130 protein-coding genes, 1 tRNA gene, 18 pseudogenes and 1 riboswitch (1 of these 150 running past the window's edge) are annotated in these 107,947 nt (G+C 65.7%); of the genes and pseudogenes, 72 read left to right on the forward strand and 77 right to left on the reverse strand.

The window, feature by feature from the left end:
* Positions 1 to 47: 47 nt before the first annotated feature.
* The 4 genes from ACHMWU_RS03330 to ACHMWU_RS03345 all read left to right on the forward strand — a co-directional run bounded on the left by ACHMWU_RS03330 (position 48) and on the right by ACHMWU_RS03345 (position 2,560).
* Positions 48 to 536 carry a DivIVA domain-containing protein gene (locus ACHMWU_RS03330; RefSeq protein WP_396041636.1) on the forward strand — a complete coding sequence of 163 codons (489 nt, stop codon included), beginning with the start codon at positions 48 to 50 and terminating at the stop codon, positions 534 to 536.
* Complete coding sequence (locus tag ACHMWU_RS03335) at positions 478 to 945, forward strand: hypothetical protein (RefSeq protein WP_396041637.1); 468 nt, start codon at positions 478 to 480, stop codon at positions 943 to 945. The genes ACHMWU_RS03330 and ACHMWU_RS03335 overlap by 59 nt, the downstream gene beginning before the upstream one ends.
* 594 nt (positions 946 to 1,539) lie before the next feature.
* On the forward strand, positions 1,540 to 2,121 hold the full coding sequence (locus tag ACHMWU_RS03340; RefSeq protein WP_396041638.1) for a hypothetical protein: 582 nt from the start codon (positions 1,540 to 1,542) through the stop codon (positions 2,119 to 2,121).
* Positions 2,122 to 2,173: 52 nt separating this feature from the next.
* A complete protein-coding gene (locus ACHMWU_RS03345) occupies positions 2,174 to 2,560 on the forward strand; it encodes a hypothetical protein (RefSeq protein ID WP_396041639.1) in 387 nt (128 codons plus the stop codon).
* 9 nt (positions 2,561 to 2,569) lie between these two features.
* Here ACHMWU_RS03345 and ileS read toward each other — a convergent pair.
* A pseudogene (gene ileS / locus ACHMWU_RS03350) lies at positions 2,570 to 5,715 on the reverse strand (isoleucine--tRNA ligase).
* A gap of 200 nt (positions 5,716 to 5,915) precedes the next feature.
* Here ileS and ACHMWU_RS03355 point away from each other — a divergent pair.
* The 8 genes and pseudogenes from ACHMWU_RS03355 (at position 5,916) to ACHMWU_RS03390 (ending at position 11,779) form a co-directional block, all read left to right on the forward strand.
* The gene (locus ACHMWU_RS03355) at positions 5,916 to 6,191 is read left to right on the forward strand and encodes a TraR/DksA family transcriptional regulator (RefSeq protein WP_396041640.1); all 276 of its coding nucleotides are present in this window, start codon (positions 5,916 to 5,918) and stop codon (positions 6,189 to 6,191) included.
* On the forward strand, positions 6,164 to 6,721 hold the full coding sequence (gene lspA, locus ACHMWU_RS03360) for a signal peptidase II (RefSeq protein ID WP_396041641.1): 558 nt from the start codon (positions 6,164 to 6,166) through the stop codon (positions 6,719 to 6,721). Before ACHMWU_RS03355 ends, lspA begins: the two co-directional genes overlap by 28 nt.
* A 51-nt stretch (positions 6,722 to 6,772) precedes the next feature.
* Positions 6,773 to 7,681: an RluA family pseudouridine synthase gene (locus tag ACHMWU_RS03365; protein ID WP_396041849.1), complete on the forward strand. Its 909-nt coding sequence runs from the start codon at positions 6,773 to 6,775 to the stop codon at positions 7,679 to 7,681.
* 145 nt (positions 7,682 to 7,826) lie between these two features.
* Positions 7,827 to 8,587: pseudogene (locus tag ACHMWU_RS03370) on the forward strand (MetQ/NlpA family ABC transporter substrate-binding protein); the annotation flags it as partial.
* Between the two features lie 238 nt (positions 8,588 to 8,825).
* Positions 8,826 to 9,815 (forward strand): methionine ABC transporter ATP-binding protein, encoded by a 990-nt coding sequence (locus ACHMWU_RS03375; RefSeq protein ID WP_396041642.1) that lies wholly within the window; start codon positions 8,826 to 8,828, stop codon positions 9,813 to 9,815.
* A 40-nt stretch (positions 9,816 to 9,855) separates the two neighbouring features.
* The gene (locus tag ACHMWU_RS03380) at positions 9,856 to 10,515 is read left to right on the forward strand and encodes a methionine ABC transporter permease (RefSeq protein ID WP_396041643.1); all 660 of its coding nucleotides are present in this window, start codon (positions 9,856 to 9,858) and stop codon (positions 10,513 to 10,515) included.
* A gap of 189 nt (positions 10,516 to 10,704) precedes the next feature.
* Positions 10,705 to 11,301: pseudogene (locus tag ACHMWU_RS03385) on the forward strand (aminotransferase class I/II-fold pyridoxal phosphate-dependent enzyme); the annotation flags it as partial.
* Positions 11,302 to 11,533: 232 nt separating this feature from the next.
* Positions 11,534 to 11,779 carry a hypothetical protein gene (locus ACHMWU_RS03390; protein WP_396041850.1) on the forward strand — a complete coding sequence of 82 codons (246 nt, stop codon included), beginning with the start codon at positions 11,534 to 11,536 and terminating at the stop codon, positions 11,777 to 11,779.
* A gap of 41 nt (positions 11,780 to 11,820) precedes the next feature.
* Here ACHMWU_RS03390 and ACHMWU_RS03395 read toward each other — a convergent pair whose 3' ends face one another.
* Positions 11,821 to 12,228 (reverse strand): iron chaperone, encoded by a 408-nt coding sequence (locus tag ACHMWU_RS03395; protein WP_396041644.1) that lies wholly within the window; start codon positions 12,226 to 12,228, stop codon positions 11,821 to 11,823.
* 130 nt (positions 12,229 to 12,358) lie between these two features.
* On the opposite strand from ACHMWU_RS03395, the gene dnaE reads away from it, so the two are divergent.
* Positions 12,359 to 15,895, forward strand: coding sequence for a DNA polymerase III subunit alpha (gene dnaE / locus ACHMWU_RS03400; RefSeq protein ID WP_396041645.1), 3,537 nt, complete (start codon positions 12,359 to 12,361; stop codon positions 15,893 to 15,895).
* 55 nt (positions 15,896 to 15,950) lie between these two features.
* Entirely contained in the window at positions 15,951 to 16,400 is a 450-nt protein-coding gene (locus ACHMWU_RS03405) for a hypothetical protein (protein WP_396041646.1), read from the forward strand.
* Here the strand turns inward: ACHMWU_RS03405 and ybaK are convergent.
* Positions 16,397 to 16,888: a Cys-tRNA(Pro) deacylase gene (gene ybaK, locus ACHMWU_RS03410; protein WP_396041647.1), complete on the reverse strand. Its 492-nt coding sequence runs from the start codon at positions 16,886 to 16,888 to the stop codon at positions 16,397 to 16,399. The two genes, ACHMWU_RS03405 and ybaK, sit on opposite strands and share 4 nt — an antisense overlap.
* A 34-nt stretch (positions 16,889 to 16,922) precedes the next feature.
* Here ybaK and hisD point away from each other — a divergent pair.
* From hisD to hisH, 4 genes and pseudogenes are all read left to right on the forward strand, one after another.
* A pseudogene (hisD, locus tag ACHMWU_RS03415) lies at positions 16,923 to 18,252 on the forward strand (histidinol dehydrogenase).
* Positions 18,252 to 19,330: pseudogene (locus tag ACHMWU_RS03420) on the forward strand (histidinol-phosphate transaminase). The pseudogenes hisD and ACHMWU_RS03420 overlap by 1 nt, the downstream one beginning before the upstream one ends.
* Entirely contained in the window at positions 19,327 to 19,926 is a 600-nt protein-coding gene (gene hisB / locus ACHMWU_RS03425) for an imidazoleglycerol-phosphate dehydratase HisB (RefSeq protein ID WP_396041648.1), read from the forward strand. Before ACHMWU_RS03420 ends, hisB begins: the two are co-directional and overlap by 4 nt.
* Positions 19,923 to 20,567 (forward strand): imidazole glycerol phosphate synthase subunit HisH, encoded by a 645-nt coding sequence (gene hisH, locus ACHMWU_RS03430; protein ID WP_396041649.1) that lies wholly within the window; start codon positions 19,923 to 19,925, stop codon positions 20,565 to 20,567. The genes hisB and hisH overlap by 4 nt, the downstream gene beginning before the upstream one ends.
* A 40-nt stretch (positions 20,568 to 20,607) precedes the next feature.
* On the opposite strand, the gene ACHMWU_RS03435 is transcribed toward hisH, so the two are convergent.
* From ACHMWU_RS03435 to ACHMWU_RS03455, 5 genes are all read right to left on the reverse strand, one after another.
* Positions 20,608 to 20,733: a hypothetical protein gene (locus ACHMWU_RS03435; protein WP_396041650.1), complete on the reverse strand. Its 126-nt coding sequence runs from the start codon at positions 20,731 to 20,733 to the stop codon at positions 20,608 to 20,610.
* Positions 20,687 to 21,217, reverse strand: a complete 531-nt coding sequence (locus ACHMWU_RS03440) for a hypothetical protein (protein ID WP_396041651.1) — start codon at positions 21,215 to 21,217, stop codon at positions 20,687 to 20,689. The genes ACHMWU_RS03435 and ACHMWU_RS03440 overlap by 47 nt, the downstream gene beginning before the upstream one ends.
* A gap of 6 nt (positions 21,218 to 21,223) precedes the next feature.
* Positions 21,224 to 21,832: a hypothetical protein gene (locus ACHMWU_RS03445; protein WP_396041652.1), complete on the reverse strand. Its 609-nt coding sequence runs from the start codon at positions 21,830 to 21,832 to the stop codon at positions 21,224 to 21,226.
* Positions 21,833 to 21,893: 61 nt separating this feature from the next.
* Entirely contained in the window at positions 21,894 to 22,088 is a 195-nt protein-coding gene (locus tag ACHMWU_RS03450) for a hypothetical protein (protein WP_396041653.1), read from the reverse strand.
* The gene (locus ACHMWU_RS03455) at positions 22,073 to 22,603 is read right to left on the reverse strand and encodes an alpha/beta fold hydrolase (protein ID WP_396041654.1); all 531 of its coding nucleotides are present in this window, start codon (positions 22,601 to 22,603) and stop codon (positions 22,073 to 22,075) included. Before ACHMWU_RS03455 ends, ACHMWU_RS03450 begins: the two co-directional genes overlap by 16 nt.
* A gap of 43 nt (positions 22,604 to 22,646) precedes the next feature.
* Here ACHMWU_RS03455 and priA point away from each other — a divergent pair.
* The 30 genes and pseudogenes from priA (at position 22,647) to ACHMWU_RS03605 (ending at position 45,433) form a co-directional block, all read left to right on the forward strand.
* Positions 22,647 to 23,373: pseudogene (gene priA, locus ACHMWU_RS03460) on the forward strand (bifunctional 1-(5-phosphoribosyl)-5-((5-phosphoribosylamino)methylideneamino)imidazole-4-carboxamide isomerase/phosphoribosylanthranilate isomerase PriA).
* Between the two features lie 4 nt (positions 23,374 to 23,377).
* Positions 23,378 to 23,911 carry a DUF1707 domain-containing protein gene (locus ACHMWU_RS03465; RefSeq protein WP_396041655.1) on the forward strand — a complete coding sequence of 178 codons (534 nt, stop codon included), beginning with the start codon at positions 23,378 to 23,380 and terminating at the stop codon, positions 23,909 to 23,911.
* A gap of 52 nt (positions 23,912 to 23,963) precedes the next feature.
* Positions 23,964 to 24,109, forward strand: a riboswitch (cobalamin riboswitch).
* Positions 24,110 to 24,258: 149 nt separating this feature from the next.
* Complete coding sequence (locus ACHMWU_RS03470; RefSeq protein WP_396041656.1) at positions 24,259 to 24,762, forward strand: hypothetical protein; 504 nt, start codon at positions 24,259 to 24,261, stop codon at positions 24,760 to 24,762.
* Complete coding sequence (locus ACHMWU_RS03475; RefSeq protein ID WP_396041657.1) at positions 24,698 to 25,057, forward strand: DUF4430 domain-containing protein; 360 nt, start codon at positions 24,698 to 24,700, stop codon at positions 25,055 to 25,057. The genes ACHMWU_RS03470 and ACHMWU_RS03475 overlap by 65 nt, the downstream gene beginning before the upstream one ends.
* Positions 25,018 to 27,213, forward strand: a complete 2,196-nt coding sequence (locus ACHMWU_RS03480) for a hypothetical protein (RefSeq protein ID WP_396041658.1) — start codon at positions 25,018 to 25,020, stop codon at positions 27,211 to 27,213. Before ACHMWU_RS03475 ends, ACHMWU_RS03480 begins: the two co-directional genes overlap by 40 nt.
* Positions 27,182 to 27,928 carry a fibronectin type III domain-containing protein gene (locus ACHMWU_RS03485; RefSeq protein WP_396041659.1) on the forward strand — a complete coding sequence of 249 codons (747 nt, stop codon included), beginning with the start codon at positions 27,182 to 27,184 and terminating at the stop codon, positions 27,926 to 27,928. The genes ACHMWU_RS03480 and ACHMWU_RS03485 overlap by 32 nt, the downstream gene beginning before the upstream one ends.
* Before the next feature lie 919 nt (positions 27,929 to 28,847).
* Entirely contained in the window at positions 28,848 to 29,573 is a 726-nt protein-coding gene (locus ACHMWU_RS03490; RefSeq protein ID WP_396041851.1) for an Ig-like domain repeat protein, read from the forward strand.
* A gap of 119 nt (positions 29,574 to 29,692) precedes the next feature.
* A complete protein-coding gene (locus ACHMWU_RS03495; RefSeq protein WP_396041660.1) occupies positions 29,693 to 30,121 on the forward strand; it encodes a hypothetical protein in 429 nt (142 codons plus the stop codon).
* Positions 30,122 to 30,203: 82 nt separating this feature from the next.
* Entirely contained in the window at positions 30,204 to 30,335 is a 132-nt protein-coding gene (locus ACHMWU_RS03500; protein ID WP_396041661.1) for a hypothetical protein, read from the forward strand.
* Positions 30,314 to 31,675 carry a prenyltransferase/squalene oxidase repeat-containing protein gene (locus ACHMWU_RS03505; protein WP_396041662.1) on the forward strand — a complete coding sequence of 454 codons (1,362 nt, stop codon included), beginning with the start codon at positions 30,314 to 30,316 and terminating at the stop codon, positions 31,673 to 31,675. Before ACHMWU_RS03500 ends, ACHMWU_RS03505 begins: the two co-directional genes overlap by 22 nt.
* Before the next feature lie 89 nt (positions 31,676 to 31,764).
* Positions 31,765 to 32,982: a hypothetical protein gene (locus ACHMWU_RS03510; RefSeq protein ID WP_396041663.1), complete on the forward strand. Its 1,218-nt coding sequence runs from the start codon at positions 31,765 to 31,767 to the stop codon at positions 32,980 to 32,982.
* 147 nt (positions 32,983 to 33,129) lie between these two features.
* Positions 33,130 to 33,891 (forward strand): hypothetical protein, encoded by a 762-nt coding sequence (locus tag ACHMWU_RS03515; protein ID WP_396041664.1) that lies wholly within the window; start codon positions 33,130 to 33,132, stop codon positions 33,889 to 33,891.
* Complete coding sequence (locus ACHMWU_RS03520; RefSeq protein ID WP_396041665.1) at positions 33,849 to 34,619, forward strand: CbiQ family ECF transporter T component; 771 nt, start codon at positions 33,849 to 33,851, stop codon at positions 34,617 to 34,619. Before ACHMWU_RS03515 ends, ACHMWU_RS03520 begins: the two co-directional genes overlap by 43 nt.
* Positions 34,616 to 34,873: a hypothetical protein gene (locus tag ACHMWU_RS03525; protein ID WP_396041666.1), complete on the forward strand. Its 258-nt coding sequence runs from the start codon at positions 34,616 to 34,618 to the stop codon at positions 34,871 to 34,873. Before ACHMWU_RS03520 ends, ACHMWU_RS03525 begins: the two co-directional genes overlap by 4 nt.
* Before the next feature lie 8 nt (positions 34,874 to 34,881).
* The gene (locus ACHMWU_RS03530) at positions 34,882 to 35,034 is read left to right on the forward strand and encodes a hypothetical protein (RefSeq protein ID WP_396041667.1); all 153 of its coding nucleotides are present in this window, start codon (positions 34,882 to 34,884) and stop codon (positions 35,032 to 35,034) included.
* A complete protein-coding gene (locus ACHMWU_RS03535; protein WP_396041668.1) occupies positions 35,031 to 35,789 on the forward strand; it encodes an energy-coupling factor ABC transporter ATP-binding protein in 759 nt (252 codons plus the stop codon). Before ACHMWU_RS03530 ends, ACHMWU_RS03535 begins: the two co-directional genes overlap by 4 nt.
* A 192-nt stretch (positions 35,790 to 35,981) precedes the next feature.
* A complete protein-coding gene (locus ACHMWU_RS03540; RefSeq protein WP_396041852.1) occupies positions 35,982 to 36,404 on the forward strand; it encodes an ATP-binding cassette domain-containing protein in 423 nt (140 codons plus the stop codon).
* Positions 36,314 to 36,643 carry an AAA family ATPase gene (locus ACHMWU_RS03545; protein WP_396041669.1) on the forward strand — a complete coding sequence of 110 codons (330 nt, stop codon included), beginning with the start codon at positions 36,314 to 36,316 and terminating at the stop codon, positions 36,641 to 36,643. Before ACHMWU_RS03540 ends, ACHMWU_RS03545 begins: the two co-directional genes overlap by 91 nt.
* Positions 36,644 to 36,845: 202 nt before the next feature.
* Positions 36,846 to 37,490 (forward strand): ECF transporter S component, encoded by a 645-nt coding sequence (locus ACHMWU_RS03550; RefSeq protein WP_396041670.1) that lies wholly within the window; start codon positions 36,846 to 36,848, stop codon positions 37,488 to 37,490.
* A gap of 102 nt (positions 37,491 to 37,592) precedes the next feature.
* A complete protein-coding gene (locus tag ACHMWU_RS03555; protein WP_396041671.1) occupies positions 37,593 to 38,576 on the forward strand; it encodes a PASTA domain-containing protein in 984 nt (327 codons plus the stop codon).
* A 67-nt stretch (positions 38,577 to 38,643) separates the two neighbouring features.
* Positions 38,644 to 39,368: pseudogene (gene hisF / locus ACHMWU_RS03560) on the forward strand (imidazole glycerol phosphate synthase subunit HisF); the annotation flags it as partial.
* 283 nt (positions 39,369 to 39,651) lie between these two features.
* Positions 39,652 to 40,281 carry an ABC transporter transmembrane domain-containing protein gene (locus ACHMWU_RS03565; RefSeq protein WP_396041853.1) on the forward strand — a complete coding sequence of 210 codons (630 nt, stop codon included), beginning with the start codon at positions 39,652 to 39,654 and terminating at the stop codon, positions 40,279 to 40,281.
* Positions 40,227 to 41,249 carry an ABC transporter ATP-binding protein gene (locus ACHMWU_RS03570; RefSeq protein WP_396041854.1) on the forward strand — a complete coding sequence of 341 codons (1,023 nt, stop codon included), beginning with the start codon at positions 40,227 to 40,229 and terminating at the stop codon, positions 41,247 to 41,249. Before ACHMWU_RS03565 ends, ACHMWU_RS03570 begins: the two co-directional genes overlap by 55 nt.
* Positions 41,246 to 42,733, forward strand: coding sequence for an ABC transporter ATP-binding protein (locus ACHMWU_RS03575; protein WP_396041672.1), 1,488 nt, complete (start codon positions 41,246 to 41,248; stop codon positions 42,731 to 42,733). Before ACHMWU_RS03570 ends, ACHMWU_RS03575 begins: the two co-directional genes overlap by 4 nt.
* Positions 42,679 to 43,050, forward strand: coding sequence for an ATP-binding cassette domain-containing protein (locus tag ACHMWU_RS03580; RefSeq protein WP_396041673.1), 372 nt, complete (start codon positions 42,679 to 42,681; stop codon positions 43,048 to 43,050). The genes ACHMWU_RS03575 and ACHMWU_RS03580 overlap by 55 nt, the downstream gene beginning before the upstream one ends.
* A 31-nt stretch (positions 43,051 to 43,081) precedes the next feature.
* On the forward strand, positions 43,082 to 43,420 hold the full coding sequence (gene hisI / locus ACHMWU_RS03585; protein WP_396041674.1) for a phosphoribosyl-AMP cyclohydrolase: 339 nt from the start codon (positions 43,082 to 43,084) through the stop codon (positions 43,418 to 43,420).
* Entirely contained in the window at positions 43,417 to 43,998 is a 582-nt protein-coding gene (locus ACHMWU_RS03590; protein WP_396041675.1) for a Trp biosynthesis-associated membrane protein, read from the forward strand. Before hisI ends, ACHMWU_RS03590 begins: the two co-directional genes overlap by 4 nt.
* Before the next feature lie 42 nt (positions 43,999 to 44,040).
* Positions 44,041 to 44,238, forward strand: a complete 198-nt coding sequence (locus ACHMWU_RS03595; protein ID WP_396041676.1) for an HGxxPAAW family protein — start codon at positions 44,041 to 44,043, stop codon at positions 44,236 to 44,238.
* A gap of 101 nt (positions 44,239 to 44,339) precedes the next feature.
* Positions 44,340 to 45,014: an RDD family protein gene (locus ACHMWU_RS03600; RefSeq protein WP_396041677.1), complete on the forward strand. Its 675-nt coding sequence runs from the start codon at positions 44,340 to 44,342 to the stop codon at positions 45,012 to 45,014.
* A 20-nt stretch (positions 45,015 to 45,034) separates the two neighbouring features.
* Positions 45,035 to 45,433, forward strand: a complete 399-nt coding sequence (locus ACHMWU_RS03605; protein WP_396041678.1) for a DUF2752 domain-containing protein — start codon at positions 45,035 to 45,037, stop codon at positions 45,431 to 45,433.
* A 22-nt stretch (positions 45,434 to 45,455) separates the two neighbouring features.
* On the opposite strand, the gene ACHMWU_RS03610 is transcribed toward ACHMWU_RS03605, so the two are convergent.
* Positions 45,456 to 45,758, reverse strand: a complete 303-nt coding sequence (locus ACHMWU_RS03610; protein ID WP_396041679.1) for a hypothetical protein — start codon at positions 45,756 to 45,758, stop codon at positions 45,456 to 45,458.
* A gap of 104 nt (positions 45,759 to 45,862) precedes the next feature.
* On the opposite strand from ACHMWU_RS03610, the pseudogene trpC reads away from it, so the two are divergent.
* The 6 genes and pseudogenes from trpC to ACHMWU_RS03640 all read left to right on the forward strand — a co-directional run bounded on the left by trpC (position 45,863) and on the right by ACHMWU_RS03640 (position 50,354).
* A pseudogene (gene trpC / locus ACHMWU_RS03615) lies at positions 45,863 to 46,669 on the forward strand (indole-3-glycerol phosphate synthase TrpC).
* 80 nt (positions 46,670 to 46,749) lie between these two features.
* Positions 46,750 to 47,940, forward strand: a pseudogene (gene trpB / locus ACHMWU_RS03620) (tryptophan synthase subunit beta); the annotation flags it as partial.
* A 77-nt stretch (positions 47,941 to 48,017) separates the two neighbouring features.
* Positions 48,018 to 48,790, forward strand: a pseudogene (trpA, locus tag ACHMWU_RS03625) (tryptophan synthase subunit alpha); the annotation flags it as partial.
* A pseudogene (locus ACHMWU_RS03630) lies at positions 48,706 to 48,957 on the forward strand (hypothetical protein); the annotation flags it as partial. The pseudogenes trpA and ACHMWU_RS03630, both read left to right, overlap by 85 nt.
* A complete protein-coding gene (locus ACHMWU_RS03635; protein WP_396041680.1) occupies positions 48,866 to 49,654 on the forward strand; it encodes a prolipoprotein diacylglyceryl transferase family protein in 789 nt (262 codons plus the stop codon). The pseudogene ACHMWU_RS03630 and the gene ACHMWU_RS03635, both read left to right, overlap by 92 nt.
* A gap of 101 nt (positions 49,655 to 49,755) precedes the next feature.
* A pseudogene (locus ACHMWU_RS03640) lies at positions 49,756 to 50,354 on the forward strand (VIT1/CCC1 transporter family protein).
* Between the two features lie 41 nt (positions 50,355 to 50,395).
* Here the strand turns inward: ACHMWU_RS03640 and ACHMWU_RS03645 are convergent.
* On the reverse strand, positions 50,396 to 50,995 hold the full coding sequence (locus ACHMWU_RS03645; RefSeq protein WP_396041681.1) for a hypothetical protein: 600 nt from the start codon (positions 50,993 to 50,995) through the stop codon (positions 50,396 to 50,398).
* Positions 50,958 to 51,788 (reverse strand): hypothetical protein, encoded by an 831-nt coding sequence (locus ACHMWU_RS03650; protein ID WP_396041682.1) that lies wholly within the window; start codon positions 51,786 to 51,788, stop codon positions 50,958 to 50,960. Before ACHMWU_RS03650 ends, ACHMWU_RS03645 begins: the two co-directional genes overlap by 38 nt.
* Positions 51,789 to 52,107: 319 nt before the next feature.
* On the opposite strand from ACHMWU_RS03650, the pseudogene ACHMWU_RS03655 reads away from it, so the two are divergent.
* The 12 genes and pseudogenes from ACHMWU_RS03655 to ACHMWU_RS03710 all read left to right on the forward strand — a co-directional run.
* Positions 52,108 to 52,155, forward strand: a pseudogene (locus tag ACHMWU_RS03655) (hypothetical protein); the annotation flags it as partial.
* Positions 52,156 to 52,210: 55 nt separating this feature from the next.
* Positions 52,211 to 52,534 (forward strand): universal stress protein, encoded by a 324-nt coding sequence (locus ACHMWU_RS03660; protein ID WP_396041683.1) that lies wholly within the window; start codon positions 52,211 to 52,213, stop codon positions 52,532 to 52,534.
* A 71-nt stretch (positions 52,535 to 52,605) separates the two neighbouring features.
* Positions 52,606 to 53,023 (forward strand): annotated as a pseudogene (locus ACHMWU_RS03665) (universal stress protein).
* A gap of 81 nt (positions 53,024 to 53,104) precedes the next feature.
* Positions 53,105 to 55,048, forward strand: a complete 1,944-nt coding sequence (locus ACHMWU_RS03670; protein ID WP_396041684.1) for a glutamate synthase central domain-containing protein — start codon at positions 53,105 to 53,107, stop codon at positions 55,046 to 55,048.
* On the forward strand, positions 54,964 to 55,671 hold the full coding sequence (locus ACHMWU_RS03675) for a glutamate synthase central domain-containing protein (RefSeq protein WP_396041855.1): 708 nt from the start codon (positions 54,964 to 54,966) through the stop codon (positions 55,669 to 55,671). The genes ACHMWU_RS03670 and ACHMWU_RS03675 overlap by 85 nt, the downstream gene beginning before the upstream one ends.
* Positions 55,578 to 57,668, forward strand: a complete 2,091-nt coding sequence (locus ACHMWU_RS03680; RefSeq protein ID WP_396041685.1) for a glutamate synthase-related protein — start codon at positions 55,578 to 55,580, stop codon at positions 57,666 to 57,668. Before ACHMWU_RS03675 ends, ACHMWU_RS03680 begins: the two co-directional genes overlap by 94 nt.
* Positions 57,661 to 59,126 (forward strand): annotated as a pseudogene (locus tag ACHMWU_RS03685) (glutamate synthase subunit beta). Before ACHMWU_RS03680 ends, ACHMWU_RS03685 begins: the two are co-directional and overlap by 8 nt.
* A gap of 180 nt (positions 59,127 to 59,306) precedes the next feature.
* Positions 59,307 to 60,756 (forward strand): annotated as a pseudogene (pyk, locus tag ACHMWU_RS03690) (pyruvate kinase).
* 119 nt (positions 60,757 to 60,875) lie between these two features.
* A complete protein-coding gene (locus tag ACHMWU_RS03695) occupies positions 60,876 to 61,769 on the forward strand; it encodes a hypothetical protein (protein WP_396041686.1) in 894 nt (297 codons plus the stop codon).
* Positions 61,756 to 62,154: an Ig-like domain-containing protein gene (locus tag ACHMWU_RS03700; protein ID WP_396041687.1), complete on the forward strand. Its 399-nt coding sequence runs from the start codon at positions 61,756 to 61,758 to the stop codon at positions 62,152 to 62,154. The genes ACHMWU_RS03695 and ACHMWU_RS03700 overlap by 14 nt, the downstream gene beginning before the upstream one ends.
* 739 nt (positions 62,155 to 62,893) lie before the next feature.
* Complete coding sequence (locus ACHMWU_RS03705; RefSeq protein ID WP_396041688.1) at positions 62,894 to 63,178, forward strand: hypothetical protein; 285 nt, start codon at positions 62,894 to 62,896, stop codon at positions 63,176 to 63,178.
* 39 nt (positions 63,179 to 63,217) lie between these two features.
* Positions 63,218 to 63,477, forward strand: a pseudogene (locus ACHMWU_RS03710) (DUF3263 domain-containing protein).
* A 125-nt stretch (positions 63,478 to 63,602) separates the two neighbouring features.
* Here the strand turns inward: ACHMWU_RS03710 and ACHMWU_RS03715 are convergent.
* The 3 genes and pseudogenes from ACHMWU_RS03715 to ACHMWU_RS03725 form a co-directional block, all read right to left on the reverse strand.
* Positions 63,603 to 63,776 (reverse strand): hypothetical protein, encoded by a 174-nt coding sequence (locus ACHMWU_RS03715; RefSeq protein WP_396041856.1) that lies wholly within the window; start codon positions 63,774 to 63,776, stop codon positions 63,603 to 63,605.
* A 98-nt stretch (positions 63,777 to 63,874) separates the two neighbouring features.
* Positions 63,875 to 64,615: pseudogene (locus ACHMWU_RS03720) on the reverse strand (DUF3800 domain-containing protein); the annotation flags it as partial.
* Positions 64,616 to 65,187: 572 nt separating this feature from the next.
* Positions 65,188 to 65,349 (reverse strand): hypothetical protein, encoded by a 162-nt coding sequence (locus ACHMWU_RS03725; RefSeq protein ID WP_396041689.1) that lies wholly within the window; start codon positions 65,347 to 65,349, stop codon positions 65,188 to 65,190.
* Positions 65,350 to 65,585: 236 nt separating this feature from the next.
* On the opposite strand from ACHMWU_RS03725, the gene ACHMWU_RS03730 reads away from it, so the two are divergent.
* The 3 genes from ACHMWU_RS03730 to ACHMWU_RS03740 all read left to right on the forward strand — a co-directional run bounded on the left by ACHMWU_RS03730 (position 65,586) and on the right by ACHMWU_RS03740 (position 66,776).
* The gene (locus ACHMWU_RS03730; RefSeq protein WP_396041690.1) at positions 65,586 to 65,840 is read left to right on the forward strand and encodes a hypothetical protein; all 255 of its coding nucleotides are present in this window, start codon (positions 65,586 to 65,588) and stop codon (positions 65,838 to 65,840) included.
* A gap of 25 nt (positions 65,841 to 65,865) precedes the next feature.
* Positions 65,866 to 66,027: a hypothetical protein gene (locus ACHMWU_RS03735; protein ID WP_396041691.1), complete on the forward strand. Its 162-nt coding sequence runs from the start codon at positions 65,866 to 65,868 to the stop codon at positions 66,025 to 66,027.
* Between the two features lie 425 nt (positions 66,028 to 66,452).
* Positions 66,453 to 66,776, forward strand: a complete 324-nt coding sequence (locus tag ACHMWU_RS03740) for a hypothetical protein (protein ID WP_396041692.1) — start codon at positions 66,453 to 66,455, stop codon at positions 66,774 to 66,776.
* Positions 66,777 to 66,994: 218 nt separating this feature from the next.
* Here ACHMWU_RS03740 and ACHMWU_RS03745 read toward each other — a convergent pair whose 3' ends face one another.
* Positions 66,995 to 67,381, reverse strand: coding sequence for a hypothetical protein (locus ACHMWU_RS03745; RefSeq protein WP_396041693.1), 387 nt, complete (start codon positions 67,379 to 67,381; stop codon positions 66,995 to 66,997).
* Positions 67,382 to 67,391: 10 nt separating this feature from the next.
* Positions 67,392 to 68,630 (reverse strand): hypothetical protein, encoded by a 1,239-nt coding sequence (locus ACHMWU_RS03750; RefSeq protein ID WP_396041694.1) that lies wholly within the window; start codon positions 68,628 to 68,630, stop codon positions 67,392 to 67,394.
* 358 nt (positions 68,631 to 68,988) lie between these two features.
* Between ACHMWU_RS03750 and ACHMWU_RS03755 the strand changes: the two genes are divergently transcribed.
* Together ACHMWU_RS03755 and ACHMWU_RS03760 are read left to right on the forward strand one after the other, a co-directional pair.
* The gene (locus tag ACHMWU_RS03755; protein ID WP_396041695.1) at positions 68,989 to 69,366 is read left to right on the forward strand and encodes a hypothetical protein; all 378 of its coding nucleotides are present in this window, start codon (positions 68,989 to 68,991) and stop codon (positions 69,364 to 69,366) included.
* Between the two features lies 1 nt (position 69,367).
* Entirely contained in the window at positions 69,368 to 69,544 is a 177-nt protein-coding gene (locus tag ACHMWU_RS03760; protein WP_396041696.1) for a hypothetical protein, read from the forward strand.
* Here the strand turns inward: ACHMWU_RS03760 and ACHMWU_RS03765 are convergent.
* From ACHMWU_RS03765 to ACHMWU_RS03885, 25 genes are all read right to left on the reverse strand, one after another.
* On the reverse strand, positions 69,541 to 69,726 hold the full coding sequence (locus tag ACHMWU_RS03765; protein ID WP_396041697.1) for a hypothetical protein: 186 nt from the start codon (positions 69,724 to 69,726) through the stop codon (positions 69,541 to 69,543). The two genes, ACHMWU_RS03760 and ACHMWU_RS03765, sit on opposite strands and share 4 nt — an antisense overlap.
* 65 nt (positions 69,727 to 69,791) lie before the next feature.
* Positions 69,792 to 71,417 (reverse strand): glycosyl hydrolase family 28-related protein, encoded by a 1,626-nt coding sequence (locus tag ACHMWU_RS03770; RefSeq protein ID WP_396041698.1) that lies wholly within the window; start codon positions 71,415 to 71,417, stop codon positions 69,792 to 69,794.
* 183 nt (positions 71,418 to 71,600) lie between these two features.
* Positions 71,601 to 71,951 carry a hypothetical protein gene (locus ACHMWU_RS03775; RefSeq protein WP_396041699.1) on the reverse strand — a complete coding sequence of 117 codons (351 nt, stop codon included), beginning with the start codon at positions 71,949 to 71,951 and terminating at the stop codon, positions 71,601 to 71,603.
* A gap of 175 nt (positions 71,952 to 72,126) precedes the next feature.
* Entirely contained in the window at positions 72,127 to 72,366 is a 240-nt protein-coding gene (locus ACHMWU_RS03780; RefSeq protein WP_396041700.1) for a hypothetical protein, read from the reverse strand.
* 936 nt (positions 72,367 to 73,302) lie between these two features.
* A complete protein-coding gene (locus ACHMWU_RS03785) occupies positions 73,303 to 74,244 on the reverse strand; it encodes a hypothetical protein (RefSeq protein ID WP_396041701.1) in 942 nt (313 codons plus the stop codon).
* Positions 74,245 to 74,441: 197 nt separating this feature from the next.
* Complete coding sequence (locus tag ACHMWU_RS03790) at positions 74,442 to 75,713, reverse strand: hypothetical protein (protein ID WP_396041702.1); 1,272 nt, start codon at positions 75,711 to 75,713, stop codon at positions 74,442 to 74,444.
* Complete coding sequence (locus tag ACHMWU_RS03795) at positions 75,710 to 76,915, reverse strand: hypothetical protein (RefSeq protein WP_396041703.1); 1,206 nt, start codon at positions 76,913 to 76,915, stop codon at positions 75,710 to 75,712. Before ACHMWU_RS03795 ends, ACHMWU_RS03790 begins: the two co-directional genes overlap by 4 nt.
* Before the next feature lie 80 nt (positions 76,916 to 76,995).
* On the reverse strand, positions 76,996 to 77,775 hold the full coding sequence (locus ACHMWU_RS03800) for a hypothetical protein (RefSeq protein ID WP_396041704.1): 780 nt from the start codon (positions 77,773 to 77,775) through the stop codon (positions 76,996 to 76,998).
* 315 nt (positions 77,776 to 78,090) lie between these two features.
* The gene (locus tag ACHMWU_RS03805) at positions 78,091 to 79,194 is read right to left on the reverse strand and encodes a phage tail tape measure protein (protein ID WP_396041705.1); all 1,104 of its coding nucleotides are present in this window, start codon (positions 79,192 to 79,194) and stop codon (positions 78,091 to 78,093) included.
* Between the two features lie 309 nt (positions 79,195 to 79,503).
* Entirely contained in the window at positions 79,504 to 79,854 is a 351-nt protein-coding gene (locus ACHMWU_RS03810) for a hypothetical protein (RefSeq protein ID WP_396041706.1), read from the reverse strand.
* Between the two features lie 104 nt (positions 79,855 to 79,958).
* Positions 79,959 to 80,267, reverse strand: a complete 309-nt coding sequence (locus tag ACHMWU_RS03815; RefSeq protein WP_396041707.1) for a hypothetical protein — start codon at positions 80,265 to 80,267, stop codon at positions 79,959 to 79,961.
* A complete protein-coding gene (locus ACHMWU_RS03820) occupies positions 80,218 to 80,478 on the reverse strand; it encodes a hypothetical protein (RefSeq protein ID WP_396041708.1) in 261 nt (86 codons plus the stop codon). Before ACHMWU_RS03820 ends, ACHMWU_RS03815 begins: the two co-directional genes overlap by 50 nt.
* 91 nt (positions 80,479 to 80,569) lie before the next feature.
* Positions 80,570 to 81,103 (reverse strand): hypothetical protein, encoded by a 534-nt coding sequence (locus ACHMWU_RS03825; RefSeq protein ID WP_396041709.1) that lies wholly within the window; start codon positions 81,101 to 81,103, stop codon positions 80,570 to 80,572.
* 2 nt (positions 81,104 to 81,105) lie between these two features.
* Positions 81,106 to 81,375, reverse strand: a complete 270-nt coding sequence (locus ACHMWU_RS03830) for a hypothetical protein (RefSeq protein WP_396041710.1) — start codon at positions 81,373 to 81,375, stop codon at positions 81,106 to 81,108.
* Positions 81,372 to 81,755, reverse strand: coding sequence for a hypothetical protein (locus ACHMWU_RS03835; RefSeq protein ID WP_396041711.1), 384 nt, complete (start codon positions 81,753 to 81,755; stop codon positions 81,372 to 81,374). The genes ACHMWU_RS03830 and ACHMWU_RS03835 overlap by 4 nt, the downstream gene beginning before the upstream one ends.
* 29 nt (positions 81,756 to 81,784) lie before the next feature.
* A complete protein-coding gene (locus ACHMWU_RS03840; protein ID WP_396041712.1) occupies positions 81,785 to 82,174 on the reverse strand; it encodes a hypothetical protein in 390 nt (129 codons plus the stop codon).
* A complete protein-coding gene (locus tag ACHMWU_RS03845; RefSeq protein ID WP_396041713.1) occupies positions 82,171 to 82,602 on the reverse strand; it encodes a DUF6093 family protein in 432 nt (143 codons plus the stop codon). Before ACHMWU_RS03845 ends, ACHMWU_RS03840 begins: the two co-directional genes overlap by 4 nt.
* The gene (locus tag ACHMWU_RS03850; protein WP_396041857.1) at positions 82,599 to 83,123 is read right to left on the reverse strand and encodes a Gp19/Gp15/Gp42 family protein; all 525 of its coding nucleotides are present in this window, start codon (positions 83,121 to 83,123) and stop codon (positions 82,599 to 82,601) included. Before ACHMWU_RS03850 ends, ACHMWU_RS03845 begins: the two co-directional genes overlap by 4 nt.
* Positions 83,038 to 83,217, reverse strand: coding sequence for a hypothetical protein (locus ACHMWU_RS03855; protein ID WP_396041865.1), 180 nt, complete (start codon positions 83,215 to 83,217; stop codon positions 83,038 to 83,040). Before ACHMWU_RS03855 ends, ACHMWU_RS03850 begins: the two co-directional genes overlap by 86 nt.
* Before the next feature lie 81 nt (positions 83,218 to 83,298).
* Positions 83,299 to 83,982 (reverse strand): major capsid protein, encoded by a 684-nt coding sequence (locus ACHMWU_RS03860; RefSeq protein WP_396041714.1) that lies wholly within the window; start codon positions 83,980 to 83,982, stop codon positions 83,299 to 83,301.
* Entirely contained in the window at positions 83,951 to 84,235 is a 285-nt protein-coding gene (locus ACHMWU_RS03865) for a hypothetical protein (RefSeq protein WP_396041715.1), read from the reverse strand. The genes ACHMWU_RS03860 and ACHMWU_RS03865 overlap by 32 nt, the downstream gene beginning before the upstream one ends.
* A gap of 13 nt (positions 84,236 to 84,248) precedes the next feature.
* Entirely contained in the window at positions 84,249 to 85,325 is a 1,077-nt protein-coding gene (locus tag ACHMWU_RS03870) for a hypothetical protein (protein ID WP_396041716.1), read from the reverse strand.
* A gap of 87 nt (positions 85,326 to 85,412) precedes the next feature.
* Complete coding sequence (locus ACHMWU_RS03875; protein ID WP_396041717.1) at positions 85,413 to 85,679, reverse strand: hypothetical protein; 267 nt, start codon at positions 85,677 to 85,679, stop codon at positions 85,413 to 85,415.
* Positions 85,680 to 85,701: 22 nt separating this feature from the next.
* Positions 85,702 to 87,006 (reverse strand): hypothetical protein, encoded by a 1,305-nt coding sequence (locus ACHMWU_RS03880; RefSeq protein ID WP_396041718.1) that lies wholly within the window; start codon positions 87,004 to 87,006, stop codon positions 85,702 to 85,704.
* Positions 86,993 to 87,232: a hypothetical protein gene (locus ACHMWU_RS03885; RefSeq protein ID WP_396041719.1), complete on the reverse strand. Its 240-nt coding sequence runs from the start codon at positions 87,230 to 87,232 to the stop codon at positions 86,993 to 86,995. The genes ACHMWU_RS03880 and ACHMWU_RS03885 overlap by 14 nt, the downstream gene beginning before the upstream one ends.
* 194 nt (positions 87,233 to 87,426) lie before the next feature.
* On the opposite strand from ACHMWU_RS03885, the gene ACHMWU_RS03890 reads away from it, so the two are divergent.
* Positions 87,427 to 87,870, forward strand: coding sequence for a hypothetical protein (locus ACHMWU_RS03890; protein WP_396041720.1), 444 nt, complete (start codon positions 87,427 to 87,429; stop codon positions 87,868 to 87,870).
* A gap of 167 nt (positions 87,871 to 88,037) precedes the next feature.
* Here the strand turns inward: ACHMWU_RS03890 and ACHMWU_RS03895 are convergent, their stop codons facing one another.
* The 36 genes from ACHMWU_RS03895 to ACHMWU_RS04070 form a co-directional block, all read right to left on the reverse strand.
* Positions 88,038 to 88,364 (reverse strand): hypothetical protein, encoded by a 327-nt coding sequence (locus ACHMWU_RS03895; RefSeq protein ID WP_396041721.1) that lies wholly within the window; start codon positions 88,362 to 88,364, stop codon positions 88,038 to 88,040.
* A gap of 15 nt (positions 88,365 to 88,379) precedes the next feature.
* On the reverse strand, positions 88,380 to 89,270 hold the full coding sequence (locus ACHMWU_RS03900; RefSeq protein WP_396041722.1) for a hypothetical protein: 891 nt from the start codon (positions 89,268 to 89,270) through the stop codon (positions 88,380 to 88,382).
* Between the two features lie 732 nt (positions 89,271 to 90,002).
* Positions 90,003 to 90,572, reverse strand: coding sequence for a hypothetical protein (locus tag ACHMWU_RS03905; protein WP_396041723.1), 570 nt, complete (start codon positions 90,570 to 90,572; stop codon positions 90,003 to 90,005).
* A 211-nt stretch (positions 90,573 to 90,783) separates the two neighbouring features.
* Complete coding sequence (locus tag ACHMWU_RS03910) at positions 90,784 to 91,248, reverse strand: HNH endonuclease (protein WP_396041724.1); 465 nt, start codon at positions 91,246 to 91,248, stop codon at positions 90,784 to 90,786.
* 462 nt (positions 91,249 to 91,710) lie between these two features.
* Positions 91,711 to 91,902: a hypothetical protein gene (locus ACHMWU_RS03915; protein WP_396041725.1), complete on the reverse strand. Its 192-nt coding sequence runs from the start codon at positions 91,900 to 91,902 to the stop codon at positions 91,711 to 91,713.
* A gap of 11 nt (positions 91,903 to 91,913) precedes the next feature.
* A tRNA-Trp gene (locus tag ACHMWU_RS03920) sits at positions 91,914 to 91,990 on the reverse strand.
* A gap of 85 nt (positions 91,991 to 92,075) precedes the next feature.
* Positions 92,076 to 92,975, reverse strand: coding sequence for a hypothetical protein (locus ACHMWU_RS03925; protein WP_396041726.1), 900 nt, complete (start codon positions 92,973 to 92,975; stop codon positions 92,076 to 92,078).
* Between the two features lie 192 nt (positions 92,976 to 93,167).
* Positions 93,168 to 93,386: a hypothetical protein gene (locus ACHMWU_RS03930; protein ID WP_396041727.1), complete on the reverse strand. Its 219-nt coding sequence runs from the start codon at positions 93,384 to 93,386 to the stop codon at positions 93,168 to 93,170.
* Positions 93,387 to 93,847: 461 nt separating this feature from the next.
* Positions 93,848 to 94,066, reverse strand: coding sequence for a hypothetical protein (locus ACHMWU_RS03935; RefSeq protein ID WP_396041728.1), 219 nt, complete (start codon positions 94,064 to 94,066; stop codon positions 93,848 to 93,850).
* Positions 94,067 to 94,303: 237 nt separating this feature from the next.
* Positions 94,304 to 94,780 (reverse strand): hypothetical protein, encoded by a 477-nt coding sequence (locus ACHMWU_RS03940; protein WP_396041729.1) that lies wholly within the window; start codon positions 94,778 to 94,780, stop codon positions 94,304 to 94,306.
* Positions 94,777 to 95,004: a hypothetical protein gene (locus ACHMWU_RS03945; RefSeq protein ID WP_396041730.1), complete on the reverse strand. Its 228-nt coding sequence runs from the start codon at positions 95,002 to 95,004 to the stop codon at positions 94,777 to 94,779. Before ACHMWU_RS03945 ends, ACHMWU_RS03940 begins: the two co-directional genes overlap by 4 nt.
* Positions 95,005 to 95,088: 84 nt before the next feature.
* A complete protein-coding gene (locus tag ACHMWU_RS03950) occupies positions 95,089 to 95,535 on the reverse strand; it encodes a hypothetical protein (protein ID WP_396041731.1) in 447 nt (148 codons plus the stop codon).
* 22 nt (positions 95,536 to 95,557) lie between these two features.
* Positions 95,558 to 95,770, reverse strand: a complete 213-nt coding sequence (locus ACHMWU_RS03955) for a hypothetical protein (protein ID WP_396041732.1) — start codon at positions 95,768 to 95,770, stop codon at positions 95,558 to 95,560.
* 843 nt (positions 95,771 to 96,613) lie between these two features.
* The gene (locus ACHMWU_RS03960) at positions 96,614 to 97,021 is read right to left on the reverse strand and encodes a hypothetical protein (RefSeq protein WP_396041733.1); all 408 of its coding nucleotides are present in this window, start codon (positions 97,019 to 97,021) and stop codon (positions 96,614 to 96,616) included.
* 459 nt (positions 97,022 to 97,480) lie between these two features.
* Positions 97,481 to 97,684, reverse strand: coding sequence for a hypothetical protein (locus tag ACHMWU_RS03965; protein ID WP_396041734.1), 204 nt, complete (start codon positions 97,682 to 97,684; stop codon positions 97,481 to 97,483).
* The gene (locus tag ACHMWU_RS03970; protein WP_396041735.1) at positions 97,681 to 97,989 is read right to left on the reverse strand and encodes a hypothetical protein; all 309 of its coding nucleotides are present in this window, start codon (positions 97,987 to 97,989) and stop codon (positions 97,681 to 97,683) included. Before ACHMWU_RS03970 ends, ACHMWU_RS03965 begins: the two co-directional genes overlap by 4 nt.
* Before the next feature lie 95 nt (positions 97,990 to 98,084).
* On the reverse strand, positions 98,085 to 98,351 hold the full coding sequence (locus tag ACHMWU_RS03975; protein ID WP_396041736.1) for a hypothetical protein: 267 nt from the start codon (positions 98,349 to 98,351) through the stop codon (positions 98,085 to 98,087).
* An 853-nt stretch (positions 98,352 to 99,204) separates the two neighbouring features.
* Positions 99,205 to 99,495, reverse strand: a complete 291-nt coding sequence (locus ACHMWU_RS03980) for a hypothetical protein (protein ID WP_396041737.1) — start codon at positions 99,493 to 99,495, stop codon at positions 99,205 to 99,207.
* Between the two features lie 7 nt (positions 99,496 to 99,502).
* Positions 99,503 to 99,664: a hypothetical protein gene (locus ACHMWU_RS03985; RefSeq protein ID WP_396041738.1), complete on the reverse strand. Its 162-nt coding sequence runs from the start codon at positions 99,662 to 99,664 to the stop codon at positions 99,503 to 99,505.
* A gap of 312 nt (positions 99,665 to 99,976) precedes the next feature.
* Complete coding sequence (locus ACHMWU_RS03990) at positions 99,977 to 100,285, reverse strand: hypothetical protein (RefSeq protein WP_396041739.1); 309 nt, start codon at positions 100,283 to 100,285, stop codon at positions 99,977 to 99,979.
* 206 nt (positions 100,286 to 100,491) lie between these two features.
* Positions 100,492 to 101,307: an AAA family ATPase gene (locus tag ACHMWU_RS03995; protein ID WP_396041740.1), complete on the reverse strand. Its 816-nt coding sequence runs from the start codon at positions 101,305 to 101,307 to the stop codon at positions 100,492 to 100,494.
* Positions 101,304 to 101,483, reverse strand: coding sequence for a hypothetical protein (locus ACHMWU_RS04000; protein WP_396041741.1), 180 nt, complete (start codon positions 101,481 to 101,483; stop codon positions 101,304 to 101,306). Before ACHMWU_RS04000 ends, ACHMWU_RS03995 begins: the two co-directional genes overlap by 4 nt.
* A 167-nt stretch (positions 101,484 to 101,650) precedes the next feature.
* A complete protein-coding gene (locus ACHMWU_RS04005; protein ID WP_396041742.1) occupies positions 101,651 to 102,178 on the reverse strand; it encodes a hypothetical protein in 528 nt (175 codons plus the stop codon).
* Between the two features lie 21 nt (positions 102,179 to 102,199).
* A complete protein-coding gene (locus tag ACHMWU_RS04010; protein WP_396041743.1) occupies positions 102,200 to 103,921 on the reverse strand; it encodes a DNA cytosine methyltransferase in 1,722 nt (573 codons plus the stop codon).
* Positions 103,875 to 104,072, reverse strand: a complete 198-nt coding sequence (locus ACHMWU_RS04015) for a hypothetical protein (RefSeq protein WP_396041744.1) — start codon at positions 104,070 to 104,072, stop codon at positions 103,875 to 103,877. Before ACHMWU_RS04015 ends, ACHMWU_RS04010 begins: the two co-directional genes overlap by 47 nt.
* Positions 104,069 to 104,284 carry a hypothetical protein gene (locus ACHMWU_RS04020; protein ID WP_396041745.1) on the reverse strand — a complete coding sequence of 72 codons (216 nt, stop codon included), beginning with the start codon at positions 104,282 to 104,284 and terminating at the stop codon, positions 104,069 to 104,071. The genes ACHMWU_RS04015 and ACHMWU_RS04020 overlap by 4 nt, the downstream gene beginning before the upstream one ends.
* Positions 104,281 to 104,433, reverse strand: coding sequence for a hypothetical protein (locus tag ACHMWU_RS04025; protein WP_396041746.1), 153 nt, complete (start codon positions 104,431 to 104,433; stop codon positions 104,281 to 104,283). The genes ACHMWU_RS04020 and ACHMWU_RS04025 overlap by 4 nt, the downstream gene beginning before the upstream one ends.
* Entirely contained in the window at positions 104,430 to 104,720 is a 291-nt protein-coding gene (locus ACHMWU_RS04030; RefSeq protein WP_396041747.1) for a hypothetical protein, read from the reverse strand. The genes ACHMWU_RS04025 and ACHMWU_RS04030 overlap by 4 nt, the downstream gene beginning before the upstream one ends.
* An 82-nt stretch (positions 104,721 to 104,802) precedes the next feature.
* Positions 104,803 to 105,135 carry a hypothetical protein gene (locus ACHMWU_RS04035; RefSeq protein ID WP_396041748.1) on the reverse strand — a complete coding sequence of 111 codons (333 nt, stop codon included), beginning with the start codon at positions 105,133 to 105,135 and terminating at the stop codon, positions 104,803 to 104,805.
* Positions 105,132 to 105,389: a hypothetical protein gene (locus ACHMWU_RS04040; RefSeq protein WP_396041749.1), complete on the reverse strand. Its 258-nt coding sequence runs from the start codon at positions 105,387 to 105,389 to the stop codon at positions 105,132 to 105,134. Before ACHMWU_RS04040 ends, ACHMWU_RS04035 begins: the two co-directional genes overlap by 4 nt.
* Complete coding sequence (locus ACHMWU_RS04045) at positions 105,329 to 105,529, reverse strand: hypothetical protein (RefSeq protein ID WP_396041750.1); 201 nt, start codon at positions 105,527 to 105,529, stop codon at positions 105,329 to 105,331. The genes ACHMWU_RS04040 and ACHMWU_RS04045 overlap by 61 nt, the downstream gene beginning before the upstream one ends.
* Positions 105,526 to 105,729: a hypothetical protein gene (locus tag ACHMWU_RS04050; RefSeq protein WP_396041751.1), complete on the reverse strand. Its 204-nt coding sequence runs from the start codon at positions 105,727 to 105,729 to the stop codon at positions 105,526 to 105,528. Before ACHMWU_RS04050 ends, ACHMWU_RS04045 begins: the two co-directional genes overlap by 4 nt.
* A gap of 610 nt (positions 105,730 to 106,339) precedes the next feature.
* Positions 106,340 to 106,825 carry a hypothetical protein gene (locus ACHMWU_RS04055; RefSeq protein WP_396041752.1) on the reverse strand — a complete coding sequence of 162 codons (486 nt, stop codon included), beginning with the start codon at positions 106,823 to 106,825 and terminating at the stop codon, positions 106,340 to 106,342.
* A 69-nt stretch (positions 106,826 to 106,894) separates the two neighbouring features.
* On the reverse strand, positions 106,895 to 107,041 hold the full coding sequence (locus ACHMWU_RS04060) for a hypothetical protein (RefSeq protein ID WP_396041753.1): 147 nt from the start codon (positions 107,039 to 107,041) through the stop codon (positions 106,895 to 106,897).
* Between the two features lie 283 nt (positions 107,042 to 107,324).
* Positions 107,325 to 107,678 carry a hypothetical protein gene (locus ACHMWU_RS04065; protein ID WP_396041754.1) on the reverse strand — a complete coding sequence of 118 codons (354 nt, stop codon included), beginning with the start codon at positions 107,676 to 107,678 and terminating at the stop codon, positions 107,325 to 107,327.
* 109 nt (positions 107,679 to 107,787) lie between these two features.
* Positions 107,788 to 107,947: the end of a hypothetical protein gene (locus ACHMWU_RS04070; protein WP_396041755.1), read on the reverse strand. The gene runs 161 nt beyond the window's last position; only the last 160 of its 321 coding nucleotides appear in the window; its start codon lies beyond the right edge, outside the window; the stop codon is at positions 107,788 to 107,790.

Below are 107,947 nucleotides of genomic sequence, written 5' to 3' on the forward strand. Positions count from 1 at the left end.
GGAGACTCCGAGTCCCCAGGACTAATTCCCAACCCCGAGGTGTACTCATGCCACTGACGCCAGAGGATGTGCGTAACAAGCGCTTTACGCCTGTCCGTCTTCGCGAAGGCTATGACATGGGCGAAGTCGACCAGTTTCTTGACGAGGTCGAGGCCGAACTCGAGCGTCTGACGGTCGAGAACGAGGAACTTCGCGCCAAGGTAGCCGCCGCATCGACCGGCGAACCGACCGGACTGATCCCGGCCCTTTCGTCGTCGACCCCCGCCCAGCAGACACCGCCGGCTCCGGCCGTCCAGGAGCCCGTGAAGGCTGTTGTGCCGACACCGGCACCTGAGCCGACTCCCGAGCCTGAGCCGACACAGGCCCCGGTCGTCGCGGCTGCACCCGCCCCCGAGCGTCCGCGCCCGACGATGGGCGACGCCTCCTCGGCGGCCGCTCGACTGCTCGAGATCGCCTCCAACAACGCCGAACCAGCCGATGGACGCGGCGAAGGAAGAAGCCGATCGCATCGTCGGCGAGGCGAAGGCCAAGGCTGAGCGTCTGACCAACGAAGCACGTGGCAAGGCCGACCGACTCGAGACCGACGCTCGCATCCGCGCGCAGAAGCTCGACGAGGAGACCAACGAGCGTCGCACTCAGGCTGTCGCGACGATCGAACGTGATCGTTACGAGATCCAGCGCGAGGTCGAGCACCTGCGGGCCTATGAGCGCGAGTACCGGGCACGGCTCAAGAACTACTTCCAGAGCCAGCTCGACCAGCCGCAGCCAACGAGAGCACGACGACGTCAGAGCCCGTCCAGACGCCAGCAGATGCGGCTCCTCGCCGCCTCCGCTCGCTCCTGGGCGACGACGAGAGCTTCTGAGCGAGAGCTAGCGCCGAGCTTCCAACGACAAGGCCTCCTGCACCATGACTGGTGCGGGAGGCTTTGCTGTCGCCCGCGGTGATTGCGGACACGTTGTTGCAAAAGACGGACAACTGGATCGAGCCTCAGGTAATCTCGTCGAGGTTGCCGTCATCAAGGAGTTCGTGCACGTGTCGTTCATCACCCGATCCGGGACCGCTGTGCTCGGACTCGTCGGAGCCCTCGTGATCGGAGTGCTGGGGTCTGGCCCTGCGCTGGCCGAGGAAGGCCCCGAGGCCACGAATCCGCAGGAGCCCACGGCTCAACGTCCGACGCTCATGATTCTAGGTGACTCGATCTCGGCGAACAGCCGATACGGAGACACCAAGATCACGCCGTGGTGGCGGCACGTCGCCGATGTGCTGGACGCTGCATCACCGGTGATCCTTTCGGCTCAAGTAGGCAGCGGGATGGTCAACCGCGGAAACAACAAGCCCCCTGTGACGCTCGAAGGCGTGGACAAGCTCAGTGCCCGGTGCAATGGCTCGACATTCGGTCAGCGACTCAAGGAACTCGTCCGAGCCGATCCTGATGTGGTGATTGTGGCCGGCGGTCGCAACGACTTCAAGAAGTGCCGGCGTGGGGAGATCCAGAGCTCGCCACGCCCACGGAGCAACGTGACGGCATCCGGCAGTTCATGCGTGAGCTTCGCGCGTCGACGAAGAGCATCGGGGTGCGTCCCGCAGATGTGTACGTCACGAGCCCGTGGGGGACGGCTTTCGACCAGTACCGTGACGGCATTCAGCATGACATCGAGAAGTACGCCACCGCCCAGGGATTCTCCTGGATCCAGCCGCCGAGCCTGGCTGACAAGTTCACCTCTGACGGCACGCACCCGACTCAAGCGGGAGTGCGCAAGCTCGCAGACCTGATTCTCGCCAGCTCGACGCTCCCTCAGCGTTTTGGCGTCGCCGTGCCTACGTCTGAGCCGGTCGAGGTGAGATGTGCGGGGACATCGGCTTGTCGGTCCGCCCAGGCGTTCGTCGGGCCGTCAGCTGCGAATGCCGGTCGTCATCGGTACTGGGGTCAGGCGGTGTCCTCGAGCACCAACTATGCGGCCTACCGTCTGACCCACGGCGGCCGCCGCACCCCGAGACTGCCTGGCACGAGCGCGCTGGAGTGGCGCGTCGGGGCCCTAGAGACGGGCGTGAAGGTCACCGGCGTGCCCAAGGTCGGCTCGTTGGCGTGGTGGCCGCACGATCCCCAACCTTCCCGGTGATCGCAAGGGACACGTTGCATACGTCGAGAAGGTCTATCCTGACCGCGACGCTGTGCTGGTCTCGGAGTACCGGCGGTCGACGGGCTTCCGCGTCGTCAAGTACAGCGGCAGTGCCTTCCCGCGCAGCTTCCTGGCTTTCAAGACGTCGAACGGCAGTCCCGCCGGTGCCGCGACGGCGATGACATCGAGCAAGGCGCGGTCCGTGACCGTCAGCGGCTACGTCTCGGCACCCGGCACGACACGCGTCGCGCTACGGGTCAAGATCGTGCGCGCAGGCAGGACGCTGATCCTGCCCGTCAAGAGGAAGGCGGCTGGGTTCTACTTCCGGTCGACGGTCTCGGCGCAGTCGATGCCGCGCGGCAAGGCCAAGGTCACGGTGCTGGCGAGTGCTGGCAAGAAGACCAGGACCTTGGGCAGTCGCAGCGTCACGATCCGCTGACAGCCGTTCTCAGGCCTTCGCGATCGTGAAGGCGAGTCCGAGGTCGGCATCGGTGAACGAGTGATCGTCCGCCGACTGTGAGATCTCGGTTGCCAGCACCTCGTCGGCGATCAGGCCCTGATGGGCCGTCAGCGCGTCGGCCATCGCGGTCTCGGCGTTCCAGGTGACCGTGATGCGGTCGCTGACGTCGAGACCTGAGGACTTGCGTGCCTCCTGGATGATCCGGATGGCCTCGCGGGCCAGGCCAGCGCGGCGCAGGTCGTCGTCGAGCTCGAGATCGAGTGCGACGGTCTCGCCCTGGTCGTTGACGACCGACCGACCTTCGCGCGGGTGCTCGGCGATGATGACGTCATCGGGACCGACGTCGATGGTCTCGCCGTCGAGCTCGACTGTCGTGGTGCCGGTGGCTGACAGCTCGGCGGCCAGACGTCCGGCATCGGCGGCGGCGATGGCACCGGCGACCTGCGGGGTCTGCTTGCCGAAGCGCTTGCCGAGGTTGCGGAAGTTGCCCTTGGCCGAGTGGTCGACCAGGTCGCCCGTGGTCTCGAACGACTCGAGCGAACGGACGTTCAGCTCTTCGGCGATCTCGGCGCGCAGCTCGGCGCTCAACAGGGCGTAGGCCTGCGAGCCGACGACTGCACGCCGCAACGGCTGACGGGTCTTGGCCTTGGCCTCAGCGCGGGCCGCACGCCCGAGCTCGACGACCCGGCGCGCCAGACGCATCTGCGCATCGAGGTTGTCGTCGACCAAGGAGGAGTCGGCCTTGGGCCACGTCGCGAGGTGGACCGAGCGGGGCAGCTCGTCGGAGGTTGCGGCGAAGAGGTCTTGCCAGACCCGTTCGGTGATGAACGGGGTCAATGGAGCCATCACCAGGGTCACCAGGTGCAGGGTCTCGTGCAGCGTCGCGAGGGCTGAGGTGTCACCGGCCCAGAAACGACGCCGTGAACGGCGCACGTACCAGTTGGACAGCAGGTCGACGTAGGACGCGATCAGGGTGCCGGCACGCTGCGTGTCGAACTCCTCGAGCGCATCGGTGACCTGCTGGGTCAGCCGGTGCGCCTCGCCGAGGATCCAGCGGTCCATCGCCGGACGGTCGGCGAAGGCCGGAGCCTCAGCCGCAGGCGTCCAGTCGTTCGCGCCGGCGTACAGCACGTGGAACGCCGTGGTGTTCCAGTAGGTCAGCAGCACCTTGCGGACGATCTCGGACAGCGCGTTGTGGCCGATGCGGCGCGGGGCCCACGGTGAGCCGGAGCAGGCCATGAACCAGCGCAGCGCGTCGGCGCCGTGCTCGTCCATCAACGGCATGGGCAACAAGATGTTGCCCAGGTGCTTGCTCATCTTCTTGCCGTCCTCGGCGAGGATGTGGCCGAGGCACACGACGTTCTCGTACGAGCTCTGGTCGAAGACCAGGGTGCCGACGGCCATGAGCGAGTAGAACCAGCCGCGGGTCTGGTCGATCGCCTCGCAGATGTACTGGGCGGGGTAGGCCTGCTCGAACTTCTCGGCCGATCCGGGCACGTGGGGATAGCCATGCTGCGCGAACGGCATCGAGCCGGAGTCGAACCAGGCGTCGATGACGTCGGGGACGCGCCGGTAGGTGCCGGCCTCGCCGTCGATCTCGAAGGTCACGTCGTCGATGAACGGGCGGTGCGGGTCGAGGCCCGACAGGTCGCGGCCGGTCAGCGTCGACAGCTCGGCCAGAGACTCGATGCACACGAGCTTGGTCGGGTCTTGGTCATTGCGCCAGATCGGCAGGGGAGTGCCCCAGTAGCGGCTGCGCGACAGCGACCAGTCGATGTTGTTGGTCAGCCAGTCGCCGTACCGGCCGTTCTTGATCGTCTCGGGGAACCAGTTGGTGTTGGCGTTCTCGGCCAGCAAGCGATCTTTGACCGCGGTGGTGCGGATGTACCAGGCGGGCAGCGCGTAGTACATCAACGGCGTGTGGCAGCGCCAGCAGTGGGGGTAGGAGTGCTCGTAGGCCAGCTCGCGGAACATCAGCCCGCGCGCGGTCAGATCGTCGGCGAGCGTGCGGTCTGCGGTCTTGAAGAACATCCCGCCGACCAGCGGGACGTCGTCCTCGAAGTGCCCGTCGGGCCGGATCGGGTTGACGACGGGCAGGTCGTAGGCCTTGCAGACCGCCATGTCGTCGGCGCCGAAGGCAGGGGACTGGTGCACGAGACCCGTGCCGTCCTCGGCCGTGACGTAGTCGGCCAGCACGATGAAGTGCGCCTCTTCTGGGAACTGGACCAGCTCGAACGGACGCTGGTACGTCCACCGCTCCATGTCGCGGCCGCTGATCGTCTCGCCGGTGAGCGTCCAGCCCTCGCCGAGGGCCTTGCCCACCAGGGACTCCGCGACGAGGAGCGTTTCGTTGCCGTCGGTGGCCAGGACGTAGGTGAACTCGGGGTTGACGGCGACCGCGGTGTTGGACACGAGGGTCCACGGTGTGGTGGTCCACACCAGCAGCGAGGCCTGGCCTGCGAACGGCCCCGACGTGAGCGGGAAGCGGACGTACACCGACGGATCGGTGATGGTCTCGTAGCCCTGCGCCAGCTCGTGGTCGGACAGCGTGGTGCCGCAGCGCGGGCAGTAGGGCGCGACCCGGTAGTCCTCGGACAGCAGGCCCTTCTTGAAGATCGTCGACAGCGCCCACCAGACGCTCTCGACGTACGCGGGCTCCATCGTGCGGTACGGATTGGCCATGTCGACCCAGTAGCCCATGCGGTCGGTCATCTCTTCGAAGAGATCGGTGTTGCGCACGACGGCCTCACGGCACTTGGCGTTGAACTCGGCGATGCCGAACGCCTCGATGTCGAGCTTGCCGTTGAAGCCGGCTCTTTCTCGACCGCGATCTCGACCGGGAGACCGTGGCAGTCCCAGCCGGCCTTGCGGTCGACGTGGTAGCCCTGCATCGTCTTGAACCGCGGGAACACGTCCTTGAAGACACGCGCCTCGACGTGGTGGGTTCCGGGCGTCCCGTTAGCCGTCGGAGGGCCTTCGTAGAACGTCCACCGGGGTGCGTCGGGCGGGGTGTCGAGGCTGGCGGCGAAGGTGCCCTGATCGGCCCAGAGGTCGAGAATCTCGCGCTCCAGCACCGGCAGATCGATGTGGGCGGGAACGGGGCGATAGGACGCGTGCGAAGTCACCCGCACGATTCTACGGGTGAGCGACGACGACTCTGCGGCGGTGCGAGTTGCTCTTGGCGATTCTGAGGTCTAATCTCCACGCATGCCAAACACCAAGCTCGCCGTGCGAGCCGATGAGACGCCATGGACCGCCGCAGAGGCCAAGGAAGTGCGGGCCGAGCTGGAAGCCGACCTCATCCGCCTGCGAGGAGAGCTCGACCAGTCCGCTCGTGCGGCTGCAGGACCTGCTCCGCGACGGCGTCGACGGCGCGGGCAACGACCAGGCCGATGTGGGCTCCAAGGGCCTCGAGCGGGATGCCGAGATGTCGCTTGCGGCCAACCAGCGAGAGCTGCTGCTGCAGACCGAGAAGGCGCTCGATCGTCTCGACAAGGGCAGCTACGGACAGTGCGAGGTCTGCGGAGAGGCGATCGGCAAGAATCGTCTGATCGCGTTCCCACGTGCCACACTGTGCATGACATGCAAGCAGCGCGAGGAGCGTCGCTGAGCCCTGGCGACGACCACGGCGCGACCACACGGACATACGTACGACTGTTTGCAGTCGTCACGGTGCTGGTGTTCGTCCTCGACCAGGTGACCAAGGTCATCGCGGTCGAGAAGCTGCAGGGCCGTGAGTCGATCGAGCTAATTCCTGGTGTGTTGTCGCTGACATTTCTGCGCAACCCCGGGGCGGCGCTGAGCGCCGGCGCCGGCTTCACCCTGCTGCTGAGCCTGGTGGCGATCGCCGTCTGTGTCGGAGTCATCCGGGCCGCGACACGGTTGCGCGACAAGGGCTGGGCCATCGGTCTTGGGCTGCTGCTCGCCGGCGCCCTCGGCAACTTGATGGACCGGATCTTCCGGGAGCCGTCGCCGCTGAAAGGTCATGTGGTCGACTTCATCGACTACGGGGTCTTCGTCGGCAACGTCGCCGACATCGCCCTGACGTTTGCGGCCGTCATCATCGTGTGGCGCGCCTGGCGCGGAGTCGGCCTCGACGGCACGCGCGAAGAGAAAGCACCTGGGAAGAAGAAGTCATGACGTCTCGCTGGACCCCACTGGCTGGACCCCGCCGAGCTCGAGCACAGGGTCATCCACGTTCCCGAGGGCCTGGCCGGCGAACGGGTCGACAGCGCGTTGGCTCGACTGCTCGGCCTGTCGCGCACCCGCGCCAGCGAGCTCGTCGCAGCCGGGCTCGTGACGGTCGACGGGCAGGCTCCGGCCAAGTCCGACCGCGTCATGCCCGGTGCACTGCTCGAGGCGTCGATCCCGGCGCCGCGGCGCGCCGTCGTCGTGGCGACCGAGGTCGAGGGCATGCAGATCGTGTTCCAGGACGACGACATCGTCGTGGTCGACAAGCCCATCGGTGTCGCGGCCCACCCGAGCGTCGGCTGGACCGGTCCCACGGTGCTCGATCACCTGGCCGGCGTCGGCATCCGGATCTCCACCTCGGGCGCTCCTGAGCGTCAGGGCATCGTGCACCGGCTCGACGTCGGCACGAGCGGGCTGATGGCGGTCGCCAAGTCCGAGCACGCGTACACCGTGCTCAAGCAGGCGTTCCGCGATCGCACGGTCGAGAAGACCTATCACGCGCTGGTGCAGGGACACCCCGATCCGCACACCGGCACGATCGACGCCCCCATCGCTCGGCACCCCAAGCACGACTTCAAGTTCACGGTCAAGGACGGCGGCCGCGACAGCATCACGCACTACGACACGCTCGAGGCGCACCGTTTCGCGAGCCTGCTGACGATCAAGCTGGAGACCGGCCGGACACACCAGATCCGCGTCCACATGAGTGCGATTCATCACCCGTGCGTCGGCGACCTGATGTACGGAGCCGATCCGACGCTCGCCAAGCGGGTCGACCTCGACCGCCAGTGGCTGCACGCCAAGGGCCTGGCCTTCACGCACCCGCGCAGCGGCGAGTGGGTCGAGTTCAGCTCGGAGTACCCCGACGACCTGGTCCATGCACTCGAGGTCGTCCGCGCCGCCGAATAGCCTCTGTGAGGCACGACACCGGCCGAATCCCACATCGTGAGAACCGTCCGGACGGTACAGCGAAGTTTCCTAACGTGTGAGTCGCCGCGGAGCACCCTCTGCGGGATCACAGCCCGGCCACCAGCCGGTACGAAAGGAACTCCCGATGTCCGAGAACCTCATCGAGGCACCGAAGAAGAACCGCGGGCTCATCGCGGTCATCGCCGTCATCGTGCTCGCGGTCGTCGCGGCCCTCATCTTCTTCCTGACCCGCGGTGACGACGACGCCTCGGCCGCCGAAGGCAAGACCGTCAAGATCGGCGTCGTCGGCGCCAGCGACCCGTACTGGGCCGTCTACAAGGACGCTGCGGCGAAGGCCGGCATCAAGGTCGACATCGTCGACTTCACCGAGTACACGCAGCCCAACCCGGCCGTCGACGCAGGTGAGCTCGACCTCAACCAGTTCCAGCACATCGTCTACCTGGCCGACTACAACGTCTCGAACGACAAGAACCTCGTGCCGATCGGCTCGACCGCGATCTACCCGCTGGGCCTGTACTCCAAGAAGTACGACTCGGCGCAGGACATCCCCGACGGCTCGACCGTCGCAGTCCCGACGACGCCAGCAACCAGGCGCGCGGACTGCTGATCCTGCAGTCGGCTGGCCTGATCACGCTGAAGGACGGCGGCACGATCTTCTCCGACCTGTCCGACGTCGACAAGGACGCCTCCCGCGTCAAGGTCAAGGACCTCTCGGCAGACATCACCGCCACGAGCCTCGACGACCTGGCCGGCGCGATCATCAACAACGACTTCGTCGAGAAGGCCGGCCTCAAGTTCGCCGACGCGATCGCGCAGGACGACCCGGCCGATCCGAACGCCCTGCCGTACGTCAAGCATCTTCGCGGCTCGCGCCGAGGACAAGGACAACGCGACGTACCTGAAGCCGTCAAGATCTTCCAGGACACCAAGGCCGTGACCGACGGTCTGCAGGAGGTCTCGGGCGGCACGGCCCAGCTGGTGAAGACGCCAGTCGCCGACCTCGAGACCTCGCTGGCCAAGGTCGAGAAGGACACGGCTGCCACCAAGTGACTCAGCGGTCGTGAGTCCCGGGCGAGGGATCCCCTCGCCCGGGACTTCGCTGCTGCTTCGGGAGGAATATTTCATGCCCATCATCGAGCTTCGAGGAATCTCGAAGACCTTTCCACCGGCCCGCCGGGGTGCCTCGCCCGTCGAGGCGGTGCGCGACGTCGACCTGTCGATCGACGCCGGCGAGATCGTCGGCATCGTCGGCTACTCCGGTGCCGGCAAGTCGACGCTGGTACGGCTCGTCAACGCGCTGGAGCCAGCGACGTCCGGCTCCTTGCTGGTCGACGGCACCGACCTGACACAACTGCGCGAGCGCCAGCTGCAGAAGGTCCGGCTCGACATCGGCATGATCTTTCAGCAGTTCAACCTGTTCGGCTCGCGAACGGTCTGGGGCAACATCGCGTACCCGCTCGAGGTCGCGAAGGTGCCGAAGGCCGAGCAGCAGAAGCGCATCTCCGACCTGCTGCACTTCGTCGGTCTGGCCGACAAGGCCCACGCCTGGCCCGAACAGCTGTCCGGTGGGCAGAAGCAGCGGGTCGGCATCGCCCGCGCACTGGCGACATCGCCGAAGATCCTGCTCGCCGACGAGGCCACCAGTGCGCTCGACCCGGAGACGACCGTCGAGGTGCTGCGTCTGCTCAAGAAGGTCAACACCGACCTCGGGATCACGATCGTGGTCATCACGCACGAGATGGACGTCGTCAAGACGATCGCCGACCGCGTCGTCGTGATGGAGGAAGGCCGCATCGTCGAGCAGGGACCGGTCTTCGACATCTTCTCCAGGCCCCAGCACGCCGCGACCCAGCGCTTCGTCTCGACGCTGGTCGACGACGTGCCCGACGAGGCCTCGGTCGCCGCGCTGCGACGGCGGCACCCCGGTCGGCTCGTGACGTTGTCGTTCCGCGACGAGTCGGTGAGTCAGTCAGCTGTCTTCGCCGAGATCATCGGCCGTGGAGTCGAGTTCGAGCTGGTCTTCGGCGGCGTCGAGGACGTGCGCGGACGGGCGTTCGGCCATCTGACCCTCGAGCTGCGCCAGGTGACCCGCCTGCGGTCGACGAGGCGGTGAGGGCGGTCAGCGCCCTCGTCGAGACGACGGAGGTGGCCTGATGGATCGCGTGTGGGGAGCCGCGGCTCGATTCCTCGATGGTCTGTGGACCACGATCTGGCTCGCGGGCGCCGGGCTCGTGATCGGTGGCCTGCTCGGTCTGGCGATCGGCACGGGGCTGTACGTGAGCCGCGGTGGGGGGATCCTGGCGAGCAGGCCGGTCAACGTGGTGCTCAACTTCCTGGTCAACTTCCTGCGGCCGATCCCGTTCGTGCTGCTCGCGATGGCACTGCAGCCGGTCGTCCGGCACTTCGGGATCCCCGGCATCGGCAACGGGTACGCACTTGTCACGATCGTGTTCGCCTCGACGTTCGGCATCGCGCGCATCGTCGAGCAGAACCTGGTGAGCGTCGACCCCGGCGTGCTCGAAGCGGCGCGTGCCATGGGGGCCAGCAGGTTCAAGGTCGTGACGTCGGTGCTGCTGCCAGAGGCCCTCGGCCCGCTGATCCTCGGCTTCACCTTCGCGCTCGTGGCGATCGTCGACATGACCGCGATCGTGGGCATCATCGGTGCCGACAGCCTGGGCAAGGTCGCCTTGACGTACGGGCTCAAGCAGTTCAACTGGACCGTGGTCGCGGTCGCGATCCTGCTTGTCATCATCATCGTCCAGATCGGACAGCTGGTCGGAAACGCCCTCGCGCGCAAGGTCATGCGGCGCTGATCCGCTCGCTGGCGGGAACCCGGGGGATGGAACAATGGCGCGCATGAGTCCTGCCGTGCGCCAGTCCGAGAAGTCGAGGGATGTCCTCTACGACATCCGTGGACCCGTCAGCGCCCGAGCAGCCGCCCTGGAGGCGGAAGGGCACCGCATCCTGAAGCCAACATCGGCGATCCGCAGTCGTTCGGCTTCATGGCACCCGACGAGATCTTGCAGGACGTCATCGCGGCCTTGCCGACCTCGGCGGGCTACTCCGACTCGCGTGGCATCCTGCCGGCTCGACGCGCGGTGGTGCACCACTACCAGCTGCAAGAGGGCTTTCCGACGATCGACATCGACGACGTCTGGATCGGCAACGGGGTCTCCGAGCTGATCCAGGTGGCGCTGCAGGCACTGCTCAACAACGGCGACGAAGTGCTGATCCCGATCCCCGACTACCCGTTGTGGACCGCGGTGACCAACCTCGCCGGCGGCGTGCCCGTGCACTACCTGTGCGACGAGGAGAACGACTGGAACCCCGATCTGGCCGACCTGGAGTCCAAGATCACCGACCGCACGAGGGTCCTCGTGGTGATCAACCCCAACAACCCGTCGGGTGCCGTCTACTCGCGCTCGACCCTTGTCGGCATCGCGGACCTGGCGCGCAAGCACAACCTCGTGCTGATGGCCGACGAGATCTACGACAAGATCCTCTACGACGACGCCGTGCACATCCCGATGGCGTCGATCGCCCCCGATCTGCTGACGCTGACGTTCAACGGCCTGTCCAAGGCTTACCGGGTGTGCGGATTCCGGTCCGGCTGGATGGTGGCGACCGGCCCCCTGGAGAAGGCGCGCGACTACCTCGAGGGCATCACGTTGCTCGCCTCGATGCGACTGTGCCCCAACGTCCCGGCGCAGAATGCGATCCAGGTCGCCCTGGGCGGGTATCAGTCGATCAACGAGCTGATCCTGCCCGGCGGGCGCCTGCTGGAGCAGCGCGACACCGTCGTGTGGGAGCGAGAAGATCCCCGGCGTCTCGGTGGTCAGGCCCAAGGGTGGCTTGTACGCGTTCCCGAAGCTCGATCCGGAGGTCTACCCGATCAAGGACGATCAGCAGCTGGCGCTGGACCTGCTGCTGCAGGAGAAGATCCTGCTGACCCAGGGGACCGGTTTCAACTGGCCCGACCCCGATCACCTGCGCATCGTGATGCTGCCGTGGGCGCGCGACCTCTCCGACGCGATCCAGCGGCTCGGCAACTTCCTGAGCACCTACGAGCAGGTCTAGGCGCTCGGCTTCTGACGGAAGAATCTGGTTGTGTCGAACGGCTACTTGCCGGACTTCTTGCGGGCGGCGAAGGCCTCGGCCTCGGCGAGGCGGAACGTGGCGATGCGTCCGATCAGGTCGACCGGCAGGGGCTCGTCGAGCGGGAACCGGATGGCCGACTTTGACGTCTTGTAGGCGGCCAGCTCGTCGTCGAATGCGGCGAACGCGCCGGCGGTGGGGAAGAAGTTGAGCGACGTGTGCTCGGTGTAGCCCGAGAACTGGACGACCACGACGCCGTGCTGCTTGTAGGCCGGGATGTTGTAGCTGATGGTCTCGTCGGCATCGGGCAGGGCAGCCCGGATGACCCGGCGCATCTCGACCAGCCGAGGCTCCACGTCATAGGTCGAGGCCTCGATGAACTCGTCGACGGTGGTGAACGTGCGCTTGTCGTCTTCTGCGTGGCCGGTCATCCCTCAAGTATCCGCGAACCGGTTTTGGCCCGGACGGCGGGACGACACCGGCGTGGTGGCAGTTCTCGTCGGAGGCCTCGACTAGGCTGTAGACCTTCCCCCCACGCCGCGCCGAGGAGGCCTTTGTTCGATGTCGAGTGACTCGTCTTTCGTGCACCTGCACGTCCACACGGAGTACTCGATGCTCGACGGCGCAGCCCTGCTCGACGGCCTGTTCGAGCGCACCGCAGAGCTCCAGATGCCGGCGATCGCCATGACCGATCACGGCAACCTGCACGGCGCCTACGACTTCTGGAGCAAGGCCAAGGCCCACGGCGTCAAGCCGATCATCGGCATGGAGGCCTACCTCACGCCCAACATCCCGCGCAGCGAGAAGAAGGCTGTGCTGTGGAACAAGGGAGCTCGTGACGCCGACGTCGCGGGTCGTGGCGCCTACACCCACATGACGCTGCTGTCCGAGACCACCGAGGGCATGCACAACCTGTTCCGCATCGGCTCGTATGCAAGTCTCGAAGGCCAGTACCGCAAGCCGCGCGCCGACCGCGACCTGTTGCAGCGCTATGGCAAGGGCCTGATCGCGACGACCGGCTGCCCGTCCGGAGAGATCCAGACCTGGCTGCGCATCGGCAACTACGAGAAGGCCCGTGCCTCGGCCGCCGAGTTCCAAGACATCTTCGGCAAGGAGAACTTCTTCCTCGAGCTGATGGACCACGGGCTCGAGATCGAGCGCACCGTGCGCGACGGGCTGCTGCGGCTCAAGGACGATCTCGGCCTGCCGCCCATCGCGACGAACGACTCGCACTACACGAGCCCTGAAGACGCCGAGGCCCACTCAGCCCTGCTGTGCGTCCAGTCGGGCTCGACGCTGACCGATCCCAACCGGTTCAAGTTCGACTCCAACGACTTCTACATCAAGTCCGCCGCCGAGATGCGCGACCTGTGGGAAGACCGGTTCGACCTCAAGGAGGCGTGCGACAACACGCTGCTGATCGCCGAGCGCTGCAACGTCGAGTTCACCGAGTCCAACGGCGGCTACATGGCGCGCGCCGACGTCCCCGAGGGCGAGACCGAGGAGTCCTGGTTCGTCAAGGAGGTCTGGCGCGGCGTCGAGAGCCGCTATCCCGGCGACAAGATGACCGACGAGGTGCGGGCGCGCACGAACATGGAGCTCGACGTCGTCCGTACCAAGGGCTACTGCGGCTACTACCTGGTGGTGGCCGACTTCATCAACTGGGCCAAGGACAACGGCATCCGGGTGGGCCCCGGCCGTGGCTCGGGCGCCGGCTCGATCGCGGCGTACGCGCTGCGGATCACCGACATCTGCCCTCTGACCCACGGCCTGATCTTCGAGCGGTTCCTCAACCCCGAGCGCCCCTCGATGCCCGACTTCGACATCGACTTCGACGAGCGTCGTCGCGCCGAGGTCATTCGCTACGTCAGCAACAAGTACGGCGAAGAGCGCGTCGCGATGATCGCGACGTTCGGCCGGCTCAAGTCCAAGGCTGCGATCAAGGACGCCGCCCGCGTCATGGACTATCCCTTCTCGCACGGCGAGCGCATCACCAAGGCGCTGCCCGCCGACATCATGGGCAAGGGCGTGCCGCTCAAGGGATTGTTCGACAAGGAGCACAAGCGCTACGGCGATGCTGCCGACTTCCGCAAGCTGCACGACGACGACGCCGACGTCCGCAAGATCTACCAGACCGCGCTGGGCCTCGAAGGACAGATCCGTCAGTGGGGCGTGCACGCCGCCGGCGTCATCATGTCGAGCGATCCGCTGATCGACATCGTCCCGATCATGAAGCGCGAGCAAGACGGCGCGATCATCACCCAGTTCGACTACCCGATGTGCGAGTCGCTCGGGCTGGTCAAGATGGACTTCCTGGGCCTGCGCAACCTCACGGTGCTCGACGACGCGATCGAGAACATCAAGCGCAACCGCGACATCGACCTGGTGCTCGAAGACCTCGACTTCGAAGATCCGGCGACCTACGACCTGCTGGCCGCCGGTGAGACGCTCGGCGTCTTCCAGCTCGACGGCGGGCCGATGCGCGCGCTGCTGCGCAGCATGAAGCCCGACAAGTTCGAGGACATCTCGGCTGTCGGTGCGCTCTATCGTCCCGGCCCCATGGGCGCTGACTCGCACAACAAGTACGCCCGACGCAAGAACGGCCGCGAGCCGATCGACCCGATCCACCCCGATCTGGCCGAGGCGCTCGAGCCGGTGCTGGGTGAGACCTACGGGTTGATCGTCTACCAAGAGCAGGTCATGGAGATCGCTCAGGTGCTCGCGGGATTCTCGCTCGGACAAGCCGACAACCTGCGGCGCGCGATGGGCAAGAAGAAGAAGTCCGAGCTCGACAAGCAGTACGCGGGCTTCCAGCAGGGCATGATCGATCGCGGCTACTCGCAGAAGTCGATCACCACGTTGTGGGACATCCTGCTCCCGTTCTCCGACTACGCCTTCAACAAGGCCCACTCCGCGGCCTACGGCGTCATCTCCTACTGGACCGCGTACCTCAAGGCCAACTTCCCGGCCGAGTACATGGCCGCGCTGCTGACCAGCACGCGCGTCGACAAGGACAAGTCGGCGATCTACCTCAACGAGTGCCGTCGCATGGGGATCAAGGTGCTGCCGCCCGACGTCAACGAGTCGGTGTCCAACTTCGCGTCGGTCGGTGCCGACATCCGCTTCGGGCTCGGAGCGATCCGCAACATCGGCGAGAACGTCGTGGCTGGCATCGTCGAGGGCCGCACCGACAACGGCCCGTACACCGACTTCAACGACTTCCTCGACAAGGTGCCGACCCAGGTCTGCAACAAGCGCGTCCTCGACTCGCTGATCAAGGCCGGTGCCTTCGACTCGATGGGGCATCGTCGGCGTGCCCTGACGACGGTGGCCGAAGAAGCCGTCGACAAGTACATCGACCTCAAGCGGCAGGCCGCGATCGGCCAGGACTCCTTGTTCGGCGGCATGGACGATGCGTTCACCGGCGACAGCGTCGAGGTGCCCGAGTCGCTGCCGGAGTGGGAGAAGACCCAGCTGCTGGCCTTCGAGCGCGACATGCTCGGCCTCTACGTCTCCGACCACCCGCTGCAGGGCCTCGAGCATGTGCTGCGGGCCAGCAGCGACTGCACGGTCGGTGGCTTGCTGACCAACTCCGAGCTGCCCGACGGCAGCACGATCCGCATCTGCGGCCTCATCACGGGGGTGCAGCGCCGGATGAGCAAGAAGGGCGACCCCTGGGCCTCGATCACGATCGAGGACCTCGAGGGCGGTATCGAGGTCATGGTGTTCCCCGGCGCCTACCAGCTCGCGATGCCGGTGCTCAATCCCGACACGATCGTCGTGGTCAAGGGCCGAGTGCGTCGCAAGGACGACGGTCTCGAGCTCAACGCGCTCGAGGTCACGATGCCTGCGATGGGATCGGGCGGCCCCGACCGCCCCTTGGTCGTGACGTTGCCGGTCGCGCGGTGCACGAGCGACACGATCGGCACGTTCAAGCAGGTCCTGTCGACCCATCCGGGCATGTCCGAGGTGCACCTGCGGCTGGTCGGCAACGGCTCGACCAAGGTCATGCGTCTCGACGACAAGCGACGTGTGGCACAGTCGTCCTCACTGATCGCCGATCTCAAAGAATTGCTGGGACCCCATTGTTTGCAGTAGTGCAGTGTCTGTCATAGCCCAGTCCGTCGAGCGACCGTCTCGGCGCAGGCTGCTCTTGACCACGTGGGCGTTCCTGGGCCTTGGACTCGTCGGTGGCCTGGCCTGGCTGTGGCTGGCCAGCCCGGCACAGTGGGAGGCCCGCAGCAACGGCCTCGTGCTCACCGAGGCGGGAGCCCAAGGGCAGTTCTCGGTCATCGTGACCTTCGTGATCGTCGGCGCGATCGGCTCGCTGCTGCTCGGAGCCGTGGCAGGTCGGTCGTGTTCGGGGCTCGGCTGGGCCGTCACGCCGTTCGTCGTCGTCTTGGCGCTGGTGGCAGCTGTCATCGCCTGGCGGGTCGGCGTCGAGCTCGGCCCTCCCGATCCGTCCTCCGTGTCGGTCAGCGCGGTGGGCGACAAGGTTCCTGCCCAGCTGGCGATCGACACCGTCGTGCCGTTCCTGGTGTGGCCGATCGCGGCGCTGCTGGGCGTGGTGCTGGCTATCAGCGCCGACCGTCGCGAGATCTAGCGCGCGATCCGTGCCACGACGGCTCGGGTCATGTGCACCAGGTCGGCGGGCTGAAGTTCGGCCTCCAGGCCGCGTCGCCCGCCGGAGACGAAGATCGTCGGCCACTGGGCAGCCGACTTGTCGATCACGGTCCGGTGGGCCTTCTTCTGCCCGATGGGGGAGATCCCGCCGATGACGTAGCCGGTGGCCCGTTGAGCCTGGCCGGTGTCGGCCATCTGTGCCCGCTTGCCGCCGAGCGCATCGGCCAGCGCCTTGAGGTCGAGCGAGCCCATGACCGGCACGACACCGACGCACAGCTCGCCGTCGATCAGCGCCATCAAGGTCTTGAAGACCCGTCCGGGCTCGACGCCGAGCGCTCGGGCAGCCTCCATCCCGAAGGACTCCGCACGAGGGTCGTGGACGTACGAGTGCGGCGTGAAAGGGACATTCGCCCGATGGAGCGCGATGAATGCCGGGGTTGCGTCGGTGGGCTTCTTGTTGGCGGCCACAAGCCCACCGTAATGGGTCCGTAGACTTGGCGTCGTGATGAGACGAATCGACCTGCGTGAACTTGACCCGGTGGCCGCCGAAGCTGCGGCTGTCTACGGTGCGGCCGTGCCGCGTGCCGAGGTCGATGTCGAGCATGCGCTGGCGGCGGTGCGTCCCATCTGCGAGGACGTGCGTGCGCGTGGCACCGCAGCCGTGCTGGATGCGGGGGAGCGGTTCGACCAGGTGCGTCCGACCCAGCTGCGAGTTCCGGCCGACGCGCTGGCCTCGGCGCTGGCTGACCTCCCCGACGACATCCGCGCTGGTCTCGAAGAGTCGATCCGGCGCCTGCGTCAGACGTGCGAGGCCGAGCTCGAGGAGTCCCTGACGACCACCGTCGCCCCAGGGGCTGTTGTCGAACGCCGCATCGTGCCGATGCAACGGGTCGGCCTGTACGTCCCCGGCGGGCTGGCGCCGCTGGTCAGCACCGTCATCATGAACGCTGTCCCCGCGCAGGTCGCCGGCGTGCCGGGCATCGCTCTGGCCAGCCCGCCGCAGGTGGAGTTCGGCGGTCTCCCCGCACCCCACGATCCTTGCTGCGTGCGCGCTGCTCGGCATCGACGAGGTGTACGCCGCCGGCGGCGCCCAGGCGCTGGCGATGTTCGCCTACGGCGCGTCGTCCGATGCTGGCGTCGACTGCCGGCCCGTCAACCTGATCACGGGCCCGGGCAACATCTACGTCGCAGCGGCCAAGCGCTATCTGCAGGGAACTGTCAGCATCGACGCCGAAGCTGGGCCGACCGAGATCGCGATCATCGCCGACGGCACGGCCGACGCGGCGTTCGTGGCAGCCGACCTGATCAGCCAGGCCGAGCACGACCCCATGGCGGCCAGCGTCCTGATCACCGACGACGAAGCACTGGCGACGGCGGTCGAGGCCGAGCTGACGACGCAGGTCGCGGCTGCCAAGCACGCCGAACGCATCACGATCGCGCTGGAGGGCACCCAGTCCGCGACCGTGCTGGTGCGTGACGTCGACCAGGCGATCGACGTCGCGAACGGCTACGCGGCCGAGCACCTCGAGATCCACACCGCCGACGCCGGCGCGGTCGCCGCACGCATCGTCAACGCCGGTGCGGTCTTCGTGGGATCGTTCACCCCGGTCTCGCTCGGCGACTATGCCGCCGGTTCCAATCACGTGCTGCCCACGGCCGGGTGCGCATGTCACTCGTCAGGTCTGTCGGTGCGTGCCTTCTGCAAGAACATGCACGTCGTGACCTATGACGAGGCTGCACTGCGAGAGGTCGGAGATCACGTCGTGACGCTGGCGGAGGCCGAGAATCTGCCCTCGCACGGCGCCGCCGTGTCGATCAGGACGTCGCGCTGATGCCACTTCCTGCCTGGGTCCCGATTCGCGAGGACCTGCGAGGCTTCGAGCCGTACGGCGCCCCGCAGATCCCCGACGTCATCAGCCTCAACGTCAACGAGAACCCGTATGCGCCGAGCGCTGCGGTGGCCGCTGACATCGCCGAGTCGGTGCGCGTCGCCGCACTCGGCCTGAACCGCTATCCCGACCGCGATGCGACGCAGCTGCGTGCCGATCTGGCGACCTACCTGGGCCACGGGCTGACCAGTGACCAGGTGTGGGCCGGCAACGGCTCCAACGAGGTCATGCTGCACATCCTCCAGGCCTTCGGCGGTCCGGGACGCACGGCCGTGTCGTTCGCACCGACGTACTCGATGTACCCGAGTACGCCCGTGACACCCACACGCGCTGGGTGGCCGGGCAGCGTGAGGAGGACTTCACGGTCGACCTCGATCGGGCGCTGACACTCATCGCCACCGAGAAGCCCGACGTCGTGCTGCTGACCTCGCCCAACAACCCGACCGGCACGGCGTTGCCGCTCGACACGATCCGGGCGATCGCCGAGGCCGCGCCAGGTGTCGTCGTCGTCGACGAGGCCTATGCGGAGTTCCGGCGTGAGGGCACTCCGAGCGCGCTCGACGTGCTGGGGGAGTACCCGCGCCTGCTGGTGACCCGCACCATGAGCAAGGCGTTCGCGCTGGCGGGCGGCCGGCTGGGCTATCTCGCCGCCGATGCGGCGATCGTCGACGCGTTGCGCATCGTGCGTCTGCCCTATCACCTGTCGGCGGTGACACAGGCCGCTGCGAGCGCCGCGCTGCGCCACGCCGACGAGCTCCTGGCCCGCGTCGACGAGCTGCGCACGACTCGCGACGAGCTCGCCGTGTGGCTTCGCGGACAGGGCTACGAGGTGGCCGAGTCCGACGCCAACTTCGTGCTGTTCGGCAAGTTCGCCGATCGCCACGCCGTCTGGCAGGGCCTTGTCGACCGCGGAGTGCTCATACGGGAGACTGGTCCCGATCAATGGCTGCGGGTGTCTGTGGGCACGCCGGCCGACATGCAAGCCTTCTATGGCGCTTTGAAAGAGGTAGTCGCGACATGAGCCGTACGTCACGCATCGAGCGGAAGACCTCTGAGTCTCATGTCGTGGTCGAGGTCGACCTCGATGGCACCGGTGCCAACGACATCTCGACCGGTGTCGGCTTCTACGACCACATGCTGACCGCGTTCTCGCGGCACTCGCTGATCGACCTGACGGTCAAGACCGAGGGCGATCTGCACATCGACGCGCACCACACGGTCGAGGACACCGCGATCTGTCTCGGACAGGCGATCCGTGAGGCGCTCGGCGACAAGATCGGCATCAAGCGCTACGGCGATGCTCTGGTGCCGCTCGACGAGTCGATCGCGCAGGCAGTCGTCGACGTCTCCGGACGTCCCTACTTCGTGCACAGCGGCGAACCCGAACGTCAGATCACCGCGATCATCGGCGGCCAGTACTCCGGCTCGCTGACCGCGCACGTCCTGGAGTCGATCGCTCACCACGCGGCCATGACGATGCACGTGCGGTTGATCGACGGACGCGATCCGCACCACATCGCCGAGGCCCAGTTCAAGGCTGTCGCCCGTGCGCTGCGCGAGGCGATCGCGATCGATCCGCGTGAGTCCGGCATCCCCAGCACCAAGGGCGCTCTGTGACCTTGCCCCTCGTCGCGGTTCTCGACTATGGCTCGGGCAATGTCCGCTCGGCCGTCCGCGCGGTCGAGCGGGCTGGCGCGCAGGTCGAGCTGACCAGCGATCCGCGCAAGGTCGCCGAGGCCGATGGCCTGCTGGTTCCTGGTGTGGGCGCCTTCGAGGCGTGCATGCGCGGGCTTGAGGCCGTCGATGGTGTGCGGTTGATCGAACGGCGTCTCATCGCGTCCAAGCCGGTGCTGGGCATCTGCGTGGGCATGCAGATCCTGTTCGGTGAGGGCATCGAGCACGGCGTGCAGACGCAGGGCTGCGGCGAGTGGCCTGGCGTCATCGAGCGGCTGCAGGCGCCGATCGTCCCGCACATGGGCTGGAACACCGTCGTACCGGGCGGTGCTGCCAAGGGCTCGCGGATGTTCGCCGGCATCGAGGACGAACGGTTCTACTTCGTGCACTCCTACGGGCTGCGGGACTGGGTGCTCAGCCGACCGCCGGCTCTGCCGGAGGCGCAGGTCACCTGGACTGAGTACGGCGGCGACCGGTTCGTGTCGGCAGTCGAGGACGGCCCGTTGTGGGCAACGCAGTTCCACCCTGAGAAGTCGGGTGACGCCGGTCGCCGGTTGCTGCAGAACTGGATCGCAACGCTCTGATCTGACCAGGTCCGAGCCGATCAGAGCGCCGCGAGAGGGCTCAGCTGGCCTTGAGCCACTTGGTGTTGCTGGTCGAGCGGACCTTGTTCGACGAGATCGACTCGTCGTAGATCGTGACGTCAGCGTTCTCGCGGTCGCCGACGAAGCCGTACAGGCCGGTCTGCACCTTGATGCCCTTGGGCTTGTTGAAGCAGGAGTTGGCGATCCGGTAGGTGATGCTGCCCCCGCGTGCCGTTCTTGCGGGTCAGCTTGCCGGTGCACAAGAACTTGGAGTAGTTGCGGTTGTAGACCGCGACTCGCCGCTTGGAGCCGTCGCTGATGATCTGGTAGGTCGGCCAGCTCTTGCTGCCCTTGACCCGGATGCCGCCATAGACCTGGATCGAGCCCTTGCCGAGCTCGGCGAACTTCATCGTGACGCGCAAGGTCTTCTTGCCGTACTTGACGGTCGCGCTGGTGGCATCGATTCCGGTGGCGATGCTGTCGGCCCGGTCGAGCACCGTGCCGCTGTCATCGCCATAGCCGTCGTACTGCACGACGTCGGCCCGCTTGTCCTTGATGGTGTCTGACTGGGCCGAGGCGGTCACCGCGGTCGTGGCGAGCAGCGTCGTCGCTGCGAGACCGCCGACGATCAGATGAGTGAGGGTGCGCATCGCCGATCAGCTCGCCTTCAGCCACTTGGTCGACTCAGGCGTACGTACCCGGGACGACGAGATGACCTCTTGGTAGATCGTGAAGCTCTCGTTGTCGAAGTTGATGAACCGCGACACGCCCGTCTGCACCTTGATGGCCTTGGGCTTCTTGAGGCACGTCCGCTTCACGCTGAACGTGATGGTGCCCTTCTTGCCAGCCTTCTTGGTCTGCTTACCGGTGCACAGCTGCTTCATCTCGTCGCCCTTCAGGTCGTAGACCGCGACCTTCTTGCGGCTGATGCTGGAGATGAGGTATCGAGGCTGCTTGGAGCCCTTGACCCGCACCACGGCACCGGCCTGGACCTCCTGGCGGGTCAGGTCGGCGAAGCGGATCGTGACCTTGATGCTCTTCTTGCTGTGCTTGACCGTCGCGCTGGTGGCTTCGATGCCGCTCGCGAGGCTGTCGGCACGATCGAGGATCGTTCCGGCTTCGTCTTCTTCGAAGTCGTCGTACTGGACGACGTCAGCACGCTTGTCGGTGATCTTGTCGGACTGGGCCGTCGCAGTGACGGCGGTGCCGGTCAGGATGGCCGTGGTGGCGAGCCCTCCGACGAGCAGGTGGGTGATGGTACGCATGCGACAGACTGTAACTGGACGACCGGGTATTTTCTGGGGATTGATCGAAAACCGGTTGAGGTCACATCAGAGGGCAGCAAGAATCGCGGCCGCGAGGGCGTCGGGCTCGGTCAGCTCGGGGCCAGTGGCCGGTCGGCAGCTCGACGATCGTGACATCGCTGATCTGTGTCAGCTCGGCGAAGTAGGACTCATCGGCCTGCAGGTATGAGTCGATCTGCTCGCGGGTGAACGTCGTCGAGATCAGCGTGATGGGCACGTCGAACCGGCGTGGGGCGTCGCTGGCTGTTGCCGATCACGTGCGGCCGCAGCGGGATGTGGGATGGCCCGGGCGCGGAAGTCATCGAGCTGGGCTTGGTCGAAGCCGTCGAGGTCGCGCGAGCCGTCGCCGCGGAAGACGTCCCATGGCGGCAGGGGCAGGTCGGGTCCGTCGACCGGTAGGTCGGGATTGGTCGCCATGCCGTGGGGGAGCGGCGCACTGTCGACGTAGATCGCGCGGCTGACCCGGCCAGGACGTTGGTCGACTGCGGCGTGGATCACGGTGCCGCCTCCGCTGTGGCCCACCAGGACCACCTCGTCGTCGGCGTCGTCGATCAGCGCGGTCACCGCCGCGACGTGCTGGGCGAGCCCGATGCCGGACCGGTCGGACTCGACCGACTCGAGCCCTGGCAGCGTGACGGATGTGACGTCGTGACCAGCAGCCACGAGCGCAGGCGTCACCTGCTGCCAGGACCAGTCGCCGAGCCAGAAGCCGGGAACGAGGATGAGTTTCATACCGGCCACGGTAGGTGCAGCCGCCGACAGATAACATCACGTCGTGACTCTTGAACTCCTGCCCGCTGTCGATGTCGCCGATGGACAGGCCGTGCGCCTCGTCCAAGGAGCGCTCGGCAGCGAGACGTCCTACGGATCCCCGCTCGATGCTGCGCTGCAGTGGCAGACCGATGGTGCCGAGTGGATCCACCTGGTCGATCTCGACGCAGCGTTCGGCAAGGGCTCCAACCGCGAGCTGCTGGCCGACGTCATCGGCCGGCTCGACGTCAAGGTCGAACTCTCTGGTGGTATCCGCGACGATGCTTCGCTCGGAAGCTGCTCTGGCGACCGGCTGCACCCGCGTCAACCTCGGCACCGCGGCGATCGAGAACCCCGACTGGTGCGCCAAGGTCGTCGGCCAGTACGGCGACCAGATCGCGGTCGGCCTCGACGTCCGCGGCACGACGCTGGCCGCCCGTGGCTGGACCGAGGACGGCGGTGACCTGTTCGAGACCCTGGCGCGCCTGGATCGCGACGGCTGCGCCCGCTACGTCGTCACCGACGTGACCAAGGACGGCACGCTGACCGGGCCCAACCTCGACCTGCTCCGTCAGGTGTGCGCCGTGACCGACAAGCCCGTCGTCGCCTCGGGCGGCGTGTCGAGTCTTCAGGACCTGCGTGACATCGCGACGCTTGCCGACCTCGGCGTCGAAGGATCCATCATCGGCAAGGCGTTGTACGCCGGTGCGTTCACCCTGCCCGAAGCCCTCGCCGCGGTACGCGAGGTCTGAACCCATGGCGTCGGGCGCGGAGATCTGGTCGGGCTTCTCGGCCGATCCTCGCGAGCCGGACGCTGCGCTGCTCAGGGCGACCGATGCCGACCGCGATCATGCTGTCACGGTGCTGCGCGACGCCTATGCCGACGGCAGGCTGACCCGCGACGAGTTCGAGGCCCGGAGTGCCGAAGTCCTGGGCACCCGCCTCGTGGGCGGGCTTGCAGCGTTGCTGACCGACCTGGTCGTGGCGACCCCTGCCCCGGTCGTGAGGCAGGCGGCCAACCGCTCCAGCCTGCAGGTCCAGGCCGTGACCCAGTACCAGCGCGATTTGCGCGACGCCCGCAACGGGTGGATCTTCGTGTCCGGGCTGTGCGTGGCGATCTGGGGTGCCACGAGCATCGCGAGCGGCGGGCTGTTGTTCTTCTGGCCGATCTTCCCCAGCCTCGGGGTCGGGATCGGCTACTTCTCGATGCAGCTGAACCGCGAGTCGCGGATCGAGGCGATCGAGGACAAGATCGCCGCCAAGCGTCGTCGTCGGCGCGGGCTGGAATAGGACGTCGGTCACATTGAGACCTGACTACGCGCGAATGCGTTAAGGTCCGTTCTTGAGTCACGGAGATCGTGACTTGCTGTAACCAGTTGCACTCGTGCTGGGGGAAGTCGGTGAGAATCCGGCGCTGTCCCGCAACCGTGTGTGGCGTGAGCGATCGCGCCACGAGTCGGAGTACCTGTCACGAGGGTGTCTGGCCAAGTCCTGCCGCGGAAAGCGGGACATGGCCGAATCGTTCTGCGATTCGATCACAGCTCCGCGCCAGATTCTCTGACGCGGAGTTTTGCGTCGATCGGGACGTTTTCTCTGCCATGCCTTACCTCTGCGGGGTCCGAGCAAGGAGAGAATTCATGGGATCCCGGTCCATCATCGAAAGACGGCGTCGCAGCCGAGTGGGAGCAGCGCTGATCAGCGCGTTCACCACACTTGCCCTCGTGCTGGGGCTGGCTCCGGCCGCCCAGGCAGCAAGCGACATATCGGTCTACGTGACCTTCGAGGGCTACAACATCGGACAGGGCTACTACGTCGAGCCGGTCAAGGTGACGGTCCCGGAGGGCTCGACGGCCGCGGCCGTCACCGAGAGCGTCCTGGACGAGACATCGCACCAGTTCACCGCGTTGGACGCTGGAGAGACCAGCAGCGCCGGCTGGTACCTGTCGGGCGTCAAGGGCTTCGACAAGGGAACCGCGAACGTTCCGTCGTACATCACGAGTCAGCCGGGATCGGCTGACCGGCACCGACGGAGACGCGTACCTCGGCACGCCCGACTACAACTCGATGTCGGGCTGGATGTACACGGTCAACAACGTGACGGCCCAGGTCGGTGCGGGTGCACTGACTCTGCACGATGGTGACGTCATGCGGTGGCAGTTCACCCTGTACGGCTATGGCTGCGACCTCGGCCTGGCAGATTCTTGCTGGGAGAGTGAGTCCTACTTCTCCCAGGTCGACAAGACCGATCTGATCAGGGGCATCGGCAAGGGCAAGACCGCTACGGCAACTGACGCAGAACTTGCAACGGCCAGGACGACCGCCGTCAATCCTGCTGCGACCCAGCAGCAGGTCACCGCTGCGCTCACAGCGCTGAACACCGCAGAGCCGACGTCTGCGTGGGTTCGCCTCACGACGACTGCGCAGGGTCAGCCCTGACCAAGCTGCGCGAGAAGCTGGTGAGCGACTTCGGTCAGACCGTGGGCGACTACGACTACAGCGTCGTCAAGAAGCTCAGCATCACCGGGACGTTGAACGCTCAGGACTATGCGGATCTGCGCAACGCGTCGTACGCGGGGACATCGATCGAAGAGCTCGACCTGTCGGGTGCGGTGGACGCGACGACCTACGCCCTCAACGGCATGACTGCGCTGACCGATGTCAGCCTGCCTCCCGTCGCGAACTACACCGTGGCGAATCCGTTCCAGGGCAATGTCTCGCTTCGCAACGTCGTGGTCGCTGCCGAGACGTACACCTTCGGCTCCCCCACGACGTTCAACGGCATCACGACGCTCGAGCGCATCACGTTCCTGCACACCACGAAGCCATCGCTCAACGCCTCGACGTTCAACGGTTCGAACAATGCCGACTCGGCCAATCGTGTCGTCAAGGCTGTCGTTCCGAACCAAGACCGGGGCGACTACGACAAAGCCTCGTTCTCGCAGTACTTCGCCAGCGTCACCGAAAAGGCCAGCGCCGCGGATCTGGGCGAGCTGGAGACCGTCACCGACGAGGCCAAGGCGATCGGCCATGGCGCTGCGGCGGCCGAGTTCCGTTGGACCCTGCTGCAGGACGCGATCACCAAGGCCACCACGGTCCATGATGACGCAGATGCGTCCGCTGCGGCGGTCTACGGTGCACGGCTGGCTCTGCAGACGGCGATCAGCCGGATCGGTGTCGCCGACCTCGGTCTCTCGCTGAAGGTCACGCACGGGGCCGACGTCACACTGTCGTGGAAGAACGGCACAGCCCAGCACTTCGCGGAGCACACGGTGCACCCCCTGGCGAAGGTCGACGCGCTGTCGAACAACGACTACGACGTCTATGTCCCGACCACGACAATCGCGTACACGACCCAGCACATCGCCTCGGCCGTGATTCCGGGCCAGACCGACAAGGTCGCCAAGATCTTCACGGTCGCTGCGGCGACGGCGGGCGCCCAGTACACACTGGATCTCACCCCGTTGGCCGGGCGCCAGGAGTCTGCCTCGTTGATCCCGGGCCTGGGCGCAGGGGACAACCGAGGTCTCTACACCAATCTGGACGACACCGGGGTGCTCAACCTGGACGTCGGCGAGCGTTTCGATCTCGACACGATCCGGACCCAGCAGGCCCAGCTCGATCAGATCAACAACCTCTTCATCGAGCCCGAGTACACGTTCGAGGTGGCAGGCGACAGCGTCACGACCCGACGTATCGGTCAGGACGGCCGTCGTCAGCTGCGTATCAAGGCCGAGAGCCCTGGCGTCAGCGTCGTCAAGATCACGTACGGCCCGCTGCACTACCTGGCGGCCAACGACAACGGCACGCCCGGCAACACCAACTGGTCGTTCAACGGCATCGATCCGCAGAACACCGGCGTCGCCGTCGTCAACGTCGGCGACAACGTCGGAACGTTCGAGACCGGCATCAACGTCAAGAACGAGCTCGACACCTACTACTTCGACAAGACCGCCGAAGAACGCGACTTCACGTTCACCCCGGCAGAAGGCACGACGGTACGGGTTCACGATCCGCTGAACGTCAGTGACTGGGGTGAAGGCTGGAACACGTACGAGGCTGCGCCGGACGGTGGCTTCACGGTCAAGCAAGGGTGGCCGCAACATCGTCGAGCTGAAGAAGGGCGGCAAGGTCCAGTACCGGGTCGTGCGGGCCAAGGGCGTCGACGTGACGATCACCAACACGACGAATCCAGGCCAGTCGTTCGTTGCGGGCGACAACGCGCGGATCGCGATCAGCGGTATCGAAGGTGGCGTCGAGAAGCTCGCGGGCATCTACAACCCGGCCTTCAACTCCGGCACCAAGGGCAAGCTGACGTACTACGACGGTGCGACGCCATTGGTCAGCAACGAGGCGACGCAGTACCAGACGGCCATCACGACCTTCAACGTCAACTACACCTACACGGGTACCGGCGACAAGGCGCTCAACGGCGACATGTTCATCGGTGGCCTCGGCGCCGAATGGCCGTTCCACCGCCAGATTCCCCTGGAGGGCAAGCCGGCCAACCTGGCTGCTGTTGCCATCGGTCCGTACCACTTCGGCGGTCTGCCGACGATCTACGTGCATGGCGACAAGGTCACGACGATTCCTGACGCGCCGAGTGCGCCGACTGGCCTCCAGGTGACGCACGGCAATGCTTCGGCGGAGCTGTCGTGGACTGCACCGACGTCGACAGGTGGTCTGCCTGTCGTCGGGTACAACGTCCGCTACTCCAGCGACGGTGGCACGAGCTGGACGACCAAGAAGCTCGGTACTGCGACGAGTCGGACGCTGACGGGCCTGACCAACGGGACCGAGTACGAGGTGCAGGTTGCGGCATTCAACAGCTCGGCGATCGGTGCGTACACGGCGAGCGAGAAGGTCACGCCGCGAACCGTTCCGGGAGCTCCGACCGGACTTGCCCTGAAGCCGCTCCACAACTCGATCAAGGCGTCGTGGACGGCACCGGCCGATGGCGGCTCAGCCATCACGGGCTACCGCGTGCGAATCTCCGAGGATGCCGGCGAGAGCTGGACGACACAGGACGTCGGCACCGCGACGTCGCGGACACTGACGGGGCTGACCGATGGCACGTCCTATGACGTCCAGGTGGCTGCGGTCAATGCTGAAGGCACCGGCACCTTCACGGGCACCGAGACCGTCAAGGCCGGACTCGACAAGTCCGGAGCTCACGCAGGCCATCGCAGCTGCCCAGGCCAAGGAACCGGGCGACTACACGACCGCAAGCTGGGCGCAGGTCGTCCTGGCACTGGCCGGTGCACAGGCCACGGTCGCCGATGTCGAGGCGACCGAGATCGCTGTCGTTGAGGCAACCCAGGCGCTCCACGCGGCAGTGGCCTCGCTGCACCGCAAGGGTGCGGCACCTGCGGCGCCGAGCGTGTCAGCGTCGACGGCCCAGGCGAGAAAGGCCGGTGCGGCCTGGCTGGCTCGCGAGCTGGCGGCCAATGATGACGTGCTGGGCAATGGTGCCAACACCGACTGGGGCCTGACGGCCGACGCGGTGTTCGCCCTCGCAGGCGCTGGCGTGGCCGGCGATCAGATCGCCGAGACGGCTGATGCGATCTATCACTCGGGAACCGCCTACACCGGCACCTCGGCGAACCTGGCGAGCAGATGGCCCTTCTTGGCCAAGACGGTGCTCGCTCTCCAGATTGCCGGTCTCGACGCGTCGAAGTTCCCGGCCGAAGGCGGGACGCGCGACCTGGTCGCTGACCTGCGCTCGGCCGTCAAGGCAGATGGATCGTGGCAGAACACCTCCGACTCCTTCAAGACGTCGATCGGCATTCTTGCCCTCGCGCGCACGGAGGACGGCGTTCCTGCCGCAGCGGTCGACAAGTTCGAGAAGATGGCCTGTTCGGTCCCGACTCACGTCAACTACGGCGCGTTCGGGTTCGGCGGCGGCTGCTCGGCCGACGTCGACACCACCGCAATGGCCGTGCAGGCTCTGCTGGCCTCGGGCGTGAGCAAGACCGATCCGGCTGTTGCGCGTGCGACGGACTGGATGCTGACGCAGAATCCGGCCGAAGGTTTCCCGTCGCAGTTCGGTGCGGGCAACACCAACACGAGCGGTCTGGCCGCCCAGGCGCTGTTCGCGGCGGGCAAGGACACACCGGGGCAGCAGGCGGCGAGCTTCGTCCAGGGTCTGCAGATCGGCTGCTCGACGGTCGGCCCGATCTCGGCTGAACGGGGCGCAATTGCCTACAACGCGGACGGCTGGGCCACGGCCATGCAGGACGGAATCGGCTCGACCAACCGGGATCAGTGGCGGCGCGCGTCCGCTCAGGCCGTCCTCGGCCTGGGGGCGGAGTCGCTCGGCTTCATCTCGGCGGAGGGCGCCGACGCCAAGACGCCTCAGCCGAGCTGCTCGACTCCGTCCACGGGCACGAAGGTGTCTGCCACCGCAGGTCAGATGACCTACGGCAAGGCAGGATCTGTGACGGTCACCGTGGCAGCCACGAAGGGCACCGCGAAGCCGACGGGCAAGGTCTCGACGAAGGTCGGTCCTGCTACGGTCACCGCCACCCTGGCCAACGGCAAGGCGACGCTCAAGCTGCCCGGCACGTCGTTGAAGCCCGGAGTCAGGTCGCTGTCGGTGTCATATGCCGGTGTCGACGGCGCGTTCGACCCTTCCTCCCAGAAGGTCACGGTGAAGGTCGCCAAGGCCAAGCCCTCCGTGAAGGTCAAGGGGCCGAAGAAGGTCAAGCGGGGCAAGGCCGCGACCTACACCGTCACGGTCGCTGCGCCCGGTGTGCGGGCGACCGGCAAGGTCACGGTGAAGATCGCCGGGAAGTCGAAGACAGTCAGGTTGAACGCCAAGGGCAAGGCGATCGTGAAGGTCACGATCGCCAAGGGCACCAGGCCCGGCAAGAAGACTGTGGCCGTCACCTACCGCGGTGACACCTACGTCGGTTCCGCGAAGGCTCGCAAGGCCGTCACTCACGTGACCAAGTGATCGGCTGAGCCAATCGGCCAGGGCTCGGGTCACGTGATCGATTCGAACGCGTGACCCCGGGCCCTGGCCTCAGCCCGACTTCTCTCCGTGCTGTCGTCACAGCAGGAAGGCACCTCCTCATGACCGTGACACCTCCGACCCGCGCCAGCATCGTCGCGGTCGTCGCACTCGTCGTCGCCCTGCTGCTGTCGGTGATGGCGGTCTCGGTCGTCGCCGAGGAGCGTGCCGGCTACGACGGCGTCTGTCTGCCCAAGGACAGCAACGGCGTGACGTTCGTGATCGACTTCCAGGGCCTCGATGGCAATGACGGTCGTGAGGCCGAGACCATCGTCCGCTGCTCGCCGGTGCGCGGCAATGACGCCTCGATCAGACGGACCGGGCTGCAGGCCATGGTCGACGCTGGCATCGCAGCGCGCGGCACCGTCCCGGTGGGGCGACAGCTATCCGACGCAGCTGGGCTTCGTGTGCCGGATCGAAGGACGCCCGGCTCCCGACGAACCGCTCTACCTCGCCGCATCCGGAACGACGTATCACGAGCCGTGCGGTGACACGCCTCCCGCGGCGGCCTACTGGTCGTACTGGCATGCCGACGGTCAGGGCGGCCCCTGGACGTACAGCAACTACGGGATCATGTCCCGCCACGTCATCCCGGGTGGTTTCGAGGGCTGGTCGTTCTCGCAGAACATCGATGCAGGTGGCGGTGGCGACGGCGATCCCCCCCGCGCGTCGACCCGGTCGTCGTGGACACTGCGCTGTCGATGACGGTCGACCGGTCCGAGGTGCTGGTCGGACAGAGCGCCGTGCTCAGCTGGGACGCCGACGCCGGCGACCACCTCCGGGCGAGCGGGGCGTGGAACGGCGAGCGGCTGTTGTCCGGCACCGAGACGGTCACGCCGCACCGGGCCGGCACATATATCTACCGGCTCGACACGGTCGGTGCCGAGCGCCCTGCCAGTCGTCAGATCACGATCACGGTGCTCGACGACGACTCCGAGGCGCCACCGGCCGGGGGACCGGACGAGAGCCAGTCGGCGCAAGCCCGTTCGACGGCGGGCTGGCTCGTCAACGAGCTGTCGCCGGTCGGTCACATGCCGGGACCTGACGTCGGCACCGACTGGGGGCTGACGATCGACACGTTGTTCGCGTTGTATGCCGCAGGCACCGGCGCGAGCGCCGTCAAGGACATCACCGCCCAGGTGGCCCGCCACGCCGGCGTGTACCTGGGTGCTGACCTGTTCGGCGACCCTGATGCCCGGATCGGCGGGTCCACCGCAAAGCTGCTGGTCGCGGCTGTCGTTGCGGGTCGAGATCCGGAGGCCTTCGGCACCGGAAAATTCCTCCAGCGCGGCGCCACGTACGACATGCGCCAGGAGACGCTCGACCTGATCCAGAAGACTGGTGTCCTCAAGGGTCGCCTGGTCAATCGCGGCACGGGCAGCGAGCACACCAACGTGTTTGCCCAGTCGCTGGCCGTCATCGGCCTCGCGCGCTCGGGCGGTGTGCCGACCGACGTCGTGTCGTTCCTGCGTCGGCAGCAGTGCTCGACCGGGTACTTCAGGATGTTCTACCAGGACGGTCTGTCGTGCGATGCAGGCCAGGGCGCACCCGATCCAGACGGCACGGCCCTGGCTGTGCAGGCCTTGATGACGGCTCGTGATGCGGGCGTCGACGGCCTCGACGGCTCGATCGATCGTGCCCTGGACTGGCTGCTCGGCGCTCAGGGCAAGGACGGCTCGATCGGCGGCGGGGTGGGTGCCGCGGTCCCCAACACCAACAGCACCGGGCTGCTGGCTCAGGCGTTGTGGGCCGGGGCCGCAGACACCTCAGGTCCGCGTGCCGACGAAGCTGAAGGCCGCCCACGCCAAGGCCAAGCGGTGGGTGCTGGCCGTCCACGCCCGGGCGCAGACCGCAGCCAGGACGGTCCTCGACACCGACCGCGAGTACGGTGCGATCGCGTACGAGAAGCGTGCATTCGCCGCGGCCAAGGCGTCAGGGATCGATGTGGGCATGCGCGACCAGTGGCGGCGTGCCACGGCTCAGGCGATCTTCGCGCTGGCGCCCGTGTCGTTCGCCGACCTCGGCAAGAGCGATCCCGTCGGTGATCCGGTCGACCAGAACCGCCCCGACAGTGTCGACGAGTCCCCGGGAGGTGGGGGAGCGTCCGCTCCTCCTGGATCGGTGGGGGACGCCGGTGACCACACGGTCGAACAAGTCGTCGGCGAAGACGTCCATGGCGAGGGCGGGGGAGTTCTTGGCCGCCCAGCTGATCGACGGCGACCACATCGAGGTCGAGGTGGATGGCACCCGCTACGTCGACTACGACGCGACCAGCGACGTGCTGTTCGCCCTCCGGGCTCTGGGTGAGCAGCCCAGGGCGATCCGCAAGATCTCCGCCTTCCTGCTGCATCCCAGGTCAGTGGCGGCCTACGCCCACGGCAAGCCCTACGAGACCTCCGCTGCCAGGCTGCGCGAACCGCTCGCCCGGTTGGCGTTGGTCGCGCGGTTCTGGCGCGCTGGCGGCCATGCGCCGCGCACGATCGACAAGACGCTCTCACGCCTCGACAGCACCCTGGCGGGGCTGGCATCGAGCGACGGTCGTTTCGCCGACACTGGAGAGCACGCGGATCGCTCGAGCAGCACGACCCGGCACAGCTGGGCCGTCCTGGCCACCGCAGCGGCCGATGGCGATGGTGAAGTATTGGACTCGGCAACGGACGAGCTGCTTGCGGTGCAGTGCACGGACGGCACTTTCGCTGCGGTGCTGGGCGCAGGCCCATGCGGGTCCGGCGACGTGGCCGCGACGTCGCTCGCGCTGCAGGCGCTCACGGGACAGGCTCCGATGATGCCGGTCGCCGACGCAGTCACGGCCGGCTCGGCATTGCCACGCACGATCCGCCCGGTCAACGTCCCCCCGGCGGCCTGGAGCAAGGCTCGGGCGAAAGCCGTGCAGGACGCCGCCGTTGCCTTGCTGACTCGTACCGACAGCTCCGGCCTGCCGGTGGAGGTCCGCGATCGATCGGTCGTCGGAGCGTTGGCGGCCGGTCGACAGTTCGTGGGCCTCGACGCCAGCAACGGTGCCAACGCCCTGGCAGAGCAACAAGTCGCGGACGGTGGCCTGCCCAGGCGCGCCGGCGGCAGGCAGGGCGACTTCGAGACCACCCTGGCGGCCGGGTACGCGATCGCTGGCAAGTCGTGGACCGGAGCAGCCCGGTCGCCGGTGGCTCCTGCGGTGCGACTGCCGTTGGCCGAGCAGAGCGCACCGCGTGCCGTGGCAGCCGGTGAACTCCCTCGCCACACGTCCCAGAAGATCACGTGGGTCCTCGGCGGTCTCGTCCTCCTGACCTTGCTGGGGTGGGCGCTGTCCCGGTTCGTGCCCCGGCGTCCTCGTTCGAAAGGCAGCACCTCATGAGCTCACGTCCACCACTGCGCAACGTCGCGGCATCTCTCGGTCTGCTGGGCCTGCTGCTCGGCGTCGGCGTCTGGCAGAGCAGCACACCGGCGACGGCAGTCGACCAGGGCAAGGGACAAGCCGGGTACTGCAAGGACGCGAACCGGTGTGACAGTCGTCATCGACTTCGGCAAGCTCGGGGGCAAGGCACTGGTGCGCTGCCACCCGGCTTCGGCCCGCGGCACCGGACTCGACGCGCTCAAGGGCGCTGGCTTCCAGGTCGCTGGCGTGCAGCGCTGGGGCGAGTCGTTCATCTGCAGGATCGAGAATCGTCCCTCGGCGGTGGACAGCGCGATCGAGGGCGACTCGGGCTACCAGGAGAAGTGCATCGACACGCCGCCCGCAGCCGGGTACTGGTCGTACTGGCATGCCGGCAACAACTGCGACTGGACGTACAGCCAGTGGGGTGTCAAGAACCGCGACTTCGTGCCGGGGGGCTTCGAGGGCTGGACGTTCGCCCTGAACTCCCGGGCCGATGACGCGCCGAAGCCCGCGATCGCCGCCAGCCGGCCCGGCACGTCCGGACAGGGCTGCACGACGAAGGTCGAAGCGGGTCCGACCACCACCGACCTCGACGAGAAGCAGCCCGACTCGGCAGCCGCCGGTGGCGATCCGGCTGCTGAGGACACCAACTCGGCCGATGGCGACCTGCCCGCGCCGAAGCCGCGATCCACCACGGTCACGACGGCTCCTTCCAGCGAGGAGGTGCCGTTCAGTGGTGGCGAAGATGCCCCCGACGTCAACGAGACGCTCAAGGAACAGTCGCGTGCCAGCCGGTACGCGCCGTGGGTGGCCGGTGCGGTGCTGGTCGTCCTGCTGGCCACGATGTGGCTGACGTCGCGACGTCGACGAGCGGCGAGGAACGCCTAGTGCAGCGGGTCTGGAACACCTACTTCCTGCCGCGCGACCTGCACCCCGCCGCCTGGTGGGTGTGGGCGCTGGGTCTGGCGACGGCAGCGAGCAGGACGACGAACCCCTGGTTGCTGCTGACGATCATCGCGGTGACCTGTCACGTCGTGATCTCACGACGTTCCGATGCGCCCTGGGCGATGGCATTTCGGATGTATCTGTACCTGGGTGCGTTCATCGTGCTGATGCGGGTCTTCTTCCGGTTCGTGTTCGGCGGGGCCGAAGGCGACACGATCATCCTGTCGCTGCCGGAGATCCCGTTGCCGGCCTGGGCGGCGGGTATCCGACTGTTCGGCGACGTGTCGGCCGAGTCGGTGCTCGGTGGGCTGTACGACGGCCTGCGCCTGGCGACGATGGTCATCTGCCTGGGTGCCGCCAATGCCCTGGCCAATCCCAAACGCCTGCTCAAGGCGATGCCCCCGGCGCTCTACGAGGTCGGGACGGCGGTCATCGTGGCGCTGTCGGTGTTCCCTCAGCTCGCCGAGAGCGTCGTGCGGGTGCGCAGGGCGCGCAGGCTGCGAGGCGGCGACGGGGGCAAACGGTTCCATGCCCTGCGGGCGATCATCATTCCGGTGCTCGAAGATGCCCTCGACCGGTCGTTGCAGTCGCGTCGTCGATGGACTCGCGGGGGTACGGGCGCGCCGGAGTCGTGCAGCCGCGGGCCCGATTCTTCACGGGCCTGCTCATGATCGCCGGCCTGGTGGGCGTGTGCGTCGGCGTCTACGCGACGCTCGACGGCTCGACGCCGCGATTCCTGGCCGGTCCGGTGCTGCTGGGCGGGCTGGTGGTGGCTCTGGTCGGGTTCAGGGCGGCTGGCCAGCGGGTGCATCGGACGAAGTACCGTCCCGACCGTTGGCAGTCGGCCGAGGTCGTGGTGGCGGTCAGCGGTATCGCCGTGGCATGCGTGCTGTTCGCATCCTCGAGCGTCGACCGACCAACCTGAACCCGTCGTTGATCACGTTGTCGTGGCCGCAGCTGGCCTGGCTGCCCCTCGGCGGTGTGTTGATCGGGCTCGTCCCGTCCTTCCTGACGCCGCCGCCCGAGCCGCCGTACGCCGCGTTCGACGCGGAGTCGTTCGAGACCGTCGAGGAGCAGATCGCATGATCGAGCTGGAGCACGTGAGCCTGTGGTATCACGGCGTGGAGCAGGCGATCCTGCACGACATCAGCTTGTCGATCGGCGAGGGCGGGCTCGTCTTGTTCGCCGGACGCACGGGTTCGGGCAAGTCGACGTTGCTCGGCACGTTCAACGGGCTGGTCCCGCACTTCACCGGCGGTCACCTCGAGGGACGGGTGACGGTCGACGGAGTGTCGACGGCGTCACGTCCGCCGCGTGAGTTCTCGCACCTCGTCGGCGTCATCGGCCAGGATCCGCTGGCCGGATTCGTCACCGACACGGTCGAGGACGAGCTGGCCTACGGGATGGAACAGCTCGGCCTCGCGCCCCAGGTCATGCGACGACGGGTCGAGGAGACTTTCGACCTGCTCGGCATCGCCGAGCTGCGCCGCCGCCCGCTCCGGACGTTGTCGGGAGGGCAGCAGCAGCGAGTCGCGATCGGCTTGGTGCTGACGATGCACCCGCAAGTGCTGGTGCTCGACGAGCCGACGTCGGCGCTCGACCCGATCGGCGCCGAAGACGTGCTGGCTACGCTGGCGAGGTTGGTGCAGGATCTAGGCACCACCGTGCTGATGGCCGAGCACCGCATGGAACGGGTCATCCCGTTCGCCGACCGGATGGTCTACGTGACAGGCGATGGCAGCATCATCGACGGGCTGCCCTCGCAGGTCCTGCGCGACATCCCGATCGCCCCGCCCGTCGTCCAGCTGGGCGCCTCGCCGGCTGGGACCCGTTGCCGATGACGGTGCGAGATGCGCGTCGGTCTGCCACGTCGTTGCGCGCGCAGCTCGCCACGGCCAGGCCACCGAGCGTGCCGCACCCCGGTCGGAGACGGCCCCGCTGCTCAGGAGCACCGGGGTCGTGGTGCGCTACGGGCCCAAGGTCGCGGTGGAGGAGTCGACCTCGATCTGCACGCCGGCAAGGTGCTGGCGATGATGGGGCGCAACGGCTCGGGCAAGTCGTCGTTGCTGTGGGCGCTGCAGGGCACGGGGCAGCGGCAAGGTGGCGAGGTGAGCGTCGAAGGAACGCGATCCCGCAGGAGCTGCCGAGCAGCCTGGCGCGCACGCTGGTCGGGCTGGTGCCGCAGACGGCGAGCGATCTGCTGTACCTCGAGTCCGTCGACGGCGAGTGTGCTGCCGCCGACGTCGAGGCGGAGGCCGCCCCAGGCACCGCTCGCGCGCTGCTGGACCGGCTGGCACCGGGCATCGACGGTGACAAGCATCCGCGTGACCTCTCCGAGGGACAGCGGTTGGCGCTGGTGCTGGCGGTGCAGCTGTCGGCGGCTCCGCAGATCATGCTGCTCGACGAGCCGACCCGCGGGTTGGACTATGCGGCCAAAGCAGCCCTGGCGCGGATGATCGCCACGCTGACCGACGAGGGCCGCGCTGTCGTGGTGGCGACGCACGACGTCGAGTTCGTGGCCACGGTCGCCGATCGTGTCGTGGTCATGGCCGAGGGCGAGATCGTCTCGGACGGGGCCACGCAGGACGTGCTGGGCGGGTCGCCGGCATTCGCGCCGCAGGTCGCCAAGATCATGGGGGAGCCATGGCTGCGGGTCGCCGACGTCGAGCTCGCCCTCGTCGGGGAGGACCGATGACGTCGCCGACTCGTGCCTGGGGCCGTGCCGACCAGGCCGTGCGGGTGGGGCCGCGTTCGGCCGTGGTGCTGACGGTGGCGTCGATCGCCGGCCTGATGATGTTCATCTGGCCGCTGCTGGTGCGGGTCTCGCCGCAGAACATGCAGCACGGGAACGATGCGCCCTTCATCTTCATCGTGATCCTGCCGGTCGTGATATCGTCGTGCTGGCCGAGCTGTCCGAGGGCGGCATGGACTCCAAGGCCCTGGCGATGCTGGGCGTGCTGTCGGCGGTCAATGCGGCGCTACGGCCGTTGGGCGCGGGCACGGCAGGGATCGAGACGGTGTTCTTCGTGCTGGTGCTGGCCGGCCGGGTGTTCGGCGCCGGCTTCGGCTTCGTGCTGGGATGTACGTCGTTGTTCGCATCAGCCTTGCTGACGGCTGGGGTGGGCCCGTGGCTGCCGTTCCAGATGATGTGCGCGGCCTGGATCGGCATGGGGGCCGGTCTGCTGCCTCGGCGGGTCACCGGCAAGCGTGAGATCGCCATGCTGGTCGGCTACGGGATCGCGGTCGCCTACGTCTTCGGCTTCTTGATGAACCTGTGGTTCTGGCCGTTCGTCACGGGCGCAGAAGTGCCGTACCACGATGGTGGCATCTCGTACGTGGCTGGCGCTCCGGTGCTCGAGAACCTGCATCGGTTCGTGGTGTTCACGTTGCTGACCTCGACCGCCGGCTGGGACACCGGACGAGCCATCACCAACACCATCGCGATCCTGGTGGTGGGACCTGCCTTGCTTGCGACGTTACGTCGCGCATCACGCAAGGCGTCCTATGGTGAGGCAGGGACGTTCGGCACGCGACCGGAGTGATCTCATTCTTCAGTTTGGCTGATTTTTCATTGCAGTCTCAGACAAGATCAGATCATGAACCTCCTTCGACGAACCCTGGCTGTCGGTGGCGCTGCCGCAGTCATGACCGCTCTGCTCAGCGCACCGGCGCAGGCCCAGGCCACCCGGACCTGGGTGTCAGGCGTCGGCGACGACGTCAATCCGTGCTCCCGCACCGCGCCGTGCAAGACCTTCGCCGGCGCCATCAGCAAGACCGCCGCCGGCGGCGTCATCAACGCGATCGACTCCGGTGGCTTCGGTGGGGTGACCATCACGAAGGCCATCACGATCGACGGCGGCGGAAACACGGTGTCCTCGCTGGTCTCCGGCACGAACGGAATCATCATCAACGCTCCGGCGACCAGCGACGTCGTGCTGCGCAACATCGACGTGACAGGGGTCGACTCCGATCCCGAAGCCTGCACCTCGGTGAGCGGCGTCAAGATCCTGGGAGCGCGGTCGGTGCGGATCGACCACGTGGCCATCTCGGGCTTCAAGCAGGCAATCGAGGCGCCATTGACCTCCAGCTCGTCGGACATCTTCGTCGACATGGCGTTCAACGACCTCGACATCTCGAACAACTGCACGTACGGTCTGCGGCTGGCGCCGGATGCTGGTCATCACGGGCGGGCCACGATCGACGGCACGACCGTGACGGGCTCGAACATCGCGCTGAGCGTGGCCGCTGGTGCCGAGGCCTGGGTCAGCGGGTCCCGGTTCTTCCTCAACAACCAGGCGATCGAGCGTACCGGCGGTGCCCGTGCTCACTCGCTGTGCAACAACTCGATCGCGGGCAACGCCACGGCCAGCACGTTCACCGACGACTGGCGCTGTACCGGGGTCGCTCCGCCGCCGCCCGCACCTGTCACGTACTGCTCGGTGCCCAAGCTCACGGGCAAGACGGTGACGCAGGCACGGACGGCCTTGACCAAGGCCGGTTGCAAGCTCGGCAAGGTGAGCAAGCAGAAGTCGTCCAAGTCCAAGCGCAAGAAGGTCCTGAGCCAGAACGTCCCGGCCAAGATCCAGGTCAAGCGCGGGACCGCCGTGACGGTCAAGATCGGCAAGTAGGCAAGTAGCCGCGCGCCGAGGAGAGACGTGACGTCTCTCCTCGGCGCGGGGCAGATAGGCTCGTCCGGTGAGCCTTGCCGTGCGTGTCATTCCCTGCCTCGACGTCGACAACGGACGGGTCGTCAAGGGCGTCAACTTCGTCGATCTGCGCGATGCCGGCGACCCGGTCGAGATGGCGAAGGTCTACGACGCCGAGGGCGCCGACGAGCTCACCTTCCTCGACATCACGGCGTCGTCCGACAGCCGCAGCACGACGTTCGACGTCGTCGGACGCACCGCCGACCAGGTCTTCATCCCGCTGACGGTCGGCGGGGAGTGCGCACCGTCGACGACGTCGACCGGCTGCTGCGCGCCGGCGCCGACAAGGTCGGCATCAACACCGCCGCGATCAACCGGCCTGAGGTCATCGCCGAGATCACGCAACGCTTCGGCAGCCAGGTGCTGGTGCTGAGCGTCGACGCACGACGTTCCGCCGAGCAGCCGAGCGGCTTCGAGGTCACCACGCACGGCGGTCGTCAGTCGGCCGGACTCGATGCCGTGGAGTGGGCCAGGCAGGCCACCGAGCTGGGCGTCGGAGAGGTGCTGCTCAACTCGATGGACGCCGACGGCACGAAAGATGGCTTCGACCTGGAAATGATTCGGGCGGTCCGTGACGTTACACAGGTGCCACTGATTGCCAGTGGTGGTGCCGGACGGCTGGAGCACTTCCCTGCAGCCATCCAAGCCGGCGCCGACGCCGTGCTCGCCGCGAGTGTGTTCCACTTCGGCGACCTGACCATCGGACAGGTGAAAGAGACCTTGCGAGGCTTGCTGGACACTGTGTCCGTTAGTACCGAACCACTGAGGGACGGCGAGACCGACCCCGACGACCCGATGTCGCGAGACCTCGGGGCTGCCCGGACTGACCAGATCACCCGGCGCGGCTTCGCCCTGCTCGGACGCGGCATCAAGGAGCAGCGTTTCCTGTTCTGGGTGTCGGTCATCGGCAGCGTGCTGTTCGGGTTCATGACAGTCGCCGACGCGCGCGTGCTGGGCTGGGCCACCGATCACGTCATCCGCCCCTCGTTCGAGGCCGGTGACGTCACCCGAGGGTGCGCTGTTCACCGCGATCGCGCTGTTCATGGCCGTGGCGATCCTGCGGGCGCTCGGCATCGTGGCCCGCCGGCTCATCGGCGGCATCGTCTACTACCGGTTGGTCGCCGACTACCGCCGCAGGGTCACCCGCAAGTACCTGGCGCTGCCGATGTCGTGGCACCACCGCCATCCGACCGGACAGCTGCTGTCGAATGCGAATGCCGACGTCGAGGGCGCCTGGTCGGTGTTCATGCCGTTGCCGATGGCGATCGGCGTCATCGCGATGCTCGTCGCTGCGATCGTCGAGATGGTGCGCGCCGACCTGGTGCTGACCCTCGTCGGCCTCGTGGTGTTCCCGGCGCTGTTCATCATCAACGTCTTCTACCAGCGCTGGCTGTCGCCGCGGGTCGCCCACGCGCAGTCGCTGCGCGGCTCGGTCAGCGCCGTGGCGCACGAGTCGTTCGACGGTGCGCTCGTCGTCAAGTCGCTCGGCCGCGAGACCGACGAGACCGACCGCTTCCGCGAGGTCTCCCGACGCTCCGCGACGCCAACATCGCGGTGGGCCGCATCAGGAGCATGTTCGACCCGCTGCTCGAGGCGCTGCCCAACATCGGCATCCTGCTCGTCGTGATCCTCGGTGTGGGCCGGGTCGCCAGCGGTGCGGCCGATCCTGGCGACGTCGTCTCGGTCGCCTACCTGTTCACCGTCGTCGCCTTCCCGGTGCGGGCGATCGGCTGGGTGCTCGGCGAGCTGCCACGCAGCGTCGTGAGCTGGGAACGGGTCGACGCGGTCCTCCAGGAACAGGGCTCGATGCCGTACGGCACGGCGTCCCTGCCCGGGTCGGGGCCGGTCTCGCTCGACGTCGACGACCTGACGTTCGGCTTCGCCGACTCCGCGCGCGACGTGCTGCGCCACATCGACCTGCAGGTCGAGCCCGGGAAGGTCGTGGCGGTCGTCGGCGCGACCGGCAGCGGCAAGAGCACCTTGACCTCGTTGCTGACCCGACTGGTCGATCCGCGAGACGGGGCGATCCTGGTCGACGGCACCGATATCCGCGAGCTCAGCCACGACGAGCTGGCCCGCGCCATCGCCGTGGTTCCGCAAGGCACGTTCCTGTTCGACGACAGCGTCCGCGAGAACGTGACCCTCGGCGGCGACTTCTCCGACGACGAGGTCTGGTCGGCGCTGCGCACGGTCCAGGCCGCCGACTTCGTGGCGTCGCTGCCGCGGGGGCTCGACTCCGAGCTGGGAGAGCGCGGCACGACCCTGTCAGGTGGACAGCGCCAGCGGCTCTCGCTGGCGCGAGCGCTCGTCAGACGTCCGCGACTCCTGGTCATGGACGACGCCACGAGCGCGGTCGATCCTGAGGTCGAGCAGCGCATCCTCAAGGCGCTGGCGGCGCACACGTCCGACAGCGAGGGGCCGACGGTCCTGGTGGTGGCCTACCGCAAGGCGACGATCGCGCTGGCGGACGAGGTCGTGTTCCTCGACGACGGCGCGATCGCCGCTCGCGGCAGCCACGACGAGCTCGTCGCGTCCTCGGCCGCGTACCGCGATCTCGTCAACGCCTACGACCAGGCACGCGAGGAGCTGTCATGACGATCCAGCAGCCCACCCGGCAGTCCGGGACCCAGATCATCAAGCGTGGCCTCGCGCTCTCGCCGGCGATCAAGGACGGCCTCGGCCTGACGATCGTGCTGGCCGTGCTGAGCACCGTCGGTGGTTCGGTCATCCCGATCCTGATCCAGAAGACCGTCGACTCGGGCCTGAGCGAGGGCGAGTCCAGCGTCAGCGACATCGGTGGCTTCCTCGCGATCGCCACGGTGCTGATCCTGCTGACCGGCGCCATCGCCTACTGGATGCGCATCCGGCTGTTCATCGCGAGCGAGACCGGTCTGGCGCAGATGCGCGTCGACGCCTTCCGGCACGTGCACGACCTGTCGATGCTGACCCAGAACGCCGAACGTCGAGGTGTCCTGGTCTCGCGGGTGACCTCCGACATCGACCAGGTGTCGCAGTTCCTGCAGTTCACCGGCATCCAGATCGTCGTGAGCCTCGGGCAGATCCTGGTCGCGACGATCATCATGTCGTTCTACTCGTGGCAACTCACGATCGTGGTCCTGGTCTGCTTCCTGCCGCTGGCGCTGAGCCTCAAGTGGTTCGCCACACGCCTCAGCGATGCCTACGACATCGTCCGCCGCACGGTGGGCGAGATGATCGCGGTCATCGCCGAACCGGTCGTCGGTGCCTCGGTCGTGCGGGCCTACGCCATCGAGCGTCGCACGCAAGAACGAGTCGATGCAGGCATCAAGGGCAATCTCGACGCCAACGTCAAGGCGCAGAAGCTCGTGGCGGTGACCTTCGCGTCCTCCGGCGTCGCCGGCGGTCTGGCGAACGGCGCGGTCCTGGCCTTCGGCGTGATCCTCGGTGTCGCCGGCGACCTGTCGATGGGCACCGTCATCGCCTTCGCCTTCCTGGTGGGCCTGTTCGTGGGCCCGGTGCAGACAGCGACCCAGGTGCTGACCGACGCCCAGAACGCGATCGCGTCGTGGCGGCGGGTCATCGACCTGCTCGACACCCCGGCCGACGTCGTCGACCCGGGCGCATCAGGTCTCTCGCTGCCCGACGAGACCCTCGGCGCCCGATTCGAGTCCGTCTCGTTCGCGTATCCCGACGGCCCCGACGTGCTGACCGACATCGACGTCGAGATCTCGCCGCGGCAACGGGTCGCGGTCGTGGGGGAGACCGGATCGGGCAAGACGACGTTCGCGAAGCTGCTGACCCGTCTCATGGACCCGACCGCCGGAGTCGTCCGCCTCGGCACGACCGACATCCGGACCGTCGCCTTCGCCGATCTGCGCCAGCACGTGCTGATGGTTCCGCAGGAGGGCTTCCTGTTCGACGCGACGCTGCGCGACAACCTGCTGTACGGCCGCAAGGACGCCACCGACGCCGAGCTGCTCGCCGTCGTCGACGACCTCGGCTCACCGACTGGTTCGCTGCACTGCCCCAGGGGCTCGACAGTGCCGTGGGCCAGCGCGGAGAGTCGCTGTCGGCCGGCGAACGCCAGCTCGTCGCGCTGATCCGCTCGGCCCTGGCCGATCCAGAGCTCATCGTGCTCGACGAGGCCACCAGTGCCGTCGACCCGCAGACCGAGCTGCGAGCGACCCGTGCGCTCGACAAGCTGCTCGACGGCCGGTCCAGCGTCACGATCGCGCACCGGCTCTCGACGGCCGAGAACGCCGACCGGGTGCTGGTCTTCGACGCCGGCCGCATCGTGGAGGACGGCACGCACGCCCAGCTCGTCGAGCAGGACGGCGTCTATGCCCGCCTGCACGCCTCCTGGGTCGCTCAGGCCTCCTTGATGACCTCGCACCCCGAGACGACGGCGGCCCAGTAGGCGCCGGGACGCGCCTGAGACACTGGACCTCGTGACTTCTCTCGACCCCGCCATCGCCGCTCGTCTCAAGCGGGATGCCGACGGCCTCGTGCCCGCCGTGATCCAAGATGCCCAGAGCCGCGACGTGCTCATGGTCGGCTGGATGGACGACGAGGCGCTGCACCGCACGCTCACGACCGGACGCGGCACCTACTGGAGCCGCAGTCGCCAGTCGTACTGGGTCAAGGGCGAGACCTCGGGGCACACCCAGGCGGTCCGTGAGGTGCGCCTCGACTGCGACGGCGACACCTTGCTCGTGCTGGTCGATCAGACCGGACCGGCGTGCCACACCGGCGACCAGACCTGTTTCGACGCGGACCGGCTGTTGTGAGCCCCCGGCGGCTGTACGGACCTGTCGTCCTGGCGACCCTCGCGGTCGGCGGGCTGGCGTTCTTCGCCGCGTCCCGTGCCTGGGCCACGACGACGCTGTCCTCCGACGGGCTGCCGCCGACTGATCTGCAGGTCACCGGAACCGACGCCGAACCACTCGTCTCGGCCCTGGCGCTCGTCGTCGTGACGGCAGCCCTGGCCGTCCTGGCCGCAGGACCGCGGCTGCGGCGGGTCGTCGGCGTGTTGCTGATCCTCGTCGCCGGGCTCGCGATCGTGGTCGCCCCGCGTCCCGGAAGCGGCGGCATCGATCGGGCCGTCTCCTCGGCGGCCGAAGAGTCCCCGGCCTTCACGGGGCCTGAGTCGATCGGCGCGATCTCGTCGACTCCGTGGTACTTCGTCGCTGTGCTGGCCTTCGTGCTGGCGGTGCTGCTCGGAGCCGCCATCGTGCGGTGGGCGCCGAGCTGGCCGACCATGAGCAGCCGGTACGACGCGCCAGGAGCGGCTCCGAGGGCAGCAGAACCGACCTCCGGAACCGACTTGTGGAAGGCGATGGACGAGGGGCGCGATCCCACCGAGTAGTCTGGGGCCGAGTTACGCCACGACGAGGAGAGTCAGATACCCATGCACGGATCATCGCCAGCCGCCTGGACCGCCGTCATCATGTGCCTTGTCGGCATCACGATCGGTGGCGTCGCGTTGATTCCCGACCCGAACTGGCTGCTGTTCATCATCGGTTCGGTGCTGGCCGTCGCAGCCGGCCCGGTCGGTTGGATCATGGCCGCCGCCGGACTCGGTGTCGACCGCGCCGAGCAGCACTAGTCTCCCGGGGCGTCCCGGGCCTTCCCGGGGCTTAGGGTCGCTGAGGCCACTACTATCTGAGCCTCACCCTTCTGCTCATCCGACCTCACAAGGGGCATCACGTGTCTGATCAGCCGCAGTACCCGAGCTATCCCGGCGACGAGAACCCGGGCGGAAACCCTCCCGGCTACCAGCCGCCGCCCCCCGGCTACGGCCAGACGCCGCCGCCTCCGGGCTACCAGCCGCCGCCTCCCGGCTATGGGCAGGTCCCGCCGGCCTACGGTCAGGTTCCTCCCGCATACGGCCAGACGCCGCAGGGATACGGCCAGCAGCCGCCCAACTACGCCAGCTGGGGCTCGCGTGTCGGCGCCTACCTGCTCGACGGCCTCATCACGTTCGGCATCTTCTTGATCCCGCTGATCGTCGGCCTGGTGCTGATGTTGCAGAACGCTGAGGTCAACGAGGTCACCGACGAGCTGACGGGCATCGAGCCGATCGGTGTCGTCATCTTGGTGCTGACCGTCATCGGCTACTTCGCCTTCGACATCTGGAACCGCGGTGTCCGCGTCGGCAAGACCGGCCAGAGCCTCGGCAAGAAGATCGTCGGCATCAGCGTCGTCAAGGCCGACACGGGCGCCCTGCTGGGCGGCGGTGGCGGATTCCTGCGCTGGCTGATCGCCACGATCTTCAACGGCATCTCCTGCCTGGGTCTGATCGACGTGCTGTGGCCCTTGTGGGACGACCGCAAGCAGACCCTGCACGACAAGGTCGTCAGCTCCGTCGCGATCCGCGTCTGAGTACGGCCGCACCCACGACCGTGCAGCTGGCCGCGTTCCGGGCGCCCGCCCTGGTGGGAGTCTCGGGCGCGGCCGCTGTCGTGTTGCTGCGCCTGCGCGATCCGCACGAGTCGGGCGCCTACGGGCTGTGCCCCTTCCTGGCCGTGACCGGGCAGCCGTGTCCGGGCTGTGGCGGCCTGCGGGCCGTCAACGACCTGGCTCACGGCCAGCTGGTCGCGGCAGCAGGCAGCAACGTCCTGGCCGTGGTGCTCGTCGCTGTCCTGGCCGTGGCCTGGGTGCTGTGGCTCGTGCGGCGCGCTCGCGGGCGCATCGACCCGATGATCGTGCTCGACCGACGCGTGGGTGTCGCTGTCCTGGGCGTCATCGCGGTCTTCGGAGTCGTGCGGATGACGCCGTGGGGATCCTGGCTCGGGCCCTGACCCACGGGGTCAGCTCGCAGGCTCAGCCGAGAGCGCCCATCAGATAGGCCGCGAGGCCCGTGAAGAGCGCGCCGCCACCGATGATCAGACCGGTCACGGCGAGCTGGTCGCCGATCAGCCGGCCACGCGAGGCCGCGATCTCCCGACGCGCATGCACCCCGGTCGTGATCGACGGGACGCCCAGCGCGAGGCAGCCGAACGGGAACACGTACAGGCACGCGAAGGCCCCGATGCCGAGCACGACGCTGTAGACCGCGAAGCGGTGTGTCGACGGGGGCTCGAGGTCGCCGGGTACGACCCCCTCTGATTCCTCGTCCCACGTCATGGCGAGAGCATAGTCACGTCGCAGAAGTGCAGCCGCCGAAACGAGCCGGACCCGCACGGCGCTAGTCTGTGAAGCCAGGCCATCGAAGGTACCGAGGAGGGGCCATGTCAGTTCTGGACGAGATCTTGGCCGGCGCAGCCGAAGACCTTGAAGCACGCATGGCCAAGACGACCCTCGACGAGCTCAAGGCCCAGGCAGCCCGGCAGCACCCGGCGCTCGACCCGATGCCGGCATTCCGTGCCGACGGGGTCTCGGTCATCGCCGAGGTCAAGCGCTCCAGCCCCAGCAAGGGTGAGCCGCCACGATCAAGGATCCCGCCGCCCTGGCTGCCGACTACGAAGCCGGGGGAGCCGCTGCGATCAGCGTGCTGACCGAAGAGCGTCGTTTTGGCGGAACGCTCGAAGACCTGCGCTCGGTGCGCCGGCACCGTCGACATCCCCGTCTTGCGCAAAGACTTCATCACGACCTCCTACCGGCTGTCGGGAGGCCCGTGCGGCCGGCGCCGACATGGCGCTGCTGATCGTCGCGGCGCTCGAGCAGAATGCGCTCGAGAGCCTCATCGAGCGGGCCAGGTCGATCGGCCTGACCCCCCTGGTCGAGGTGCACGACGAAGAAGAAGTCACTCGTGCCGCCGATGCCGGTGCCGACCTGATCGGCGTCAACGCCCGCAACCTCAAGACCCTCGAGGTCGATCGCGGCACGTTCGAGCGCCTGTCGCCGCTGATCCCTGACACGGCGGTCAAGGTCGCCGAGTCCGGTGTTCGGGGCCCCCACGACGTCATCGAGTACGCCAAGCTGGGCGCTCACGTCGTCCTGGTCGGCGAGACGCTCGTGCGCGGCGACGACCCCGCACCGCAGTCGCCAACCTGGTCGCGGCCGGAACGCATCCTGCGCTGCAGCACCGCTGGTAGTGGCGTCACTGCCGAGGCAGTGACGCGCCTTCGTCCGCCCGAGCGCCTGACCCGCAGCGACACCTGACATCTGAGGACCCATGACGTACGCACAACCAGACAGCACCGGACACTTCGGCCGATTCGGCGGCCGGTTCATGCCAGAGGCGCTGGTCGCGCCGCTCGACGAGCTCGACCGGGCCTGGACCGAGGCCAAGGCCGATCCGGTCTTCATGGCCGAGCTCGACCGGATGCTGCGCGAGTACGCCAACATCCCGAGCCCGCTGTACGAGGCGCACCGCTTCTCCGAGGCCGCTGGCGCCCGCATCCTGCTCAAGCGCGAAGACCTCAACCACACCGGCGCGCACAAGATCCGCAACGTGATCGGGCAGGCACTCCTGGCCAAGCGGATCGGCAAGCCGCGAGCGATCGCCGAGACCGGCGCGGGCCAGCACGGAGTCGCCTCTGCGACGGCGTGTGCCTATCTCGACCTCGAGTGCACCGTCTACATGGGCGAGGTCGACACCGAGCGTCAGGCGCTCAACGTGGCCCGTATGCGGATGCTCGGCGCCGAGGTCATCGCCGTCAAGAGCGGCAGCCGCACCCTGAAGGATGCGATCAACGACGCGCTGCGCGACTGGGTCGCCAGCGTCGAGACGACGTCGTACCTGTTCGGCACCGCCGCTGGCCCCCACCCCTTCCCGACCATGGTGCGTGACCTGACCCGAGGCATCGGTGACGAGGCCCGCGCGCAGGCACTCGCGCTCGACGGCAAGCTGCCTGACGCCGCAGTGGCCTGTGTCGGTGGTGGATCCAATGCGATCGGCCTGTTCACCGCATTCGTCGACGATGCCGATGTCCGGCTCGTCGGCATCGAGGCCGGCGGCGACGGTGTCGAGACCGGCCGCCATGCCGCGACCATCACAGGCGGTGAGGTCGGGGTGCTGCACGGGGCGCGGTCGTACCTGCTGCAGGACGAGGACGGTCAGACGATCGAGTCGCACTCGATCTCGGCGGGGCTCGACTACCCGGGCGTCGGGCCAGAGCACTCCTACCTGGCGTCGATCGGCCGGGCGCAGTACGTCCCGGCGACCGACGCCGCCGCGATGTCGGCCTTCGACCTGCTGTGCAAGACCGAGGGCATCATCCCGGCGATCGAGTCTGCGCACGCCCTGGCCGGTGCCCTCGACCTGGCCAAGGAGCTCGGACCTGACTCCACGATCCTGGTCAACCTGTCGGGTCGCGGCGACAAGGACGTGCACACCGCGGCCGAGTACTTCGGCCTGATCGACGAGCCGGTCGTCCTGGAGCAGGGAGTCGAAGAATCAGCAACCAGGGCGGAGCCCGACAGAACAGCGCCGTTGACGAGCTGTTCGAGCGCACCCGCGCCGCGAACCGGGCTGCACTGGTCGGCTACCTGCCGGCAGGCTTCCCGACCAAGGAGCTGTCGATCAAGGCCGTCGAGGCCATGGTCGAGGGTGGGGTCGACCTCGTCGAGGTCGGCCTCCCGTACAGCGACCCGGTCATGGACGGTCCGGGTCATCCAGGCTGCCGCCGAGCAGGCGCTGCTCGCCGGTGCGCGCACGCGCGACGTGTTCGACGTCGTGCGGGCCAGCGCGGCCACCGGGGCGCCGACCGTCGTGATGACGTACTGGAACCCGGTCGAGCGCTACGGCGTCGACCGATTCGCCGCCGACCTCGCAGCCGCCGGCGGTTCCGGTCTGATCACCCCCGACCTGATCCCCGACGAGGCGCAGGAGTGGATCACGGCCTCGCACGAGCACGGTCTCGACCGCATCTTCCTGGTCGCACCGTCATCGACCGACGAGCGCCTTGCCATGACGGTCGAAGCGGCGAGCGGATTTCGTCTACGCGACCGCAGTCATGGGGGTCACCGGCGCGCGCGACCAGACCAGCTCGCTCGGCGAAGGCGTGGCGCGGGTCCGCAAGGTCACCGACAAGCCCGCTGGTGTGGGTCTCGGCGTCTCCAACGGTGCCCAGGCGCGCGAGATCGCCGCCTACGCAGATGCCGTGATCGTGGGGTCTGCCCTCGTACGCTGTCTGCTGGACGCGCCTACCGAGTCGGCCGGGCTCGACGCGATCCGCTCGTTGGCGCGCGACCTGCGCGCCGGCGTCGAGAGGAGGCTGACGTGCTGGAGTACATCCCGAGTCCGTCCACGGGGGTCTGGCACCTGGGGCCGTTCCCGCTGCGGGCCTATGCGCTCGGCATCATCATCGGTGCGCTCGTCGCGATCTGGATCGGCGAGCGCCGCTTCCAGGCACGGGGCGGTCGGTCCGGAGTCATCGGCGACGTCGCGATCTGGGCGATCCCGTTCGGCATCATCGGCGCCCGCATCTACCACGTCGTCACCGATCCCGCTGTACTTCGGTGAGGGACGCAACGTCACCGACGTCTTCCTGATCTGGAAGGGCGGCCTGGGCATCTGGGGCGCGATCGCCGGTGGTGCGCTCGGCGCCTACATCGCGTGCCGTCGCTACGGCGTGTCGTTCTCGGCAGTCGCCGATGCGCTGGCGCCCGGGTTGCTGGTCGCGCAGGCGATCGGCCGCCTCGGCAACTACTTCAACCAGAGCTGTTCGGCAAGCCGACAGATGTCCCGTGGGCGCTCGAGATCGCACGGGACAACCGTCCTGCGGGCTATCTCGACTTCGCGACGTTCCACCCGACCTTCCTGTACGCTTGCTGTGGAACCTCGGCGCGGCGGCGCTATCATCGCGATCGACCGCAAGTACAAGCCGACCGGTGGGCGGGCGTTCGCGCTCTACGCGATGCTCTACACCTTGGGACGCGGCTGGATCGAGTCGTTGCGCATCGACACCGCCAACCACCTCGGCCCGTTCCGCCTCAACGTGTGGACCTCGATCATCGTGTTCACGCTGGCGCTGGTCTACTTCGTCGTCGTCACGCGCCGGTCACGCCGTCAGGAGCCCGAGCCGAGCGCCTCGGACGAGGCGGAGACGTCATCGTCCGTCCAGGACGAGGGATGACCGAAGAAGTCACCCACACGCATCCCGACGTCAACGGCGGCTGGTTGCGACCGGCCGTCTTCGGTGCGATGGACGGGCTGGTGTCCAACTTCGCCCTGATGATGGGTGTCGTCGGCGGCAGCAACGCCTCCGACACCAAGCCGGTGGTCCTGGCCGGGCTCGCCGGTCTGGCAGCCGGAGCGTTCTCGATGGCGGCGGGGGAGTACACCTCAGTGGCCAGCCAGCGGGAGTTCGCCCTCGCGCAGGTCGACATCGAGCGTGACGAGATCTTGCACAACAAGACCGCCGAAGAGGCTGAGCTGGCCGAGATGTTCGTCGAGAAGGGCGTCGACGAAGGCTGGCGCGCGAGATAGCCCACGAGATCCATCGCGATCCCGAGCAGGCCCTGAAGGTGCACGCCCGCGAGGAGCTCGGCGTCGACCCCGACGACCTCGCCTCGCCGCTGCTCGCCGCCGGCTCGTCCTTCATCTCGTTCGGGCTCGGCGCGCTCATCCCGCTGCTGTCGTACCTGGTGGGCATCGAGTCGGCCTGGCCGGCGATCGTGCTGTCCCTCGTCGGGCTCTTCGCGTGTGGTGCCGTCGTCACCCGGGTCACCGCGAAGTCGTGGTGGTTCGGCGGCATCCGTCAGCTGGTGCTGGGCGGGGCCGCGGCGACCCTGACGTACTTCGTCGGCGAGGCAGTCGGCGCCTCGCTGGGCTGATGGCTGCTACGAGCGCGGCCGGTAGTAGTTGACGTCGCCGATCACGACTCCGGCACCGCTGGCATTGGGCTTGTTGCGGACGTCGTGCTCGATGCCGATGGTCTTGGTGACCTGTCGGCCGTTGTCGAACAGCAACCTGACCCGTCCTCGGGACGGAACGGTGTAACGACCGCGCTCATCGGGTCCGACGCGTGGCTGATGGTTCCGGTGCCCGGATAGCCGATGCTCGAGATGCTGGTGCGGGTCAGGACGAACCGGCGGTTCTTGCTCATCGACAGCGTCTCGGTCCAGGTGGTGCAGTAGGGATAGACGCCGCAACCACGGAAGTCCTGGTGATGCAGGGTCAGTGACATCGTGGTGTTCTTGCCTGGCAGGGACAAGGGTGCATACCGAATGCGACCTCGGGTGAATCCCTCAGAGGTGACCTTGACCCGAGCTGACCCCGCGATCTTGAGGCGGCCGCCGCGATAGGTGTAGCGCTTGCACTGCTTGGTGGTCTTGCGGCACGAAGGAACCCCTCGCGGGGGAATTCCGACGTAGGCCCACTTCTTGTTGACGAACAGCACTGCCCGCGGGTTCCAGCCCTTGGCCCGGTCTCGAGCGTCATTGCCCCAGAAGTAGCGTCCGGACAGCGATGGCAACCGAGTCGGTCGGGGCTTGTGGGCGATCGTGACCCTGACCCGGTGGGAGCCGCGCCGGCTGACCTGATCGTGAAGGTGGCCTGGCGGGCCTTCTTGCCGGTGGCTTGACCTTGAACGTGATGCCGTACTTGGTGCGGCGGTCGCCCACGGTGCCGAGGCTGATCTTCTTGCGGTTGAACTTCAGGCCGGCGCCGCTGGCTGTCACGGTCGTGCCGCGAGCGTCGACCCGGCCGCGGTTCGCGGCGTCGAGCTTCACGGTGGTCCATCGTCCCCGGTAGCTGCCCTGGATCGGGCTGATCGTGCTGATCGCCAGCTGTGGGACGTAGGTCGTGGTCAGGTCGACAGCGAAGAAGCCCTGGTAGTCCTCGGTCCCCTGGAGGTTGCGGACCTTCGCGAAGGCGCAGTCCCAGTCGGCCGCGCGTATCCCCGCGTGAGCCGACGACTGGATGGTCAGCTCCTGGCCCTGCAGGGAACGGCTCACGCCGAAGCTGCTGCTGGTGGCCCCGCTGTCGTCGAGGAAGTACCCGACACCGTCCGTGCTGGCGCCCACGGCACTGGCCGCCACGACCGCCTTGGCATGGCACGTGTTGCCACTCCAGCGGCCGAACCAGACGTAGAGCACTGAGTTGGACCCGGTCGAGGGGGTCGCGCGATAGCTGGCGACCACCGACACCCGCTGGGCCACCAGGTCCTGCCTGACCCGCGCCGCGCTGATCTGCTGGGAGGCGGCTCCACCCTGAGCTTCCGGTCGGCGTGCTGATCGTGCCGTCGCGGCGGGTCGCGCCTTGTGCATAGGTGGTCTGGGCCGTCACCTGGCCAGCAGACTTCGCGGTGCCGCCGGTGCCGGTGGCGTCGGCCGGAACCATCGAGAACCGATGGCTTGGTCGTTCCGAGGCCGCGGCATTCCCCACGAGAAGCGATCCTCCCAAGGCCAACGCGCAGCCGAGCACTGCTATCTGGCGAAGGTTGCGTGGTGCTGACATGTGTTCCCTCTCGTGTGGATCACGTGCACAGCAAACTAACAGAATATGAAGCGGCCGGTTCGGAGCGGACGTCCTCGCTGCTCGGCCTCTGAGTCGCTAGCCTGGAGGTCCCAACGTCAGGAGTACTGCATGCCCCAGAAAATTCTCGTCGGTGTCGACGGCAGCGACAGCTCGCGCAAGGCAGCCCGCGTGGCCGCTGAGCTGGCTGCGTCGCTGGGAGCCGCAGCTCCACGTGCTGATGGCCGTCGAGGACAAGCCCACGACGACCTACGACTCCAACCTGCGCGACGTGCGCGTGCTGACACCCGGCGAGCAGGCCGAGGCCATCGCCACCGAGATCGCCAACTCGTTGACCGGCATCACGGCGAACATCCACCCGAGCCCCGTGCAGGGCAAGCCCGCGGATGCGCTCGTGTCGGCCGCCAAGGAGATCGGCGCTGACCTGATCGTGGTCGGCAACCGCCGGGTGCAAGGAATCAGCCGCATCCTGGGCAGCGTCGCCACCGACGTGGCTCATCACGCGCCATGCGACGTGTACATCGTCAAGACCGTCTGAATCGCTACTCATGAGGCGCTTGAGGGTGTAACTTTTGGTTACATCCTCAAGCCTGCGATTCGGAGAACCTCATGCCCCAGACCATTCTCGTCGGTGTCGACGGCAGTGACAGCTCCCGCCGGGCGGCCACCGTCGCCGCCGCGCTGGCCGCCAGCACCGGGGCCGCGCTGCACGTCCTGATGGCGGCCGACGACAAGGACCGTCCGACCGAGCCGGAGTATCTCGGCGACGTGCGGCTGCAGTCCGAGGCCGAGGTCATCGCGACCGAGATCGCCGACTCGCTGAGTGGCATCACCCCCAACGTCCACCCCAGCCCGGCCCATGGGCGGCCCGCCGAGGCGCTGGTCACGGTGGCCAAGGACATCGGGGCCGATCTGATCGTGGTCGGCAACCGCCGGGGTCCAGGGCATCGGACGCATCTTGGGCAGCGTCGCCACGGATGTCGCACATCACGCGCCCTGCGATGTCTATGTCGTCAAGACCGTGTAAACTCATGACGCTGTCCGAGGCCAACGTCGTCCCCGGCACGAGCTATTCGTGACCATTTGATGACGTAAGAGAGGGCCCAGCATGCGCGCCCAGCCCCGTTCACCGTTTGAGTCGATGTCGTCGATGCCCGCGGCCCAGGGTCTGTACGACCCGGCCAACGAGCACGACGCCTGTGGTGTGGCCTTCGTCGCCACCCTGACCGGTATCGCGAGCAATGACATCGTCGCCAAGGGCCTCACCGCCCTGCGCAACCTCGATCACCGCGGCGCCGTGGGCGGGGAGCCCACGACCGGCGACGGCGCAGGCATCCTGATCCAGATCCCCGACCGCTTCCTGCGTGAGGTCGGCGGCGTCGATCTGCCCGAGGTCGGCTCCTACGCGGCCGGCATGGCCTTCCTGCCGCTCGATGCTGAAGCCGCCGCCGAGGCGCGCGCGGCGATCGAGGCCATGGCAGTCGAAGAGGGCCTGACGGTCCTCGGCTGGCGCGACGTCCCGGTCAACCCCGAGATCCTCGGCAACATGTCGCGCGGCGCGATGCCGTCGTTCGCGCTGATGTTCCTCGCCTCGGCCGGCGAGCCGCTGTCTGGCATCGCGCTCGACCGCGCGGCCTTCGGTCTACGCAAGCGCTCCGAGCACGAGCTCGCGGTGTACTTCCCGTCGCTGTCGAGCCGCACCCTGGTCTACAAGGGCATGCTGACCACCGACCAGCTGGAGAACTTCTTCCCCGACCTGCGCGACGAGCGCATGGAGTCGGCGCTGGCCATCGTGCACAGCCGGTTCTCGACCAACACGTTCCCGAGCTGGCCGCTCGCGCACCCGTTCCGCTTCGTCGCGCACAACGGCGAGATCAACACCGCCCGCGGCAACCGCAACTGGATGCGCGCCCGCGAGGCGTTGCTCGAGAGCGACCTGATCCCCGGCGACATGCAGCGGCTGTTCCCGATCTGCGATCCGCACGGCAGCGACACGGCGTCCTTCGACGAGGTGCTCGAGCTCCTGCACCTCGGCGGTCGCACGCTCCCGCACGCCGTCATGATGATGATCCCCGAGGCGTGGGAGAACGACACCGACATGGACCCGGCCCGCCGGGCGTTCTACGAGTTCCACTCCTCGGTCATGGAGGCCTGGGACGGCCCGGCCGCGGTGTGCTTCACCGACGGCACCCAGATTGGTGCCGTGCTCGACCGCAACGGCCTGCGCCCCGGACGCTTCTGGGTCACCGAGGACGGACTCGTCGTCCTGGCCTCCGAGGCCGGTGTCCTCGACATCGACCAGAAGACGATCATCCGCAAGGGTCGTCTCGAGCCCGGAAAGATGTTCCTGCTCGACCTCGACGAGCACCGCATCATCGAGGACCACGAGATCAAGAACACCCTCGCGGCCGAGCACCCGTACGACGAATGGCTCTACTCGGGTCTGGTCCGCTTCGAGGACCTGCCCGACCTCGAGCACATCGTGCACACGCATGCCTCGGTGACCCGTCGCCAGCAGGTCTTCGGCTACACCGAGGAAGAGCTGCGCATCCTGATCGCGCCGATCGCCCGCACGGGCGCCGAGGCCATCGGCTCGATGGGCACCGACACGCCGATCGCCGCGATCTCCGACCGTCCTCGCCAGCTGTTCGACTACTTCAGCCAGCTGTTCGCCCAGGTCACCAACCCGCCGCTCGACGCGATCCGCGAAGAGGTCGTCACGTCGCTGGCTGGCACGATCGGCCCCGAGCGCAACCTGCTCGCTCCCAGCTCGGCCTCGTGCCGCATGCTGCAGCTGCCGTTCCCGGTGCTCGACAACGACGAGCTCGCCAAGATCCGGCACATGAACAAGGACGGCGACATGCCGGGCTTCAGCGTCCACGTCGTGCGCGGTCTGTACGACGTCGACGGCGGTGGCGAGGCGCTCCGGCCAAGCTCGACGAGATCTGCGCCGATGTCACCGATGCCATCGTCAACAAGGGCGCCCGCATCATCGTACTGTCCGACCGGCACTCCAACTCCGACCTGGCGCCGATCCCGTCGCTGCTGCTGACCGGTGCGGTGCACCACCACATGGTGCGCGAGAAGCTGCGCACCCAGGCAGGCCTGATCATCGAGGCCGGTGACGTCCGTGAGGTGCACCACGTCGCGCTGCTGATCGGCTACGGTGCCACCGCGGTCAACCCGTACCTCGTGCTGGAGTCGGCTGAGGACCTGGCCCGCGAGAAGGTCTTCGTCACCGACGTCGAACCGTCCAAGGCGCTGCGCAACGTCGCCTACGGCCTGGGCAAGGGCGTCCTGAAGGTCATGAGCAAGATCGGTGTCTCGACTGTCGCGTCCTACACCGGTGCGCAGATCTTCGAGGCGATCGGACTGTCGCACGACGTCGTCGACGCCTACTTCACCGGCACGTCGTCCAAGTCGGCGGCGCCGGGCTCGACGTCATCGCCGAAGAGGTCCGCGCCCGCCACGTCAAGGCGTACCCGACCAGCGGGATCAACGGTCCGCGCCGTCAGCTCGATGTCGGCGGCGAGTACCAGTGGCGCCGTGAAGGCCCCGAGCACCTGTTCGACCCCGAGACGGTGTTCCGTCTGCAGCACTCCACCCGAACCGGCTCGTACGACATCTTCAAGCAGTACACGTCACGGGTCGACGACCAGTCCGAGCGTCTGCTGACGCTGCGCGGACTGTTCAGCTTCAAGGAGGGCCTGCGCGCGCCGATCTCGATCGACGAGGTCGAGCCGGCCTCCGAGATCGTCAAGCGGTTCTCGACCGGTGCGATGTCGTACGGCTCGATCAGCCAAGAAGCTCACGAGACGCTCGCGATCGCGATGAACCGCCTCGGCGGCAAGTCCAACACCGGCGAAGGTGGCGAAGACCCCGAGCGGCTGTACGACCCCGAACGCCGTTCGTCGATCAAGCAGGTCGCCTCGGGCCGGTTCGGCGTCACCTCGGAGTACCTCACCAACTCCGACGACATCCAGATCAAGATGGCGCAGGGTGCCAAGCCCGGCGAGGGTGGCCAGCTGCCCGGCCCCAAGGTCTACCCGTGGGTGGCCAAGACCCGTCACTCGACGCCAGGCGTGGGCCTCATCAGCCCGCCCCCGCACCACGACATCTACTCGATCGAAGACCTCAAGCAGCCGATCCACGACCTGAAGAACGCCAACCCGTCGGCGCGCGTGCACGTCAAGCTCGTCTCCGAGGTCGGCGTCGGCACGGTCGCGGCAGGTGTGTCCAAGGCCAAGGCCGACGTGGTCCTGATCTCGGGCCACGACGGCGGCACCGGTGCTTCACCGCTGACGTCGCTCAAGCATGCGGGCGGTCCGTGGGGAGCTCGGCCTGGCCGAGACCCAGCAGACGCTGCTGCTCAACGGTCTGCGCGACCGCATCGTGGTGCAGGCCGACGGCCAGCCAAGACCGGCCGTGACGTCATCATCGCGGCTCTGCTGGGCGCCGAGGAGTTCGGTTTCGCGACCGCGCCCCTGGTCGTCAGCGGCTGCATCATGATGCGCGTGTGCCACCTCGACACCTGCCCTGTGGGCGTGGCGACGCAGAACAAGACGCTGCGCGAGAAGTACTCGGGCAAGGCCGAGTACGTCGTCAACTTCTTCACGTTCATCGCCGAGGAGGTGCGCGAGTACCTCGCGAGCCTGGGCTTCCGGTCGATCGAGGAAGCTGTCGGCCACGCCGAGTTCATCGACGTCGAGCGGGCCATCGGGCACTGGAAGGCCGACGGTCTCGACCTGTCGCCGATCCTCTACGTGCCCGAGCTGGCCGAGGGCGCCTCGCTGCACAACACGACGACTCAGGACCACAGCCTCGACAAGGCGCTCGACGTCGAGCTCATCGCGATCAGCGCCGATGCGCTCGAACGCGGCGAGCCCGTGCGGGCCCAGCTCGACATCCGCAACGTCAACCGCACGGTCGGCACGATGCTGGGTCACGAGGTGACCAAGCGGTACCGCGGTGCGGGCCTGCCCGAGAACACGATCGACCTGACCTTCCTGGGCTCGGCCGGTCAGTCCTTCGGCGCGTTCGTGCCGAAGGGGATCACGCTGCGCCTCGAGGGCGATGGCAACGACTACGTCGGCAAGGGTCTGTCGGGCGGACGCATCGTGGTGCGTCCTCCGCGCGAGGCCCAGTACACCGCCGAGGCGCAGATCGTCGCCGGCAACGTCATCGGCTTCGGCGCGACCGGGGGAGAGATCTTCCTGCGCGGCAAGGTCGGCGAACGCTTCTGCGTCCGCAACTCCGGTGCCAGCGCGGTCGTCGAGGGCGTGGGTGACCATGCCCTGGAGTACATGACCGGTGGTCGGGTCGTGATCCTCGGCCCGACGGGTCGCAACGTCGCGGCCGGCATGAGTGGCGGATCGGCGTACATCCTCGATCTCGACCTCTCGCTGGTCAACACCGACATGGTCGAGACCCGACCGGTACCCGAGGCCACGGCCGATGAGCTGCGCGGTCTGGTCGAGAAGCACCTGCACGAGACTGGCTCGGTCGTCGCCGAGCAGCTGCTCGCCCACTGGGAGCAGTCGCTCGCGCGATTCACCGAGATCATGCCGGTCAACTACCGGCTGGTCCTCGAGGCGCGTGACGCCGCCGAGGCCGAAGGCCTGTCCGAAGAAGACACCACTGCACGCATGATGGAGGTGGCCGCTCGTGGCTGATCCCAGAGGATTCATCAACACGCCCCGCCAGGTCGCCGAACGGCGTCCTGTGGCCGAGCGGGTCAACGACTGGAACGAGGTCTACCCGGAGGTCCGGGCAAGGCCTTGCTGCCGATCATCACCGAGCAGGCCGGGCGCTGCATGGACTGCGGCATCCCGTTCTGCCACTCCGGCTGCCCGCTGGGCAACCTGATCCCCGAGTGGAACGACCTGGTCTGGCGCGACGACTGGGACGAGGCGCTCGACCGGCTGCACGCGACCAACAACTTCCCGGAGTTCACCGGACGCCTGTGCCCGGCGCCGTGCGAGACGGCGTGCGTCGTCGGCATCAACCGTGACGCCGTCACGATCAAGAACGTCGAGGTCTCGATCATCGACAAGGCGTGGGATGACCGTCGGGTCCGCCCCGAGGCGCCCGAATGGCTGACGGGCAAGACCGTCGCGGTCGTGGGCTCTGGTCCGGCCGGTCTGACGGTGGCCCAGCAGCTGACCCGCGCGGGTCACACCGTTGCTGTCTACGAGCGTGACGACAAGCCCGGGGGACTGCTGCGCTACGGCATCCCCGAGTTCAAGATGGAGAAGTCCATCGTCGATCGCCGCATCAACCAGATGGAGCGCGAGGGCACGGTGTTCCGCACTGGCGTCCAGATCGGCGACACGCTGACCGGTTCGCAGCTGCGCGATCGCTACGACGCCGTCGTGCTGGCGATCGGCTCGACGGTGCGTCGTGAGCTGCCCGTCCCGGGTCGCGAGCTCGGCGGAATCCACCAGGCCATGGAGTTCCTGCCCCAGGCCAACCGGGTGGCGCTCGGCGAAGAGGTCGAAGGCCAGATCCTGGCGACCGACAAGGACGTCGTCATCATCGGCGGCGGCGACACCGGTGCCGACTGCCTCGGTACCTCGGTGCGTCAGGGTGCGCGGTCGATCACGCAGCTGGAGATCATGCCCAACCCGGGCGAGGAGCGTCCCGGCGGGCAGCCTTGGCCGACCTATCCCATGATCTACCGGGTGTCTTCGGCTCATGAGGAGGGCGGCGACCGCGTCTACTCGGTCTCGACGAAGGAGTTCGTCGGCGACGAGAACGGCAACGTCAGCGCACTGCGCCTCGTCGAGGTCGAGTTCGTCGACGGCAAGCTGACCGAGATCGAGGGCACCGAGCGCGATCTTCCGGCGCAGCTCGTGCTGTTCGCGATGGGCTTCACGGGTCCCGAGACCGAAGGACTGGTCTCCCAGCTGGGGGTCGAGCTCGACGAGCGGGGCAACGTCAAGCGCGACAAGCAGTACATGTCGAGCGTTGACGGTGTCTTCGTCGCCGGCGATGCGGGCCGCGGTCAGTCGCTCATCGTGTGGGCGATCGCCGAGGGCCGTTCCGCGGCCGCCGGCGTCGATGCCTATCTGAGTGGTTCGACGACCCTGCCGGCGCCGATCCTGCCGAACGCGCGTCCCCTGACGGTCTGAAAACAGGCCGATCCAAGCCCCTCTAGAGCGGTGGCTTTTCAACCTCATTCGACGATTCGAGGTTGAAAAGCCACCGCTTTTGGTCGTGGGGTTGCCGATCCGCCGCCTCTTTCTGAGTTTGTTGCGTGAAACGACAAACCTGACTCGCGGGTAACCGTTTGTCCTGACTAAGGTGGATGTGTGAGAAGAGCCAAGATCGTTTGTACTCTCGGCCCAGCAGTGGGCGACGCCACCAAGATCGAGCAGCTGGCCGAGGCCGGCATGGACGTAGCGCGGCTCAACATGAGCCACGGCGACCAGTCCGATCACCGACAGAACTTCGAGTGGGTCCGTGCGGCCGCTGCGAAGTCAGGCAAGGCCATCGCGGTCCTTGCCGACCTGCAGGGCCCCAAGATCCGTCTCGGCAGGTTCGCCGACGGCCCGATCCAGCTCGCAGTAGGCGACACCTTCACGATCACGATCGACGACATCTTGGGTGACCAGACCCGGTGCGGCACGACCTACAAGGGCCTCCCGGGCGACGTCAAGCCCGGCGACGAGATCCTGATCGACGACGGTCGCATGCGGCTGCGCGCGACAGCGGTCACCGACACCGACGTGACGTGCGTCGTCGAGACCAACGGCCCGGTCAGCAACAACAAGGGCATCAACCTTCCCGGCGTCATGGTCAGTGTCCCGGCCATGAGCGAGAAGGACGTCGACGACCTGCGGTTCGCGCTGCAGCTCGGTGTCGACTTCATCGCCCTGTCGTTCGTCCGGTCGGCCGACGACTACGACGACGTCCGCAAGATCATGGACGAAGAGGGCATCGTGCGCCCCGTCATCGCCAAGATCGAGAAGCCGCAGGCCGTCGACAACCTCGACGGCATCATGGACGCCTTCGACGGCGTCATGGTGGCCCGCGGCGACCTGGGCGTCGAGCTGCCGCTCGAGGATGTCCCGATCGTCCAGAAGCTCATCGTCGAGAAGGCCCGCCGCAACGCCAAGCCGGTCATCGTGGCGACGCAGATGCTCGAGTCGATGATCTCGGCTCCCCGGCCGACCCGCGCCGAGGCGTCCGACGTCGCCAACGCGGTGCTCGACGGCGCCGACGCCGTCATGCTGTCCGGCGAGACCAGCGTGGGGGAGTACCCGATCCTCACGGTCCGCACGATGGCACGGATCGTGGAGTCGACCGAGGACCACGGCCTGCCGCGGATGGCAGCGTTCAGCTGGAAGGCCAAGACCAAGAGCGGAATCATCTGCCGGGCCGCAGCTGACTGCGCCGAAGCCGTCGACGCTCGGTTCGTCGTCGCATTCACCACGAGCGGTGACTCGGCTCGACGCATGACGCGGTACCGCTCCCGGGTCCCAGTCATCGCGTTCACGCCGTCAGACTTGGTCCGCCGCCAGCTCGCGCTGAGCTGGGGGGATCGAGACGTTCCTGGTCCCTGAGGTCAAGAGCACTGACGACATGGTCCTGCAGGTTGACCGAGCGCTCTTGGAGATCGATCGTTGTGCTCCGGGCAACCAGGTCGTGATCGTCGCCGGGAGCCCTCCGGGAATCCCCGGTTCGACCAACGCGCTGCGCATCCACAACATGGGCGATGCGATCAACCGGGTCTCCCCGGCGTACGACCCGGACAACTAGACGCTTTCGGCAGCAGTGAGCGGGCGTGACGTTATCGTGGCCGGGAGGCCACCTCGGGTCTCAGACCCGGAGGAAGATCGTGACCACGAATCGGTTGCCTCGCTCACTAAGCTGCTGTGTTGTTCACCGCGCTCGTCGTGGCGACAGTTCCCGCGCCTGCTCAAGCGGGATCGTCGACTGGCGTCACAGGAGTGATCACCGTCGCTGGCGAGCCGTTGAAGTCGGTCACAGTGCAGCTGTACCGCAATATCGACAGCGACCCCGGTGGGGACGGGGATGACGGTGTCGCTCGGCTGCTCAAGACCGTCAGCTCCGACAAGTACGGCAAGTACACCTTGACCGGTCTCACGTCCAAGAAGGACCGCAAGTACGGTCTGGAGACCTATCACTACTTCGTGCTGGTGACCGATCGCTCTGGCAAGACCGTTCGCAAGAGTGCGCCGATCGCGGTCAAGAAGCGCAAGGTCGTCACCAAGAACTTCAGGCTGCAGCCCGCGGCGGTCGTCACGGGCACGGTCACCCGCTCGGATGGGCGATCGCCCGAAGGGCTTGTGGTGACTGCGGAGGATGACTACATGCCCCCAGACCGTGGCTTCAACCCGCAGCTGCGGCCCAACCTCACGACAACGGTCAAGGCCGACGGCACGTTCAGGCTCGCTGGTCTGCAGCGCGGGTCCTATGAGGGTCTGTCATTCTCAGGTGGGCGGTACGGCGCTCAGTGCTACGACTTCGCTACGTCTGCCTTGGGACCGTGCTCGGGGAGCTCGACGCAACGCGGGTTTCGGCTCGTCGCCAAGCAGCACCTCTCTCTGGCGCCCGTGGTGGTCACTGATCTGATCTCTGCCTTGACCGGCAAGGTGACAGACACGTCCGGTCATCCGCTGAAGGGGATCACAGTGGAGTATCAGGCGGTGGTCGGCGGGCATCTGTCGCAGCCAGTGCGAACCCGCTCGAGCGGCCGTTACGCGCTCACCTATGCGCGCACCGGCAGCTTACGTCGTGCGCGCGCGTGACCTCGACGGAGTCTGGGCGGCGCAGTATGCCGTCGGTGCCAAGGACAAGTCGACGGCGAAGGTCTACCGCGTCATCAGTGGCGCGAACTTGGCCAACATCAATGTTCGGCTCAAGTCCAGGGCCAAGATCAAGGCCAAGACGACCCCCGGCAAGGGGAAGGTCAAGGTCGCGTTGACCATCACGCGCAAGGCAACTGGCGGGGCAGCCGGCGGCACCGTCACGCTCGTGTCGGGCGGCGTCTCCCGGAAGGTGGCACTGGTCAAGGGCAAGGCCACAGTCACCGTGAAGGGACTGCCGCAGGGTAGCCAGGAGATCGTGGCAACTTATTCGGGCAACAAGCACACCGAAAGCGTCAGCAAGACCTACAGAGTGAAGATCACGTAGCGGCTCTGCCGCGATGAGGCCGAGGACGTCATCCCCGACGTGGCAACGAAACCACGTAGGGGATGACGTGTGGTGGTGCCGAGTGCGGGACTCGAAAGCGCCTACTCCTACGGCTGCACGCTGCAATTTCACGTGATTCTGGCGCATCTGGCGTTGCCCCACAGCGCCGAAACGACCACGATTTGATCCGGCTTGTGTAAATGTACACACGCACTTCGTGCGCACATGCCCGATCAACCGACAGATCAATCTCCCGCATTCCCCGGCCATGACCGCATCTGCCGCACTATTGTCACAGGGTGAACCTTCGCCACATCGCCGCCGCATCAGTCCTCGCCCTCGTGTCGTCCACCTTGGTGGTGGCGAGCAACGCCCCGGCCAGCGCCGACTCCGGCGGCCCGTTCGACGTCTACTCGATCAAGGCTGGCGATCTGCGAGTGAAGTCGGGGGCGTGCAAGAACATCCCCATCACCCTCTATCACGATGCCGACAGCACATCGATGACATCACCGCGAACGTTGAGATTTGGCGTGGCAGTCGATACGTCGACAGCGAGTACCTGTACTCGGGCGGTTCGGGGTCGCTTCGAGATTCGTACTACTACTGCCCATTCCTGGACGGGTTCGGCAATTTCAGGGCAGGACCGTCTGAGATTTCATGGTCCAACTATGACTATTCAGACTCGGGCGACTTCACCGATTCGACGACGGGGCGATTCAAGATCCTGCAGGATGCGCGGGTGACTGGCGTCAAGGCGAAGCGCAAGGGCAAGAAGGTCACTTTCACTGGCAAGTCGTCGTGGTACAGCGTCTCGGCGTCGCGGTGGTTGCGCGACCCGAAGGGCTGGAAGTTCAAACTTCAGCGTCAGTCGTCGGGTGGCTCGTGGTCCACGGTGAAGGCGGGGCGCGTCGGCAAGAAGGGTTTCAAGATCGTCATCTCGCGCTCGAAGAGGGCGACGTACAGGGTCGTGACAGTCTCGGGCAAGGACACATGGTCGGGCACGAGCAAGACGATCAGGAAGTAGCCACCACTTTCTGTCACCCCCGCCACCTACCGTCGAAGCATGCCCACTCCCGCCCTCACCGATACCGAGCTCGCCATCCTCTCGATCGAGTCGATGTGGTGGCGGTATGCGGGCGTGAAGGAGCAGGTGATCCGTGAGCGCACGGGCATGTCTGCGGAGGCGTACTACTTGAAGCTGGGCCGCCTGATCGACACGGAGGCGGCTCTGCGCATGATCCGATCACGGTCCGGCGGGTTCGCGAGGTGCGTGCGAGTCGCCAGCGGTCGCGGTCGGCTAGACGGCTGGGGCTGGCAGGGTAGGCAACACGGGTTTTCTCATCCTCCCACGAAATGGGAAAGGTCTAAGTAGACTCGATGTAAGTGCTGATCCGTGCCCTCTGGCCGGGGTAGGCGCTTGCCGCCCCCGTGCCCTGGTGCCGGGGGCCTTACTTTTTCCGGACCACGACGCCGGGAGTGCCGCCAGAGTACTTGTTCACGTCTGCGTGAACGGCTTCGCCGAGCGCGGACCACATGTCGGGCGGGCAGACTCGTGCGGCCCCGGCTCCGGGCGGCATGTAAGAACGCCACCCCGCGTAGGCGACCAAATCGGCAGCTTGAATGAAGTAGGAGGACGCGGAATCGCGCGGGACGGGTCATCTATGAGGTGGGCCATTGAGCGAAGAAGTGTGCCGCTGCCAAAGGCGCTGCCCGCCGTCAGGTGTCGGCGTGCCTTTCGCACAAGTTTGCGCACATTCGCATCTTCGCCTTCGTCGTGGATGATCATGACCGGCTCGTCTTTGCGGTAGTGGCTGGTGCGCTCCAAGCGTTGGAGCAACATAGTCCACGTCTCGTCGAAGCACTCTTGTCCATGAAGCCCGGACGCGGACTTGTCTGTGACGATGGCAAAGGCTCGCGCTGGCATGTATTGCAGCACGGATAGTTGCGAGCGATAGATGCGGCGGCGGGCATCCGGGGCGAGGTTGTATCGCCCCAAAGGCCCAGAGCCGCGAATTAGGTAGTTGGCCTTGAGTTCGTCTCGGACCCGCACGCCATATGTATCCCTCATGCGTCGTCGGAAGGCGATCGCTGCATCGTGCGACTGGGGCCATTCGGAGATCTTGGTCAAGACGCAGCCGAGGGCGTAGCAGGCCGATGCGCCAGTTAGCGAGGGGTCTCCGGTGTCGCCAGATTCATCAACGTAGGCAATGAGCACTCGGTCATCTTGCCAGCGCCGCCAGACCCTAGTCCGAAGAATCGCCAACATCGTCCCGCCGCCGACAGTCCCCAGCCCGCACCCAGACAGCCATGTTCGCAACGCGTGGATCACTGACCGAGACATAGACGTGCGACCGGTTCCATCTCTGCGCACGTCCTGGCAGCACGACTTCACCATCGACCTCGAACACGAGCCTGACCCAGCATGGCCGCTGGTTGTCCGCCGGCTGGTCGTCGATGCCATTCGCGTGAGGCTGCCCGGCCTTGTCTCGCAGCGGCCAAGATTCGTTGGCAATCTTCTGCTCGCGTGACGTGTGCGTGACTGGCTTGCCGTTCTCGTAGCGCCCTGAGCCACGGTCAGGGATGTCGGGCATCAGGTTCGCCGGATGCTCAGCATCTGCCACCCGTCGGGCGTCTTGGACTCAAGCTCGGCTTTCGCGGTGTCGTAGTCGTCGGCTTCGGCGGTGATGACGTCCATAGTCAGGCCATCAAGATTCTTGGCGCCGGTCTCGGGTCGTGTGCGGATGGTGGCTTTCAGGATCACTCGGTCAAGGGTAGGTGTGTGGTCATGTAGGACGCCAATTTGAGCCCTTTGGTTCAATTTGCCCCTGCGGAGCGGGTGGTAAAACTACTGTGTCGGAATGCCAGAATTCATTGACTGTCACGGGTGTGGCAACAAGGTTGAACTGATTACCTACTCGTTTGAACAAGGTGAGCCCGACCGAAAGGCGGTCTGCGATTGCGGAGCGATCACTCGCCCCGACTGAGACGGCGGAACGCCCGGCCTCGAGGTGAGGCCGGGCGTTCGTGTGCCGCTCAGCTTCGAGCCGCTTGGGTGATCGCGACTGCGACGAGCGCCGCCCAGACCGCCGCGACAGCCCACGCGATCGGGGTGCCGCTAGTCAGGTAGAGCCCAGCGGCAATGACGCCGAGTCCACCGATCGCTACCTGCACTGATCTGTGCTTGAGGATCTTCATCCTTGGTTCCTTTCCGAGTGGAGAGATACCCTGAGAGGGTCGCCCCCGGATAATTGATCTATCCGGGGGCTTCCTCTTAGCGCCTGTTCTGTCTGATCGTGATGACCATCAGGACGGTCTGTGTGACCATCAGCGCCAGGACCAAAATGTCCATTCGGGTTTCTCCTCTCTGTAGTTGTCACCTCTAGTGTAATCCCCCCCTTTACAATTGTCAACAGGGGGATTACAGTTTCTGCATGAGCAATTCGAAACCCATCGCCGCCGCCCTTCGCATCGTCGAGTCGTTGCAAGAGGGACCGCCAGATCCGCGATCGCGCCTAGCCGACATACAGCGCATCAGTGCGGAGACGTTGGAACTGCAGCAGATGACGGCGGCCGTCTATTCGTCAGTGATGCGCGAGTATGTGGCCGAGGTCGGAGCCACGGCCGCGGCAAGAGAGCTCGGCATCAGCCGCAACCGCGTCTACGAGGTCATGAAGCACGAGGGGTGACCCGCGCCTACGACAGGGTGAGGGCGTGTGCAACGACTGCCCAGGCGACCGGTGGATCATCCCGCCGATCTTGCCGGACGACGGAAGCTACTGGACCGTTGTCGACGGCTGCAGCCTGGGGATGATCATCGCGGTCTTCTCGGCCGACGGGGAGATCCTCACGACGGAAGCGAACTCGTTCCTGTGATGCAACGACGAAAGGCCCATGCCGATCCAAAGGGTTGGCGGTCGTGGTAGGCCGGCGCAGCGCGAAAGGATCGATCTCGGCAAGGAAGTCGCGGTTAAGCCTTTCGAGGGTCATTATCCTTAAGATTCGTCAAATCACAAACACGTGATTCCAGGTTGCGATAGGTTTCGTGGCATCCTGTAGATAGCGGCTGCCCGGGAGGGGCGCGATGTCCCGACCAAAACACCCCAAGCCGCACCTAGAGAAGGTTCTGCGCGATGCAGAACACCAGAAGTGGACAGTGCTCAAGGGTAAGAAGTACTTAGAGCTCAGATGCCCTTGCGAGACCAAGCACAGCAAGACGGTGCACCTGTCGCCGTCAGACCCAAATATCTGAAGAATCTGCTCGGACAACTGCTCCGAACAACTTGTTGGAAGGAAGCGCCGTGAATACGTTCTACGTCGAAATCGGCTTCAAGATCACCGACTACGGAACTACTGACGACCTAGATGCGCATCTTGATTGCGTTCTGGACGCTCTCTACGAAGACACGAGTGTCAGCGATCCCGACTACGCGGCCACGCTGACCGAAGGTCGCGCGGAATTCAGCCTCACAGTCGAAGCCGATGACGACTCCCATGCGTTTACCTCTGCCCTCGTCGCAATGCGAGCTGCGATCCACGCCGCCGAGGGCTGCACTCCAGGCTGGGAAGCGCACTTCAAGAAGACGCAGACCCTGATTCGCGAGGCGGAGCTCGTCGACGCCTGACCCCAGACGACGAAAAGCCCCTCGCCATCCGTAGATGACGAGGGGCTTTCGTTTGCGCCAACTTCAAGTCTGGGAGCAATTTGGAGTTGGGTTGGAGTTGCAGCGTCGCGACCTAGCCGTGGCCTGCATGCTGCGCCAGCTGACGAAGACGGCGCCGGCGATGACACCAGACCATGCGACCAGGACCGCGCAGGCCGTGCGCCAGGACGGGATCACGGTCAGTTGCCGACGCTGAAGACGTTGTGCCCGTGGTCGTCGCACCATCGGCCACCTCCTGCGGATGTGTGGGTGGCGGGCCGGTCGCATGCGTCGCAGGGGTTGAAGTCCTGGTCGGCAGTAGCGGGCTCGTCGTCCGGGTACGGGTTGTCGGGAAGCAGCTCGGCTGCTGACTTGACTGGCATGACCTTGCGGCGGGTGAGCCATCCTCCGACGATCGGGACGATGAACGTCAGGAAGATCAGCAGGGCGTCGACCTGCTTGGGGAGGTCGCCGGTGCCGATGCCGAAGGCGGCGAGCAGGACGAAGACGGCGACGGCGATCGAGCGGGCGAGGGCCGGTTCGTATCCGTCGATGAGGTCGCGGATGAACATGGTGAGTCGGGTCATGATGCGGCTCCTAGATCTGGATTTCGGAAACGATGGGGTCGTGGTCGGACGGTCGGGGCTTGCGGTACTTGCCCCGGATCAGGTCGCGCAGGACGTTGTACGTGAGGACCCAGAACTGGGTGCTGACGTAGGTGGCGTCGATGATCCAGGCGGTGTTCGTCGACGGGGTGTCCTTCGCGATGTTGGTGTAGGTCGCGTCGTTGCGGGTTGAGGACTTGTCGGCGTAGCGGCGGGTGCTCTTCATCCCGGCCTTGACCAGTGCGGCCAGCTCGGCGGGGGTGTTGCGGTCGCCTTGGATGATGAACGGGCAGTCGTCGTGCTTGGCGGTGACTGCGAGCATCGACGTCAGCGCGTCGGCGGCCTGGGCCTGTCGGTCACGTTCGCCTTGCTTGCCGCCGTCGTTGACCAGGTGCAGCTGGCCGACGGCGAACTCGAACCCGTTCTTGTAGCGGAACACGACTCGGGTGATGTGCCGGCCGCCTGTGGCTGACTCGAGGATCGAGTCGTCGTACTGCTTCACCAGGGTCAGGACGTCACCGCGGTACGAGAGGTAGTTCTCGTTGTGGGCGCGGGTGGGCTTGATCATCTTCCACTTCTTGCCCAGCGCTGCGTCGACATCCCACGCGAACTGTGACGCCCGGCCCGGGCCGCGGATGGGCTCGAGCTCGTTCCAGCCGATGATGTGCGGGTTTGGCTTCTTCGCGAGCTTGACGGCGGCCTTGATGCGGGCCGCGGTGTTGCCGATCTTGTCGCCGGCGGGCAGGTTGTACTGCACGACGCGCAGCTTCGTCGGGCTGATGTAGGCCGCGGTGCGGATCTTCGCAGGCCGGTAGGCGTTGGCGTCGCGGCCGTCACCCTTGAGGCCGTTGCGGCCGCGCTTGTACGAGCCGACCTGCGCCTTGGCGGCGGGGTGGGCCTTCGGGTGCCCGATGAGGATGCCGTGCCCATGCGCCGGCCACACGCCCGCCAGGAAGGGGCGGAACCAGAACGCGAACATCTCGTCGCGGAATGCGCGTTCGACGCGGCGGTACTCGGCCACGGTGCCGTTGGTGATGATGAGGTCGAGGGCGGCCCGGCCGGAGTGAGTTCCGGCTGATGCTGCAGCGCCGGACGGAGATCCCTGGGTGAACCGGATGCGGGCTCGAAGGCCGGCGGGCAGGCGCCTCAGCGCTCGCTCGGCGGCCTGGGCGGTCCATCGGTCCACGGGGATGCCGCGCCAGGTGATCATGTCGTAGCGACTGGTAGCCATGTTTGCCTCCTGGCATGCGAAGAGCCCCGCCAGTTGACGGGGCTGTGGTGGGGTGCGCGTCCAGGCGGGTCACCTGTTTTCGCGGAAATGGTGGGCGCGTGGTCGTGGCGGTCGCTACGGTCGCGGGTGTGGCTACGAGGACCCAGGCGTGCGATCACTGCTCAGAGTCGGTCGAGTTGACCCAGCGCGCGTTCACCAAGGGCGATGTCTGGGAGGGCGAGTGCGCGAACGGGCACGTGACCAGTCGGGCGGAATTGCGCGCGTAGGTGGTGATTATGGAGCGGATTGCGCTACCTATGTGATGCAGTCGGTCGCCGTTTCGGGGACTGGTGAAACTGCCCGCCGATAGGCTCCCCGCATGAGAGCCAAGATCGTCCGCCTACTCGCAATGGTCCGCCCGTGGATCGCGTTCAGCCGTGCTGGCGTGAAAGCGCCCCGCGCGACATCGGTGGGCCGTCCGCCGATCCTGAAGATCAAGGGCGACGTGAAGATCGGTGCCCGCGCCCACTTCCGCACGGTGCAGCTGCGGCCTCGCATCGCGGTCGACAGGGGCGCAACGCTCACCCTCGGTGATGACGTGTTCCTGAACGAGGGTGCGACGATCTGGGCCAGCGAGTCGGTCACGATCGGCGACCGCGTACTGATGGGCAACCTATCCACGATTTACGACACGAACGCCCACGAAGTCCGGCCCGGGGAGGGCGTTCCGCACGGCTCCTGTCGTGATCGAGGATGACGTGTGGATCGGACGCGGCGCGCTTGTGCTCCCCGGTGTCACGATCGGCAAAGGCTCGGTGATCGGGTCGCAGGCGATCGTCACGAAGGATGTGCCGCCCGGCTCGATTGTTGTTGGCCCAGCCGCGACCGTCGCGGGGACGGTCGACGGCTGGGAGACGTACCGGCGTCCTCACTAGCCGACCGCGAAGAAGTTCATCCGGTAGGTGGTCGACGCCGTGAGTGCCGTCTCGACGTACAGATCGAAGCTCGTCGCGGTGACGTTCGTGACGTAGGCACCCTTGCTGCTCCATCCGGGGCCATTGGGTGTCAGCAGCACGTCCGGCTCAGTGTTGTCCGGCCACGGCTTCGAGAATGTCACGGTGGCAACCTTGCCCGCCACGGGACCGGTCCCGGTGGCGATGACGATGGTCCCCTTCGCATCGTTCAGCCGCTCAGCGGTGGCAGAGCCGCCCGTGCCGACGCCCGTCGATGTGTACCCGACCAGCGTGGAGACGTCGTTGCGTGGCGAGCGGATAACCATCGGTGTGTTGCGCGTTCGGCCGCGCCAGAAGTCCGCGTTGCCCGTCCCGAGCCCATTGAAGAAGCCGGGGCCCCACGTAAGCGCCCGGAAGACAGCGCTGAAGCCGGCCCGGCTCCAACGTTCGACTCGAAGTCGGGCTGCTCGATGCGCAGGTTTTCGATCATGCCGACGCCGAGGCCCTCGATGTGCTTCTGGACTGCGGCGTTGGGCACGCCTGCCGCAGCGAAGACCGACGACCGGTCGTAGATCATGATCTGCAACCGACCGAACAGCAGAAAGTTGAACTGCGCGGTGACGTTGTTGACCAGGACGCCGTGCGCGGTGCCCGTGGCGAACAACTGTACGCAGATATTCGGGAAGACCCAGTTGCCGTCAGGAGGCTGAACCGATGCCGTCGTTGATGAGGTGAAGCCCACCACCACCGAAGGAACTGAGGTTGGTCCAGTTGTTGTAGATGCCGTTGGTGACCTTGAAGGCGTAATGGTTGCCGTCGTGGCCGAAGACCATGACGTCCTTCCAGGTCGAGCCCCAGAGGCCGTTGCCGTAGTGCCCTGATGTCGCGACGGGCGTGCAGACGAATCCGTGGCCAGTGTTGCTGAGCATGATGTCTGGGCCGAAGCGAAGGCCGATGTCGGTGACGTTCGGGGTGCCTGGTCCGGTGAAGCGGAATCCGTCCTTGCCTGCACCGTCCTGTCGGAACACAGTCCCGACGAGGTAGGCGCGTTGCGAGGGACGCCGATGAAGGTCGCCTCGCCGCCTTCGAGCTCGGCCACGTCACCGATGTTCGCGGACACGCCTGCGCCATGGATGTGAACGTCGCGCTTCATCAGGATGTAGTCGGTGATCCGGTACTCGGCGCGGGGGAAAAGGACGTGCGTACCTCGGGGGCACGCAGCAAGGAGCGTGTTGATCGCGACGGTGTCGTCCGTCGTGCCGTCGCCCTTGATGCCGTAGAGCGGGTCGAGCGCGTTGACGATGCCCAGGCCCGCGCGGATGCGTGTAGCAATGTTGGCAGCAACAGCGACCTCGGCAGGCGTGCCCGTGGTGGCGATCTCGGAGCCAAGAGCAGCCTTCGTCAGATCGCCGGTCTCGATGTTCGTCGCCGTCACCTCGTCGGTCAGCGTCGGATCACCGGGAGGACCTTGAGGGCCGACGACGATGGGGACCCAGTTCGCGACCGGGACCGGGAGCAGCTTCGTCAGATCGCAGACCAGGGTGCCGGTCGGAAGGCCATACGCTGCGGCTGCCGTTGCATCCAGCGCCTCGGCCATGTCAGCAGCCAGGCGCACCGAACGCTGCTCGAACTTGACGTCGAGCGCGCCAGCCTTCACATTCCGGAACGTCACGCGATGCGTCGCCTTGCCATCAACGATGCGCGGATTTACCTTCGTCGACGTCAGATCGATCGTCTTGATGAAATGCTGACCACGCCACGTCGAATACCCCTCGGCATCAATCGTCGGCGTGAACGTCGACTGACCGCCAGTCCACGGCACCGGCAGACCGCCAACAACCTTCGTCTCAGCCACCAGCGGCTCCAACGAAATCTCGCCAGCGTCACACCAGATCATGTCCGGGTCGTCATCAACATCATCCCCATCAGCAATCGGAATGCCGAAACGTCCAACGATGATGACGTAATCGAGGTCAGCCATGAATGCTCCTGGGTCGCGAGAATGCCCGCTGAGATAGCGGGATGGGGGAGGTGGGGGTTACTTGCGGTCGGCGCGCTGAGCCGTGCGGAGAACAGCAGTCCGCATGACCATCGCCGTGAACGTCAGGCCAGCCGACGACGTGACCAGTAGTGCGCGACCGGGATACGCGTCACCGAAAATGCGGAACAACACGATCGTCAAACACCACGACAAGACCGCGACCGCAATCAGCAGCAACGATGTGCCGAACCACTGACGCCACGGACGCTCGGGGATATAGAAGGCGATGAACGCCAGCACGACCGGCAACGTCGCCGCCGCAACCCAAAGCTGCAACGTCTCCAACGGCACCCAGATCAACAGGACGTACAACACGATCACCGGAACAGTGCCAGCAGCGATCTTCATGGGCGTCCTCCGTGGCGCAGGTCCGCGAGGAACCGTTCAGTCAAATGGTTAACAGCGAGCGTTCGGCGAGCCCAAGCGGCGGTTTCCTTCGCAGCATCCAGGCGAACATCGGCCTGCGCATCAGCCTGCTTGGCACGCTCCAGCGCCTCAGGGTCTCGACGCAACCGCATGAACCTCACCGGTCCAACCCCCGACTCAGGCCATCAATGAAGTGCCGGATGACCTTGCCGGTCTCCTGCTCCTCAGACAGCGCCGCCTGCTCCTTGCTCAGAGCCGACTCCAAGAACGCGATCCGCTCGTGCAGTTGCTTCACCACGCGGTACGGGACCAGCCAGCCGATGAAGATGAACAACACAACGAGGCCGAGTAGACCCTCAGGCGTGTAGTCGCCGATCGGGATGTTGGTCAGGTCCATGTCAGGCCGCTCTCGTGCGGGTCAGCGGCCCGCTCACAGCGCCGCCGCATATGGGAGGGTGGCGTTGACGGCGCTTGAGTTCGCCGGGGGTGGGATCGTCGGTCATGCGATCCGCGCGGGAGAGCTCGCCCCGGATCGAATCGCCAGCGGCCCACGTCCACGGCGCAGACGCACCCAACCCGGTCCGAGTATTGGACTGCTCGTAGGAGAATGACACCGCTGACGAGGTCGACACGCTGATGGTGGCGAGTCGCGACGAGGCAGGCGAAGCGTCAGTCAACTGGACTGGCCCGATCGCCCGACCACCAGCGCCCGCGAACGTCATCGAGCCAGGGAGGGACAGGGTCGGATTCGCTGTCAGCGCCGCCGTAAGGACGATGTCGAATTCGACCTGGATGACCTTGCCGGTCAGCAGATAGAACGCCGTCAGCGTGGGACCTGCGGTGCCTGTGACGGTCGGGGTGTAGGACTTCCAGTAGCCCTCCCACGAGGTGCCCGTCCATGTCGCAAACTCGACCGTGTCGAGCAGTAGCTTGCGTTGACCGACGAAATCGCCTGAGCCTGGGAGGGCTGCGGCGTTCGCGACGGAGCCATTCTGGTCCTGATGCGGTTCTCGACGTCGATAGCGAGCGCGCCGATCTGAGCCGGACCATTCGGGTCAGCGCCGAGGTCGGGGGACCTGAATCCGTACTCCGGTGTCGTGGCCATGAGACTCCTAGTTGGTCTTGAAGCAGATAGGGAGGGATGGCGCGGCCCAGTACGCAAGACCGGACTCACCAGAACTGAAGGTCGATCCGGCCTGCACGCGAGCTCGAACAGCGACAGACGAATCGCCGTCGAGGTAGACCGTCATTGGGGATGTTGTGACGCATGTGACCGTGACCCGGCGCATGGGCCGCTGGGGGATTCGCGCCAAGACTTCGCTTGCGAAACTCATCAGGACTCCTCCAAGTCGGCCAGCGTCGATGACCGGGTCGCCAACGACATCGCACCTGTGTCGAGATCCATCTGGAACGAATCGATCAGGTGTGTCGCCTGGAAGCCGGGATCCGTGTCGGTGGCGGCGTGAACGACAGACACGACGTCACCGACCTCAAGCGCCGGGTTTCCTACCGAGGTGATGCTCACGGTCTCGGTCGTTCCGAGGACGCGCTGCATGATCGCGATTCCAGCGGCAGTGACTTCGGCGGGCGTGTTGAGCGTGGCCGACTTGTAGAAGAACGGGACGACGCCGATCTTCGACGGGTGCCGAGGGTGGTCGATGTCGGCGAGCACAATCGTCTGCTGATCCCACGACTGAGAGTCATCCATCGGCTGCATGACGACCGTGTTGTACAGCCGATCGAGAGGTCGCTCACGGTCGGCGGTCACGATGTTCGACGCCTCGCCGGTACGGAAGGTCCAGACCGGCGCACTGCCGTCAAGGGCCGGCGGGGTCCGGATGCGGAAGGTGCCCGATGCGTCGAATGCAGCCTCGAGTGCGCCGTCCTTTGCCATGTCAGCGATGAACTGTGTGCGGTCGCGTTCCCAGAGGTTGTCGCCCTGTTCGTACACGCCACCCTGGCTCAGGATCAGCACGTCGACCGTGTCGAATGCGCCCGCGACCGCCTCCGCAATCTTCGCTGCGCGCGTCCCCGAAGCCGGGTAGTAGGCAGACAGGAAGCGGCACCGCTCGACCCGCTGCCACAGATCCACCAACGAGATCCCGATGCCACCTTCGCCCAGATTTACTGCACCCTTGGCGGCCTCGTAGACGCCGCAGTCGATCAGCTCGACATCGTCGGCGCCGTAGTCAATGCCATGACTAATCGAGAAGATCGCGCCTGGAGTCGAGAGCAACCCGAAGGTGTCGGCGCCCGGCTCAGGCGAGATCGTCAAGCTCGCTTGATACCGAGCGCCAGTCGAGTTAGAAGATGACACCGACCCCGGACGTCCACCCGGACCATAGGCGCCGTTTGCGCCGCGCTTGGCCTGGCCGATGATGACCGGATCCCCACCGGGTGGCGTGCAGGTAATCCTCGTCGCGCGCTTGTGAGAAACACCGAGCGCTGCGGCGAACCGCGCACTGATTGGCCTCACGACGGACCCGCGACAACGTCGATCCAAGTGTCATTGTCAGCGATGACATCAGCCCACGTCGAATACTTGAGCAGCACGTCACCCCAAGTCCACAGCGCACCCTGCCGCACGATCGGCTCGTCGACAGGAATGAGTGGCAAGGTGATCAGCGTCATCGGGATAATCGCATGAGGGGCGATCCGCGAGATCTCGACGTCGCCCACCGAGTACCAGTCGTCCGGCAGATCCTGGCTCTTACCTGCGGGGAATCGCAGCAGCAATGGGGTCTGATCATCAACGATCGCGCGCACCGCATTCTTCGCCTCGACGGTCGGCGCACCGATGACGAGCGTCCATTCATCGGCCTGCCGAGGGCCCGACGTGATGACAATCGCACGACGGCGACCGACCGGACGATGAATTGTGGACTGCGCATTCGACGTCCGCGAATCACCGGACGACGCCTCAATGAAACGCAGACTTCGATCGCCGCCGATGCCGAAGTCGATCGGGATCGACAGCGACGGCTGCGAGGGGTGGATCAGCCATGCCGCATCGACGTGCAGGGTTGTCAGCGCAGAGGCAGAGAAGGCCTCCTCGTCCGCAACCTCGTCCAGGGCGATCCCAGTGGCTCGTGCAGTCGATCCGAATACTGAGACATTGAGGTCGGTTATCGGCGAAGTAGTCGCCGCTCGTTCAATGAACTCAGTCCCAGCTGTCGATTTAACAGTGACTCCGGTCGAGTCAAACACGAGAACCAGCGGACCAGTTCCCGCACTTACAGAGCGGCCTTCCTGCCCGTAAGCGACAAGCGCCGTCGCGCCTCCCGGATCAGTCCACACCTGCAAGAGCCGGTTGTCGGCTGTAGGTAGTTCGATGCTGGCGTTGTAAACCAGCCCGGGGCTAATGGTTAGACGCCCGGCCGCCAACAGCGGCACTGGCCGACTAACCTCGGCGTACCAGCCATCCGCCGCATAGAACCGCCCACCTGCCACGGCTGGTGCGCCGCTGACGGTTGTCCAGCCAGAGAGATCGCTCCATGCGGTGCTATATACGGGCGGATAGCCTGATGTGCGCCCTGTGGCCGAGTAGGTGACCGGCACACCGAACGGCATCTCGTAGTCGAACGCTAAGGCGGACGACCCGCCGATATATGGTTGCTCGCGAATCTTCTTCCCATCGCGATAGATGGTCAGCGACGTGAAGGACTTCGCCGGGTCGTCGCTGTCAATGTCGATCCGAACACGAGGCGGAACGTTGTCCGGCTGTGGCGTCACGCTGAACGTCATGCGGTCGACATCCTGAAATCGATCTGCTGCGAGTCCTGAGCCATCACGATCTGTCCCTTCACGAAACGCATCAGTCCATCAGTGCCGACACCGATCTCAGCGCCAACAAGTGACGCCGTCATCGGAGCAGCAGGGGCGGCGGGCGCGATGCCCGAGTTCCACGCACGCGGGGCCGAGAACGCAGGGTTGGTCACGAGCCGCGAGTACGAGTTCGAGATCGAGTCGATCTGCGCTGCCTGAGCATTGACCCTCGCGAGCGCGGCCGAATCCGTCGAGTACTGGCGAGCCAGACGAATAGCGCCAGGAGTCGGTCCAGCCTCGACCAGTTGAGCCAGCAACCACGGACTCGCGCCCTTGCGCTTCAGATCGCTCAGCAACGCCACGAACGTCGTCGAGTCCGCGATCATCCGCTCCAGCTTGCGATCCACAGCAGCGGTTGACCCAAGACCCGAGATGCTGAAGTTGTTACTGAAGTCCGACTTCGCCGACAGTCGAGTCGACTCCCGCTCCTCGCGCTGCGAGGCCAACTCCTCGCGAGCTTCATCCTTCGCGGCCTTGCCCGAGCGGAGATCCCGCAACTCCTTCTTCGCCGCAGCAAGTTCCTCCAAGGCGACGCGACGGTCCAGGCTGCCCTTCTTCAGAACCAGGCGGGTCGGACGCTTCTTGCCCTTGCGCTTCTTGCCGTACTCCTCGCGCTCAACCAACGATCGTTCGATATCGCGGACCGTCTGCTGCTGCCGGAGAATGTCGAGCCTGGACACGCGACCACCAGACGCATAGCCGGTGATGATGTCGTCGATATTCAGGCCAGCATTGATCGCAGCCAGCCACTTGTCGTTCTTCTCCGACTGCTGCTGATTGATGATCCACTCACCCGAACGGACCTTCAAGAAGCGGCCAGACGTCGCACCCATCGCCAGAACGTTGTCGCGGGTCGGGTCGGCTGGGGGAGTGCCGGGGACCTTGCCGCCGGATGCATAGCCTTCGGGGACGCGCAGGCCGGTGAAAGCGCCGCCACCCTTCCGAGCCTCACGAAGCTGGCCGAGCAAGTTGCCGATGTTCGCGCCAGTCTGAGCGACGTTGATGATCGCTGTGTAGACCCCGGACAGGTCGTTGAGTTTATTTTGAACGCCGTCGACGGTCGTTGAAGCGTTGTCCTGGGCCTCAATCAGTGTGTCGATCTGATCGGGTGTGAGGTTCAACTGCTTCAGGTAGCCACGCATCTCCTTTTCGGAGATGTTCGCCGCCCGCCCGGCAGCAACTATCTGCTCGGCGCCACGCTTCAACTTAGAGGCGAACTTGTCTTGACTGCCGCCCGCGTCAAGGTCTGCCTGTGCGGAGTCCTTAAGCGCCTGAATGCGATCACGAATGGCATCGCGGTTCTCTGACCCTGCTTCGTGTTTGAGTCAAGACCGCCGCCATTTTCGCGCAAATCGGTTGTCAGCGACTGAATCGAACGCTTCCACTCGACCATCGCGGCATCTTGCGAGAGGAGTGGATCGAGCATGAGGTCGAGGGCGTCGGTCAGGCCTTTGACCTCGTCGGCGGCCTCCTTGGCCGACGCACCGACGCCATCGAACTCGTCACCCAGCCCGCCAGTCGCTTCCTTGACCTCACCCGTCTTCTTGCGCTGCTCCTCGATTGCTTCGGTTGTAGCGCCGATGCCGTTGCGGAAGAGTTTGAGCGCCCCCTCTTCCTTCTCCGTGTAGTCGCCAGACCTGGCCCTCGCGTCAGCCCATGCCTCGGAAGCCGTAGTGACCTTCTTGAGCGCGTCTTCGTTGCCGAGCGCGGCATCAAGGGTGGACTCGAGCGAAATGCCCATATCCTTCGCAGCGCGCAAGACTCCAGCATCAGCCAATTCCTTGGCCGCTGTTGCGCGAGTCAGGTCAGTCAGTGCGCCAGTCTGGGCGTCAAGGGTGTCGGCGACGCGCTTGCCAGCAGAGTCGAGCTCTTTCTGTGCCGCCGCCGCTGCCGCCGACTGTCCACCAAAACTGCTGAGGACTGCGACGGCTCCGCCAATCGCAGCACCCCAGGGCCCGCCAAGAGCGAAGCCGAACGCCACAGCCGCAGCCGTGTCGACAAGATCCCCAAGAGCCTCGTCCGCCTTGTGGGCGGGTCCGGAGAGCGCGGTGAGCCCAGCGCCCGCAACTGCTGCACCAGCACGGAGGCCGAGTGCTTGCGCCTTGGTCTTGTCGAACTTCGCCCCGACCTCGGTGAGGTTGCCACGCAGGTCTGAATACGCACTGATGGCTCGCGTCCTGCGAAGGCGGTCCCACCCACGACCGCCGTGAGGCCAGCGCCAGCCAGCATCAAGTTCTTGATTGGGCCCGGCAGCGCGTTGTACCCGTCAACCAAGACCGATAGCAGTTGAACCATTTCACGCAACGGGCCATTGGCTCCTTCGCCCGTCCCGATGAGCGCTGTTTCGAGCGCGCCGCCGGCTGCTCAAGGTCGCCCTTGAGGTTGTCCATTTTCTGGGCGGCCATGTCGGTGGCGAATCCCTGGTCATTGACTTCACGGGTCCACCCCCGGACCGCATCGGCACCGCCCGCATAAAGAATGCGAGCCGCAGTGATCTGCTCATTGCCAAACATGCGACCCAGTGCCGCGTTCCTCTCGGCCTCACCAAGGCCGCCCATCCGAGCCTGCAGCTGTCCAGCAAGTCCCTCAAGGCCAATAAACTCGCCCTGAGCGTCATACATGCTGATGCCGAGCCTTCCATCGTCGTTGCCGCGATCTTCGACGGGGAAGTCAGCGAGGTCAGCATGCCGCGCAGGGAGGTGCCAGCCTGGTCGCCGAGCACGCCATTCTGCGCAAGAAGTGCGATAGTTCCGGCAGTCTCCTCAATCGAAATGCCCAACTGCTGGGCGACGGGGCCGACATACTTGAAGGCCGCGCCCATGTCGGACACCTCGCCCATCGCCTTGCCGGCGGCAGCAGCCAAGAGGTCGGCGATGTGAGGGACGTCTTCGCCGGAGAGCTTGAACTGGTTCATCGCGGTGGCTGCAATCTCTGCGGCCTCCGCCACACCAAGGCCGCCAGCAGCGGCCAGATCGAGCGCACCATCAAGCCCGCCACCGAGGATGTCCGAAGCCGAAACCCCCGCCTTGGCGAGATTCTCGATTGCCTCGGCGGCCTCGGTGGCGCTGAACTTGGTTCGAGCGCCAGCATCGATGGCAGCATCCCTCAAGCCATCGATGCTCTGCTTCGCGTCATCGCCAGTAGCGGCGACAGCCGACATCGCCTCGTCGAAATTCGCAAAGGCCCGAACCGCTAGACCGACGCCAGCAGCGGCTACAAGACCGAACTTGCCAGCCGTGTTACCAAGCGCCGTCAGGTTCTGCCGATAGCTTTCCGCCTCCTTCGTGTTCGCGATCATTCGCTTGTGAAGGTTGGAAGCCGATGCCTCCGCCGCCGTCATCGGGCCGATAAATCCCTTGACATCGCCCCGGAGGACGATCGAGACAATGCGATTGGACATGCGCCGCCGCCTTAGATATTTCGGTTTGGACGCGGCTAGTCAGCGCGTTGAGGCAAGATGGGGGCATGGACCGGAAGACCGCGCTAGTCGCCCTTGCAGCGCTTCTTTTCGCGGGCGCGCTCATATTCGGGCTTTCGGAAGCGAGCACTCCGACCGCGAGTTGTGGATCGGTCCTTCGAGGGGGCGGCGACTCCAACCCCGATGTCTTCGGGGAGCCGGGGGCGTGCGCCGACAAAGTTGATGCCCGGAAGCCGTTCGTCTATGGCGGGTTTGGCCTTGCGGCGATCGCTCTTATCGCAGCAATCGCCATCAAGGAAGATCGACCGAAGGTTCCGTAACCTCAACATCGGCCAGCCCCAGAAAGTCGGTCTCGTCCGGCGCAGCATCCGCAGGCGCTACCCAAACCCGAGTGCCGTCCGTAGCGAGCCGGTCGTACAGGTCGGGCTTGGCCTTCTCGTGCATTCGTGACCACCGACGATTCGCGGCCATCATCACAGCGGACGCGCGGCATTCGTGGAGTTGCGGCGACCACTCTTGGTTCGGGTCTTCGCACACCGACCGAAGCTGATTGCACTGCGGGCACATCGCCTCTTCGTACTCCAGCAGCGCGTACCAGTTGTCTCGTTCGTTGACGTCGAACTCTGGCGTGCGGGTGACCACCGTCGTGCCTGCCAGGTTCCCGTCAGCGTCATAGTGCTGGTGAGTCTCGACCGGCTCCCAGCCCGTGAACCTACGCAGCGAGACGCCGAGACGTTCGGCGAGTTCTAGGTCTCGTCGCTCGTCGTGTTCTCCTGCGAGGCGGGGGGAGCCAGTGCTTTTGGGGCTGCAGCCGGCGCGCGGTTCAGAGCGAAGGCGGAGTAGTAGAGCCGGTCCCAGTCGATGTCAGAGATGTCGTCGAGATCCTCGACCGTGACGGTGGCGGGCTCAATCGATAGGACGGAGAGCGGAACGAGGGCGTCCTTGAAAGTCTCCTCGTTGACGCCCATTCCGGCGTCGTCATCGTTGTCCTTGCGCGGCGGGTGTTCAGCGACGAGTGCGCGCCACCCCTTGCGGCCAAGCGCCCCGAGCGTCACGGCGACTTTGCCCTCTTTCGGCCTCGAGCTTCACAGCGGCGTGCTCGTCAGCGATGACCTGAGACTCGGGGATCTCGTCGTTGCGCAGCGTCGTGCCGGACTTCTCGGCGATGAGTGCCGCCTTGTGCCGCTGCTCCAAGTCACGGAGTCGGGCCAGGTAGTCACCCTGGTAGATGTCGACTACTGCGGTGCGGGGCTTGATTGCGCTCATGGTCATTCCTTCGGCTTGGTGGCTTGGTGCGGCTTGGTGGGTGGTGAAGCGGGCGGCGACCCAAGCCGATCGCCGCCCGCGCTCGTGGGCGTCAGGCAGCGACGACGGCGACGTTCCACGCGGGCGTGGAGGTGATCGACGCGGAGACAGTGAAGGAGTAGACCGCTGCGGCGTCGGTGCCGGTCTTGGTCGGGATCTTCACGCCGAGCTGGGCAGGAACGACATCGACGAAGTCGCCGGTCGCGATGACCGTCTTGGCGTCCTTGCCCTGGCGACGGACGAGGAAGCCATTGGACATGTCGTCCATGGCCTCCCACGCCTTCTTGCCCTCGGCGCCTGACGCGGCCTGGGGGGAGAAGAAGACCTGGAAGTCGGGCGCCGAGTAGTTCGTCGAGCCGTTGACCTCGAAGGTGACCGTCTCGCAGTTACGCATCGGGAGGGTCAACTTCTCGGTCGTGCCGGTGAAGCCCTCCTGATCGGACGGGATCGCGCAGGACAGGTTGAATCCGCCCGCAGCCTCGATTTCGGTGACGACGGGCTCGCTGATGTCGGCAATCGCCGGGACCCAGAGCCAGGAGTCGTTGGCCTGCGCTCGAACGAGCGGGGCGAGAGTCGGTGCAACCATGGTTAGTTCTCCTCTTCCTTGGCCGCAGGACCGGCCTTCTCGACCGGCGCTTTTGCGGCGGGCGTCTTGCTGGCCTGGCTTGTGGCCTTGTTCTTGTCAGCCGCCTCGTTGACGGTCGTCAAGTACTTCGGGGGAATCGGCTCGCCAGAGACCGTGGTAGCTGGCTTGTCGAGCTCGGTGAAGATCCCCGGTCGCGCATCGAACTGGCGGCGGGTGATCGTGTACTCCCGGCGAGGCTTGACCTCGTCAGTCACGCGGACGTAGTCGGTCATGGCGTCTCCTCGTTGATGGCGATAGGGAATGCGGTGAAGGTGTAGGTCAGGAGGCAGTAGAGAAGCCCGCCGCCGTCCGGGTCGCGGGTGACATTCGCGGTGATCTCGGCCTGGCATGGCGTCGTGTCGAATCCGTCGATCGCGACTTGCTGGTCGAGGAATGCGGCATCGGTGACGTCGGCGACCTTGGCGATCTCGGACTTTGTCTTGCCGATGCACTGGACGGCGATCCGGTACGACTTGGATCCGTGCTGGCCTGAGTTCCGGTAGGTGCCGGCAGCCCCGGATGAGACCGATGGGATCGCGTAGGGCGTGATCGGCGAGGTGGGAACCTTGCCCTGCTCGTGAATCTGGGCAGGCTTGTATGCCGCCCGGAGCATGTTGAGGGCGGCTTGATCTTCGGCGAGCACTAGAGGTTCAGCGCTCCAAGGATCGCGTCGAGGCGACGATCAACTCGCTTTTGGATCAGCGGAATCTCGTAGTCTGCGGCGCGCTGGCCGTCGAGGTGGGGCGGCTGGTTCACTGAGCCGTTCTCGAATGACATTCGACCCTGAGGTTTTGCGGGATTCGGGCCGACCTCGAAGACGATGTCCGTCGAGAGCTGCATCTCCCAGTCGATCGAGTTCGGGTAGTGCTTGCCGTGAACGCCAGACGTTGCGCGGGCATTGTGGGCCCAGGCGTTCGCGAGCGACTCGGCGCCTTCCTCGAGGCCTTCGATCATCGCCTTGGTGGAAGTGCGACCGACCTTGCCGATGTCGACAGAGAGTGCAGCGAGTTCGTGGGAATCGAAGGTGATCATGTGACGACCTCCGTGATCTGCAGGCGTCGGGCAGTGGTCTGCGAACCGGGCGCGGGACCAGAAAGGGTCAACCTGGCGCCAAGAAGCGTGGGGTCGTCGAGAGTCGAGACCTCGGTGACCAAGAAGGTGACGCCATTTGCCGAACGCGGGTCATCCCACGGATCCGCTGATGCGATCGGGATGTGCAGCTCGCGCGTTGACTCGCCGGATGTGCGACCACCCACCTCGGCGAGCGTTATGACTCGATCGCCAGCCTTGATGCGCGCCTTCGACTCGAACGCGGTCTCGTAGGTCGGGACATCGGTGTCGGTGTCGGGGTCAGGGGTCGTGCCGGTCTCGTACTGGAACTCACCCTTGAGAGACATGCGCCCCTCCGCCATTGCACGGAACTCGGCCATGTCGGCTGCGGTGATGAGGGGCTCAGTCACGCCCAGCACCGATCGGGCTGGAATCTGGGCCGTGTCGAGAATGCGGCCGACTGGATCTCGGGGAGCAGGTTGTCGATCTCGCCGTCGAGCAGGGCTAGCGGGTCGGACTCGCCGGCACCTTCACGGCGTCGCGTGACCGACGCATCATCGACGGACTTCGTGTACGACGTCTCGCCCCAGGTGGGATTCTGGATCTTGCGAATGACGGCGGAGATTTCGACATCAGCGACGTCGGCAGCGATGACCTCGCCTAGGTTGATCTGTTCGTCGAGCTCGAGGCCGGCCTTCTTGAACGCTCGGCGGATCGAGCGTTCCACCTTGTCGAGCCACGCCTGCCACTGCGCGCGCTCGGTTTCAGTGATTGAGTCGATGGGGCGGCCAAGCTGCACGGCCACGTCATCCGGGATCGCGTAAGTCATCGCCGCCCCATCTCCTCTACTTCTCGGACTTGCTGGCTGCGGCCTTCTTCGCCGGAGCCTTAGCGTCGGCGGCAAGCACGTGGTCGCCCACGGCCACCCCATCCGGCACCACGTCGCCAGCTGCGAGAACAACCGGCAAGCCGCCCTGGTCGTAGGCCGTCACGACCCCCTCAAGGTCATCGCGAATAGTTGCCATGTCAGGCCACCGTCGCCTTGAACGAGAGGTTCGCGTTGGCCAGGACCGGCAGCGAGATCGCATCCGAAATGACCTCAGCGATCATCGGGGGCTTCTCGTTGCGGTACACGCCCGCCACGACACCCGGCTGGTCGACATCAGCGATGTCCCAGTCGGCCTCAGTCGAGGTGAGCGTCTGGCCCCAGAACGTTGCACCGAGCTGAGTGCTTTCCCATGCATTCGGGTCGACCGGCTCAGGGAGTAGAAGCACCGTTGGTCGGGATCGAGCACGCCAGCAGCGGTACGCCGGGTGTACACCTCGATCGGAGGCAGCCCTTCGCCCTCGATGACGTCGTTGACCTGATCCGACGTCGCGCGACGCGAGCCGCCGCCGATCAGAGAGGTCTTGAACTCATCGCCGGTCTGGAGCAGCCGGAACACGTTGCGAGACATCACGATCGACCCGGGCGTGACGCCGTTCGTGGCCTCGTAGGTGTCACACCATGTCTGCAGGTCCGTCAGGCGCGAAACACTCGTGGCCGAAGACCACAGCGAGGACGCAGTAACGGTATGGGTGCCGGAGCGACCAAAGTCGTCAGCCCCGCCGATCTCGGCGATCGTCGCGACACCCGTCCGCAGGGTCACGGCGCGCACGCGCTCAACGCGGTCACTGACCGCCTGAGCGACCTGGCGGGCCGTGCTGAGGATCTGCGTCAGAATCACATCTTCCGACGCGCCACGAGTGCGAAGCTGGTCATACTCGCTGACCGGGATGTTCTGGCCCACGGCGGGGAGTCTCGAGAACGACCCGCTTGCCGCCCGGCTTCTTGCCGACCTCGGGCTCGGCGTCGTAGGCGCGGTACGACGCCTCCGCCACGAGACCAGCCTGACCAGCAACGAACCGGACAGAGATGTCCGGGACCTCGCGGTTGGGCAGGTAGCGCGCCAGAGATCCCTTGCGCGACTCGATGTCCGCGAGTGCTTCACGGACATACCCGGTCAGTGTTGCCGGGTCGATGATGTCAGTCCACAGTGCCATAATTCGGCCCCTCTCAGACGAAGACGATGGTCGTGGCGGCGCGCTTCGCAGCGGCTGCCGGGGCGGTGAACGAGACGGGCAGCTTGGCCACCTTGACTCGTCCGTGATCGATCAGCGGTGCGCCGAAGTCGGCGGTGCCGACGACGCGCTGATCGGTGAGGATGAAGCCGGCGAGGATCCCCGCGCCGGTCGTGGTGCCCTCGGTTGCGTCGTAGGGAACGAGGACGCCGCTCACTTTCGCGACGGGGGCGCCGGACGGGATGTAGCCGTCCGGGTAGTGGGTGTTCGCGGTGAATGTGCTGATGTCGATGATCTCGGTACGACCGTTGGCAATGCCATGTGTCGAACCGAGCCAGGACATGTCGCCGCCACCGAATGTTTCGGTCTTCATGCGAGGCATGTTTTCTCCTAGATGTTGGTTGGTCTGTGACTCGCTGCCACGTGCTGCACCTCTGGTTAGGAGGCCTTGCGTGACGCCTTGAAGAGGTCTCGCCCGTGCGAGACCCCTGAGGTGTCTGCGTTGCCACCGGATCCGCCACCTTGGGTGCGGTCCGGCTTCGGCTTGCGCGACTTCGCGTCGGGCTCGCCTTCGACTGGCGCGAGTCGCTCGGCCAGTGCCTTCATCTGCTCTGCGTCCGTCGCGGACGCGAGAAATCTTGAGATCGCCTTCGTCGGTGATCTTGTGGGTGTTCGCCAGCTTCAGGACTGCGGACTCGCGCTGCATGGCTGCGAGTTGGTCCTGAACGGTCTTGAGGACGTCATCGCCCTTTTCGGCGTCGTCGGACTTGATGCCGAGGCCTTCGAGAAGTGCTGCCTTGAGCGTGTCGAATTCGGTCTTCGTGGCCTTGGCGGCATCCTCGGCAGCCTTGGCGCGAGTGCGCTCAGCCTCGAGTGCCTTCTTGCCACCCTCGCCGAGCTTTTCGGGATCCTCGTTCTTCGGTTCATCCTTCGGGTCGTCGCCCGGCTTCGGATCTTCGGCGGGATCGGGGTCGCCGTCGGCCATCATTCGCAGCCCCGCGTACTTGCGGTTGCGGTCGATGGTCGCCTCGAGCCATGCGGCCTGCGACGGGTTGAGGATGGATCGCTTCATGGGGATTCCCTTCGGTCGGCGCTCACCCATCGCGGGATCGCTGCCAGCCCGACAACCTCGCGTCGTCGGGAAGAATGTGGTGGTTCGTCAGATGTCGAGCTTCAGGCGGAAGAACTGCGCCCCGGTGTCGTCGTCGGTAGCCACGACTGTTTGCAGGCCATGGACATACGGAGACTCGGCGTTCTCGTTGACCGGCTCGAAGCGGTCAGACTCAAGGACCAGTTCGATTCCGTCCGGATCCTGACTCGGGATCAGTCGAACAACCCGAACGTCTTCCGGCACATCTAGGAGTGCCGAGAGAAGGCGTAGCGAGACGTGGGTCTTGACGTGACGGCGCTCGGTTATTTCAGCCATGATTTCCGCCCTTGATTGGTGGTTACGTGGCGAACTTCTGGCCGTTGGTCGCGAGCATTCGGCGGTACTCGCGCTCGGCTGTCGCCATCTCGGTCTGTGTGACTGGGCGCTGACCCCTGCCGACCTTGTTCAGGCCCTGGCGGTACGGATCGGGCGTGTTGCCGAACCCGGGGGAGGTGTACGGGCTGCGACCAGACAGTGCGGTGAGGTAGTTCTGCTCCGCGTCGTACAGGCGGCGTTCCGCGGCGGTCATTGTGTTGCGGTTGCGCGGATCCCGGACGCCGGTCTCTCGCGCCTTGGTGATATCCGCGACCGCGCCCTTGCGAGCACCGCCACCGCCGAGTTGTCCGAAGCCCTCACGCTGGCCACGAAGAGCACCTGTCGGGATCTGGCCACCCGGCAAGACGTAGCCGTGGTGTTCGAGTAACTGGAGCGCTTCCTCGCGGGTCTTGGCCTGCTTGTAGATCAGCTCGGGAGTCATGCGCCGTTGACCCGGCGCCAGACGGCCCGCAGCATTGCCGCGCTTCGTCGTACCCTCCGTCGTGAAGTTGCCGTTCGCGGTCATCCCGCGACGCGAGTTCACGACCTGGCTGATATCGGCGCCATCACGAAGCGCCTGAGCATTCGCGACACCGTAGAGCCGATCCTGTTCGGCAGGCGGCAAGCCCTTGAACACCTCGTAGGGGTCCTTGACCAGACCCTCATCGAGAGCGGCCTGCGTGGATCCGGCACGATTCGCGACATGGACGCACGAGCAGCGAGGGTGGCGAAGGAATCCAGCATTCCAGCGGAACCACTTGCCAGCCAGGATCGAGCAGCGAGGGCAAGCGCCGGGACGGACCATGCGGACGTACCCGACATTTGCGCGAGTGGCGACATCGATACCGCCAGCCTGACGACCAACGTCAGCGACCTGAGTCGTCAGCATCCGGCCCAGTGCGCCAAGACCTGACTGCAACGCAAGATCCCGAGTCATGCCACCGTCGATGAGCGCCTGAGTGCCGAGCGCCGGACGAGCCAGCAGCGAGTCGAGCGGGCGACCATCGGAAGCGAATCCAGCGAACGCATCGACATCGACGAACGCAGATGGGGCTTCGTAGCCGTTCTGCTGGGCCAACGTCATCGCTGAGTAGGAAGCGCCTTCGAATGCGGCACGACGCTGAGCGGTCTCGATGACGGGTAGGAGGCTTGCCAGTGCGGGGATCCACGACGCGGCGACATTGGCGGGATCGACTCGTGACCACGCCTGCTGACCGGCCTTGACGGCGAGAGTCTGCAGGGTGAGCATCGTGCGGTAGTGGTCTTGCGCCGCCTCAGGAATCGCCATTGGCGGGGTCTAGGTTCAGGCTTTGGGCGATGAGCGCGAGATTGGGATCGGCGGCTGCCTCGGCGCGTTCCTTGCGGAGGTACTCGCGCTCCTTGGCCTTGCGAGCCTCGGACCAGTTCAATTCATCCCAGTAGCCCTCGCGAGACAGTGCGCCAGCGGCGAGGCGCTTGGACAATGCGTCCTCGCGCTGCGAGACCGTCGGAGTTGACGGGTCGAAGAAGTCCACGCCGACACGATTGCCCTCGACCCACTCGCCAGTTGCGAAACGAAGCGCGAGGCCACCGAGCCAGCCGATCGACGTGCCAAGCTTCCGTATTCTGCGCCTCGATCGATCGGACGAGTCGCGCCTCGTCGGCCTTGATGCCGCCCTCCTGCGGGGGCTGCGAGGACAGTAGTCCGAAGAATCGGGGCGGCAATCCGGTGACGTTGGCCGCCTCTGTCCGGTACGCGTTGAGCGCGGTCTCGAAGTTTTTCAGGTCCGCTGCCGTCAACTGCCCGACCTTCGCGTTCTCCTTCGACAACATGTGGATCGCGTCGAAGTACGCCTCGAACTGGGGGGATCGGCTTACCGTTCTCGTCCACAAAGTCGCCCGAAGCGACACCCGTCATAAACATGCGCGGGATGCCGTGCGCCTCTTGGGCGAACTGAAGGTTTGTCAGCGCACGAACCGCAGAATCGACAGGAGGGATCAGGTCGGTCATCTGCGATTCGCCGACCCATGCGCCAGACATGCGCCGGTTCAGGTGCATGACCACTGGGACCGCGCCGAGACCGTGCTCATCAGGCTCGTCAGCCTCAACCCATTTGCCGCCCGACATCTCCGCGAACTTGGTCTCATTTGGCTTGAGGAGCGTCACCTGTGATACCCGAGGGCCAGGGCTTTCGGACCGATAGAACCGACCAGCAGCTTTCATGGTCTCTGTGCGGACGTCGACAATGGCCGACATCTGCCGAGGGGACTCGACCCGGACCAATGGGAGTTCTTCATTCGCCTCGTTTGTCCCCACCGAGATGAACGAGCGACCGTAGATCATCCGGTCCCGGTTGAACATCGAGAAGCTGCGACATCATGTTGTTTCGCGTCCCAGATCGCCCGCAGCATCGGGTCGGCAGTTTCCTCACCAGGCAGGATGAGCGAGCGGACCTGCTGGCGGTCGTTGATCGTGTCGATGTACGACCGAATCCAGTTCGCGATGACCAGGAAGCGGCGCATCTCGGGCGGGATCGCCATGCCAAGCTGCTCGATGCGCTGTCGACCCAAGTAGTAGCGCAACAGCAACTCGTCCTGGCGCTGCGTCTTGTTCAGTTGCCAGCGCAGCTTCTTGATCAGGTCGATGTCTTCGGAGGAAAGCGCCACGGATCCTCCTGAGGACTAGCGGGGAAGTCGGAAGTAGGTCGGGCCGGTTGGTTCGCCGGTCCAACCGTCGACGCGGGCATCGCAGGCGGCCTCATGGGCGAGCACGTCGGCCATGAGAAGGTCGATCTTCTGGTGCTCGGACGGCTTGCCCAGCAGGTACTTGTCACCCGGCTTGGCGACCTTGCGAGCATTGAGCGCGTGAGTTCGCGCGACGATGTCGTCGGAGTGAGTTGTCACGCCCTCGACAAGGTCGTTCAAGTACCGATCCAGTGCCGGGTACATGCGGGTGATCGAACGCGTCGGGTATGGGATGACGATGTCGTCGGTGAAGTCGAGGATCCACTCGTCGGTCTGTGTCGACCAGATCGGATCTTGGTCTGGGTAGAACCGCTCGACCTGCAACTTGTCGAACATCTCGCGGACTGCGGTATCGACCTCGGAGCGAGGGACTTGGCCGTTCCACTCGGACGGATTCCAGAACGTCGGACGATCATCTGGGCCGTATGTGGGTGTGTAGCGGTATCCGTCGATCGTCTCGACTCGTAGCGCCGTCCAGTCACCCGACTTGGAGCCATCGAAGCCCATCGAAACGCTGGGCTTCGGAGACTTGATCATCACTTGACGGTCGAGCCAGAGCTTCTCGGTCAGGAAGGAGCCGAGGCCCTGGACGAGGCGGTTGCCGAAGAAGCGTTCGGCCTGTGTCGGGTCGGTCTCGACGAGTTCTTCCGCCTCGGGGTCAATCGCCGACGTGGTGTCGACCCAGGGGGAGTCGGCGTAGACGTGGAGGTGGATCTTCGCCCGGTCGCGCTTCTTCTTGTAGTCCAACTCGACCGGCGGCTTGCGGTAGTAGCGGAAGATGTCCTTCTGCTTGGACTCGAACGCCTGCTGGGCGGCCGAGTTCTCCATCGGATCCCATGGGTTCGTGAGCCGATGGTGCGACCCTGCATTCCAGCCACGCCGCGACGGAGCGTCTGCCACGTGTCGAGAACCTTGTTCGACTTCGTATACAGGCCGGACTCATCACCAAGGGCGCCGGTCAGCGGCTTGCCGAGCTTCGATTTGGCGGCCGCCGTCATCGGCAGGATCATCCCGCGATTGGGAAGCCGGATGAAGCCCTCGCGCACCTTCACGAAATCTTCGAGTGGCCCCGATTGGATCATCGTCTGCAGCGGCTCGTAGACGTTCTGTACCTGATCCTCAGCGAACGCCACGAGTCCGAACAGTGACTTGCGACGGGGGATACCCATCACTTCGCCAGGCTGGTACTCGTACTCCCAGCCGCAACCGCAGCCATGATCTGAGCACCGGTACGCCTCGCCGCCAGTCGCCCAGCCCGCGAAGAGTGAAGGGCCGACTGTGTCGAACAGGACCATGCCAGCGCCCCATGGCGACTTTCCGCACTTCTGGGGGCCGACTACGACTGAGCGACGGTAGACGAACGGGGCGAGTAGGCGACGCGAATCAACGATCGCCTTGACGGCAATGCGGTAGTGATTCGCGGTGCAGTAGAGCTGCCAGCCATTGAAGACCAGGGACTCACCCTCATATACGCCACCAGGCACCTTGCAGTGCCGCTCGATCCAGTCCGTCGCCAGGAAGCCGAGCGTGTGGAGCGGATCGAAGTCGAGGGCTAGAGCGTCAGGCTCCATTCGTCTTCACCATCGCCATGCGACTGCGCGACGACGATTGAGATTCGGGTCTGGCTGAACCGCCCGAGGACTTCGATGCAGCCTTCGCGGCGACCTCGTCAACGGCGATTGCCCAGCCGTTGTCCTTGAGTCCGGCTGGCGTCAAGCCGATCTGATCGCGGTACCGGTGAAGCTGACCGACCAGCGCAGCCGACGCGGCAGGATCAAACTCGATGACCGTCTTCAGTCGGCAGTACTCGCCAATGATGGGCCAGCGCCACGACTGCATCGACCACGCGCACGCCTGGGGTGTGGACCACGCTTCGTTCCACACGTCGGTCTCGCGCTCTCGGAACGACTCAGTCTCGCCGTCGTCGCGCTCCTTGACCTTGACGCGGTCCTTGCCCAGGCCGTCGAAGTACTCGTTGAATAGGACGATGGGCTGGAGCGGGAAGCCGGGGACATCGCCCTGGTAGCCCTCGGACGGCAAGGCTGTGAGGGTGTATCCGCGCCGATCACTGCGGCCAGAGGTCGGATCCGTCTGCGGTCCACTGCGGTTGCGTGCTCCACCAGAGCCCATGCTGATCACTCCTCGGTGGCATCGCGCCGCGTCTGGGAACCGCCGAGCATCGCGCTCAACAGGGTGGTTTTGGGGCCGGCTCAGAAAGTTTTGAACCCTCCGCAGGTTTTTCAGCCCTCACCCACGGTCTAGGTAGAGACCGGTCCAACCCCGCCCCCCTGGGGGTTGTCCACAGGGTGGTCCACAGGTCAGACGGTCCCTCATCGGGAGGTCAGGCGGCCCGCTTTTCGACCGGGTTCGCCTGCTTCGATGAGTTGCACGACAGGCATGCGGTCTGCGTGTTCGCGCGCGTGTGCTGACCACCATTGGCATAGGCGATCACGTGGTCGATGGTCGCGGCACCCTTGTCATAGGCGTCAGGCTGACCGCAGCGGACACCGCAGAGCTGGCATGTCCAGTCGTCCCGCTCGAAGATCTCGTAGCGGTCGAAGTCTTCGATGACCGAGCACCCATGTTTGCGTGCGCGCTGCATGGCGTCGGTGCGCCAGTCATATGGCGCGATGTCCCGCGATGCCGCGCCGTACTGGACGGCAGCCCTGCACTCGCCCGAGCATGTGGGTTGATATCGCTTGTCGCTAGTGCGGATGACGGTAGTGCCGCAGATGACGCAGGCGACCTCGACCTTGATGTGCCGACGCTCAGCCATCACGATCCGGTTGTAGTGCGTCGAGCACAAGCCTCGGGCTCTAACGAATCGGCCGCAATCATCTTGCGCGCAGATCTTGGTGCGCGAGTCTGAGCTACCCTTGGGCATGTCGTTCCCCTTCCTGGGAATGACCAGAGCCCCGGTCGTTAGCGCGACACGGGGCTCAGCATTGGATTCTGTTCAGTTAGTTAGCGCCCGCTCGTCGCTCGGTTGCAGTGCCGATGCTCGGGCGCTGTCGGCTTGGCGCAGTCGCGGTCTGGGTGCCCGAGATCCCACGGCGCTCCAGCGGGTATCAACTGGTCACAACGTCTGCACCTGACGTAACCGGCCTCGACGCTTGGTCGCCATGACTCTCGGTCGCGTTGATGTCGTGACCCGTAACCACGTTCAGTGCTCGACCCTCGCGCCTTCTCCTTCGCGCGAGCATGGTCAACGCAGCGCCCTCGCCCTGCTTCAATCAGTGTCGGACAGCCGGGCTCGAGGCAGACGCGCTTACTCACAGCCGAGGAGTTCGTTGATCTCGGCATGGGCGTCGGCATAGTCGGCTGCCAACCGGGCGCGCTGCGATCTACTCAGCCCGCCTTCGCCCAGCATCAGTGTGATGGATCGTGCGATCTCAACCATCTCAGCGAGGTCAGTGCGCACGCCATCGGCGACCCTGACGATTGCGGCCATCAGGGTCACCTCCGAGTCGTTGGCATACCCGCGAGGAGTCGAACCTCGACGCTCCGGTTTTGGAGACCGGTGCTCTGCCAGTTGAGCGTACGGGCATCCGTCATCCAGAGCGAGGCCGCGTTTCGATCGGCCCCGTCCTGGAACGACAAAGGCCACCTCATCCAGGGATGGGTGGCCGTGCTTCAATCTTCCAGCAAAAGATTCTTGATGTCAAGAATCTCGACGGGTGTCAGGCCGCCGTTGCTCGTTCGTCCCTTCTCGTCACGGCTTCGGCGACGTGGTAGGTCATGCGACTGGTGTGGATGTTGAGCCGTTTGCGGACGTGGCCCTTGGAAGCCCAGCCTTGCAGTGTGCCGACTGGGATGTCGTACCGAAGCAGCATGTAGTCCGCTGAGAGCCATGTGGCACGTGAGAGGTACTCGGTCTCCAGCGCTTTGAGGTACTGCGCGTAGGTCGAGCTTTCCCCCGCATGGCTTGCAGGTCCAACGATCGTCCTCGAGCGTCTTCGGGTTGTGGTGGTTGCCGGCCCATTCGTGGATGAGTGGCTGGTGGCAGGTGAGGCAGTCTGCTCCTCGGTCGACACGCATGCCGGCGTGTAGGACGTTCTCGACAGCCGATTGCACCCTTGCCAGGTCGGTGGCGATGGCGTCGACTCCGAGCCATTCCATTCGGTCGTAGGTGTCGACACGGCACATCCAGTCGAGCGAGTCGCGTAGGTAGCCGACTGCGCGAGGGACTGTTGCGTTGAGGTCGGATGGTTGTCCTCGTTCTTCGCGCACGAGGTCTTCCCATGACGACAGGACGAGTAGTGGGTGTGTTTCGACGTCGAGTTGGTCTTGGATGTAGGCGGGTAGTTCTGCGTCGCCGTCTTTGGCTTTGGCTTCGGCTGCTTCGTACCTGTGTTGCCATGCTTCGACGTTGGCGATTGGTCCGAGCATGTTCATGGCGTCGCCGCCTGGCATGTCTCGGTCTGAGTGTCGGTAGAGAGCTTCGGCCCATAGGTCGAGGTGTAGTGATTGGATCTCTCTGAGTCTTCGCGCGATTGACACTTTGGCGTCTTTGGTATTCCAGTCGTTCGTCATGCGTTCTCCCCGTCCCCAGAACCAACAAAGGGCCTCGCCGTCATGGCAAGACCCTCCCGATTTCCCCGCATGCGTCTCATTCGCGAACCTCCGTCGTGTTGCCGCTTGTCGATCGTGGTCGTGGCGCGCAGACTCCGCAGAGTCCACCTGGTCCGGCGATGTGGATCTGGCAGTTCGCGCAGTAGGTGATGGTCATTCGCTGTCCCCGTATTTGTCGCGCTCTGCGATCAGCAAGGCGTGGTGCAGCATCCCGAGCACCTGCCATGCGTGGTCGACGTCGCTGATGGTTTGGATCGTCGCTGATCCGTCTGACTGGATGACTTCGGCAACTGTGATGAAGTGCGTCACGATCGCGCCGCCGTCGTCGCATTTGCCTATCGCGGTCCGCAGATCCTCGTAGGCGCCGCTCATCCCCAACTCCATTCATGGTCTCGTCGGTATGGATTCGCGCTGCCGATGACGACCTGGCCGTCAATGATCGGCGGTGTCTTGAGCTGCTGGGGTATCGATCGTCCGACTGCCGCGCCTTGAACTCCGCGATCGCCGCAGCCATCTCGCGTCGACCGATCGCCTAGATCTCACGGCGTCCGTCGGATACCGGCCCGGTCAGCATATTGCGCTGCGCCTGGTGAATCTCGCGAGTGACCGCTCGTCCCGACTGTCGCGCTCTGATGCCGATCCCGATGCGGGCCTCCTTCATCGCCTCGACAAACCGGGCTAAACCTGTGGTGTCGATCTTGACCTTGATCGTTCCTGGCGTCCTAGCCATTTCTCGCTCCTTCGTTGGTCTCGGTGGTAGGTGGTCGGATCGCCTCAGCGGCCTCAAGCCAGCGATTTCGACTACATGGCGCGTGGTCGAGTCGCAACCCGGCTTACAGTTCGCCATCCGTCCCCACCTCCGCCGTCGTGGTGGCGCGGGCGGCGCGTCGGCGGAGCCAGTTGACGATCTCGGCTCCGTTGGCCTGGGCGTAGTGGCCGTAGGCCTCAGCCGCATCCCGCAGCGCCTTAGCCCCGACCTCGGCGACCGTCACACAGTCGGCCCACTCGACGGGCGTCCCGATCTCGCAGGCGTGGCAGTGAGGTGGTCCCAACGTTGGGACACAGTCGCACCGGGAAGTGGACTCGCCCGTAGACCTCGGCGTCATGCTTGGCGAGCCAGTCGGAGCCCTCGACCTCCTCCAACACCTCGTGAGCAGGTCCGGTGTAGTCCTTCCACGCAGGCTCGCGCTCCTCACCGGACTGCCAAGTCATCGGCTCGTCTTCATCCGTCGCTCCATCGAGACGGCAGAGCCGACGAGCCACGGCCTCGATCACGTCCTCCCGCGCGCTCATGCCTGCACCGCCTTGGCGTACTCATCAATGGCGGCATGGATCGCGGTCTTGTCCGGCCTGCGGGCCTGGAACTCGATCGTCTCGACGGCGAGGTCTGCATATGCGTCCAGCGCCTTGTCCAGCGCCTCGCGGTCATCGACGGGCGCGGATGGGCTGTCGTGATCGCATCCAGCAATCAGGAGGTGTGGACAGATCGTGCACCCCCTCCCCAGCGCCTGCCTGCACCTCGGTGAGTGCGGCGAGGAAGGGATTCGATGATTCGTCGTATTCGTGAATTCCGTCCGCAGCCTCGTGTCCATCGAGCCATCCGATTCGTAGGCGTCCGCCACCTTCGCCTCAGCCTCTTCGGCCCGAGCGATCGCGGCGTCACGTTCGGCCTCGGCTCGCTGGGCGCGGTCCCGCTGGGCGCTACACGCGCACGGAGTCACGGCGGCGATCGCATCCAAGTCCAGCGGTGTGGTCGGTGTCGTCATGGCGTCGTCTCCTTGGTAGTGGTGGTGCGGTACGGGTTTGCGGTCTCGGCGTCGTCGTAGGTGTAGCCAGCCCAGGCGACACCCTCGGCCGACGCGATCTCCTTCTTCTGTTGCCGGATCGCTTCGGGTAGCGACTCCGAGAATCGCCGCGACGCGTTGGCTGTCCCGATCGCTCGACCACGCTTCTCGGCCGCGTCGATGTCGGCTTGGGTCAACTCACTCATGCCTTCGCCTCCTCGATCGGTTGGTGGCTCGGCTGGTGGGGGACGGGTCGGCCATCGAGTTGGCGAGTACTTTGGCCGCCAGGGCTACGGCCCCGTCTTCCTCGCGGTGCTCAGTACGAAGGCGTGCCGGTGGGCGTGGGTTATCTCCTTACCGCCGTTGGCACGCCTTCCGCCCGACCAGAACGGGTAGCGCTGGCCGTTCCATCGCACCCAGTCCTTGGGCGTCCAGTCGACGACGCAGGCGTAGGTGTTCACAGCCCCCGTCTCAACGCGAGACGCCTCCCAGTGGCCGACCTCTTGGCCGTTGACTTCGATCGATCCGCTGATGCTCACAAGCTCCTCCGCTCTCGTGCCAGCCCCTCTGACGGGGTCTCGCGCGCGGGTTGCCGCTTCCTTCGCGGCGGTGATGGCTTGCTCGGTCGCGTGCGTCGCTCGCAGCAGTGACCCGATCAGGCCGTTGGGCATCGGCTCCGGTTCGAGGTTCGGCGTCGGCTTGACCAGCGCCCGCAACTTGTCGCCGGACTTGACCATCAGTCCCCAGCCCTCGGGTAGGTCATCGCGAACGATCGACTTGTCCGAGACGACGAGCCACCAGAAGTGCATGTGCCGGCGGGAATGTCTCGGCCTTGGTCGGGTCGCGCAGTTCGGTCAGCCAGTCCGACCGCGAGACCTTGACCTCGTGACCGTGGAAGATCGGGGCCTTGATCCACCAGCGATCGGGGTCTTGCCATGAACCATGACTCGCCGAGTGCATGTCGACTGCCATGAAGTCGCAGATTCGAGTTCGATCCCATCCCAGCCCGATCGACACATGCTCGCTCGAAGAACTTCGGCCCCGACCAGTTGCCGTTGGTGATGCGCTTGTCGTATCGGGCGTTGAGTCGATCGAGCATCGTTCGCTCCGTCTCGCGGGGTGGCTCTGGCTCGACCCTGGGTTCGATGCCGAACAGGTCGACTTGGGCGGTCATGATCCTCCGTTTCTCGCGCGGCGGTGGTTGCGGCCTGGGCTCGTGCAACCGCCTCGTCGATGGCTGCACGTTGCTCAGGGGTTGGCGGCGTCCCCAGACCGCTGCTGTTGCGTCTGACGTACTCGTGAGGCTCGAACGGCTCGATGGGGTGAGCGTGTTCGGGCCGCGTGCAGATGTCGCAGTCGTCGTCGGTGATGGTGCGGACCGTGGGGACCGCCGCTGATGCCGACCTCGTCAGCCACCATCGCCCCGGTTCGTGAATGCGCCCGGGCTTGACGGTGGTCGTGTCGGAGTAGCAAGCGACGGCGGCAACGAGAACGTCTTCGTAGACGCGATGTCGTAGCCGTTCGTCACCAAGCACTGTCATGACGAGTCCTTGACGCCATTCGGGCCGGATGATCGAGACGACAGCGGCGATGCGTTTGGCTTCGATTTCGTTCATCCGCCTGCCCCTGCCGTTTCGCTCCCAGCCGCTCTAGTAACTGGACGCTGCAGGTGCAGGTCTTGGACTCGAAACGGGGAGCGGGGAAGGGAGTAGGGGGTATGGGGTAGGGGAGTTGGGTACCGGACCCCCAATGCGACCCCTGATCCGATCCCCGATGCCATTGGCAATGGGATCCCCAATGGCATCGGGATCCCATTCACGATGCGATCCGTTCTGCACGTTCGATGACATCGGCCATCGCATCAGGCTCGATGTCAGCAAAACCGCTGAGACCAGAGTGACTTTCGCCCTCGTTGTATGCTCGCGCCAGTTCATCGAGCACCGCGTTGCGCACCTTTGGCGAGAGCACTTTGCCGTAAGCGCGTGCCACCGCCTTGCCCATATTGGCCCTCGCAAGTACGCCATCGTGACGAACAAAGGACCGGATCAGAAGCTCTGCCGTCGCCTCGTCGACTACTACAAAGCGTGCTACAACGAGTTTTTCGACAGAAGCCTCAACTTTCTTCGCAGAATTGCCCTTCGCGAGGCTCGCAAGGCGGCCCGGAATGTAGTCCAGGACGCCCGCGTATGACAGTCCTGGCTGGCTCAGGATCGTGTCGTACATGTGCTGCGCATCGGCTGCCAGACTCCGGAAATCGGGGTCGTGCCACCGCCTCACTTGGATGCGTGCGTGGTCTCTAGCCATGTGTCACGACCTCGCTTGGCATTGATCTCGTCAGCCGATCCAGGACCGCCATCGACGTGGATGTGAGTGGGCCGCGAACGCCGAGTCGGACATCCGCAACCACCTCGGCCGCGAGGAGTCGCAGTAGCTCGGCCTCGTCCGGACGCTCTTTGCAGCGGCTGTGGACTCGGGGTGTCCCGTCGAGCCGCAGCGTCAATTGGCGACCACACCACTCGCACGGAGAGTGTCCGCGCTCGCAGGCCGTGAACCATTGGTTGTAGCCGTGCGACCGACTTGGATCGCTGTAGCCACTTCGCCCACAGGTGTCGCACGCCCACTTCGGACCTGTCCAGGAGTAGCCGCGCGAACGACCGTCGTGAACCTTCGTGAATTGCTCACTCATCCCGCCACCACCTCCCTAGTCTTCGCGCTCCGATACCACTTCCGACGCTCCTCGGCCTGCAAGATCCGATCGACCTCCTCGACCGTCGATCCGGCTCTCACGGCGGCTTGCTCGTGCGTGACCCCGTAGCCAATGAGTTCTCGGTAGTCGGCGAGGATGTCGGCCCTGTCGCGCGGCCAGGTTGGGCGCTGGGTGGTCATGCGGGAGGTCCAAGGATGATGTCGGCGGTCTGCTTGCCGCGCTTCTCGACCTCAAGCCACGCGTCGCCGAGATTGCCCTCAGGGATCAGTCCGAGCCCCTCCTCGCGCCACGCTCCAACCTCTTCCAGTAGGTCGGCCACTGCGAGCGCGACAGTCGGTGACATGTTCTGGATGTGGCCCTCGATCGGCGTCCTGTATCCAGTGCCGATCCCGTGCCAGTCGCGCGACCCATGCAGGCTCTCGATGGCACCTTCAGCGCCTTCCCGCAGCACCCGTGCGGCTTCCCTCAATCGTTCTGCACTCATCCCCTCGTCCTCTCTCGTCTGCCCCGAGAAGCAACAAAGGGCGCGGCGACGAATCGCAGCGCCCTCGGGGGTTGGTGTGGTGTGGTGGTGGGTGGTTAGTCATTTGGTGACTCGAGTAGTTCGGCCTCGCGAACCATGCGATCGAGTAGGATGGCCAACTCGATCGCTAGCCAAGGAATCGGCTTCCCAGTGGCCGCGCGGATCGTGTCGTGGATGTGATCGCACCAGGCTGCATTGCCCAGTGGTCCACCGTCTTCGGATGACTCGACGGTGTGGATGCCGCGCTCAAGGATGCTCGCGAAATCCTCCTTGAGTCGTTCGCGCCATGCAAGGCGTTCAGCCTTGCGGATCTCGGCGCTCAAAACGGCGCTTCCTGATTCGTCGCAGGCTGAGTCGACCAAGGATCCGCCGACGCCTGACTCTGCTGACCCCAGCCGTTCGACTGCTGGGTCTGGGGCTGCTGCTGACCCTGCTGGAGGCGCGGCGGAACGACGGCGATCTTCGCGTACCTGATCTCGTTCGACGACCCCTTGCCGCCGTCCTTGCGGTCGTACTCGCGCGTCTCGCTGGCCGGTGACGGAGATGATGTCCTTGTCTTTCACGATCGCCGCGACGGCCTGCAGCGTGGTCCTCCCACGCTTCGGCGTTGGCCCAGATCTCGGCCTTCTTCTCCCATTCGCCGGACTGGTTCTTGATTGATCGGGAGGCGACGACCCGGACGGTGACAACAGCCTTGTTCTCTGGTCCGACGAACTTGAGGACGGGATCTCCGACTACTCGGAATTCACCCGTGATGGCGGGGAGTGTCATGCTGCTCTCGTTTCTGTGATTTCGATAGGTGTGTTGTCGACGGCTGCTAGCGCTTCCGCCTTCTTCTTGCGGTGCTTTGCGCTGGCGATGCGGCTGGCTCGCATGCACTTCTGGCAGGGTCGTTTCCCTCGCCGTCGGTGAGCCTGATAGCCGCTGACTGTGCCGTGTCTGATCGCCTTGACCTGCTTGGCGGTGTAGCACTTGCTGCACACCTTTGACGCCTTACTCTTGAGTCCGTCGCATGTCGGGCATGGGCTGGTGCGATCCTTCGGCTTCTTGACCTCGGGCTCAGAGATGGCCTCGAAATCTTCTGGTGACTCAACCTCTTCGGCTGGCACCCAGACTCGAATGAGTCCTCGCGTCACCCACTCGCCACCGGTGAGGACCGTCTCGGCTTCGGGATACCTACGTGGTGGCATCGGTCACCCCGTCCGCCATGTCAGCCGCGTACACAGCCAGTGCCATCGCCTGCCAGATGTCAGCCTTGAAGCCGTAGAAGAATCCCGGCTCGGCTTTAGTGCCCTTGCCGTGGTTCTTCTGGCCGGGTGCGAATCGGTCGACGAGGGCCTGGATGATGTTCGAGTCCTTGGCCCTCGCGCTGTGGCAATGGTGAACCTTCACCGGGTTGCGCTTGATGAGGTCGACGTCAGGACTAATCCATTCCGTCGCCTTCTCGAGGAAGCGTCCGATCCACACGCAGGTCTCAAAAGACGTCGGCACCAACGGGCATGCCATAGGAGGCGACCATCTCGATGACTACAAGGTCCGCTTCGACCTCGTGCTCGGGAACTCGCAGCATCGCAGCCAACTCGTCATTGCGCGTCTTCCCGAACGACAATGGGCGCCGATCGGAGTCGATCAGCACCCATCCGGATTCTGTTGAGCCTGGGTCTATGGCGAGGATTCTCATGGTCGTCGCCCCGTCAGGCTATGGGCCGCCGCCGCATCCCGGGCCGACTGTCTATCTGACGTTGTCGGGCCGACCCAGGGGCAAGTGCTGCACGCGGGTCGATGGTTGCGCTGTCCGGCGCCAATGAAGGACTGGACGTCAACGATGTGACTCATGCGGCACTCCTTTCTGTGAGCCATGCCGGGCAGACGTGGCGCTTGGTCTCTTCGGACCAGTCGTGCTCGTCGGCGTTGAGTCCGCAGGTGGTGTGGATGTCGTTGATCCAGGTCATGAGGTGGCCTCGGCTTCCGGCTCGCAGCATTCGAGGCACTCGGATTCCTTGCCCTCGACTCGGTGCGAGGTTTGCCAGCCCCGTTCATCAGGTGCGTCGTGGTGGTCGTGGCGATCGCGTTCAGCGACGACCGGGTAGGGCTTGATCTGCTCGATCGGGACGCCGTAATGCTCGGCTCGCTCGTAGATCCATTCGCCCGACTCATCCATGCGGGATTCGGCCCACTCCCACGCCTCTTGCCCGCCCATGCCTTGCAAGAGCGCGTCGGCGAGTAGTGCCCGCTGGCGAAGGTAGATCATCTCCATCGTCCTGGCGGTGGTGAGCCTGATGGTCAGCGCGGCCCGGTCCGGGTCGGTCTTCTTAGCTCGGGCGACCAGAGCTCGAACCAGTCGGTGCCGAAGACTGCGTGCCCAGTCGCCATCGCATACAGGTACGGCACCTCAACGGCGAGCGACGAACCTCGCCTTCATCCGGATGCGGGTAAGCTCGTGTGCGTACTTGCGCTTGGTTCTCATGACGCCTGCCCTTCGTTCGCGGGGGAGTCCCAGTGGTCATTGGCGGCAGCGTCGATCTCGGCTTGGTCGAGTGTGGGCGCGACATACTCGCGGACGCCTTCGTTGCCAGCGATGCCGAGCTCGCGGAGGAACCAGTCGAGGGAGAAGTTCGGAGGGAGTCGCAGGTTGCCACCGATCGGCACCTCGAACTTCAGCGTCCGCATCCCGGCGATATAGAACTCACGCGGCTTCGGGATCTGGATGATGCCGTCAACCTCGTAGGCGGTGTTCTTCTCGGCCCGGACCTTCCACTCCTTCTCCTTGGTGGGCTTGCCGGCCTCATCCATGACGGTGACGAGTTCGTAGCGAGCGGTCAGGATGACGGGGCCGTTGTGCGCCCGTAGCGCGTCGAAGAACACGCGCCACTTCTTCTTGGCGGCGTTCCACTGATCCATCGTGATGACAGTCTTGCCACGCCCCTTGGCGATCGCGGCTTGCTCATTACCAAGCAAGTCCCACAGTTCGGTGATCGAGTCGACAATGATCGCGTTCGGCTTCGCGCCGCGACGAGGTTCGGCGACCATCGCCTGAGCAGCAGTGAGCAACGAGTTGTACGTGCCGTCGTGCTGGACGATCTCGTAGCGGGCGCCAGGAAGCGCGCCGTACTGATCTGCGGACCCTTCGCCAACTTCGAGGTAGAAGGTCCGGTCGATCAGGTCGGAGGCCGATAGCGCAGCTGCCGAGTAGGACTTGCCGCACTTCTCACCGCCTGCGAGCAGGAGGATCGGCCAGGACGGTTTGCCTGTGGGCTTTCTGGTGACGAGCTTGCTCATGCAACTCCCTCGAATCTGTTGGTGTAGTAGGCGGGAAGGTCATCCACGAACACGTCATCGACGTATCCGCCAGACCAGTCGCCGGTTTCGGCGCAGTGCTTGAAGGTGGCGATCGCCTTCTCGACAAGGTGGTCGCCGATCTCTTGCGTGCGTGGTGCGAGTCGGACGAACGACACGAGATAGGGCGCCGTCTTCTCTTGGATCGCGAAAGATGAATTCCGGTCTTGGGTTGAGGCCGAACTCGCGGACGGCTCGGCGGTACAGCGCCTCTTGGATGTGCATCCCGTAGTCGGCGGCGCTTCGCAGCCATGTGCGCGGCTCCGATGACGCAGCGGTCTTGCCATCAACGATCCGGAACGGCTTGCCTTCGACCGGGTTGGGCAGAAGATCGAAGCGCGCCCGCAGTTTGAACACCGCTCCGCTCGTCGACCCAGAACGCAGATTGTTCGACCGCCCCGCCAGCGAGGTCGACATACTCCTTGGCGCGCGGGTTGGCCCAGAACGCCTCGACCATCGCTTGCGCCTTGGTCAATTCGGCCGCCAGGACTGGTATCGCACCCGACTCCCGGATCTCGGCTATGTGCGCCTTGGCGTAGACAGTGTCGCGGCTGTCGGAGTCGACGATCGCACCCGTCTTATCCTTCTTCTGGATGATGACGAACCGCTCGACGTCGTCGCGGAAGACGAGCTTGTGCCACAGGCTTCCGAAGTCGAACACGTCCTTGAAGACGGGATTCTTGCGAGCGTGGTCGAACTTGGCCGGCGCTTCGAGCAGCAACTTCATCCCGGACGCCGATAGTGCTTGGGACTGGTGGTACTCGGCGTTGCTGATCCCGTCGTAGATCCCCGGTGAGATATCGACATCACTCATCTCGTCCTTCTCTGGTCGTGGTCATGCGGCTTCTCCTGTGATTGCTTCGGCGACACAGGCGATGAGGTCGCGTGCGGCTGGCGGTGTGACGGCATTGCCCGAGAGCTTCACTTGCTCGCGACGGTTGCCGCGCATCTCGTAGTCGGCTGGAAATGCCATCGCTTGCTTGATCTCGGACGGTTCGAGCATCCGAAATCGGATGTCGTCGAGGTTGATCGTTCGGCCAGTCATGACCGCCTGATGCCCGGTCGTGGTGACGGTGCGTACTGGCTCTCTGGCATCGGTCGTCATAGACGACTGATCGGCGCCGGGGTTGTTGTTCATGCGCATCACCAGCGCGTGTCGCTCATGAGTGGTGACGGTCGGCAACGCACTATCGGACGATGTCGCGCCCTCAGTACTGCCGTAGTAGGACGTAATCAGCGCGTGGTGGTTACCCGATGCCGTGACGGTTGCCAGCGCATCGGAAGCGAGGCGCGCAGTCGAGCCGCCGCCCCTCAGTTCACCGATCAGCGGCGGCATCATCAGCGCCGTCTCGGATCGCGTTGTCATCGTCCGCATCGCTGCGTCCGTCGACCACGGCATCTTGCCCTCGCGACCCTCGACTGGAACGGCCAGCGGCGGCAGAACGAGCCCTTTCGACTCGCTCGTATGCATCGTGCGAACCGGATCTGATGCGGCCCATGCTCGCCAGTAGGACGCGGGGTCCATGTGGCGCGGGTGCTTTGGGTCGGCGGCGTCGTAGCCGTTCGCCGTCTCGATCAGCAGTGGCGCCCAGAACTTCTCGACACCATGCTTGATCCGTCGCATCGTCTTCTCGGCCAGCGGCTTGGCGCGATCGCCAAGCCGCGTTCCGGTGTTCGACAGGTCGATGAACGAGAGTGCCGGAAGCCATCCCGGTTCGACGATCTGGCCGCGGCACCAGTGCTTGGGGCAGCGGTAGACATACTGCTGTCGATAGCGGCCCGTGATCGCGTTCGCGCGCTTCCATGTCTGCATGGAATCCACGAGCTCGTCGCACGATGGGCACCAAGCCTTCGGGCGCTGCATCCGATCAAGATCGGGTGCGCGCTCGCCCTTGAGCCAGAACACGACGTACACGCGGTCGCGAGCCTGTGGGGCTGGAAGGCCGCGGGACTGAGCGTGCATCGAAGACATCGACACGACGCGGTGGTCGTAGCCGAGCGCGTGCATCGAGGTAATCCAGGCATCCCAGAGGAGCCAGTCGACAACCTCGACGACGTTCTCAACCATGATGCCGCGGTACTTGTGCACCTCGGTGAAGCGAACGACGTCCCACATGGTTGCCCTGGATCGTTCGGCCGCGGCGTCCGGCAAGATGTCGCCGAACAGGTCAGGCTGATTGGTTGGCTTCTTCTTACCCTTGGCGCGCGAGTGGTTAGTGCACTCTGGTGACGCCCAGAGCATGTCGGTCGTCGGGATGTATCGGGGGTCGGTCTGCGAGATGTCGGCCTGCAGGTGATCAGTGTTGGGATGGTTGGCGTTATGGGTCTCGATGGCGAGATCCCAATGATTGGCAGCGAGTCGAACAGACACGCCAGGAACGCTGAGGGCGCCAGTCGACGATCCGCCAGCACCGCAGAACAGGTCGGTCAGGGTCAGGTTGCTCATCCCGGCCACACCTCCCCAATCCAGATCCCGATCGCAACGAGTCCGCTGATCACCAGGAGCGCTCTCATAGACCTCTCGCTTTCCGCATGGCATCGCGGTCGTCGTCGGCATGTGGGTCCCGGTGTCGCAGGTACATGTCGGCGAATCCCTTGCCGGACACTTGGCGGTCGGAGATGCGGACCACCACGACGAACGCGGCGACGACAACGGTCAGGGCGAGCGCGATGGGGACGACTGCCATTGCGATTTCGAGTGCGATCATGCTGCGGCCACCTGATCGAACTCGGCCAGCACTGATCGCACGATCGGGCATGGAAGCGCCGACGAGAGGTGCGCGCGGAGTCGGTTGATGGACTCGGCGCGGACGATGGTGTGAACGTGTCCGCGATGCTTGGGTCGGTAGTCCAGGTCTGCAACGAACGCCTCTTCGCCGATCGAGTACTCGCGCGAGTGCCGACCAACCGCCGCGTTCACTGGTCGACCTCGATCCCGGTGATGGCGAGTCCAGGCAGGTCGCAGTTGTCGGCGAGTGACGCTTCGATCAGCTTGACGACGGCGCTAGGAGTCCAGCCGGGGGATCTGCTGAACTTCGGCGCTTCGAGGGTGATGGTGACGGTGGTCATTCGGAGACCTCGTTCGCGTCATCGGCCTCGACTGCAATCGGGTGAACCGTCATGCCCTCCGGGATTGTGACGACCGCGTTTGGCAGCAGCGGATCGAACGCCGTGTCCGGCACCTCGACGGTCAACTTCACGATGACCGTGTCGGTGTCGCGGGTGCCCGGATATGACTGCGTGGTCTTTGCGAGGCGGATTTCGCTGACAGGGCGCAGCCCGGTATCAGGATTGCGAGTGCCGTAGCCGCGCTTGGCCTTGACCTGCGCATAGAAGGTGGCTTTGTGGGTCTTCATGAGAAACTCATTCCTGTGCTTGGGGATACGACAAAGGCCGCCCGGATGGACGGCCTGATGATTGGTTGGGGTGGGCGATCGGTTAGCGCCACTTGGTGATCTGGCTGATGGGGATGCGCTCCGTTGGCGAGTGCATCCCGGTGATGGTCACGGACTTCGCATTGACCCGGACGACTCGATGCCACCCGAATCCGTCGCTGACGATGCGTGCAGTAGCGAGATCTTCGGCAGTGAACTTCTTCCGCAACTTCTCGGCCCTCAGTGCCTCGCGACGCGCGAGCTTGATCCGCTCATTCTCGGCGCGCTTCTCGGCGGCGATTTCCTTCACGGCGTCGTCGATGGTTCGTTCGATGGACTTGCCGCGTCCACGATGGCCGAGTGGGAGGTTGAGCATTCCGTGGTCGAACGCACTCACGCCGACCGCCTCCCCGCCAACGAGTCCAAGCCGATGACCACGACCACCGGCAGCGCGACAAACCAGACGAACGGCACCTCGGTCACAGCCACCGCGCATTCGGCGACGATGTGCCAGTCGGGGATGCGGAAACCGGCCATTGCGGCGATGAAGGCGGTGGTGATGGCGAGGTAGGTGATGGCGGCTTGGGGGGTCATCGCAGGATCACCCATCCGGTGAATGCCACCGCTGTCATCCAGAGCGAGGTCTGCCACGGAACGATCCGACGGACGCTGGCTGCCTGTGCGGCAATCAGCAGTGCGGCAAGGATCGCCGTGCGCACCGCGAGAGCGACTGCCACGACGAGCAGAACATCCGCCGCAGCCTCAACCGCAGCGTCGTTGAGCGTGGTCACGAGCCGATCCGATCGTTGAGGGTGTACTCGCACGCGTCGTCGTCCCATCGGATGCCGACAGTGACATCGCCGACCGTGAGACTCTCGGCCCCGTAGCCCTCGATGCGAACGCCGGTCCCTGCCGTTGCCCGGCTGGCGACTTTCATGAACTCGGCGAGATGGGCAACCTGGGTCGGGGTGAGGTTGAGTGGTGCGCTCACGAGGTGGCCTTTCTGAGAGTGAGCCGCTTCTCGTGAATGCGGCTCGGGAAGGTGGTGACGGTCAGGTGGTGGCAACGACCGCAGCGCCGGGGGAGCCACTTCGAGATGCGCCAGGTACGAGAACGGATCCGCGAGTCGGCCCATGAGCAGCCCCAGCAGTTCGGGCAGCGGTGCGGCTTGTCTCGTCCAGCGATCCAGATCCTCATGGCGCGACCCTTCTAAGCCGGTAGGTGAGAACGCGCTTGCCGTGCGCTCTGGGATTGGATGACCGGACCATGCCGACTTCCTCGATCACGGACTCATCGAGAAGTTGATGGAACATGCGTCCGCGACGGTTGGACTCGGTGCGATCGCGGACGAACTGCGGCAGGTCGTTGGCCGAGAAGGTGTCGCGGAGTTGGCCGGCTTGACGATTGCTTCACGCAGTAGCGCGTTCTCGTCATTCGTGTCGGACAGGTCGAGATGAGTGAATGCCTCATCGCGGAGTGCAGTTCCCGTGCTCATCCCTGCCCCCTCTCGGTCCGATACCGCACGGCCAGATTGGCGATGGCAACCTGATGCGCCGCGACGATGGCCGCTGCGATCAGTTGCGCCGTGATTGTCGGGCGGCTCATGAGTTGGCCTCGGTGACGGCGGTGAGGAACTTGTCGATGCGGCGGACGGCGGGAGTCATGGGTTCGGGGTCGAGAGAGTCTCGGTACTTCCGCAACTCGCCCAGGGCCTCGGTTGGCACGGCGCTTGCGGGAGTGAAGGCGGTGACGCGGTCGGCCTTGATCGTGCTGTCGCATCGAGCCAGGCGCACGCATGACCCGGCATCGAAAGTCACCCCCAGATGCCGCTGCGGCGGGCCGGTAATGAGCGGCGCACAGGTGACCCAGCCCAACGTCGGCTCGGTCGGGAGGGTGACGGGCAGGGTTGGGCGGTTGATGAGGAACCACGCATTGAGGTCGGCGTACAAGAACGCGTCGTCGGTATCCGCATATACGCGATTTCCGTCGACCCGGCGGATGGCGAATCGCGTGGTCATTCCGTTCGACTCGGCCTCTACGGTGTCGCCGACCTGGATTCTGTCGTAGGCAATCGGTGTGCGTGTCATGTGCATTCCTTTCGGGCAGAGCGATTCGACCGAGCGTCGGGTGACGTCGGGCGGTGGGGTGGGGGAGGGTTAGCGGCGCGAGAAGAAGCGGGCGGCGATCAGAAGGCCGAAGAAGATCGCGAAAGCAGCATCGAGTGAACTGCGGCTATCGAGATAGGAGCCGATCGACAGCGCGAATCCGGCGAAATAGAAGACGAGCCAGAAGTTGATCCTCACGACGCCACCCGCCAGCCGCGAGTCTGAACCTTGCGAGCGCGACGATTGCCCAGCGGTAACTCGCGCATCATCCGATCGAGGGATTCGCGCCACGAGATGCCACGCTCAACCTCAGCGCGGTACTCGACGACGAGCCGACGAGCCGTCATCTGGTCGCAGCCACTCGCGATGAGCATGGCCTTCGCCTTGCTGTTTGAGGGTGCGGTGTCATCCTCAAGCCCGTTTATGCCCGGCAGCGGCTCCGATGTTGCGGTCGTACTTGGTGGCGGTGGGAAGACGTGGGTCATGACGAGCCTCCGCTCTGGGAGGATTCGGGACTATGGACCTGACTTCTGATCAATGCGCTGCCCTTGCGCAGATAATTCCCGTGCTCCTGCTTGCCGTCCTTGTGGAAAGGCGCTTGTTTGTTCGAGAAGATGCGACCATTGCCGGGGCGTCGCTCGCGCTCACGATGCTCGTCGCAATCGCCGGGATGTTCGTCGCGATAGTGGGAATTGACGGCGGGCTTGCTGAAGGCGAAGCTCTCTTCGTTGCAGCGGGAGTACTGTTTCCCCTCCTCGATCTCGGCACGGCGTTGATCCTCGATGTTCGCGCAGGTGACAAGCGGGCGGTTGATGGCGACGACGACTAAGGTCATGCCGACACCTCCCGACGACGATCGACGAGCCATGTGACAGCCAGGACCGCGACGATGGCGACTGCCGCGATGCCGTCCGCGTAGGTGTTGACGAAGGTTGCGACGGTGATCATGCAGTGGCCTGCGATCGGATCTCGTCCAGCCGTTCGCGCATGAAGCGGATAGTGGCTGGCAGTGTTCCCGCGTCGGCCGCTTCGTTGATGGCGAGCTCGGCCAACGATTCGGCGCGACCAAAGAGGTAGGGGTAGTCGGGGGTGCGCGTGCGGGGC

This window comes from Aeromicrobium sp. UC242_57 (assembly GCF_044452305.1).
GTDB lineage: Bacteria > Actinomycetota > Actinomycetes > Propionibacteriales > Nocardioidaceae > Aeromicrobium.

Coding starts and splice junctions, on each gene's coding strand:
- ACHMWU_RS03330 (WP_396041636.1), top strand. CDS start 48: ATGCCACTGACGCCAGAGGATGTGCGTAACAAGCGCTTTACGCCTGTC.
- ACHMWU_RS03335 (WP_396041637.1), top strand. CDS start 478: ATGGACGCGGCGAAGGAAGAAGCCGATCGCATCGTCGGCGAGGCGAAG.
- ACHMWU_RS03340 (WP_396041638.1), top strand. CDS start 1,540: ATGCGTGAGCTTCGCGCGTCGACGAAGAGCATCGGGGTGCGTCCCGCA.
- lspA (WP_396041641.1), top strand. CDS start 6,164: ATGCAAGCAGCGCGAGGAGCGTCGCTGAGCCCTGGCGACGACCACGGC.
- ACHMWU_RS03375 (WP_396041642.1), top strand. CDS start 8,826: ATGCCCATCATCGAGCTTCGAGGAATCTCGAAGACCTTTCCACCGGCC.
- ACHMWU_RS03380 (WP_396041643.1), top strand. CDS start 9,856: ATGGATCGCGTGTGGGGAGCCGCGGCTCGATTCCTCGATGGTCTGTGG.
- ACHMWU_RS03395 (WP_396041644.1), bottom strand. CDS start 12,228: ATGACCGGCCACGCAGAAGACGACAAGCGCACGTTCACCACCGTCGAC.
- dnaE (WP_396041645.1), top strand. CDS start 12,359: ATGTCGAGTGACTCGTCTTTCGTGCACCTGCACGTCCACACGGAGTAC.
- hisB (WP_396041648.1), top strand. CDS start 19,327: ATGAGCCGTACGTCACGCATCGAGCGGAAGACCTCTGAGTCTCATGTC.
- ACHMWU_RS03440 (WP_396041651.1), bottom strand. CDS start 21,217: ATGCGCACCCTCACTCATCTGATCGTCGGCGGTCTCGCAGCGACGACG.
- ACHMWU_RS03445 (WP_396041652.1), bottom strand. CDS start 21,832: ATGCGTACCATCACCCACCTGCTCGTCGGAGGGCTCGCCACCACGGCC.
- ACHMWU_RS03455 (WP_396041654.1), bottom strand. CDS start 22,603: ATGAAACTCATCCTCGTTCCCGGCTTCTGGCTCGGCGACTGGTCCTGG.
- ACHMWU_RS03465 (WP_396041655.1), top strand. CDS start 23,378: ATGGCGTCGGGCGCGGAGATCTGGTCGGGCTTCTCGGCCGATCCTCGC.
- ACHMWU_RS03470 (WP_396041656.1), top strand. CDS start 24,259: ATGGGATCCCGGTCCATCATCGAAAGACGGCGTCGCAGCCGAGTGGGA.
- ACHMWU_RS03475 (WP_396041657.1), top strand. CDS start 24,698: ATGTACACGGTCAACAACGTGACGGCCCAGGTCGGTGCGGGTGCACTG.
- ACHMWU_RS03490 (WP_396041851.1), top strand. CDS start 28,848: ATGCAGGACGGAATCGGCTCGACCAACCGGGATCAGTGGCGGCGCGCG.
- ACHMWU_RS03495 (WP_396041660.1), top strand. CDS start 29,693: ATGACCGTGACACCTCCGACCCGCGCCAGCATCGTCGCGGTCGTCGCA.
- ACHMWU_RS03500 (WP_396041661.1), top strand. CDS start 30,204: ATGTCCCGCCACGTCATCCCGGGTGGTTTCGAGGGCTGGTCGTTCTCG.
- ACHMWU_RS03525 (WP_396041666.1), top strand. CDS start 34,616: ATGATCGCCGGCCTGGTGGGCGTGTGCGTCGGCGTCTACGCGACGCTC.
- ACHMWU_RS03535 (WP_396041668.1), top strand. CDS start 35,031: ATGATCGAGCTGGAGCACGTGAGCCTGTGGTATCACGGCGTGGAGCAG.
- ACHMWU_RS03540 (WP_396041852.1), top strand. CDS start 35,982: ATGGGGCGCAACGGCTCGGGCAAGTCGTCGTTGCTGTGGGCGCTGCAG.
- ACHMWU_RS03555 (WP_396041671.1), top strand. CDS start 37,593: ATGACCGCTCTGCTCAGCGCACCGGCGCAGGCCCAGGCCACCCGGACC.
- ACHMWU_RS03570 (WP_396041854.1), top strand. CDS start 40,227: ATGTTCGACCCGCTGCTCGAGGCGCTGCCCAACATCGGCATCCTGCTC.
- ACHMWU_RS03575 (WP_396041672.1), top strand. CDS start 41,246: ATGACGATCCAGCAGCCCACCCGGCAGTCCGGGACCCAGATCATCAAG.
- ACHMWU_RS03595 (WP_396041676.1), top strand. CDS start 44,041: ATGCACGGATCATCGCCAGCCGCCTGGACCGCCGTCATCATGTGCCTT.
- ACHMWU_RS03610 (WP_396041679.1), bottom strand. CDS start 45,758: ATGACGTGGGACGAGGAATCAGAGGGGGTCGTACCCGGCGACCTCGAG.
- ACHMWU_RS03635 (WP_396041680.1), top strand. CDS start 48,866: ATGCGCTCGGCATCATCATCGGTGCGCTCGTCGCGATCTGGATCGGCG.
- ACHMWU_RS03650 (WP_396041682.1), bottom strand. CDS start 51,788: ATGCACAAGGCGCGACCCGCCGCGACGGCACGATCAGCACGCCGACCG.
- ACHMWU_RS03670 (WP_396041684.1), top strand. CDS start 53,105: ATGCGCGCCCAGCCCCGTTCACCGTTTGAGTCGATGTCGTCGATGCCC.
- ACHMWU_RS03725 (WP_396041689.1), bottom strand. CDS start 65,349: ATGAAGATCCTCAAGCACAGATCAGTGCAGGTAGCGATCGGTGGACTC.
- ACHMWU_RS03730 (WP_396041690.1), top strand. CDS start 65,586: ATGAGCAATTCGAAACCCATCGCCGCCGCCCTTCGCATCGTCGAGTCG.
- ACHMWU_RS03745 (WP_396041693.1), bottom strand. CDS start 67,381: ATGACCCGACTCACCATGTTCATCCGCGACCTCATCGACGGATACGAA.
- ACHMWU_RS03750 (WP_396041694.1), bottom strand. CDS start 68,630: ATGGCTACCAGTCGCTACGACATGATCACCTGGCGCGGCATCCCCGTG.
- ACHMWU_RS03755 (WP_396041695.1), top strand. CDS start 68,989: ATGAGAGCCAAGATCGTCCGCCTACTCGCAATGGTCCGCCCGTGGATC.
- ACHMWU_RS03775 (WP_396041699.1), bottom strand. CDS start 71,951: ATGAAGATCGCTGCTGGCACTGTTCCGGTGATCGTGTTGTACGTCCTG.
- ACHMWU_RS03780 (WP_396041700.1), bottom strand. CDS start 72,366: ATGGACCTGACCAACATCCCGATCGGCGACTACACGCCTGAGGGTCTA.
- ACHMWU_RS03790 (WP_396041702.1), bottom strand. CDS start 75,713: ATGACGTTCAGCGTGACGCCACAGCCGGACAACGTTCCGCCTCGTGTT.
- ACHMWU_RS03805 (WP_396041705.1), bottom strand. CDS start 79,194: ATGTCCAATCGCATTGTCTCGATCGTCCTCCGGGGCGATGTCAAGGGA.
- ACHMWU_RS03820 (WP_396041708.1), bottom strand. CDS start 80,478: ATGAGCGCAATCAAGCCCCGCACCGCAGTAGTCGACATCTACCAGGGT.
- ACHMWU_RS03825 (WP_396041709.1), bottom strand. CDS start 81,103: ATGGTTGCACCGACTCTCGCCCCGCTCGTTCGAGCGCAGGCCAACGAC.
- ACHMWU_RS03830 (WP_396041710.1), bottom strand. CDS start 81,375: ATGACCGACTACGTCCGCGTGACTGACGAGGTCAAGCCTCGCCGGGAG.
- ACHMWU_RS03835 (WP_396041711.1), bottom strand. CDS start 81,755: ATGCTCCGGGCGGCATACAAGCCTGCCCAGATTCACGAGCAGGGCAAG.
- ACHMWU_RS03840 (WP_396041712.1), bottom strand. CDS start 82,174: ATGATCACCTTCGATTCCCACGAACTCGCTGCACTCTCTGTCGACATC.
- ACHMWU_RS03850 (WP_396041857.1), bottom strand. CDS start 83,123: ATGGGGTGGCCGTGGGCGACCACGTGCTTGCCGCCGACGCTAAGGCTC.
- ACHMWU_RS03855 (WP_396041865.1), bottom strand. CDS start 83,217: ATGGCAACTATTCGCGATGACCTTGAGGGGGTCGTGACGGCCTACGAC.
- ACHMWU_RS03865 (WP_396041715.1), bottom strand. CDS start 84,235: ATGGCACTGTGGACTGACATCATCGACCCGGCAACACTGACCGGGTAT.
- ACHMWU_RS03870 (WP_396041716.1), bottom strand. CDS start 85,325: ATGAAGCGATCCATCCTCAACCCGTCGCAGGCCGCATGGCTCGAGGCG.
- ACHMWU_RS03875 (WP_396041717.1), bottom strand. CDS start 85,679: ATGGCTGAAATAACCGAGCGCCGTCACGTCAAGACCCACGTCTCGCTA.
- ACHMWU_RS03880 (WP_396041718.1), bottom strand. CDS start 87,006: ATGGCGATTCCTGAGGCGGCGCAAGACCACTACCGCACGATGCTCACC.
- ACHMWU_RS03900 (WP_396041722.1), bottom strand. CDS start 89,270: ATGGAGAACTCGGCCGCCCAGCAGGCGTTCGAGTCCAAGCAGAAGGAC.
- ACHMWU_RS03905 (WP_396041723.1), bottom strand. CDS start 90,572: ATGGGCTCTGGTGGAGCACGCAACCGCAGTGGACCGCAGACGGATCCG.
- ACHMWU_RS03925 (WP_396041726.1), bottom strand. CDS start 92,975: ATGACGAACGACTGGAATACCAAAGACGCCAAAGTGTCAATCGCGCGA.
- ACHMWU_RS03930 (WP_396041727.1), bottom strand. CDS start 93,386: ATGAGCGGCGCCTACGAGGATCTGCGGACCGCGATAGGCAAATGCGAC.
- ACHMWU_RS03940 (WP_396041729.1), bottom strand. CDS start 94,780: ATGACGACACCGACCACACCGCTGGACTTGGATGCGATCGCCGCCGTG.
- ACHMWU_RS03945 (WP_396041730.1), bottom strand. CDS start 95,004: ATGAGTGAGTTGACCCAAGCCGACATCGACGCGGCCGAGAAGCGTGGT.
- ACHMWU_RS03950 (WP_396041731.1), bottom strand. CDS start 95,535: ATGGTCAAGTCCGGCGACAAGTTGCGGGCGCTGGTCAAGCCGACGCCG.
- ACHMWU_RS03955 (WP_396041732.1), bottom strand. CDS start 95,770: ATGGCAGTCGACATGCACTCGGCGAGTCATGGTTCATGGCAAGACCCC.
- ACHMWU_RS03960 (WP_396041733.1), bottom strand. CDS start 97,021: ATGTACGACACGATCCTGAGCCAGCCAGGACTGTCATACGCGGGCGTC.
- ACHMWU_RS03965 (WP_396041734.1), bottom strand. CDS start 97,684: ATGACCACCCAGCGCCCAACCTGGCCGCGCGACAGGGCCGACATCCTC.
- ACHMWU_RS03970 (WP_396041735.1), bottom strand. CDS start 97,989: ATGAGTGCAGAACGATTGAGGGAAGCCGCACGGGTGCTGCGGGAAGGC.
- ACHMWU_RS03990 (WP_396041739.1), bottom strand. CDS start 100,285: ATGGAGATGATCTACCTTCGCCAGCGGGCACTACTCGCCGACGCGCTC.
- ACHMWU_RS03995 (WP_396041740.1), bottom strand. CDS start 101,307: ATGAGCAAGCTCGTCACCAGAAAGCCCACAGGCAAACCGTCCTGGCCG.
- ACHMWU_RS04005 (WP_396041742.1), bottom strand. CDS start 102,178: ATGAGTGATGTCGATATCTCACCGGGGATCTACGACGGGATCAGCAAC.
- ACHMWU_RS04010 (WP_396041743.1), bottom strand. CDS start 103,921: ATGCCGACGACGACCGCGATGCCATGCGGAAAGCGAGAGGTCTATGAG.
- ACHMWU_RS04015 (WP_396041744.1), bottom strand. CDS start 104,072: ATGATCGCACTCGAAATCGCAATGGCAGTCGTCCCCATCGCGCTCGCC.
- ACHMWU_RS04025 (WP_396041746.1), bottom strand. CDS start 104,433: ATGACCACCGTCACCATCACCCTCGAAGCGCCGAAGTTCAGCAGATCC.
- ACHMWU_RS04030 (WP_396041747.1), bottom strand. CDS start 104,720: ATGAAGACCCACAAAGCCACCTTCTATGCGCAGGTCAAGGCCAAGCGC.
- ACHMWU_RS04055 (WP_396041752.1), bottom strand. CDS start 106,825: ATGACACGCACACCGATTGCCTACGACAGAATCCAGGTCGGCGACACC.
- ACHMWU_RS04065 (WP_396041754.1), bottom strand. CDS start 107,678: ATGACCTTAGTCGTCGTCGCCATCAACCGCCCGCTTGTCACCTGCGCG.